Source organism: Pseudomonas sp. NBRC 111138 (assembly GCF_001320835.1).
Taxonomy (GTDB): domain Bacteria; phylum Pseudomonadota; class Gammaproteobacteria; order Pseudomonadales; family Pseudomonadaceae; genus Aquipseudomonas; species Aquipseudomonas paracarnis.
Genome location: NZ_BCBO01000002.1, coordinates 1 through 107878, shown reverse-complemented (window position 1 = coordinate 107878; position 107878 = coordinate 1). Strand labels below are relative to the sequence as shown.

89 protein-coding genes are annotated in these 107878 nt (G+C 59.9%); 50 read left to right on the top strand and 39 right to left on the bottom strand.

Annotation, left to right across the window (positions count from 1 at the left end):
* The 5 genes from APH41_RS00625 to APH41_RS00605 all read left to right on the top strand — a co-directional run.
* Nucleotides 1-808 (top strand): sterol desaturase family protein (locus APH41_RS00625; RefSeq protein WP_054916998.1); only part of this gene is annotated, 808 nt, incomplete at its 5' end.
* Between the two features lie 356 nt (nucleotides 809-1164).
* Nucleotides 1165-2331, top strand: coding sequence for an SAVED domain-containing protein (locus APH41_RS00620; protein WP_019816995.1), 1167 nt, complete (start codon nucleotides 1165-1167; stop codon nucleotides 2329-2331).
* Nucleotides 2332-3582, top strand: coding sequence for a nucleotidyltransferase (locus APH41_RS00615; protein WP_019816996.1), 1251 nt, complete (start codon nucleotides 2332-2334; stop codon nucleotides 3580-3582). It begins immediately after the preceding gene.
* Nucleotides 3566-5350, top strand: a complete 1785-nt coding sequence (locus tag APH41_RS00610; protein WP_019816997.1) for a ThiF family adenylyltransferase — start codon at nucleotides 3566-3568, stop codon at nucleotides 5348-5350. The genes APH41_RS00615 and APH41_RS00610 overlap by 17 nt, the downstream gene beginning before the upstream one ends.
* Nucleotides 5347-5829 (top strand): Mov34/MPN/PAD-1 family protein, encoded by a 483-nt coding sequence (locus tag APH41_RS00605; protein WP_019816998.1) that lies wholly within the window; start codon nucleotides 5347-5349, stop codon nucleotides 5827-5829. Before APH41_RS00610 ends, APH41_RS00605 begins: the two co-directional genes overlap by 4 nt.
* A 28-nt stretch (nucleotides 5830-5857) precedes the next feature.
* Here the strand turns inward: APH41_RS00605 and APH41_RS00600 are convergent, their stop codons facing one another.
* A complete protein-coding gene (locus APH41_RS00600) occupies nucleotides 5858-6406 on the bottom strand; it encodes a 3'-5' exonuclease (protein WP_054916991.1) in 549 nt (182 codons plus the stop codon).
* Between the two features lie 88 nt (nucleotides 6407-6494).
* Between APH41_RS00600 and APH41_RS00595 the strand changes: the two genes are divergently transcribed.
* From APH41_RS00595 to APH41_RS00555, 9 genes are all read left to right on the top strand, one after another.
* A complete protein-coding gene (locus APH41_RS00595; RefSeq protein ID WP_236170285.1) occupies nucleotides 6495-7172 on the top strand; it encodes an antitoxin Xre/MbcA/ParS toxin-binding domain-containing protein in 678 nt (225 codons plus the stop codon).
* Nucleotides 7173-7459: 287 nt separating this feature from the next.
* Entirely contained in the window at nucleotides 7460-7801 is a 342-nt protein-coding gene (locus tag APH41_RS00590) for a hypothetical protein (RefSeq protein ID WP_054916990.1), read from the top strand.
* Nucleotides 7802-7901: 100 nt separating this feature from the next.
* On the top strand, nucleotides 7902-9158 hold the full coding sequence (locus tag APH41_RS00585; RefSeq protein ID WP_054916989.1) for a TolC family protein: 1257 nt from the start codon (nucleotides 7902-7904) through the stop codon (nucleotides 9156-9158).
* Nucleotides 9155-10636, top strand: a complete 1482-nt coding sequence (locus APH41_RS00580; RefSeq protein WP_054916987.1) for an efflux RND transporter periplasmic adaptor subunit — start codon at nucleotides 9155-9157, stop codon at nucleotides 10634-10636. Before APH41_RS00585 ends, APH41_RS00580 begins: the two co-directional genes overlap by 4 nt.
* The gene (locus APH41_RS00575) at nucleotides 10633-13791 is read left to right on the top strand and encodes an efflux RND transporter permease subunit (protein WP_054916986.1); all 3159 of its coding nucleotides are present in this window, start codon (nucleotides 10633-10635) and stop codon (nucleotides 13789-13791) included. Before APH41_RS00580 ends, APH41_RS00575 begins: the two co-directional genes overlap by 4 nt.
* Complete coding sequence (locus tag APH41_RS00570) at nucleotides 13788-14138, top strand: copper-binding protein (RefSeq protein ID WP_054916984.1); 351 nt, start codon at nucleotides 13788-13790, stop codon at nucleotides 14136-14138. Before APH41_RS00575 ends, APH41_RS00570 begins: the two co-directional genes overlap by 4 nt.
* Before the next feature lie 157 nt (nucleotides 14139-14295).
* Nucleotides 14296-14841, top strand: coding sequence for an arsinothricin resistance N-acetyltransferase ArsN1 family B (locus APH41_RS00565; RefSeq protein WP_034115506.1), 546 nt, complete (start codon nucleotides 14296-14298; stop codon nucleotides 14839-14841).
* Between the two features lie 120 nt (nucleotides 14842-14961).
* The gene (locus APH41_RS00560; RefSeq protein WP_034115505.1) at nucleotides 14962-15354 is read left to right on the top strand and encodes a hypothetical protein; all 393 of its coding nucleotides are present in this window, start codon (nucleotides 14962-14964) and stop codon (nucleotides 15352-15354) included.
* 262 nt (nucleotides 15355-15616) lie between these two features.
* Entirely contained in the window at nucleotides 15617-15982 is a 366-nt protein-coding gene (locus APH41_RS00555) for a hypothetical protein (protein ID WP_054916983.1), read from the top strand.
* A 168-nt stretch (nucleotides 15983-16150) separates the two neighbouring features.
* Here APH41_RS00555 and APH41_RS00550 read toward each other — a convergent pair whose 3' ends face one another.
* From APH41_RS00550 to APH41_RS00525, 6 genes are read right to left on the bottom strand one after another with little or no spacing between them, the layout of a single operon-like run.
* The gene (locus APH41_RS00550) at nucleotides 16151-17083 is read right to left on the bottom strand and encodes a phosphatidate cytidylyltransferase (RefSeq protein ID WP_034129176.1); all 933 of its coding nucleotides are present in this window, start codon (nucleotides 17081-17083) and stop codon (nucleotides 16151-16153) included.
* A gap of 1 nt (nucleotide 17084) precedes the next feature.
* A complete protein-coding gene (locus APH41_RS00545) occupies nucleotides 17085-17705 on the bottom strand; it encodes a 1-acyl-sn-glycerol-3-phosphate acyltransferase (RefSeq protein WP_034129175.1) in 621 nt (206 codons plus the stop codon).
* A gap of 9 nt (nucleotides 17706-17714) precedes the next feature.
* The gene (locus APH41_RS00540) at nucleotides 17715-18158 is read right to left on the bottom strand and encodes a hypothetical protein (protein ID WP_054916981.1); all 444 of its coding nucleotides are present in this window, start codon (nucleotides 18156-18158) and stop codon (nucleotides 17715-17717) included.
* On the bottom strand, nucleotides 18148-19446 hold the full coding sequence (locus APH41_RS00535; RefSeq protein WP_054916980.1) for a phosphatase PAP2/dual specificity phosphatase family protein: 1299 nt from the start codon (nucleotides 19444-19446) through the stop codon (nucleotides 18148-18150). Before APH41_RS00535 ends, APH41_RS00540 begins: the two co-directional genes overlap by 11 nt.
* Before the next feature lie 2 nt (nucleotides 19447-19448).
* Nucleotides 19449-21197 (bottom strand): bifunctional alpha/beta hydrolase/class I SAM-dependent methyltransferase, encoded by a 1749-nt coding sequence (locus tag APH41_RS00530; protein WP_054916978.1) that lies wholly within the window; start codon nucleotides 21195-21197, stop codon nucleotides 19449-19451.
* A 10-nt stretch (nucleotides 21198-21207) separates the two neighbouring features.
* A complete protein-coding gene (locus APH41_RS00525) occupies nucleotides 21208-21828 on the bottom strand; it encodes a CDP-alcohol phosphatidyltransferase family protein (protein WP_014720578.1) in 621 nt (206 codons plus the stop codon).
* A 431-nt stretch (nucleotides 21829-22259) separates the two neighbouring features.
* On the opposite strand from APH41_RS00525, the gene APH41_RS00520 reads away from it, so the two are divergent.
* The 9 genes from APH41_RS00520 (at nucleotide 22260) to cfaB (ending at nucleotide 34099) form a co-directional block, all read left to right on the top strand.
* Nucleotides 22260-24782 (top strand): RHS repeat-associated core domain-containing protein, encoded by a 2523-nt coding sequence (locus APH41_RS00520; protein ID WP_052200009.1) that lies wholly within the window; start codon nucleotides 22260-22262, stop codon nucleotides 24780-24782.
* Between the two features lie 134 nt (nucleotides 24783-24916).
* Entirely contained in the window at nucleotides 24917-26842 is a 1926-nt protein-coding gene (gene hflK / locus APH41_RS00515) for a protease modulator HflK (protein WP_054916995.1), read from the top strand.
* Between the two features lie 9 nt (nucleotides 26843-26851).
* Entirely contained in the window at nucleotides 26852-27853 is a 1002-nt protein-coding gene (gene hflC, locus APH41_RS00510; RefSeq protein WP_161793234.1) for a protease modulator HflC, read from the top strand.
* Complete coding sequence (gene hflK, locus APH41_RS00505) at nucleotides 27850-28884, top strand: protease modulator HflK (RefSeq protein WP_003195796.1); 1035 nt, start codon at nucleotides 27850-27852, stop codon at nucleotides 28882-28884. The genes hflC and hflK (APH41_RS00505) overlap by 4 nt, the downstream gene beginning before the upstream one ends.
* Nucleotides 28881-30767: a cation-translocating P-type ATPase gene (locus APH41_RS00500; RefSeq protein WP_054916976.1), complete on the top strand. Its 1887-nt coding sequence runs from the start codon at nucleotides 28881-28883 to the stop codon at nucleotides 30765-30767. The genes hflK (APH41_RS00505) and APH41_RS00500 overlap by 4 nt, the downstream gene beginning before the upstream one ends.
* 116 nt (nucleotides 30768-30883) lie before the next feature.
* On the top strand, nucleotides 30884-31135 hold the full coding sequence (locus APH41_RS00495; RefSeq protein WP_003195792.1) for a membrane protein: 252 nt from the start codon (nucleotides 30884-30886) through the stop codon (nucleotides 31133-31135).
* A gap of 67 nt (nucleotides 31136-31202) precedes the next feature.
* A complete protein-coding gene (locus APH41_RS00490; protein WP_054896094.1) occupies nucleotides 31203-32048 on the top strand; it encodes a DUF692 domain-containing protein in 846 nt (281 codons plus the stop codon).
* Entirely contained in the window at nucleotides 32039-32827 is a 789-nt protein-coding gene (locus tag APH41_RS00485; RefSeq protein WP_054916975.1) for a DNA-binding domain-containing protein, read from the top strand. Before APH41_RS00490 ends, APH41_RS00485 begins: the two co-directional genes overlap by 10 nt.
* Before the next feature lie 87 nt (nucleotides 32828-32914).
* Nucleotides 32915-34099 carry a C17 cyclopropane fatty acid synthase CfaB gene (gene cfaB, locus APH41_RS00480; RefSeq protein WP_014720571.1) on the top strand — a complete coding sequence of 395 codons (1185 nt, stop codon included), beginning with the start codon at nucleotides 32915-32917 and terminating at the stop codon, nucleotides 34097-34099.
* Nucleotides 34100-34233: 134 nt separating this feature from the next.
* On the opposite strand, the gene cls is transcribed toward cfaB, so the two are convergent.
* Entirely contained in the window at nucleotides 34234-35673 is a 1440-nt protein-coding gene (gene cls, locus APH41_RS00475) for a cardiolipin synthase (protein ID WP_054916974.1), read from the bottom strand.
* 130 nt (nucleotides 35674-35803) lie between these two features.
* On the opposite strand from cls, the gene APH41_RS00470 reads away from it, so the two are divergent.
* Nucleotides 35804-36325 carry a DUF3617 domain-containing protein gene (locus APH41_RS00470; RefSeq protein ID WP_014720569.1) on the top strand — a complete coding sequence of 174 codons (522 nt, stop codon included), beginning with the start codon at nucleotides 35804-35806 and terminating at the stop codon, nucleotides 36323-36325.
* Here APH41_RS00470 and APH41_RS00465 read toward each other — a convergent pair.
* Genes APH41_RS00465 through folE2 form a run of 6 tightly spaced genes read right to left on the bottom strand, consistent with a single transcriptional unit; the run spans nucleotide 36322 to nucleotide 41532 of the window.
* Nucleotides 36322-37659 carry a dihydroorotase gene (locus APH41_RS00465; protein ID WP_054916972.1) on the bottom strand — a complete coding sequence of 446 codons (1338 nt, stop codon included), beginning with the start codon at nucleotides 37657-37659 and terminating at the stop codon, nucleotides 36322-36324. The genes APH41_RS00470 and APH41_RS00465 overlap by 4 nt on opposite strands.
* 3 nt (nucleotides 37660-37662) lie before the next feature.
* Nucleotides 37663-38223 (bottom strand): DapH/DapD/GlmU-related protein, encoded by a 561-nt coding sequence (locus tag APH41_RS00460; RefSeq protein ID WP_054916971.1) that lies wholly within the window; start codon nucleotides 38221-38223, stop codon nucleotides 37663-37665.
* Entirely contained in the window at nucleotides 38220-39098 is an 879-nt protein-coding gene (locus APH41_RS00455) for a metal ABC transporter substrate-binding protein (RefSeq protein ID WP_054916969.1), read from the bottom strand. The genes APH41_RS00460 and APH41_RS00455 overlap by 4 nt, the downstream gene beginning before the upstream one ends.
* Before the next feature lie 11 nt (nucleotides 39099-39109).
* Nucleotides 39110-39976 carry a metal ABC transporter permease gene (locus tag APH41_RS00450; protein ID WP_054916968.1) on the bottom strand — a complete coding sequence of 289 codons (867 nt, stop codon included), beginning with the start codon at nucleotides 39974-39976 and terminating at the stop codon, nucleotides 39110-39112.
* Nucleotides 39977-40645 carry a metal ABC transporter ATP-binding protein gene (locus tag APH41_RS00445; protein ID WP_054916966.1) on the bottom strand — a complete coding sequence of 223 codons (669 nt, stop codon included), beginning with the start codon at nucleotides 40643-40645 and terminating at the stop codon, nucleotides 39977-39979.
* The gene (gene folE2, locus APH41_RS00440; protein ID WP_054916964.1) at nucleotides 40642-41532 is read right to left on the bottom strand and encodes a GTP cyclohydrolase FolE2; all 891 of its coding nucleotides are present in this window, start codon (nucleotides 41530-41532) and stop codon (nucleotides 40642-40644) included. The genes APH41_RS00445 and folE2 overlap by 4 nt, the downstream gene beginning before the upstream one ends.
* Nucleotides 41533-41660: 128 nt before the next feature.
* On the opposite strand from folE2, the gene APH41_RS00435 reads away from it, so the two are divergent.
* A complete protein-coding gene (locus tag APH41_RS00435) occupies nucleotides 41661-42872 on the top strand; it encodes an N-acetylmuramoyl-L-alanine amidase (protein WP_054896085.1) in 1212 nt (403 codons plus the stop codon).
* On the opposite strand, the gene APH41_RS00430 is transcribed toward APH41_RS00435, so the two are convergent.
* Nucleotides 42869-43237, bottom strand: a complete 369-nt coding sequence (locus tag APH41_RS00430; RefSeq protein ID WP_054916962.1) for a hypothetical protein — start codon at nucleotides 43235-43237, stop codon at nucleotides 42869-42871. The two genes, APH41_RS00435 and APH41_RS00430, sit on opposite strands and share 4 nt — an antisense overlap.
* Before the next feature lie 125 nt (nucleotides 43238-43362).
* Here APH41_RS00430 and dksA point away from each other — a divergent pair, with 125 nt between their 5' ends.
* From dksA to APH41_RS00410, 4 genes are read left to right on the top strand one after another with little or no spacing between them, the layout of a single operon-like run.
* Nucleotides 43363-43767, top strand: a complete 405-nt coding sequence (gene dksA / locus APH41_RS00425; protein ID WP_034129158.1) for an RNA polymerase-binding protein DksA — start codon at nucleotides 43363-43365, stop codon at nucleotides 43765-43767.
* 27 nt (nucleotides 43768-43794) lie between these two features.
* Nucleotides 43795-45000, top strand: a complete 1206-nt coding sequence (zigA, locus tag APH41_RS00420) for a zinc metallochaperone GTPase ZigA (protein ID WP_054916960.1) — start codon at nucleotides 43795-43797, stop codon at nucleotides 44998-45000.
* Entirely contained in the window at nucleotides 45000-45644 is a 645-nt protein-coding gene (locus APH41_RS00415) for a DUF1826 domain-containing protein (protein WP_054916957.1), read from the top strand. The genes zigA and APH41_RS00415 overlap by 1 nt, the downstream gene beginning before the upstream one ends.
* A 44-nt stretch (nucleotides 45645-45688) precedes the next feature.
* Nucleotides 45689-46651, top strand: coding sequence for a GTP-binding protein (locus APH41_RS00410; protein WP_054916955.1), 963 nt, complete (start codon nucleotides 45689-45691; stop codon nucleotides 46649-46651).
* On the opposite strand, the gene APH41_RS00405 is transcribed toward APH41_RS00410, so the two are convergent.
* A complete protein-coding gene (locus tag APH41_RS00405; protein ID WP_003195752.1) occupies nucleotides 46645-47040 on the bottom strand; it encodes a DUF3301 domain-containing protein in 396 nt (131 codons plus the stop codon). The two genes, APH41_RS00410 and APH41_RS00405, sit on opposite strands and share 7 nt — an antisense overlap.
* 117 nt (nucleotides 47041-47157) lie before the next feature.
* Here APH41_RS00405 and pdxY point away from each other — a divergent pair, with 117 nt between their 5' ends.
* Nucleotides 47158-48030 carry a pyridoxal kinase PdxY gene (pdxY, locus tag APH41_RS00400; RefSeq protein ID WP_054916953.1) on the top strand — a complete coding sequence of 291 codons (873 nt, stop codon included), beginning with the start codon at nucleotides 47158-47160 and terminating at the stop codon, nucleotides 48028-48030.
* A gap of 133 nt (nucleotides 48031-48163) precedes the next feature.
* On the opposite strand, the gene APH41_RS00395 is transcribed toward pdxY, so the two are convergent.
* Entirely contained in the window at nucleotides 48164-48649 is a 486-nt protein-coding gene (locus APH41_RS00395) for an acyl-CoA thioesterase (protein WP_003195747.1), read from the bottom strand.
* Between the two features lie 282 nt (nucleotides 48650-48931).
* Here APH41_RS00395 and APH41_RS00390 point away from each other — a divergent pair, with 282 nt between their 5' ends.
* The gene (locus tag APH41_RS00390) at nucleotides 48932-50692 is read left to right on the top strand and encodes a cation:proton antiporter (RefSeq protein WP_054916952.1); all 1761 of its coding nucleotides are present in this window, start codon (nucleotides 48932-48934) and stop codon (nucleotides 50690-50692) included.
* Nucleotides 50693-50774: 82 nt separating this feature from the next.
* Here the strand turns inward: APH41_RS00390 and APH41_RS00385 are convergent, their stop codons facing one another.
* The 3 genes from APH41_RS00385 to uvrD all read right to left on the bottom strand — a co-directional run bounded on the left by APH41_RS00385 (nucleotide 50775) and on the right by uvrD (nucleotide 54674).
* On the bottom strand, nucleotides 50775-51182 hold the full coding sequence (locus APH41_RS00385) for an SMI1/KNR4 family protein (protein WP_034129154.1): 408 nt from the start codon (nucleotides 51180-51182) through the stop codon (nucleotides 50775-50777).
* A 135-nt stretch (nucleotides 51183-51317) separates the two neighbouring features.
* A complete protein-coding gene (locus APH41_RS00380; protein WP_003195740.1) occupies nucleotides 51318-52184 on the bottom strand; it encodes a Tim44 domain-containing protein in 867 nt (288 codons plus the stop codon).
* Nucleotides 52185-52490: 306 nt separating this feature from the next.
* Nucleotides 52491-54674, bottom strand: a complete 2184-nt coding sequence (gene uvrD / locus APH41_RS00375; RefSeq protein ID WP_014720554.1) for a DNA helicase II — start codon at nucleotides 54672-54674, stop codon at nucleotides 52491-52493.
* Nucleotides 54675-54952: 278 nt separating this feature from the next.
* Here uvrD and APH41_RS00370 point away from each other — a divergent pair, with 278 nt between their 5' ends.
* The 3 genes from APH41_RS00370 to APH41_RS27690 all read left to right on the top strand — a co-directional run bounded on the left by APH41_RS00370 (nucleotide 54953) and on the right by APH41_RS27690 (nucleotide 59315).
* Nucleotides 54953-57826 carry an EAL domain-containing protein gene (locus tag APH41_RS00370; protein WP_054916950.1) on the top strand — a complete coding sequence of 958 codons (2874 nt, stop codon included), beginning with the start codon at nucleotides 54953-54955 and terminating at the stop codon, nucleotides 57824-57826.
* A 162-nt stretch (nucleotides 57827-57988) separates the two neighbouring features.
* Entirely contained in the window at nucleotides 57989-58855 is an 867-nt protein-coding gene (gene hexR, locus APH41_RS00365; RefSeq protein WP_003177007.1) for a transcriptional regulator HexR, read from the top strand.
* 262 nt (nucleotides 58856-59117) lie between these two features.
* Nucleotides 59118-59315: a PA3496 family putative envelope integrity protein gene (locus APH41_RS27690; RefSeq protein WP_073526287.1), complete on the top strand. Its 198-nt coding sequence runs from the start codon at nucleotides 59118-59120 to the stop codon at nucleotides 59313-59315.
* On the opposite strand, the gene APH41_RS00355 is transcribed toward APH41_RS27690, so the two are convergent.
* Nucleotides 59245-60219, bottom strand: a complete 975-nt coding sequence (locus APH41_RS00355; protein WP_034129151.1) for a LysR family transcriptional regulator — start codon at nucleotides 60217-60219, stop codon at nucleotides 59245-59247. The genes APH41_RS27690 and APH41_RS00355 overlap by 71 nt on opposite strands.
* A gap of 194 nt (nucleotides 60220-60413) precedes the next feature.
* On the opposite strand from APH41_RS00355, the gene APH41_RS00350 reads away from it, so the two are divergent.
* Nucleotides 60414-61829 (top strand): acetyl-CoA carboxylase biotin carboxylase subunit, encoded by a 1416-nt coding sequence (locus APH41_RS00350; protein WP_003195732.1) that lies wholly within the window; start codon nucleotides 60414-60416, stop codon nucleotides 61827-61829.
* A gap of 11 nt (nucleotides 61830-61840) precedes the next feature.
* Nucleotides 61841-63649, top strand: coding sequence for a sodium-extruding oxaloacetate decarboxylase subunit alpha (oadA, locus tag APH41_RS00345; protein WP_034129149.1), 1809 nt, complete (start codon nucleotides 61841-61843; stop codon nucleotides 63647-63649).
* 74 nt (nucleotides 63650-63723) lie between these two features.
* Here oadA and APH41_RS00340 read toward each other — a convergent pair whose 3' ends face one another.
* From APH41_RS00340 to APH41_RS00315, 5 genes are all read right to left on the bottom strand, one after another.
* Complete coding sequence (locus APH41_RS00340; RefSeq protein WP_054916947.1) at nucleotides 63724-64659, bottom strand: hypothetical protein; 936 nt, start codon at nucleotides 64657-64659, stop codon at nucleotides 63724-63726.
* Nucleotides 64660-64992: 333 nt separating this feature from the next.
* On the bottom strand, nucleotides 64993-66288 hold the full coding sequence (locus tag APH41_RS00330) for an autotransporter domain-containing protein (RefSeq protein ID WP_232241578.1): 1296 nt from the start codon (nucleotides 66286-66288) through the stop codon (nucleotides 64993-64995).
* 144 nt (nucleotides 66289-66432) lie between these two features.
* The gene (locus APH41_RS00325; protein ID WP_054916943.1) at nucleotides 66433-69399 is read right to left on the bottom strand and encodes an autotransporter domain-containing protein; all 2967 of its coding nucleotides are present in this window, start codon (nucleotides 69397-69399) and stop codon (nucleotides 66433-66435) included.
* Nucleotides 69400-69554: 155 nt separating this feature from the next.
* Entirely contained in the window at nucleotides 69555-70325 is a 771-nt protein-coding gene (locus APH41_RS00320) for an amino acid ABC transporter permease (protein WP_014720547.1), read from the bottom strand.
* Nucleotides 70322-71143 carry an ABC transporter substrate-binding protein gene (locus APH41_RS00315; protein WP_054896075.1) on the bottom strand — a complete coding sequence of 274 codons (822 nt, stop codon included), beginning with the start codon at nucleotides 71141-71143 and terminating at the stop codon, nucleotides 70322-70324. Before APH41_RS00315 ends, APH41_RS00320 begins: the two co-directional genes overlap by 4 nt.
* Nucleotides 71144-71257: 114 nt before the next feature.
* Here APH41_RS00315 and APH41_RS00310 point away from each other — a divergent pair, with 114 nt between their 5' ends.
* On the top strand, nucleotides 71258-72160 hold the full coding sequence (locus tag APH41_RS00310) for a homocysteine S-methyltransferase family protein (RefSeq protein WP_034129144.1): 903 nt from the start codon (nucleotides 71258-71260) through the stop codon (nucleotides 72158-72160).
* A gap of 126 nt (nucleotides 72161-72286) precedes the next feature.
* Here the strand turns inward: APH41_RS00310 and APH41_RS00305 are convergent, their stop codons facing one another.
* From APH41_RS00305 to APH41_RS00295, 3 genes are read right to left on the bottom strand one after another with little or no spacing between them, the layout of a single operon-like run.
* The gene (locus APH41_RS00305) at nucleotides 72287-72958 is read right to left on the bottom strand and encodes a GNAT family N-acetyltransferase (protein ID WP_054916941.1); all 672 of its coding nucleotides are present in this window, start codon (nucleotides 72956-72958) and stop codon (nucleotides 72287-72289) included.
* Nucleotides 72959-72968: 10 nt separating this feature from the next.
* Nucleotides 72969-73415 (bottom strand): GNAT family N-acetyltransferase, encoded by a 447-nt coding sequence (locus APH41_RS00300; RefSeq protein ID WP_054916939.1) that lies wholly within the window; start codon nucleotides 73413-73415, stop codon nucleotides 72969-72971.
* Nucleotides 73412-74050 (bottom strand): FMN-binding negative transcriptional regulator, encoded by a 639-nt coding sequence (locus APH41_RS00295; RefSeq protein WP_054916937.1) that lies wholly within the window; start codon nucleotides 74048-74050, stop codon nucleotides 73412-73414. The genes APH41_RS00300 and APH41_RS00295 overlap by 4 nt, the downstream gene beginning before the upstream one ends.
* A gap of 87 nt (nucleotides 74051-74137) precedes the next feature.
* Between APH41_RS00295 and APH41_RS00290 the strand changes: the two genes are divergently transcribed.
* The gene (locus APH41_RS00290) at nucleotides 74138-75676 is read left to right on the top strand and encodes a PLP-dependent aminotransferase family protein (protein ID WP_054916935.1); all 1539 of its coding nucleotides are present in this window, start codon (nucleotides 74138-74140) and stop codon (nucleotides 75674-75676) included.
* 5 nt (nucleotides 75677-75681) lie between these two features.
* On the opposite strand, the gene APH41_RS00285 is transcribed toward APH41_RS00290, so the two are convergent.
* The 8 genes from APH41_RS00285 to aspA form a co-directional block, all read right to left on the bottom strand.
* Nucleotides 75682-80292, bottom strand: a complete 4611-nt coding sequence (locus APH41_RS00285) for a dermonecrotic toxin domain-containing protein (protein ID WP_054916933.1) — start codon at nucleotides 80290-80292, stop codon at nucleotides 75682-75684.
* A 115-nt stretch (nucleotides 80293-80407) separates the two neighbouring features.
* Nucleotides 80408-81499, bottom strand: a complete 1092-nt coding sequence (locus APH41_RS00280) for a polyamine ABC transporter substrate-binding protein (protein WP_054896069.1) — start codon at nucleotides 81497-81499, stop codon at nucleotides 80408-80410.
* The gene (locus APH41_RS00275) at nucleotides 81496-82530 is read right to left on the bottom strand and encodes a histone deacetylase family protein (RefSeq protein ID WP_054916930.1); all 1035 of its coding nucleotides are present in this window, start codon (nucleotides 82528-82530) and stop codon (nucleotides 81496-81498) included. Before APH41_RS00275 ends, APH41_RS00280 begins: the two co-directional genes overlap by 4 nt.
* Before the next feature lie 127 nt (nucleotides 82531-82657).
* Nucleotides 82658-83650, bottom strand: a complete 993-nt coding sequence (locus tag APH41_RS00270; RefSeq protein WP_054896067.1) for an AraC family transcriptional regulator — start codon at nucleotides 83648-83650, stop codon at nucleotides 82658-82660.
* Between the two features lie 63 nt (nucleotides 83651-83713).
* Nucleotides 83714-88351, bottom strand: a complete 4638-nt coding sequence (locus tag APH41_RS00265) for a hypothetical protein (RefSeq protein WP_054916928.1) — start codon at nucleotides 88349-88351, stop codon at nucleotides 83714-83716.
* A gap of 115 nt (nucleotides 88352-88466) precedes the next feature.
* Entirely contained in the window at nucleotides 88467-89444 is a 978-nt protein-coding gene (locus APH41_RS00260) for an asparaginase (protein ID WP_054896065.1), read from the bottom strand.
* A gap of 76 nt (nucleotides 89445-89520) precedes the next feature.
* A complete protein-coding gene (locus tag APH41_RS00255) occupies nucleotides 89521-90966 on the bottom strand; it encodes a sodium:alanine symporter family protein (protein ID WP_054916993.1) in 1446 nt (481 codons plus the stop codon).
* Between the two features lie 392 nt (nucleotides 90967-91358).
* Nucleotides 91359-92783 (bottom strand): aspartate ammonia-lyase, encoded by a 1425-nt coding sequence (aspA, locus tag APH41_RS00250; protein WP_003195657.1) that lies wholly within the window; start codon nucleotides 92781-92783, stop codon nucleotides 91359-91361.
* 181 nt (nucleotides 92784-92964) lie between these two features.
* Between aspA and APH41_RS00245 the strand changes: the two genes are divergently transcribed.
* From APH41_RS00245 to APH41_RS00225, 5 genes are all read left to right on the top strand, one after another.
* Nucleotides 92965-93873 (top strand): LysR substrate-binding domain-containing protein, encoded by a 909-nt coding sequence (locus tag APH41_RS00245; protein WP_019818139.1) that lies wholly within the window; start codon nucleotides 92965-92967, stop codon nucleotides 93871-93873.
* A 333-nt stretch (nucleotides 93874-94206) separates the two neighbouring features.
* Entirely contained in the window at nucleotides 94207-94698 is a 492-nt protein-coding gene (gene purE / locus APH41_RS00240; protein ID WP_003195648.1) for a 5-(carboxyamino)imidazole ribonucleotide mutase, read from the top strand.
* Between the two features lie 11 nt (nucleotides 94699-94709).
* Complete coding sequence (locus APH41_RS00235; RefSeq protein ID WP_054916926.1) at nucleotides 94710-95795, top strand: 5-(carboxyamino)imidazole ribonucleotide synthase; 1086 nt, start codon at nucleotides 94710-94712, stop codon at nucleotides 95793-95795.
* 105 nt (nucleotides 95796-95900) lie between these two features.
* A complete protein-coding gene (locus APH41_RS00230; RefSeq protein ID WP_005792540.1) occupies nucleotides 95901-96146 on the top strand; it encodes a GlsB/YeaQ/YmgE family stress response membrane protein in 246 nt (81 codons plus the stop codon).
* 77 nt (nucleotides 96147-96223) lie between these two features.
* Nucleotides 96224-96760, top strand: coding sequence for a DUF3299 domain-containing protein (locus APH41_RS00225; protein WP_034129130.1), 537 nt, complete (start codon nucleotides 96224-96226; stop codon nucleotides 96758-96760).
* A 114-nt stretch (nucleotides 96761-96874) separates the two neighbouring features.
* On the opposite strand, the gene APH41_RS00220 is transcribed toward APH41_RS00225, so the two are convergent.
* Nucleotides 96875-97774 carry a D-hexose-6-phosphate mutarotase gene (locus APH41_RS00220; protein ID WP_054916924.1) on the bottom strand — a complete coding sequence of 300 codons (900 nt, stop codon included), beginning with the start codon at nucleotides 97772-97774 and terminating at the stop codon, nucleotides 96875-96877.
* 58 nt (nucleotides 97775-97832) lie between these two features.
* Nucleotides 97833-98237 (bottom strand): acyl-CoA thioesterase, encoded by a 405-nt coding sequence (locus tag APH41_RS00215; protein WP_003176975.1) that lies wholly within the window; start codon nucleotides 98235-98237, stop codon nucleotides 97833-97835.
* A 405-nt stretch (nucleotides 98238-98642) separates the two neighbouring features.
* On the opposite strand from APH41_RS00215, the gene APH41_RS00210 reads away from it, so the two are divergent.
* From APH41_RS00210 to APH41_RS00180, 7 genes are all read left to right on the top strand, one after another.
* On the top strand, nucleotides 98643-99932 hold the full coding sequence (locus APH41_RS00210) for an MFS transporter (protein ID WP_014720517.1): 1290 nt from the start codon (nucleotides 98643-98645) through the stop codon (nucleotides 99930-99932).
* Nucleotides 99933-100051: 119 nt separating this feature from the next.
* Nucleotides 100052-101038, top strand: coding sequence for a phosphate ABC transporter substrate-binding protein PstS (locus APH41_RS00205; protein WP_003195633.1), 987 nt, complete (start codon nucleotides 100052-100054; stop codon nucleotides 101036-101038).
* Between the two features lie 484 nt (nucleotides 101039-101522).
* Complete coding sequence (locus tag APH41_RS00200) at nucleotides 101523-103556, top strand: ABC transporter permease subunit (protein WP_169918798.1); 2034 nt, start codon at nucleotides 101523-101525, stop codon at nucleotides 103554-103556.
* Between the two features lie 15 nt (nucleotides 103557-103571).
* Nucleotides 103572-105242, top strand: a complete 1671-nt coding sequence (gene pstA, locus APH41_RS00195; protein WP_034129126.1) for a phosphate ABC transporter permease PstA — start codon at nucleotides 103572-103574, stop codon at nucleotides 105240-105242.
* Between the two features lie 177 nt (nucleotides 105243-105419).
* Nucleotides 105420-106253 (top strand): phosphate ABC transporter ATP-binding protein PstB, encoded by an 834-nt coding sequence (pstB, locus tag APH41_RS00190; RefSeq protein ID WP_003195626.1) that lies wholly within the window; start codon nucleotides 105420-105422, stop codon nucleotides 106251-106253.
* Nucleotides 106254-106323: 70 nt separating this feature from the next.
* Nucleotides 106324-107085: a phosphate signaling complex protein PhoU gene (gene phoU, locus APH41_RS00185; RefSeq protein WP_034129125.1), complete on the top strand. Its 762-nt coding sequence runs from the start codon at nucleotides 106324-106326 to the stop codon at nucleotides 107083-107085.
* Between the two features lie 164 nt (nucleotides 107086-107249).
* The coding region (locus APH41_RS00180) for a response regulator (RefSeq protein WP_054916923.1) at nucleotides 107250-107878 on the top strand (629 nt) is incomplete at its 3' end.

Here is a 107878-nt window from a genome sequence, read left to right as displayed (position 1 = left end):
TGCGTTCATGGTTTGGGCGCTTTACACCGGGATTCCGCCATGGCCCACAACACTCCTGATCGCTATTGTGAGCTTGTTCACGATCGCCGCGCTGGAGCAATTCCAACCCTTTCGTCAATCCTGGCTCGAAGATCATCAAGACACCTCGACCGATTTATTGCATATGCTGGTCAACCTTTCTGTCATTCAGTTCACTGCTGAAATCCTCGCCAAGCTTGGCGATGCGGTGCCGGCATCAGTTCGCCTTTTTCCCAGCGAGAGTCCCCTCTGGTTACAGCTGGTTCTGGTCGCAACCGTCCTCGATTTAAGCCTGTATGTCATGCATCGCATCAGCCATCGGGTGCATTGGCTGTGGCGTATGCACATGATTCATCACAGCGCTGATCGCCTTTATTGGATGAATGGGGAGCGCAGACATCCGCTGCATGCGGCGCTAATGGCCGGACCGGGGCTGGTGGTTCTGCTCGCCTCAGGTGCGCCGTCGGCCGTTATCGCGACTTGGTTCAGCATCTTGACCGTTCATTTAGCCTTCCAGCATTCGAACCTGGACTACTCGTTGGGCTGGTTACGCAACGTGATTGGAGTCGCCGAGACACATCGCTGGCACCATAAGCGAGAGTTCGAAGATGCCCAGGTCAACTTCGGAGAGTTTTTACTTATTTGGGATCACCTATTTGGAACCTTCTATGACGCAGCAAACAAGCTCGGTGATGCGCAGGTAGGGCTAAAAGAGCGAGACTTTCCAACAGGCTATCGTGCGCAGCTAATCGCGCCGTTTAGGCGCAAGCCTCAGAACCATATGATCTGAAGTTGCGTACCACGAAACGCCTATTCGCGCATTTACTGCCATGTGTTGTAGGGTCGTGTAGTGACGAACGTCGTAGGGTATGAGGAAGGTATGTATCGAAATTAGGGAGTTTATGTCTTTCGCATAAATTCCCTAATTTCAATACATACGCTGTGCTCAGCACCCCATTCCCAGCACTTGCCCAAAACGAATGCGGCCATCACTTCGTTTCGCTGAGTCACAAAGTGTCCGGTTCGAAGCCGATCCAGCGCCCATCACCCTCGAATCGCTCTTGAAATCAAAGCAAATGGCCTTAAGATGATCTTATCTTGCCATCATCGTTTTTAATCATGGATGTTTCTCGGGGGTAGGTCGGAATGGCAGAACAAGAAGATGCTAAGCCCGCAAGCGGGCGCTTCAACACAAATGAAGAGACGAAGCGGATCGTATGGACACAGACCGCTGGTCATTGTGAACTGTGCGGTACGGATCTGACGTTCGACTATCGTGCTGGCAAGCCAATGAGATGGGGCGAAGTGGCGCATATTCTGCCCGCCAGTCCCAAAGGCCCTCGGGGACGCGCGGATCATGATGCTGAGGCGCACACTAACGATACCGCTAATCTGATGCTCCTGTGCCCAGGTTGTCATGACAAAATTGATCGTGATGCAGACGGGTATCCTGAAAATGATTTGAGTGGTTTACACCAAGCGTACCTGGAACGCATCCGACTCGCCGCAACGACCCCCGATGGTGGTAGAGCCATTCCTCTCATCGTCCTGAGTCAGCATTTCCAGACGATCAACGACATTCCCGTTCGCGATCTGTTGACTGCGATGTCGGCTGAAGGACTAACGGCCTTCGATCAAGGCATTAAAATCACTTTCCCTGCACCCGGACCGCGAGGTAGGGACGCGACCTATTGGCAGAACATCAAAGACAGTGTCCAGTATGAGTTGGAGCAGCAACTCAAGCGTCGCGGCGGCACCTACGGCGATGCGCCTGCACTAGCTGTAGTGGGCTTGGCCGATATCCCGGCATTGATGATGTTGGGCCAGGGTATCGGCGACCGTTCCAAACGCTTGATCTTCTCCTTCCACCGCGAGCATCGGTTGCGCTGGCCCGATCAGTCCGCTGAGCCGCCCGCTTTTTTGTTTACACCTCCCTCCGACGGCGACGGGCCACTGGCGCTTGTGCTCTCCATTTCTGCGCAAGTCCCGGTTCGCGACGTGACCGACGCTCTGCCCGGTGCACGTATTGCAGAGCTGTCGATCCCAGAACCAAGCTATGCGATGGTACAGAACCGTCGGGTGATTCATGCCTTTCGTGACGCACTTCAAATACGGCTGAGCCAGCTTGAAGCTCTGACTCCTGAACCTATCCACGTCTTCGCCGCTATTCCTGCGGCATTGGCCATCGAGTTTGGTGCGTTGCTCACAACGCAGCATCAACATACGTACCTGATCTTTGATCGGGACAAAGAAAACCAAGATCGGTTTACGCAAACACTGCAATTGGGCTCGATGGCCCAGGAGGCTAGGTAAATGCTGTTGAGCAACGAACAGACCAAGCGCAGCAGTTGGGAATATTTTCTGCTTCGCGCCGCGCGGGAAATCTCGCTGTCGGAAGCGCAGTACCAGAAAATCAATGACCGCTACTCCCAACTGGAAAAAATCCTCTCGGCCTCCGACAACCCGCTCCTCGCTGAGGCCCATATCTTCGTTCAAGGCTCGATGCGGCTGAAAACGACCATCAAGCCAATCCCCGGTGCGCCTGCGGATCTGGACACCATTGATGCGGACGCGATTATCTGGCTCCCTCACGCTCAAGGCGCTAGTGCGAAGGAAGTTCTAGAAGCGATTGAGCAGCGTTTTAGGGAAGGCTCCCGCGTTCAGGAAGAAGTTAAGCAATTACGACGTGGCATCCGGATTGTTTATGCCGACGAGAATCCAGGCTTCCACATCGATGTCACCCCCGCACGTGCGATCAACGGAAATGGCGAAGCCAACGGCGAGGGTAAACTGGAGGTTCCGGATCGGGTCACAGGGTGGAAAGCAAGCAGCCCTATCCCGTACTCGAATTGGTTACAGGTTGCCTCTGCCCAGGAAATTTCTCTGGAAAGCTTGGTAGTTGCCAAAAGCCAGCGGATGCTCGATGCCGCGACACAAGATCCTTTGCCGCATTATCAGGATTACATCGATCAAGATCCCCTGCGTGCGACCATAAAGCTGCTCAAGCGGCATCGCGATGAATGGGCCATCAACACAAGGAGCGCTGATACTCGCCCCATATCCGCTGTCATAACCACTTTGGCCACTCACGCATACCTGGATGTCGTGAAGGAATCACAGTCGAAGCCTTTGGCTCCGCTCGATGCAATTTTGGAAATCGTTCGTAGAATGCCGCAGCACATCGCGCATAGAGGTAACGATTGCTTTGTCTGCAACCCTGCCGATAACGGCGAAAACTTTGCAGAAAAGTGGAATCGACCAGGCGAGGGGCAAGGCTATCGACAAGCATTTGCCAAGTGGCATGCGGACGCCAGTGCATCCGTATCATTGGGTTTGGAAAGTTTTGAATCCAATGATTCCTTTGCAGAAGCAGTGAAAAAGAATTTCGGTATTGCACCGGCATTCATTTCGGCAGTGAACAATGAGATCCCTGCGAATTGGACCATGCCCGGCCGACCGGATGGCACTACTCGAAACTCTGCTTCGATGGGTTCGCTCTTCGGAGGAGCCAGCGGTGGCGGAACCTCTCAGTCGAGCGTAAAGCCAGTTGGACGCCTTGGCTGATCCTATTACGACGCCATTGCAGCGCGGAATCGCCGCACTGCGAAATACCCTAGGTCAGGATGCTGCCGATGCATTGCTCCAGCCCGCACCCATGCGGGCTGACGAAGCGGCGTCCTTTCACTTTCCCTTGCCCATCGATTACACGGGCCAGGAGCGGCGACTGCGTATTGGTTTTCCCTCCAACTTCCCCCGTGGGCTTTTGCGACTGAACGTCGAACCCTCTCCGTGGCTGGTCTGGCCGCATGCCACCAAGTCGGGGCTTTGCCTTCATGGCTTTCAGGAACGCCCCATTATGGGCTCCCCGGAGGTCGTTGTAGAGGACAGCCTTAATCGCCTAGCCCAGATCGTTTCGTTGTCCAAGATGGGATCAAGCCAGGCAACGCGCGATATCGAATTTCAGAATGAGATCACTACCTACTGGTCTTTCCAGCACGGTCAGTCATTCCAGAACCTCTTACTTTTGGATCGACCCCAGGCCGCCTCGCAATTGTTTGCGCTCAGCGATCCGCGCCGGGCTGTGCCATCCGGACAGGAAACGGTTTGGCTAGCATCGAACGTAGCTGCACTCAAAGGGCATTACCGACGGGTTGTCGGGCGCTCCGCTGTCATTCGCGCGGCCGAAACTCCCGGTTTTTACGTCAAGCTTCAGACCTATCCGGATATCCGCACCCCGGATCCAGAAGATCTAATGCTGTGGCTAACACCACATCTTCAACCAGACGATGCCGAGCAATTGCTGGCATGGTTTGAGCAGCATGGAACGTTGGCAAGTCGATGGATTGTTCTAGAGCTTCCAGGGGGGACGGATTCTCCAACTTATTGCCTCAATGTACGCTCGCTTGGCGTACAGCAGGAGCGGGGGGCAAAGTTTGGCTTGCGTACAGCGCGCCGCAGGCCAGCGATCGCAAATGCACATCCTCCGGCGCTCGTCCGAGCAACTGCCCTGGACGTGCTTGATCGAGCGTCCATTCTGTCCCGCGATAAAAGCGGCACTGCACAGCGCCTTGAAAATGCTCGGGTAGTTTGCGTTGGTGTTGGCTCGCTAGGCAGTGCGGTGGCAATACAGTTGGCACGATCCGGTGTTGGCCACCTTACCCTCATCGATCCTGACACCTTGGTGTCAGCCAATCTGGGAAGGCATGTTCTGGGAGCGGATAGCCTAGGGAGATTGAAAGCGTCAGCGTTGAGGGACAAGATTCTGTTAGATCTCCCGACGACAGAATGCACCGCTTATTCGACATTCGCCGAAGTGGTGATGAGCAGCAAACCAGAAGTGTTCGATAATGCAGATCTGGTGGTGATCACGACAGCAGACTGGCAGTCGGAGGTCACTGTATGGCGAGCCAAATCCAGCGGCGTTCCTTGGGGGGTCTTACAAGCCTGGAGCGAACCGTACACCCAGGTAGGCCATGCGCTATTCGCACCAGCCGGCACCTTTGATGGCCGTCATCTATTCACGGACGTCGGCGATTTCTTGCATAAATTTACAGAGTGGCCGGGAGGGGGTGTGGTTCCATTGCCCGCTTGTGGGGAGAGCTTTATCCCAGGCGGCTCGCTGGGGATGACCAATATCGCCTCTATGGTTTCGCACACGGCCTTACGCGCATTGACCGGCAACATTGCCACTGCATCTTGGGTCAGCAGTATCTACAGGCCTGAAGATGTGCCGAGCCTGGGAGGCCAATACCATGGGCCCGAACTGCCAGAGGGGGCGCAGCAAATTTTACTCGAGCGCGGATGGCCGGAAGATAAGGACGAAACGGTATGACGGATATTGCGTGGCGCTGGCGATGGCCGGAAGTTAATTCCGAGCTATTGGTGTCCCAAGCTGTCGCGGACATCTTGAATAGTCATCGGCAGGGCCTTTTTGGCGTGGAGCGAGGGGGACAGTTATTCGTCAATCCGGTTGATCCCAAAGGGTTGCTGCTGGCCTCGGCCACGTTGCCTCATCGCGCTGATCGGTCAGGCTGGTCTTGGCTAGAATTGGATGCGGAGCGATGCCGTCTGGAGATCCAGGCTGCCAACGAACAAGGGTTACGTCTAGTGGGCTATTGGCATACGCATCCCCAATCCATTCCAGTGATATCTCCGGCAGACATCGGAAGTTTTTCCAAATTTGCTGCACGTTACACGCAGGATCTGCCGCACCCCATAGCCGTTATTGTCGGCAAGTCCGAAAAACCAGAAGGTATCAAGGCTTGGTCATTCAGGGACGGCAGATACATTGAGGCAACCTGGGTCGGATGAGCTTCAAGTCCGTGCGGTGGAAGGCGGATCAGCGGTTACCTTTACCCGCTAACATTAGGGCGAAGAGCTCCGCCTGAAAGCGGGCATCATCCAATGCGTTATGGTTGGGTTCGCTGATTGGCTTCAGCGCAGCGGTCATTTTGGATGATTTTGTTTCCTGCCAATTGCAACCTACAGCGCCCATAAAGTAGGCCTTCATGTCGATAGCTGTGAAACCAAAGGGGTTGGTTTCCAAATATTTGTGGAAGTAGTAATTGACGAATGACCAGTCAAACGGTGCGTTTAGCCCTACGAAAATGACCTTCTGCCCCGTTTGGCAGGACGATTTCAGCCATTCACTAAGTGTCAGCATCGCCTCTCGCGGAGCGAGGCCCTCGTGCTCCAGCTTTTCCAGACTCAGCCCCGATACTGCCAGTGCTTCTGGATCGTGTTTTGGGCTATCAGGTCGCAGTTCAAGATAGATGGACGTTGCAGGTTGGTTTACAAGGCAAGCTCCAATGGAAAGCAGACTGTATTCGCCTGGTATAGGCCCAGACGTCTCGACGTCGACGGAAACGTATAGCTCATCAGCGTTCATGTCATATCCTTTTCGTGTAATTGCCTGATCACGCTACCAGCGTATTGCGCGTTCCTTTGGTCAGCTCTGCGCCCGAGCATAATGATGTGTGTCATTCTCTGATGGCTTTGATGAGGGCCAGGCGATCATGAGTGAAACTGAGCGGTGGGTAGCCAAATGCCAGAATACTGAGGACGGTACTGGCGACATCATCATTGAGCTGCCTCCAGAGTTGCTTGACCAAATGGGGTTAGGTATTGGGGACGATCTGGAGCTAACGGTAGCGAATGGCACAATAATGCTAACGCCCATGCACAACTTAACATCGGTGCTGCCCATGTTTGCTGGCATCCTGCGACAGGATGTCTATCATGCTTACCGCATGCGTCTGGAGGCCCTTCTTGATATCTCTGTCAATGCTTCGTGTCTGGACATTCACCACATGATAGTAGCTGGATTCCCGGCCTGTCTGGTCCATGTGCTGTGTGATAGTGGGACCCTTAGCAATGAAGAACGCGACAGAATCGTTCAACCAAAAGCGCTCAAAACAAGGTTGGCAGCCAATCAGCTCTTGACGCTGCATGAGAGCGATCGCCTGTTCCGGTTTGCACACATCAGCGCCTTGGCCGAGGTGATCTTCGGTGACAAAGGCAAGGCCAAACAATGGCTTTCCAAGCCCAAAGCCCGTTTTTTGGGTGAAAGCCCATCAGCGATGGTCACTACAACCATTGGCACACATCTAGTCGAAGAAATGCTGATTCAGGTGTCTGAGGGCCTTTCATTCTAGTTCCACCGCAGCCGAGTGGAACCAACCCTAAGTAATTATGCGAGCACAGCACGCATTGCTAAGGCGGCGCGCTCCATTAAAGTCGGGCGCTACAGAATTGAATATTTTTCTCGCCGACCTTCAGATAGCGCGCTGATCCGTGCTGCGTCAAAAGGTAACTGAAAAAATAATGCAGGCTTAATGCTGATGGGCTTACATCGTGCGTTATTAAGCGGCTCGCATGCGCTAGCTGAAAGCCAGCGTTAATTAATTGTTCGCGCCAATTCTGACGGCTACACTCCAACCTCATGAAACGCTACCTGCGGTTTTGTCTTATTTTCTTGATCAGCCTGGCGCTTCCCCTCAGCGGGATGGCGGGGGTGCAGGCACCGACAGAACCGTGCCCGATGAAAGCCACGGGCATGGCGATGATGGACGACATGGGCATGGATTGTTGCAATGACATGAAGAGCCCGACCGAGCATGGGAAACCCTGCAAACCGGGTCAGGAGTGCAAGACGGGCGGGATGCTACAAGTTTCGATCGTCAAGCCGCCCGTGACTCTGCTCAGCCCCGTCGTGCTGGCCTTTTCCAGCGATTCCGTTCCTTTGTCCACCCCATCCGGTGTATGGCGACCGCCCCGCGTCTGATTCCTGTCCGTTATTGAACCTCATCCTGTTTTTAACGGGATGGCATGGCTGTGCGCAGGCCTTTTGAAGCGCTCAGCGGATCATCGCAGGAATCGCAAACATGAACCCCAAGTGCTTTTGCACAGGTTGGTCCCTAGTGGCCGGTCTGGCGGCAAGCGTACTGGCCTTGCCGAGCTTCGCTACCTCGCTGACGCTCGAAGAGGCCTTGCGGCTGGCCGAAAACACCGCGCCGTCGCTGTCTGCACAGGATGCAAAGATTCAGGCTGCCAGCAGTGCGGCCATTCCAGCGGGTGAGCTACCTGACCCGAAGTTGCTCGCTGGTCTGCAGAACTATCCCATCGGCGGCCCAGATCGCTGGAGCGTCAATGATGACTTCATGACCATGCAAATGGTCGGGGTCAGGCAAGACATGCCCAATAGTGACAAGCGCAGGGCGCGGATCGAGGTGGCGAACGCAGGGGTTGAGCGTGCCGCTGCCGAGCGTCAGGTCGAACGCCTGAACGTGCGCCAAGCCACGGCGCTGGCTTGGATCAGCAGCTATTCAATAGAGCGCAAAGACGCGCTGTTCCAGGACTTCTACAAGGAGAACCGCTTGCTGAGCGACACTGTCCGCGCGCAAATTGCCGGCGGTCGCGCACAACCGGCCGATGCCGTGACACCGAAGCAGGAAGCGGCGCAACTGGCCGAGCAGCAAGACGATCTGATACGCCAGCGTGCTCAAGCGCGCGCGGCGCTGAAACGCTGGATTGGTCCGGCCGCCAACGCAACGCCGGCGGGAAGTCTTCCGCAGTGGCCGATCGATACGTCAGGCTTGCCCCATAAACTGCAACATCATCCCGAGCTGGCCGCGTACGGGCCGATGACCCGTGAAGCGCAAGCCAAGGTGCGCGAGGCGCAGGCGGAGAAAAAGTCCGACTGGAGTTGGGAGGTGGATTATCAGCACCGTGATCGGCAGTTCGGCGACATGGTCAGCGTGCAACTTTCCTGGGATCTGCCGTTGTTTCCGCAGACCCGGCAAAACCCAAAAATTGCCGCACGAGAAGCCGAAGTCAACCAACTCGAATCCGAGCGCGAAGCCTTGTCACGCGAGCATACCGAGCAACTGGAAAGTGTACTGGCTGACTATGAACGGCTCAATCGTGCGGTCCAGCGCAATGCGCAAAGTCTGCTGCCGCTGGCCAAAGAAAAAGTCGAACTCAGCATGGCCAGCTACCGCGCCGGTAAAGGCGATTTGAATGCGGTTGTCGCCGCCCGACGTGAACTCATCGAGGCTCGTCTCAAACAAGTCGAAGTGGAGGAACAGCGAGCACTGATCAATGCACGACTGTATTTTGCGTATGGAGAGGCCAGCCAATGAGCCTTAAAAAGAGTGGGGTTTTGTTGGCAGGCGTTGCAATGGCAGTGGGGATCGCCGGTGGTTACTGGCTAGCACTTCAACGCGTCAGCGAAGTACGGGACGCTTCGTCTGAGCAAAATCAAAACGCACCAAATGAACGCAAAGCCATGTACTGGTATGACCCGATGTACCCCCAACAGAAGTTCGACAAACCGGGTAAATCGCCGTTCATGGACATGCAGCTGGTTCCGCAATACGCCAGTGGCGGCAACGATCAAGCGACGGTCAGCATCGATCCGAGCGTGGCGCAGAATCTCGGTCTGCGCTCGGCGATGGTCAGCCGTGGAGTGTTTGCATCCAGCCTTGATGTGAGTGGCATCCTCGCCTTTAACGAACGGGATGTTGCGGTTATCCAGGCTCGTACTCCAGGCTTTGTAGAGCGGGTCTACGCCCATGCACCCGGTGATCTGCTCAAAGCCAATGCGGCGCTGGCGGATATTCTGGTGCCCGAGTGGGCGGCGGCTCAGACTGAGTTCCTGGCCCTGAAAAATAACGGTGATCGCGACTTGCTCGCCGCTGCGCGGCAGCGCTTACTGCTTAGTGGAATGCCGCCGGGAGTGATTGCCCAGGTCGAACGTAGCGGTAAGGTCCAACCTTATCTGACTTTGACCAGCCCGATTGGCGGGGTGCTGCAAGAGCTCAACCTGCGCATAGGCATGACCGTCGCGGCAGGCGAGACACTGGCGCGGGTCAATGGTCTGAGCAGTGTCTGGCTGGCGGTGTCCGTTCCTGAATCCGACGCGGGTACCATCGCCGAGGGGCAAAAGGTCGAGGCGCAGTTGCCGGCCTTCCCTGGGACCAAGGTCAATGGCACTGTCAGCACAATTCTGCCGGACACCAATGCGGATAGCCGCACCCTGCGCGTACGGGTCGAACTACCCAATCCAGACGGTCGCCTAAAGCCCGGTTTGACGGCGCAAGTGCGCTTGAGCAGCTCAACTGAGCAGGGTGTGGTGTGGGTGCCGAGCGAGGCCGTCATTCGCACCGGTCGACGTGCCTTGGTGATGCTAGCCGAAGATGCTGGCCGATATCGCCCCGTTGAAGTGCAGCTCGGGCAGGAAAGCAGTGGCAAGACAGTAATTGTTAAAGGTCTGGATGAAGGTCAGAAGGTAGTTACCTCGGGCCAATTTCTGCTCGATTCGGAGGCCAGTTTAAAGGGTATCGTGGCCAGTTCAGCAGACGTACCACCCCGTATCGCAGCAGCCTCAGGTCTGCATGAGGCGGACGGGCAGATCGTCGAAATCGACGATAAAGAAGTCACACTCGCCCACGGCCCCTTCAAGACACTGGGCATGCCGGGCATGACGATGACGTTTCCACTTGCCAATCCTACCCTGATTCAGGGTCTGAAAACGGGCGACAAGGTTCGGGTCGCGGTGAGCCAAACCGACGATGGATTGCGTGTCGAACGTCTAGATAAAACGGGAGGTCAGCCATGATCGCTGCCCTCATCCGTTGGTCTGTTGCCAACCGCTTTTTGGTGCTGTTGGCGACACTTTTCGTCACAGCTTGGGGCATCTGGTCAGTTCAGAACACACCAATCGATGCACTACCGGATCTCTCCGATGTACAGGTGATCATCCGTACCCCTTATCCGGGACAAGCACCGCAGATTGTCGAGAATCAGGTCACCTATCCGCTGGCCACCACCATGCTTTCAGTACCTGGAGCCAAGACCGTGCGCGGGTATTCCTTCTTCGGCGACAGCTTTGTTTACGTGCTGTTCGAAGATGGTACCGACTTGTACTGGGCTCGCTCTCGGGTGCTGGAGTATTTGAGTCAAATACAAAGCCGGTTGCCAGCCAGCGCAAAGCCCGCATTGGGGCCGGACGCAACGGGAGTGGGCTGGATCTATCAGTACGCACTGGTGGATCGCACTGGTGGGCACGATCTCGCGCAACTTCGTGCGCTTCAAGATTGGTTCCTGAAGTTTGAACTCAAGACGCTGCCCAATGTTGCGGAAGTGGCCACCGTGGGCGGCATGGTCAAGCAATACCAAGTACAGCTCGATCCGCTCAAGATGGCCAATCTCGGGATCACTCAGGCACAGGTGACTGAAGCCATCGGCAAGGCCAATCAGGAAACCGGTGGTGCTGTGCTGGAAATGGCCGAAACCGAGTTTATCGTGCGAGCTTCGGGTTATCTAAAGACGCTCAACGATTTTCGGACGATCCCGCTGAAGTTGGAATCAGGCGGTGTGCCTGTAAGCCTTGGCGATGTCGCCACGATTCAGCTTGGGCCGGAAATGAGACGAGGCATCACTGAACTTGACGGGGAAGGCGAGACCGTCGGTGGCGTAGTGATTTTGCGCAGCGGTAAGAATGCTCGCGAGACCATTACGGCGGTGAAGAGCAAACTGGATGAGTTGAAAAGCAGTCTCCCAGCAGGCGTAGAAATCGTAACAACCTACGATCGCAGCAAGCTGATCGACCGCGCAATAGACAACCTCAGTTACAAGCTGCTGGAAGAGTTCATCGTCGTTGCCCTGGTGTGCGGGATCTTCCTCTGGCACCTGCGCTCATCCTTGGTGGCAATCATTTCGCTACCTGTGGGGGTGTTGATTGCATTCATTGTCATGCGGTACCAGGGCATCAACGCCAACATCATGTCCTTGGGTGGGATCGCTATCGCTATCGGTGCCATGGTCGATGCCGCAGTGGTGATGATTGAAAATGCACACAAGAAAATAGAATTCTGGCACACCTCTCATCCTGGGCAGGAGTTGAAGGGTGAGCAGCATTGGCATGTGATGACCGATGCAGCGGCCGAGGTCGGCCCCGCGCTTTTCTTTTGTCTGTTGATCATCACGCTGTCGTTCATTCCGGTGTTCACATTGGAGGCTCAGGAAGGAAGATTGTTTGGCCCACTGGCGTTTACCAAGACCTACGCCATGGCGGCAGCGGCGGGATTGTCGGTGACGTTGGTGCCGGTGCTGATGGGTTATTGGATTCGGGGACGAATTCCGAGTGAGCAACATAACCCTTTAAACCGCTGGTTGATACGGATCTACCAACCCGCGTTGGACGCAGTTCTGCGCCGTCCGAAAACTACTCTGCTGGTGGCGCTGTTGGTATTTGTCAGTGCGCTATGGCCAATGTTTCGCTTGGGTGGGGAGTTCCTTCCACCACTGGACGAAGGGGATCTGCTCTACATGCCTTCAGCCCTGCCGGGGTTGTCGGTGCAGAAGGCTGCACAACTGCTGCAACAGACCGATCGCCTAATCAAAACAGTCCCTGAAGTTGAACACGTTTTCGGCAAGGCCGGTCGTGCTGAGACCGCTACTGATCCAGCGCCGTTGGAAATGTTTGAAACCACGATTCAGTTCAAACCGCATGAGCAATGGCGCCCAGGCATGACCCAGGAAAAATTGGTGGAGGAGCTGGACCGCGTGGTACGCGTGCCTGGCTTGACCAATATTTGGATACCCCCGATTCGCAACCGCATCGACATGCTGGCCACAGGGATCAAAAGTCCCATCGGGGTGAAAGTTGCCGGCACTAACCTGACGGAAATCGATTCGGTCACCCAGGCGGTTGAAAAGGCAGCCAAAAATGTGCCCGGTGTCAGCTCCGCGTTGGCCGAGCGCCTGACCGGTGGCCGCTACATCGATGTGGATATCGATCGTAATGCAGCCGCCCGCTACGGCATGAATATCGCTGATGTGCAGTCCATCGTGGCTGGTGCTATCGGAGGCGAAAATATCGGGGAGACCATTGAGGGGCTCGCACGTTTTCCGATCAGCGTCCGTTATCCGCGAGAGTGGCGTGACTCACCGGGAGCCTTGGAACAATTGCCCATTTACACATCGTCAGGCATCCAGATCACCCTCGGTACTGTGGCAAAAATAAAAATCACTGACGGTCCACCAATGCTCAAGAGCGAGAACGCGCGGCCTTCGGGCTGGGTATACATCGATGTGCGTGGTCGGGACATTGCCTCCGTGGTCGCCGATCTTCGTCAGGTCGTCAATCAACAGGTCAAGTTGCAGCCTGGTATGAGCCTGAGCTACTCGGGGCAGTTCGAGTTTCTCGAAAGAGCTAACGCACGACTAAAGCTGGTCGTACCGGCCACGCTATTGATCATCTTCGTGCTGCTTTACCTGACATTTGCTCGATTCGATGAGGCCCTGTTGATCATGGCCACACTCCCTTTTGCTCTCACCGGAGGGGCATGGTTCCTCTATTTGCTCGGTTTCAATCTGTCGGTGGCAACGGGGGTCGGCTTCATCGCACTGGCCGGGGTTTCTGCAGAGTTCGGCGTGATCATGCTGCTCTACCTGAAGAATGCTTGGGCTGAACGTGTGGACCTTGGCGATAACTCTGAACATGCACTAGTGGCGTCGATTCGTGAAGGCGCTGTGCAGCGGGTGCGTCCCAAAGCTATGACTGTGGCTGTCATCATCGCGGGCCTGTTGCCCATACTGTTGGGCAGTGGTACCGGCAGCGAAGTGATGAGCCGAATTGCCGCGCCAATGGTCGGCGGCATGGTAACTGCGCCCTTGCTTTCCCTGTTTGTCATCCCGGCGGCCTATCGCTTAATGCGTCGTCGAAATCTACCTAGCAAACCCGTAACTCTGAAAGGAAATGTCGTATGAAACTGACCCTTATTACAGTTGCCAGCACTGCGGTTGTGCTCTCTTTCGCTGCCCATGCACAAGACACGTCAGCAATGAAAATGGACGGTATGGAAGGCATGGAAATGAAGCAGGAATCAAAGCAGATGGCTGTCGCCGATGCCGAGGGCACGATCAAGGCCATTGATCCTGCGAAGCATACCGTGACACTCGCTCACGGTGCCGTCCCAGCTGTTCAATGGCCGCCGATGACCATGGCCTTTTCCGTGTCGGATGACCAATTGGCAGGGTTGAAGGTAGGAGATCGTGTGTCATTCACCTTTCGGGTCGAAGGAGGTAAAGGAACGATTGTTTCCATAAAAAAATGAGTTACTAATGCTGTCGGTTACCTGCACGCATCGTCACGCTGGTAACCGCGCTGTTCCAAGCGAAGCTCACGGATCTAACGCGACATTCTAAAGGGCTGAAAACCCGGCAAGTGGCAGCCCTTCAAACACGATTCTTTACGGAGCAGCAAAGAAAGACATGAACTACAAAGTGAGGGTTGCGACATCTGATGACGCATCTGCCGTCCAGGCCATCTATGCGCCAATGGTTTTGGACACAGTCATCTCGTTCGAGTTGATACCACCGACGGTTGATGAGATGGCAGCACGAATAGCCGCAACACTGCAGATATATCCCTTTCTGGTAGCAGAGGTAGAAGGCAAGGTCGTTGGATACGCTTACGCAGGTCAGCATCGAGCCAGGGAAGCTTATCGCTGGTCGGTAGACGTCACCGTCTATATCGACCCTGCGGTACACAGAAAAGGACTTGGTCGTGCGCTTTATCAGCGACTTCTACCGCTCCTCGAAAAACAGGGGTTTCATGCAGCCTATGCCGGCATTGCCTTACCTAACGCAGGAAGCATAGGTATCCATGAAGCGCTCGGATTTACCCACATCGGCACCTACCCCGAAGTTGGGTACAAGCACAGCCAGTGGCATAGCGTGGGCTACTGGCGCAAACCGCTGTGTGCGGTGACGCCGCCTAAAGAAATCATCCCGTTCATTGAGGTAGAGGGAGTGTAAAGGTGAAGGGTGAGATGACATTGCTGCTATTCGTCGGCATTGAAACCAGGCGGTTCACTTGGAGCTATGCTGATTGATGATTCTCGTTCGAGTCGGTGTATTGATCGACTGGAGGAACGGATGAATTTGGCTGATTTTATCTCAGTGCTTTCCGCAGGTGAGGAAATAGGCGGGTGCCAACTCGCCAATTCAGATGCTGTGGCACTCGCCAATCTGCATTTTCCTTTCCGTGCCTATTGTCTTGTTTCTGAATGGGCGATATTGGACCTCGACGTCACAACGTCTCAGCGGCAAGCGATCGTCGATAGAGAGCTAATCCCTGCTCTGGTTTACGCTTTAACCGTTATCCAAGACAGCAGAGGCCGCTTCCAACCTGGCGATTGGGTCAGAACAACGTTGGGGGTTTCCTTCACTCACGCGTGCTTATTTGAGACGAAAAATACGGTTTATGTGCTTATGGGCGCCGGCCGTAGGGTGAGCACAGACCTAAACATCGCATTGAGCTTGTGTTGAAGGCCTCAGCTTATGCGATCCCCCTTCATGACTGCTTACATTAACTGTTCGTGTCAAACTATGTTGTGAAAAGCCGGACCCTGTATTTGAAGCTCAGCCCATCTGTGTCAGTCTATATTGCTGTTGTCTCTACCCCGAGTCGTCGTACAGACCCCGATTTACGCGAGGTGCTGTGTCAAACTATGTTGTTGTTAACCAAGGGGCTGTTTTAAACAGCCCCTTTTTTTCGTTCTGGATTCGCTCAATTCAAGGATGCGTATTGATGCAAAGCCCTTCTGCTACCGTCCACGCACGTCTGCACAATCGTCGGTTTGTGGTCGCGAATAACGCGCAAGGCTTGTCCGGTACCGGCACCGTGTTTCATTACAAAGTCGAAGACGGGGTGATTTCGAGCATTTATCAGGGGGGCCGAATTCGCCTGGGAACGCAGGTCGGGCGGGTGACCGGCCCAGATACTATCGAGCTGCTTTATCAGTGCGTCACCCTGGACGGGGAGCTGCTCGCAGGGTGGTCACGAGGCACGTTAGGTGTTGATCACGCAGGGCGCACTACCCTGAGTTTCGTTTGGGGCTGGCTATCGGGTGCGACCGGAGGCGGAGAGTCTAGTTATATCGAGATCATTGGCTAGAGGCATTGAAAGCACCATAAAACCTACAGGTAGGCGCATATCCCCTGTGGGAGCGGGCCTGCCCGCGAAGGCGGCGTGTCAGTCGCTGCATCTGTTACTGCACTACCGCTTTCGCAGGCAAGCCAGCTGCCACATTTTGATCTCCATCGGGTTTGAGAAAGGGGTGGGTCAGGTCCACCAGTAGCGCACGAGATGAAAGAAGATCGGCGCCGCAAAGCACACCGAATCCAGCCGATCCAACATCCCGCCGTGTCCTTCGATCATGTGCCCCCAGTCCTTCACACCGCGGTCACGCTTGATCGCCGACATCACAATCCCTCCCGCAAACCCCAGCAAGTTGATCAGCAGCGCGATCAGAAACGACTGCCAGGGATTGAACGGTGTGGTCCACCACAGCGCCGCGCCGATCAAGGAGGACAGCAGAATTCCGCCCACAAATCCTTCCACGGTTTTCGACGGCGACAGGTTGGGCGCGATCTTGCGTTTGCCGAACAGCTTGCCGCACACGTACTGCAATACATCCGACAGTTGCACCACGATCACCAGATAGGCGATCAGCAGCAGGTTGCGGCCTTCGTAGCCCGGTATGTCCAAGGTCAGTAGTGCCGGGACGAAAGACACGCAGAACACGGCGATCATCAGCCCCCATTGCACCTTCGATGCCCGTTCCAGAAAGTGCGTACTGTCGCCGCCCAGGGAGGCGAGGATCGGCAGCAGCAGGAACACGTACACCGGGATGAAGATCGAGAACAGCCCGTACCAGTCGGCGTAGATCAGCAGGTATTGCAGCGGCAGGGCCAGGTAGAACGCGGCCACCAGGGCCGGGTAGTCGCTGCGTCGGGTGGGCGTGAGGGTGAGGAACTCGCGCAGGGCGTAGAACGACACCGCGTAGAACAGCAGGATCACCGCGCCGGTGCCGAGCCAGAACGCGATGCCGATCACCACCACCATCACCCACCAGGCGTTGATGCGGGCGTTGAGGTTGTCGATCACGGCATTCGGGCTGCCACGGGTGCGCAGCTTGAGGATCAGGCCGATCAGCGAGGCGATGACCAGGATCGCGCCGATGCCGCCAAATAACATCAGGGTTTGGCTATCCATCTCAGGAATGCTCCGGGGCAAGGGCGAGCAGGGCGTCGCGGCTGCGGGCAAGGAAGTCGGCTTTGTCTTCGCCTTCTTCCAGTTGCAGGGGGGCACCGAAGCTGGTGGTGCATAACAAGGGCAGTGGCAATACGCGGCCCTTGGGCATAACCCGGTTCAGGTTGGCTATCCACACCGGGACCAGCTCGGCCTGTGGGTAACTCTTTGCCAGGTGGTACAAACCGCTTTTGAACGGCAGCAAGCCATCCTCCAGATTGCGCGTGCCTTCGGGAAAAATGATCAGCGAATCGCCGCCCTCCAACGCCGCAAGCATGGGCTGCAATGGGTTGTCCACAGGGTCCTTGCGCTCACGGTCGATCAGCACGCCATTGAACACTCGATTGATGATGTAGCGGCGCAGCGCACTCTTGTTCCAGTAATCACTGCCAGCCACCGGGCGTGTGAATTTGCGCAGGTTCTGCGGCAGTGATGCCCACACCAGGACGAAGTCGCCGTGGCTGCTGTGGTTGGCGAAGTAGATCCGCTGCACCGGGACCGGCGCGCACCCCAGCCACAGGCTGCGGGCGCCAGTGACGGTGCGGGCCATGGAAGTAATCAGCGTGGCGACCACGGGTTCGAACATGGGAATTCCTTATCCGGCGAAAGGTAGCCAAGGGCTGGCGAGAATGACGCCCAGGGTCAACAGCGCTTGCGCGCCCAGCAGCCAGGCTTGTTTACGCAGCAGTTTGAGGGCGCCGCGACGGCGTTCAGTCCATGGCCGACCGGCTCGCTTGGGCGATTGCAGGCCAAGGGTTTGCAGGGCCTGGTCCAGGTCTGGCGTGCGGGTGGTGTCGCGAGCGAGCAGGGCGAACAGGTCGGCGTCAAAGGCCACCCGCAGCGCCCAATACTTTTGCAGCAGGCCCAGCACGATCATCCACAGGGCCAACAGCAGACAAATGGTGGAAATGCTGGCCAACAGCAGCTGGGCGAGGCCGAACAGCACGCCGAGCAGCGTCAGTCCTGTGGATAACTGGTCCAGTGATCGGCCACGGCGCAAGAGGCTGGCGACAATCTGGAGTTCCATATCAGCAGGCATTTGGCAAACCCTCCAATGCTTGACGGTGTTCGGGGTGCAGGACCACATCGGCCCGCGCTGTACGAATAATAGCCAGCGCTTGCTCAACCGTGGTGGCTCGCCCCGTGTTCAACAGCCAGGCGGCGACGGCGGTGGCGCTGCGTGAGTAACCTAGGGCACAGCACACCAACAGGGGGCCGCTCGCTTGCAGGCGTTCAATGGTGTGGGCCGCTTTCAAGCATTCGTCGTGGGTTGGGGCGATCAGGTCCAACACGGGCACGCAGGCGTAAGCACGGCCTTGTGGATTAATCGGCAGTTCGGCGCATAAGTCGACAATGGCCTTGAATGAACCCAGCTCGCGGGTGGCAGGAATACGCCCGAGCCAGACGTTATCCACAATCGGATCGGCCTGAGGATGTTTGCGCGTCCACAGCCGCGAATTGATCCAGGCGCCCGCCAGATAAGGTGCATATAACCAGCGTGCCGCAGGCGTAAGGTGGCCATCCTCACGTTTTTGAAAGCCCGACGCGCCGAGTACGAGGTAGTTGGCCGTGATCAACCCCAGAGAAACCGCAGGCCATAGCAGCCACAGCCAAGCGCCACCGCATACGCAGGCCAGCACTGTCAGTATCACTGCGCCCAGCCCATAGCGTATCCCTAGCCGCCATCGTTGGTTATCCCGCGTCAGCCGTGCATTCAGTAAGGGGCTCGGGTGCTCCATCGGCCATAACCACACGCACAACCACCCCGCGAGGGCGCCTGTGGGTAAGTCGATAAAGTGATGTTGATAAGTGGTCAGCACCGAAACCCCGATTAGCGCGAACCAGCCGTGCACCACCCAACGCCAGAATCCTTGAGTATGCCGTTGGTACATCACCCACAGGATCACCAGCAGCGCGATATGCAGCGAAGGCGCCTGGTTGAAGGGCTTGTCAAAACCGGCCAGCACCGCAAACAACCAACCGAACACACCGTCCAGTTCCGGCCGCTCAAACGTGAAGCGCAGTGGCCAGATCAGGAAGCAACTCACGGCTATCACCTGCGCACTCAGCAGGCGCAGCGCATGCTGTTTGAGCTCATGACGCGTGTTGGGTAGCAGCAACGAGAAGCCGTAAAGCAGGTCGATGGACCAGTAGGGCACGATGGTCCATGCCCAGAACGGCATGTGTGTTTCCCAGCCGAACACCAGGGTGCCGACGTCGCTGCGCTGGCTGGTGACCCAGGTGGCGAAGCCGTAGGTGCTGAAAAACAGCGGTGCCAACAGCAGCAGCCAAAGCATTGCAGGTTTCAATAAACCGGTTTCGCGCATGTTCAGATCTTCTGTGCCAGGGACACGGTGAAAATGCCCCACTCATCCACGCGCTGGGTGATCTTGCGAAAGCCCGCTGCTTCGACGAGTTGGTCCATTTCCGCCTGGCTGCGCCGGCGCATCACCCAAGCCTGACCCTGACGGTGGCTGGTAAGCGCACGGGCAATCAGCTCCAACTGCGGGTGCCAAGGTTGGCCGGTGTAGACCAGGTAACCACCTGGCTCCACGGCTTCGGCCAGGCCCGCCAGTGAACCGCCGACCATGGCGTTATCGGCGAACAATTCGTACAGGCCAGACACCACGGCCAGGGACGGCTTGGGGTCGAGGGCGGCCAGGTCGGCGCGGTCGAACGCGTCGCCTTTGACGAACTGGGCGATGTCCCCCAAACCCTTTTCGCGAATCAGCGCGCCACCGTCGCGCACATTGATATCGCTGTAGTCGCGCAGCAGGATCGACTCCGGCAACGGCGAGACGCCCTGCAAGGCTTCAAGAATGTAACGGCCGTGGCCGGCGGCGATATCGACGATACGGACTTCGCGGTGATCATCACGCAGCTTGGCCATGGCCAGGCGCAGCAGCTCTTCGACATTCAGCTTGCGCTGGCGAATACCACGCCAGCCGATGGAATTGAGGTAGTTGGTATCGATCATCCGCCCCAGCCCGCCCTTGCCGGTAGGCTTATTGCGATACACGTAGTCCAGGGTGCTCCCGGAATCGAAGCCGGTGTCGAAGCCCAGCTTCACCCCATCCGACAGGTTCTTGCCCAAGCCCATGCTGGCGCGGGTCATGCGCCAGTACAGGTCGCGCAGTGAATTGCGTGGCAACGGCGCGGCGAGGGATTCGGATTCGGCGCACGTGGCGCCAAGTTTGTCTGCATCCAGTAAAGAAGCGCGGTCCAGCGGGTGGGCGAAGTTCTGCAAGATAAAGCGCTTGGCGCTGCTCACAGCCACGGCGCGATCACGTTCGCCGAGGGTGTCGTGAAAAAAGCCGGGGAGGATATGCAGCTCTTTTTTAAGGCTGCCGAGGCGGTCGAAGAACTGCTGCTGGGGTTTACGGTGCACCACAAAGTCGGAGCCCGAAATAAGCAGTTGGGTGGGCACCTGGATCGCCTGGGCGTCGGCGACAACCCGGTCGGCCGCTTCGTAAAGGCCCAGCAGCACATTCACCGAAATGGCCTTGGTGATCAGTGGATCGCTGTCGTAGGACGCCACGCGTTCGGGGTCATGGCTGAGGAACTTGGCCTTGACGTAGCTGTTGACGAAAAAGTTGCCACGAAACTTGCGCATCAGTGCCAGGCCGGGGCGGGCGAAGGGCACGTACAGCTTGACCTTGAAGGCTGGCGAGGCGAGCACCAGGGCGCGGATTTTTGGCGCGTAATCATGAACCCAGGTGGCCGCGATCACCGCGCCGACGCTTTGGGCGATGACGGCGATGCCTTCCTCCTCGATGCCGTAGGTGGCATTGATGTGGTCACAGAAAGTCTGCACATCGCGGGCGCTGGTGGCAAAGCTGGGGCTGTCGCCGCGCTCGCCTGGGGATTGGCCGTGGCCACGGGCGTCCCAGGCGAAGAAGTCGAATTCAGGCAGGCCCAGTTCATCCACCAGGTGGGCAATACGCCCCGAGTGCTCATGGCCGCGATGGAACAACAGGATCGCCTTGCGCGGCCCGACACCTGCCGTGGCCGGCCAGTGCCGATAGAAAAGCTCGACGCCATCATGGGTACTGAAGGTGTGCTGTTGCTGTTCGCGCATCGCAAAATCCTTATGCAGAAGGGAGAGATTGTTGTTCTTTGAGGCCCTGACGCACCCGGTTGACCAAGGTATAGGCGAGCAGGGCGGCGACCAGCCACATCACCGCCTCCACCCAACCGGCGCCGAGCCAGCCCAGCGCCACGCCCGTGGCCAGCACCCCGAGCACGAACGCCCGATCACTCTTGCCCATGGGCCCGTCATAACGGCGCGACGCGCCCACCATCGGCCCCAGCACTCCGGCGTATTCGCTGAATACCGCAAGCAGCGTCACCAGCAGCACCGGCGCCAGGCTCACATCGGGGATCAATGCAAAGGGCAGGATCAGCGCACTGTCGGCGATCACATCGCACAATTCATTGAGGTAAGCACCGAGGCGCGACTGTTGGCCGAATTCCCGGGCCAGCATGCCATCGATGGCATTGAGCGCCATGCGCACAATCATCCACAGCGGGATCAGTGCAAACAGCCAGAGGTGTTGGGCAAAGCCCGCGATCAACAGCCCCACCAGCAGGGAAACAACCCCGGCCAGCACGGTGATCTGGTTGGCGGTGGTGCCGTTGTCATAAAGGCGCTGCACGAGAGGCCGCAGCAGGTTTTGAAAACGCGGCTTGAGTTGGTAGATGGAAATCATGGGGGGGCGCTTCCTTGTCCGTGAACCCGCGAAAAACTGTCTGAAGTGTGCCGACTAATCGCAGCCGACACCAGTGATGGCTCGTGTTTATAGGGGATTAGTCACGCTCTTGAGCATAATCAATCACCGCTTGTGGGAGCGTCCTATGGGGCCTCAACAGCAGGTGATCGAGTTCGTGTCTATAGTTACATCTCTACACACGCAGAGGGTCGCAAATGTCTTCGACTTTGCACCGACAGACACCGACTCTGAGGGTGACAGACGCGCGTAGGTTGCAAGTAGCGGTCGTTGCGTATCACCGACAGACATTAGACGAGGCACTGCAGGCACGTACCGAAAGGTATTCGCGCGATGTCCTTGGTCGAGTGCATGCACAATGGGACACGCGATTGTGGGCAACGGGTGGTGAAACAGGGGAGCCCAACCAAGTTATGACCCATAGTCTGTCGGGCCAGCTGTTGCGTGTTGAAAGCGTAGATGCGGGCTGGCGTGTCAACCTTGTGGGCGACGCAGCTCAAACGCTGCATAGTTGGGATGGGCGGGGTACTGTCCGGCGGGTGTGCTATGACTCCCAAATACGTCAGGTTAGTGTGAGCGAAGAGTCAGCGACCACTCTCCAGACCTTCGTCGAGCGGCTGACGTACGGATCATCGACTGAAATGGGCAATCGTTGCGGTCGGCTGGTTCGGCATGACGATGGGGTCGGCAGCCAGGTTTTTGTCGATTACGGTTTGCTGGGGCACGTTGCAGGCCAGACTCAACAGTTTCTCAAGGCATTGGTACCCGCGGATTGGCCTGAGTCTTTGGATGAGCGCGACGCGTTATTGGAGACAGATCACCAAGGCGCGGCAATGCGGTATCTCACGCAATGGCATCACGATGCGTTGAATCAGTTGCTCCGCCAAACCGATGCGTTGGCGAATGTGCAGAGCCATTGCTACAACGTGGCGGGTGAACTGGTTCAATCCAGTCTGACTGAGGATGGAAAACCGGAGCAATTGCTGCTCAGCGCGGTCCGCTATAACGCTTGTGGTCAAGTCGAATCCCAGCTGGCGGGTAATGGTGTCATTTCCCGGCCCGGCTACGACGCCCGCAGTGGGCGACTATTAAGACTGAACACAATCCGGCAGGATAAAGTACTCCAGGACCTACATTATCAGTGGGACCCCGTGGGTAACCTGCAATGCTTGGAGGACCGGGCACAACCAACCCAATGGTTTGATTCTCAACGAATTGTCCCCGTTAGCACTTATCGCTACGACACGCTTTACCATTTGATTGAGGCCACCGGACGGGAAAGCGTCCTGGCCGGCATTCAGCCTGGCCTGCCCGGTGTTGTACTACCAGGAGGAGGTGACGCGAGTCGGTTGCGTAACTACACGCAGGTTTACACCTATGACCTCGGCGGAAATCTAATCACGCTCAAGCATGGCAGCGAACCCTTGCGCATGATGAAGACAGCCGAGCGTAGTAATCGAAGCATGTACATGGCCGATGAGATGAATCCACCGGATTTAGCCAATGGGTTTGATGCAAACGGCAATTTGTTGATGTTGGACGGCGCGCAGAGGATGACATGGGACGCCCGTAATCAATTGCACCAAGTCACCCAGGTGCTGCGCAAGGCGGGGCCTGCGGATAACGAACGGTATTTCTACCATGGCACTGGGCAGCGTGGACGCAAGGTACGAGTGTGGCAGGCAAAGTCTGTTGAGCATGTGGCCCAGGTCATGTATCTGCCGGGTTTGGAGATACACAGCGATACGGCGACGGGAGAAGTCCTGCATGTCATCAGCGTGGCGTTAGGGCGCAGTCAAGTTCGACGGTTAAACTGGCGAGCGAACGGTCGCAAGAGACTACCTGTCCCACAGTGGCGCTACAACGTTGATGACCATCTGGGCAGCGTTGCGTTGGAACTCGATGAATATGGTGACGTGATCAGTCATGAGGGGTATTACCCCTTCGGTGGTACGGCGTGGTGGGCGGCCAGAAGTCAGACTCATGTTAATGGCAAGACCATCCGTTATTCAGGCCAAGAGCGGGATGCGACCGGATTGTACTATTACGGTTCGCGTTACTATGCGCCATGGCTGATGCGCTGGATCAACCCGGATCCCTCGGGCGAAATCGATGGGCTGAATCTGTATCGAATGGTCCGAAATAATCCGCTCCGGTATCGAGACCACGATGGCAGGGCTCCGGAAGTCGCCGACGACTATTCGGATAATTCCTCCAGTGCCCATGTTCCGGCTTATCGACAGAATCCAGAGACATTCCGGCGTCGTGACGTGGATGCTCACGTCGCCGCCGAGCGCCGGGACGCCGTGGAGAGGAGCATGACTCACCGTATGTATGGCGAGCACCGCGTTGAGTCTACTTACACGTCTGCTTCAATCCCAGGCAGGTATCGGTTCAGAAACGAATTCTTGCCCGGCCGCTGGCGCTTGATGGAAAACTACCGTGCGCCAGTAGAGGGGCCCAATGCTACCGACGTTACCTGGCATCAGTATGAAATGATTTCAAGGCATAACAATTTTTACGGTGTTTTACCGCAAGCCATTGTGCGCTGGAACGTTCAAAACAATGAGGCTCTGCTTGCTACGCAGCAGCAGGAAGGCATGCTGGAGCGGTTTTTGGCCAGTGAGGGCAATGGCCGTTCAACTCAGAGAATCATGACTGCTTTCGGCCTGCGTGCTACGGGTATCACGCGACAGGAAGTTTACGATTATCAACTGGGGGCGGACGTTGACATCATAGAGGTTCATGTCGAGCCTCAGCCTGTTCTCGAACCCGCTCCGATGGTTAGGAGCCCGTCCCTGGAGGCTTTGACTCGAGCAGTAGAGCGAGACTTGCGCCGTGCGGCGCGCAACCCTGTCTCACGGGTTGCCCATCGTGTTTGGCGAAACATGCGTAGAGTCATTCAAGGTAGCAGTGCCCGACGTGCCCTGAGGTAACTCTGTGAAGGCCGGACAGCCGACGGATATTTTGCGAGTGCTCCTCGACCTAAATGTGCGAACGGGGTTGAGAACAAAAATTTCACGCTTCGTGTTATATCGTAACGAATTGTGTGCAAATGGGCGTTGAGCAGATGCAAGTGGATCTAGAGGCTGATGGGGCTTCGGTTGAAGGCCTCGCGCGTTTTCAGCAGGGGCTGTTCCACGCCCGTCGATTGCGCCAGGCCGGTATCGGCCTGACAACCCTGGCCCTCAGTGGTTGGATATTGGCGCTGTTCGTAGCGTTGTTTGCACCCGTGTCGATCTGGCCGGTGGTTTTGATCAACTGCGCGTCGGCCTTGCTGCTGCTGGTGGCCGGCTTGCAGTCGGCCTGGTGGGTGGCTGATTGGCGTGCCCAGGCGCTGGAAGTGCCGCGCGGTGAAGCGGTCGAACAATCCATCGAGCCCACACCCTGGCATAAGGGCCTGATCAACCGGTTCGGCAACGGCCTGTTGGCGCAGATTGGCGCACCGGTGCTGTGGTTGAGCGGCTGGTCGTTGCTGGCGCTGGTCAGCATCCTGCAGTTCTGGAACCTGGGCTTGCCCGCTGCCGCCATCGGGCAGTCGGCAAGTATTGGCGCAGCGCTCGCATTGGCCCTGGCGTTTGGCCTGCTGGTATTCGAACGCCGCCTGGCCCAGGAAACTGCCGCCCAATGGCCGGAAGCCTCGCAGCTGGCGCAGTTGAGCCGGATGGCAATTATCTGCCTGGTGCTCAGCGCGATCTGCCTGCTGTTTGCCAATGCGGAGTCGGTGTGGCCGCTGCGCCTGGCGACACTCGTCGGCCTGTTGCCGGCGCTGGTGGCGCTGGAGTTCCTGCTCCGGGGCGTGCTCTCGCTGTTCAGCCCGCGCCAGCCGCGCCTCGAACCGCGCTTGATGGCGCAGAGTTTCATTGCCGGCCTGCTGCGTTGGCCGCCGCAGCCGTTGCTGGCGTTGCAGCATGAATTGCACAACCGCTTTGGCATCGACCTGCGCCAGATCTGGGCCTTTACCTACATGCGCCGAGCGTTTGTCCCGGTGCTGCTGGTGGTGCTGGGGGTAGGTTGGGCGCTGACCGGTGTGCATGAAGTGCCCCTGCAAGGCCGTGGGATTTATGAGCGTTTTGGTAAACCGGTTGAGGTGTTCGGCCCCGGGCTGCATGCGGGTTTGCCGTGGCCGTTGGGCCGCGTACTGAACGTGGAAAACGGCGTGGTGCATGAGCTGGCGACCAGCGTCAGTGACGCCGCCACACCGCAGTTGGCCGCAGCCGAAGGCCCGGCGCCGTTGATCGCCAACCGCCTGTGGGACGCCAGCCATGTGAATGACAAATCCCAGGTTATTGCCAGCAGCAGCGGCGACAAGCAGGGCTTCCAGATAGTCAATATGGACGTGCGCTTTGTCTACCGCATCGGCCTCACCGATCAGGCCGCGCTTGCCGCCACCTACAACAGCGCGGATATCCCGACCCTGATCCGCAGCACCGCCAGCCGCATCCTGGTGCACGATTTTGCCTCGCGCACCCTGGATGAACTACTCGGGGAGGAGCGCACCAGCCTCGCCGACGAGATTGGTCGCAGCGTGCAAGACGACCTGCAAACCCTCGACAGCGGTGTGGAAATCCTCGCCACGGTGGTCGAGGCGATCCATCCGCCGGCCGGGGCCGCCAACGCTTATCACGGTGTGCAAGCCGCCCAGATTGGCGCCCAGGCGCTGATCGCCCGTGAACGCGGTGCCGCCAGCGAACAGACCAACCAGGCGCTGCTTCAAGCCAGTACCGCCCGCGATCAGGCCCAGGCCAGTGCCCGCGAAGTGAATGCCGGCGCCCAAGCAGCGAACCTGCGCTTTGCCGCCGAACAAAAAGCCTACGCCGCTGCGGGCCAAGCCTTCGTGCTGGAACAGTACCTGGGCCAACTGAGCCAGGGCCTGGCTCAGGCCAAGCTGCTTATTCTGGATCATCGTTTGGGTGCCGACAGTGCGCCGACGATCGATCTACGTTCTTTTACCTTGCCCGCCGACCCGTCGGCGCCGCGCAAAGCCGTTCAATAAGGAGTTCGTCTGTTGAGCGCTCATTCCCACGATCATGATCACGGTCATCACCACCATCACGGCCACCACCATCACCATCACGGCGATGAGCAGGCGACCGGGCCTTTTCCCTGGCGGCGCATGGCGTGGGCGGTGTTGCTGGTGCTGTTTGCCGTGGCAGCGGCGAGCCTGGTGCAAGTGCGTTCCGGCGAGGCCACGGTGATTACCCGCTTCGGCAACCCTGCGCGCGTGCTGCTGGAGCCGGGCCTGGGCTGGCGCTGGCCGGCACCGTTCGAAGCAGCGATCCCGGTGGACCTGCGCCTGCGCACCACGTCCAGCGGCTTGCAGGATGTGGGCACCCGCGATGGCTTGCGGATTATTGTGCAGGCCTATGTGGCGTGGCAGGTGCAGGGCGATGCCGACAACGTGCAGCGTTTTATGCGTGCGGTGCAGAACCAGCCGGATGAGGCGGCGCGGCAGATTCGTACCTTCGTCGGCTCGGCGTTGGAAACCACGGCGGCCAGTTTTGACCTCTCCAGCTTGATCAATACCGACGCCAGCCAAGTGCGCATTGCCGATTTTGAAGCGCAGTTGCGCCAGCAGATTGATCAACAATTGCTCACCACCTATGGTGTGCGCGTGGCGCAGGTCGGTATCGAGCGCTTGACGTTGCCGTCGGTGACCCTCACCGCCACGGTTGACCGCATGCGCGCCGAGCGTGAAACCATCGCCACCGAACGCACCGCCGTGGGCAAGCGCGAAGCGGCGCAGATCCGCTCCGCTGCCGAGCGTGATGCGCGCATCATGCAGGCCGATGCCACTGTGAAAGCCGCCGACATCGAAGCGCAGTCGCGGGTTGAAGCCGCGCAGATTTATGGCCGCGCCTACGCTGGCAATCCGCAGCTGTACAACCTGCTGCGTTCGCTGGATACCTTGGGCACGGTGGTCACGCCGGGGACCAAGATCATCCTGCGCACCGACGCCGCGCCGTTTCGCGCCCTGGTGGATGGGCCGAAGGACCTGCAGCCATGAGCGAGCCTGAAAGCCCGGACAGCCCGTGGATCCAGGCCGGGCGCCTGACGTTCCTGGCACTGTACGCGGTCACCGTATTGGCGGCGTTGGCCTGGGCCTTTTCCAATGTGCGCCAGATCGACCCGCAGAATCGCGCCGTGGTCCTGCATTTTGGCGCCCTCGATCGCATTCAGAACGCCGGATTGTTGCTGGCTTGGCCGCAGCCTTTCGAACAAGTCGTCCTGCTGCCAGCGGCCGACCGGGTGATCGAACGGCGGGTGGAAAACCTGCTGCGTTCCGATGCGGCGCTGCAGGCCGATCGCGTGGCCAGTTTCGCCACCCCCTTGAGCGATGCCCTGGCCGGCTCCGGCTACCTGCTGACCGGCGATGCCGGGGTGGTGCAGTTGGACGTGCGGGTGTTCTACAAGGTGACCGAACCCTACGCCTTTGTGTTGCAGGGCGACCACGTGCTGCCGGCCCTGGATCGGTTGGTGACACGCAGCGCCGTGGCCCTCACCGCAGCGCGGGATCTGGACACCATCCTGGTAGCACGCCCGGAACTGATCGGCAGCGACAATGGCGCCGCCGAACGGCGTGAGCGGCTGCGCGGCGACCTGGTGCAAGGCATCAACAAACGCCTGGCGGAGTTGGCGGCCAGCGGCTTGGGGCTGGGTATCGAAGCCACCCGCGTCGATGTGCAATCGAGCCTGCCAGGGCCTGCGGTGAATGCGTTCAACGCGGTACTGACCGCCAGCCAGCAGGCTGATAAAGCCGTGGCCAACGCCCGCACTGAAGCGGAAAAACTCACCCAGACCGCCAACCAGGAGGCTGACCGCCAGGTGCAAGTCGCCCATGCCCAGGCCAGCGAGCGCTTGGCCAATGCCCAGGCGCAGACCGCTACCGTTGCCAGCCTCGCCCAGGTCAAAGACCCCGGTTTGCTGTTGCGCCTGTACCGCGAACGCTTGCCGAAAATTCTCGGCCAGGCCGGTTCCGTGACCACCGTCGATCCCAAAGACGACTCCCGTTTGATCATCCAGGGAGCCGAGCAATGAGCGCACCCATGCTGACCTCAGCCGAGCAGCGCAGCGCTGCCCGGCAATTGACCTTGGCGATGCTCGCCCTGGGCTTGCTCGTGCTGGGCCTGGTGTGGCGCTGGCTCGCGCCCGACCAGAGCGGCGTCAGCCAGTTGCTGCTGGGCGTGGCATCCCTGCTGGTGGCGGTGCCGGTGATGCGTTCAGCCTGGTACAGCCTGCGCTTTCCAAGCCTGCACGGCATCACCGACCAATTGATCGCCCTGGCCATGCTCGGCGCCTGGGCCACCGGTGATCTGCTCACCGCCGCGTTGCTGCCGATCATCATGATCTTTGGCCATGTGCTGGAAGAGCGCAGCGTGATTGGCTCCCAGGAAGCGATCCATGCCCTGGGCAAACTCACCCGCAGCCACGCCCGCCTGGTGCAGGCGGACGGCAGCATCACCGAAGTGGATAACGGCACCTTGAACACCGGCGATATCGTCGAAGTGCGTGCCGGTGACCGCGTGCCGGCCGATGGCGTGGTGTTGTCCGGCCAGGCGAGCCTGGACACGGCGCCGATCACCGGCGAGTCGGTGCCGTTGGAAGCCAGCGTGGGCGTGCAGGTGTTTGGTGGGGCGATCAACCTCGATGGCCTGCTGCGCCTTGAGGTCACGCGTACCGGCAACGAATCGACGTTGGGCAAAGTCATTGCGCTGATGCAGAACGCCGAGCGTTCCAAGCCGCCGATCACCCGGCTGCTGGAGCGTTACGCCGGCAGCTACATGGTGCTGGTGTTGCTGCTGGCAGCCGTCACCTGGTTTGTCACCAATGACGCCCAGGCGATGCTCGCGGTGCTCGTGGCAGCGTGTCCCTGTGCTTTGGTGTTGTCGGCACCGGCCACGGCGATTGCCGGGATTGCCGTGGCGGCGCGCCATGGCATCCTGATTCGCAGCTCGGCGTTTCTGGAAGAACTCGCCGACCTGACATCGCTGGTGGTCGACAAGACCGGAACCCTGACCTTTGGCACCCTGCGCTTGCAGTCCATCGAGACAAGCGCGCCGGATCGCCAAATGCTGCTGAACCTGGCGGCCAGCCTCGGTTCGGCAAGCAGTCATCCGGTCAGCCGAGCGTTGGCGGGGTTGGCGACCCAGGAGCAGATGCGGGTGCTTAGCGACATTCGCGAGCGTCAGGGCCTGGGCGTGGTCGCCCAGACCGAGCAGGGCGAAGCGGCGCTGGGACGGCCGGAGTTGTTTGAACAGTTGGGCATCGTCACCACCGCCGTGCCCACCCATGATGGCCCGATTGCCGGGCTGGCGTTGAACGGCGAGTTCCTCGCCTGGCTGCTGTTGGCCGACAGCGTCAAACCCGAAGCGCGCCAGGCCCTGCAAGAGCTGCGTGACTTGGGCCTGGGCCGCCAACTGCTGCTGACCGGCGACCGCCAAAGCGTGGCCGACAGCCTGGCGCTGGACGTGGGCATCAGTGATGTCGAAGCCCAAGCGCTGCCGGAAGACAAGCTCAACCGCGTGTTGGGCGAAATCAGCAGTGGTTTCAGGCCAATGGTGGTGGGCGACGGCATCAACGACTCCCTGGCGCTCAAGGCCGGCGTGGTCGGCGTGGCCATGGGCGCGGGCGGTGCGGACATCGCCCTGGCCTCGGCGGACGTGGTGTTGATCGGCAGCGACTTGCGCCGCCTGGGCACCTGTGTGCGCTTGAGTCGCCAGTGTCGGCAGACGTTGCAGGTCAATGTGATCATTGGCTTGGGCTGGACACTGGCCATTGTGGTGTTCGCCGCATTTGGCTGGCTGGGGGCGGCGGGCGCGATGATCGCGGCGGTGCTGCATAACCTCAGCACCTTGCTGGTATTGGGGAACGCCGGGCGTTTACTGCGCTTCCAGGAGCCGCTGTTGAAACTCGACGAATAATTTCAGAAATATTTGCTCACGGCTGTAACGCCGACAGGAGGCCTCACTCTAGTGCTGTGTCGAGACTGAACAATCCGTTCGGACCGGCTCCACTACTGATCATGAGGAATACAACAATGAGCATTAAATCCGCTGCTGCTGGTGCCGCCCTCGCAATGGCCGCTGCTTCTCTGTTCGCGGGTGTGGCCACCCAGGTACAAGCGGCAGACGCCACCGTTCACTGCTACGGCGTGACCTCCTGCAAAGGTATGAACGACTGCAAAACCAAGGACCACGCGTGCAAGGGCCAGGGCGAGTGTAAAGGGATGGGCTTCAAGGCCATGACCAAATCGGCCTGCGACGCCGCTGGCGGTAAAGTCGGCGAGTAACCGGCAAACAAGTGCAACCGCGGCGGCTGCCTGCTACCGCTGCGGACACTTTGCCCTGGAGTGAGTCATGTCCGCGTCCCTTCCAAGTCTGGGTTACGGCCTGGGTTTACGCAGTGAGTACTACCACCAGATCCTAGAACAGTCGCCGGCCGTGGATTGGTTCGAAGTGATCTCCGAGAATTACCTGGTGCAGGGCGGCAAGGCCTTGTACTACCTGGATGCGATAGCCGAACGTTACCCCTTGGTGATGCACGGTGTGTCGTTGTCCATCGGCGGGCCACATGCCCTCGATACGGATTACCTGAACCACATCAAACAGCTCGCAGAGCGCATTCAGCCGGCGTGGATTTCCGATCACCTGTGCTGGAGCCGCGGCAGCGCGCATCAGTTACATGATTTGTTACCCCTGCCTTACACCGAAGAAAGCCTCTACCACGTGGCCGGCCGCGTGCGTCAGGTGCAGGACGTGTTGCAGCGCCCGCTGGTGCTGGAAAATGTCTCAAGCTACGTGCGTTCCAAGGCGGATGAATTCACCGAGTGGGAGTTCCTCAACGCCTTGGCCCACCTGAGCGGATGCCAGTTGCTGCTGGACGTCAACAACGTCTACGTCAGCGCACGCAACCATGGCTTTGATGCCTGGACGTTCATTCGTAACCTGCCAGCCGAAAGCATTCGCCAACTACACTTGGCGGGGCATATGGACTATGGCGACTATGTGGTCGATACCCATGACCATCCAGTGTGCGACCCGGTGTGGGCGCTGTATCAGCAAACTTTGGAGCATTTGGGCCCGGTGTCGACTTTGTTGGAACGCGATGACCATTTTCCGCCCTTCGAAGAGTTGCTCACCGAGTTGAACAAAGCCCGTGAGTTGGGTGCCAGCGCCTTGGCCCGGAGAGCGTTATGCGCCTGATCGACTGGCAGTTGGCGTTTGAACAGCATCTATTATCCGAAGCGCCCGCGGCCAGCAGTGGCTTTGCCGCCACCTTGCTGGGAGGGCCGACGTTGGATGTGGACACCGGCCTGGCGATTTACCACAACGCCTATCTGTCGCGACTGCAAGAGGTGCTGCGCCATGACTTCGGTGCCATCTGGTATTGGCTGGGAGATGAGCAGTTTTGCTCACTGACCGAGGCCTACATCCGCCGTTATCCGTCGGCCCATTACAGCGTGCGCTGGTTGGGCGAGCGCTTTGCGATGTTTATCGTTGAGCATTTGATGGCTGCGCAAAGTGCGCCTTTGGCTGAGTTGGCACGCCTGGAGTGGGCGTTCACCTTGGCGTTTGACGCCGCCGAAGGGGAGCCGCTGACCTTGAATGACATGGCGCATTTGGCGCCTGAAGACTGGCCCACCTTGGAGGTTGCGCTGGCGCCTTCGGTGCAGCAGCTGCTTTGCCGTTTCAACACGGTGGCGATCTGGCGAGCCAGCAAGGATGAGTCGGATTTTCCCGGCAGCCAGGCGCTGGAACCGGCGCAAATCTGCCTGGTGTGGCGCAACCAGAACCGCTGCCACTACCGCAGCCTGGAAGCCGCTGAAGCCTGTGCGCTGTCGGGCATGGTGACCATGGGGTGGAATTTTTCAGAACTGTGTATTGAGCTGGCGGTCACTTATTCAGAGGGGGCGTCGCTGCAAGCGGCCACTTGGCTGAAACAGTGGGTCCAGGAAGGTTTGCTCGAGCGCCGAGCGCCATAGCAGGGGAGCTATTCATTCGATAGCTTCCTACTTTGTTTGGCATGGTCTACCCTCACAGCAGACGTCTGAAACAAGGGGGGACTACTCATGCTCGCGCAACTTCCACCGGCCTTACAGAATCTTCAGCTACCGCTGCGTCTTCGACTCTGGGACGGCCATGAATTCAACTTGGGCCCTGAGCCCAGCGTCACCATCGTGGTCAAGGACCCCACGGTTGTATCCAGGCTGACCCATCCAACGCTCGACTCACTGGGCGAAGCCTTCGTCGAGGGCAAGCTGGAGCTGGAAGGCTCCATCACCGAAGTGATCAGGGTATGTGACGAGTTGAGTCACGCCTTGGTCGATGACGACGAGGAGAGTCGTCCGGTGCGCTCGATTCACGACAAGGCCACCGACGCCGCGGCCATTTCCTACCATTACGACCTGTCCAACGAGTTCTACCAGCTATGGCTGGACCAGGACATGGCCTACTCTTGCGGTTATTTCGAAACCGGCAGCGAGTCGATCGACCAGGCCCAACAAGACAAATTCCGCCACCTGTGCCGCAAGTTGCGGCTGCAGCCGGGTGAATATCTGCTGGATGTGGGCTGCGGCTGGGGCGGGCTGGCGCGCTATGCCGCGCGGGAGTTCGGGGTCAAGGTGTTCGGCATCACCTTGAGCAAGGAACAACTGGCGCTGGCCAAGGAGCGGGTGAAAGCCGAAGGCCTGGAAGACCAGGTCGACCTGCAATTACTCGACTACCGCGACCTGCCCCAGGACGGCCGTTTCGACAAAGTGGTAAGCGTGGGCATGTTCGAACACGTCGGCCACGCCAACCTGGCGCAGTACTGCCGGACCCTGTTCGGCGCAGTGCGTGAAGGTGGCCTGGTGATGAACCATGGCATTACCGCCAAGCACACCGATGGCCGCCCCGTAGGCCGTGGCGCCGGCGAGTTTATCGAGCGCTACGTGTTCCCTAACGGCGAACTGCCGCACCTGGCCATGATGACCGCCGAGATCAGTGAAGCAGGGCTGGAAGTGGTCGATGTCGAAAGCCTGCGTATGCATTACGCCCGCACATTGGACCATTGGAGCGAACGTCTGGAAGACAACCTGGAAGCAGCGGCGAAGATGGTACCGGAACAGGCGCTACGCATCTGGCGGCTGTACCTGGCTGGCTGCGCTTATGCGTTTGCCCGAGGCTGGATCAATCTGCACCAGATACTGGCAGTGAAACCCCATGCTGATGGCGGGCATGAACTGCCGTGGACGCGGGAAGACCTCTACCGCTGATCACGCTCAAAACCGTAGGAGCGAGCTTGCTCGCGAAGAACGTCAACGATAACGCGTACTAGCTGAATGAACGCGGCGCCTGTGAGTTTTTCGCGAGCAAGCTCGCTCCTACATTATTGGTTGTGTGTTGGCGGTTAGAGGATGGGTGAGATCAAGCGCGCAATGCGCATCCCCAATTGTTGCAGGCGACGGGTCTCGCGGCTTTCTTCCTGGCTGACTTCATGGGCCAGGGCAAAGTCGTCCAGCAGCATCTGCTCAACCTGGCTGGCGAAGGCTTCATCCACCGTCAGCAGCATCACTTCAAAATTTAGCCGGAACGAACGGTTGTCCATGTTGGCACTGCCAATTGCGCTGATTTCGCTGTCCACCAACACCACCTTTTGATGCAAAAAGCCCGGCGTGTAGCGAAACACCCGCACGCCCGCTCGCACCGCTTCGTTGGCGTATAGGCTGGATGCGGCATATACGATGCGGTGGTCGGGCCGTGACGGCAGCAGCAGGCGCACATCGACTCCGCGCAATACCGCCAGGCGCAGGGCGGCAAACACCGCCTCGTCGGGGATGAAGTAGGGGCTGGTGATCCACACGCGCTCGGTCGCCGCATGGATGGCCTCGACGAAAAACAGCGAGCAGGTTTCATAAGGGTCCGCTGGCCCACTGGCGAGCAACTGGCAGAGCACGCCGTCTTCCGGGTAGGCATCCGGCAGGATCAGCGGCGGCAGTTCCCGTGCGGCCCAGAACCAGTCCTCGGCAAACGACTCCTGCAGGCAAGCCACCACCGGGCCTGTGACCTGCACATGGGTATCGCGCCATGGCGCCAGGGGCGGTTTTTTACCCAGGTATTCATCGCCTACGTTATGCCCGCCGACAAAACCGGTGATGCCGTCCACCACGACGATCTTGCGATGGTTACGGAAGTTGACCTGGAAGCGATTGAGCCAGCCACTGCGGGTGGCGAATGCCTTGACCTGCACGCCTGCGTCACGCAGCGCTTGCACATAACGATGGGGCAGGGCGTGGCTGCCGATGCGGTCGTACAGGACGTAAATGGCCACGCCCTGAGCGGCTTTTTCCTTCAACAGGGCCTGCAATTGGCGGCCCAGTTCATCATCGTGAATGATGAAAAACTGGAACAGCACGGCGGTCTTTGCGTTACGAATAGCCTCGAAGATCGCGCCGAAGGTGGCATCGCCATTGATCAACAGGCGCACTTCGTTGTTGGCCAGGCAGGGCATGCGGCCCAGCTTGGGCATGGCGCGCAAGGAGGCGTAGGCGCTGGAGTTGCGCGCTGCGAGCGCTTCCTCTACCCACGGGCGCCAGTTCAACTCGGTGATGGCCGTGTGCATTTCCTGGTTGGCCTGGCGACGGGCCTGGATGTACGCGTCGAAGGTGCTGCGGCCAAAAATCAGGTAGGGGATCAGCGTCAGGTAGGGCATGAACATCAGTGACAACGCCCAGGCGATCGAGCCTTGGGCGGTGCGCACGGTCAGTACTGCGTGGATCGCGGCGAGCGTTCCGAGAAAGTGCAGCGTGGCAATGACGTAGGCGAGCAGGTGCGGGCCAAAGAAATCCATGAACGACGTAACTCCAGGCAGTCCAGTGCGTAACAGACCATGAACGGCTGTGAATGTCGCTATTTTATTTGCCATGCAACACTGGCTGCTTTGCGACGTCTAACGCCCACAATTACCCAGGAGTTACCCGATGAATGCTCGTCTGCTTGGTTTGGCCATGGTTGTTGGTTTGTCGCTGCCTGTGGCGGCGCAGGCGCAGATGCTGGCGCCGGGCTTGTGGGAATTGACCACCAGCAATATGAAAGTCGATAACCAGGACCTGCCGGACTTGTCGCTGATCCTCGGTCAACTCAAGCAACAGATGACCCCTGAACAGCGCGCCATGCTCGAAAAGCAAGGCATCAACATGGCCGGTAAAGGCGTACAGGTGTGCCTGACCCCGGCTCAGGTGGCCTCCGATTCGATCCCCCTGACCGACCCTCAATCGGGCTGCAAACAGGAAGTCACCGACAAGAGCGGCAACCAGTGGAAATTCCGTTTCAGTTGCCCGAAAGCCCAGGGCACTGGGGTGGCAACGTTCCAGAGCCAGAAAGAATTCACCACCAGCGTCAACGGTACCTTCAATGCCACCGGGATCCAGCAGAAGGGTAGCCTGGACAGCCACGCCCAGTGGCTGGGCAACGATTGCGGTTCGGTCAAACCCCGCGCCTAACGCCCGAACTGCAGGGGCAAGCCCTGGCAACTGTTGACCACCTGGCCGTTGTGCCAGGCCAGGTGGCCGCTGACCAGTGTGGTACTCACGCTGTGGCGAAAGCTGCGTTCTGCAAAGGGTGTCCAGCCGCAGCGGGCGAGAATAGGCTGGCTGTTGACCGGCTTGCCAGCAGGCTCCGGTTTGATCAGTACCAGGTCGGCCCAGTAGCCCTCGCGCACGTAGCCGCGATCAGCAATGGCAAACAGGTCGGCCACGCGGTGGCTGGTCTTGGCTACCAGAGTGGTCAGGGGTAAATGCCCGTCGGCCACCAACTCCAGCAACGCCGGCAGGGCATGCTGCACCAGGGGCAAGCCCGAGGGTGCTTGCCGATAGTCCAACTGTTTTTGCGCCCAGGTATGCGGCGCATGGTCGGTGCCAATCACATCCAGACGATCACTCAATAACGCCAGGCGCAGCGCGTCGCGGTCGGCGCGGGTCTTGATCGCCGGGTTGCATTTGATCTGGTGGCCGAGGCGGTGGTAATCGCGGTCATCGAACAGCAGGTGGTGCAGGCAGACTTCGGCGGTGATGTGCTTGTCGGCCAGGGGCTTGTCTTCGAACAGCGCGAGTTCGCGAGCGGTGGTCAGGTGCAACACATGCAGGCGCGTGCCATGGCGTTTGGCCAATTCCACGGCAAACGATGACGAGCGATAACAGGCCTCGGCATCACGGATCAGCTGGTGGGCGACGGCGGGAATATGCTCGCCGAAGCGTTCGCGCAGGCGCTGCTCGTTGGCCAATATGCTGGGCGTGTGTTCGCAGTGAGCGAGCAGGATGGTCGGCGCCTCGGCAAATAGGCGCTCCAGAATGCGTGGGTTGTCCACCAGCATATTGCCGGTGGAGGCGCCCATGAACACTTTGACTCCAGCTACTTCACGAGGAGCGAGGGCCGCGACGGTGTCGAGGTTGTCGTTGCTCACGCCAAAATGGAAGCCGTAGTTGGCCACTGAATGCAGTGCGGCACGGCGCTTTTTATCGGCAAGGGCTTCCAGGTTCAGGGTGGCCGGGTGGGTGTTGGGCATGTCCATGAAGCTGGTGATACCACCGGCCACCGCCGCGCGGGATTCGCTGTAGAAACTGCCTTTTTCCGGTGCGCCGGGTTCGCGAAAATGCACCTGGTCGTCGATCATCCCTGGCAGCAGCCACTGGCCGTTGGCATCGATTTCCACCGGTTCGTTATCGCCTTGAATGCTGGCGGCAATCTTCTCGATACGACCATTGGCGATCAGTACGTCGGCGTCGAATACCTGGCCCTCGTTGACCAGGCGGGCGTTGCGGATCAGCAGGCGGCTCATGGTTCAGAACTCGTTTTGCAGGGCTTTGTAGCCGCGCACCAGGTCGACGTTGGTGCGTGCCACGTCTTCGGAAAACTCCGAGGCGCTGACACTCACCGGCGGGAAGTGCGACAAGTCGGTGTTGGGGCCGATACGCGTGGTGGAGGGCACGTAGAAAGCGGCGGGCAGGTCGCGGCCGTCGACCACCGAGTTGTGGCGCACCACGCACCCATCGCCCACGGCGCAATTGAACAGCACACTGTTGAAGCCAATAAACACGCGGTCGCCCACTGTGCAGGGGCCGTGGACGATGGAGCGGTGAGCGATGGAGGTGAATTCTCCGATGGTCACTGCTGCGCCGGATTTGGAGTGGATGACCACGCCGTCCTGGATGTTGGAGTTGGCACCGATGGTGATCGGGTCCATGGCGCCGCTGGCATCCACTTCGTCGGCGCGGATCACGGCGTAAGGGCCGACGAACACGTTCTCACCGATGATGACTTTGCCGCAGATGATCGCGGTCTTGTCGACGTAGGCCGATTCGGCAATCACCGGCAGGTCGCCGGAAGGATTTTTGCGGATCATGGCTGGCTCAGTGCGGCGCACAGGGTGTTGAGGTTGTATTCGAACAGCCCGATAAAGGTGCTGGCCGGGCCTTCTGCGGCGAGGGCGTCGGAGTACAGCGTGCCGCCGATCTGTGCGCCGCTTTCGTCAGCGATCTGCTTGAGCAGGCGCGAGTCTTTGATGTTTTCCATGAACACGGCTTTGACCTTGTCCTTGCGAATCTGGGTGATCAGTGCGGCAACTTCTGCGGCTGAAGGGTCACGTTCGGTGGACAAGCCCTGGGGTGCGAGGAACTGGATGCCATAGGCTTGGCCCAGGTAACCGAAAGCGTCGTGGGAAGTGACGATGCGACGGTTACCCGGTGGCAGGGCGCCGAACTTGGCCTTGGCCTCGTCCAGCAGGCTATGGATTTGCTTGAGGTAGGCCTGGCTGTTGCTCAGGTAGGCGGTCTTGTTGGCAGGGTCGGCGGCTACCAGCGCTTTGGTGATATTGCTCACATAAATTTCGGCGTTGGCCAGGTTGTGCCAGGCGTGCGGGTCGGGAATGGTTTCGCCATCCTCGTCCATGGTGTGGGAAATCACGCCTTTGCTGGCGGTGACCACCGTTGCCTTGGTTTCGGTGCTGGTGACCAGGCGGTCCAGCCACGGCTCGAAACCGAGGCCGTTCTTGATGATGACCTTGGCCTTGAGCAGTGCCTTGGCGTCGTCCGGCGTGGGTTCATAGGTATGGGCGTCGGCATCCGGGCCGACCATGTTGCTGATCTGGATATGCTCGCCACCGATCTGATGGGTGATGTCATCGAGAATACTGAAGCTGGTGACCACTTGGAGTTTGTCGGCGGCGTGGGCCATCGAAAGCGGCAGCAGCAGACTGAACAGCACGAATAGAGCGCGCATCGGGAAACACCTCATTGGGATGTGAGCAAAGGCGGGCGGCGCAACAAGCCGTGCACCGGACCGAACACCACGGACAACAAATACCCAGCGCCTGCCACCAGCACGATCGCCGGGCCGCTGGGCAGTGAGTAGTAGAACGACAGCAGCAGGCCCAACCACACCGACAGGCATCCCAGCAGCGCCGATACCGCGATCAGCACTGGAAGGCGTCGGCTCCAGAAGCGTGAGGCGATGGCCGGCAACATCATCAAGCCGACCACCATCAACGCGCCGATGGCCTGGAAACCGATCACCAGGTTCAGCACCACCAGGGTCAGGAACACGCCATGGGCGAGGGGGCCGAGGCGGCTGACGGTTTGCAGGAACAGCGGGTCGAGGGTGTCCAGCAGCAGCGGTTTGTAGATCAGCGCCATGGCGATCAGGCTGAAACCCGAGACCCAGAGCATGCCGGTCAGTGTGGTTTGATCCACGGCCAGGGCGGAGCCGAACAGCAGGTGCAGCAGGTCCAGGCGCTTGCCGGCAAGGCCCAGGATCAGCACCCCGGCGGCCAAAGAGATGGGGTAGATGGCGGCGAGGCTGGCGTCTTCGCGCAGCCCGGTGCGGCGGGTGATCCACGCGGCCAGGCCGGCCATGCTCAGGCCTGCACCCAGGCCGCCGAGGGTCAGCGCGGGCAGGCTCAGGCCGGCGAACCAGAAACCCAGGGCTGCGCCGGGCAGGATGCCGTGGGCCACCGCATCACCGATCAGGCTCATGCGCCGCAGGATCAAAAACACACCTAGCGGCGCGGTGCTGCAAGCCAGTACCAAACCGCCGATGAGTGCGCGGCGCATAAAGACAAACTCATGAAACGGCATCCATAAGTGGGCAGTGAAGTGCATTCAGGCCACCTGCATCTGCGGTTGCGGGCGGATCAGCTCTTTGCTGGGGCCGAATAGGCAGCCGGTGTTTTTGATCTGCAGTACGTGCTGGGTGTGGTGACGCACGGCGGCCAGGTCATGGCAGACGATCACCAGGGTGCGGCCTTCGTTGTGCCAGGCATGGATGTGTTTCCAGCACAGCGCCTGACCGTCCTCATCGAGGGCTGCGTGAGGTTCGTCGAGCAGCAGGACGGATGCGTCGGCCAGGCTCATGCGTGCCAGCAGGGCGCGCTGCAATTCGCCGCCGGACAATGCCATCAACGGTCGATGTTCCAAGCCAGTCAGGCACCAGTCTTCGAGTACCGCGTGCAGGCGTTGGCTGCGTTGTTGCGCGGTGTGTTGGGTGCCCCAGAAACCGGCAGCGACCAGCTCTTGCAGGCTGATAGGGAACTGGCGGTCCAAGTGTTGCTGCTGGGGTAGGAAGGCCAAGCCGCCACGGCGTGGAACATCCACAATGACCTTTCCCGCCAGCGGCTTTTGCAGGCCGGCGATGACTTTGAGCAGGCTGCTCTTGCCTGTGCCATTGGCGCCGATGATGCCGGTGAGGCTGCCTTTTTCCAGGGTCAAATCCAGTGCCGGGGTGAGCGGTTGCCCAGGGGCACCCCAGCGCAAAGAGTTACAGGTGATCATGCAAAGTCTCTCGTCCAGTGGCTTTCAGCCACGACATCGTGCGCGTGCAGGCTTTCGGCGTGGATCACTTTGAGGTGGAAGGCTTTGATGGCATCCGAGCGTTTCAAGGCGAGGTTCAGGCGGCGAGCGGCGTCTTCGCAAAACATCAGGTTCTGCCCGTTGGCCAGGGCGAAGGCTTGTTCGTCTGCGCGTTTCACCGCGGTTTGTACGGCGGTACCGAGCGCGGCTTCGGCAGCGTTGATCAAGTCGATTATCGGCAGGTCAGTACCTTGCAACTGAACTTGCAACTGCGCGCTGCTGCGTTGGCTATGGGGTGTGGCAACGATACCGTTTGCACTGCCGAGCCAGGCCAGCAGCGCTTCGTGCTGCAACGGAGTGTTGGCGAAATCATCCGCAAATTGCTGCTGAATCAACTGCCTGGCGAGGGCGGCGGAGCAAGGGCAGGTTGAGGAATAAGTAACGTCAATTTTTAGTTCCACGTGGAACATCTGGTTTTCCAGACGCGCTTCGATGCTCACCGGGTAGCTCTTCCAGCCGGCTAGCGGACTGACCAGGGCGGGTCGTTTAAGCAGCAACTGGGTGTTGATGCGCAAGTAAGCGTTCTTAGATAAACCTTCATGTGTGTCGAGAAAACGCTGCAGTACATTACGCAGCAGTGCAGGTGTCAGCGGGTGTTGATCGAGCATTTCCAGAGCCAGGTACAGGCGTGACATATGAATGCCACGGGCCGTGCCGTCGTCCAGGCTTACGCCCGCATCAGCGGTGGCGGCCAGGCGTTGACCGTCAATCTGGATCGGCAAGGCGATGCCGCACATCCCCACCCAGTCGAGTGGCAAGGCTTGGCGTGAAGCCTGCGCGGCGATATCCGGCAGAGTCAGCGCGTTCATAAGCAGGTCCATCGTTGGAAATAATTCGACATGTTATAGTATAACAATACGAGCTACGATGAATTTTCTGCTCCAGCCTTTGTTCAGTCATATCGAGTAGGGACACTCCTTTATCTGCGGTATATGCCATGCACCGACGTCAGCTCCTCAACCTGCTGCTGGTCAGCCCCTTGTTCGCCTTGCCTTTGGGGGCTTACGCCACGCAGATTCGCAATGCACGCCTGTGGCGCTCGGAGGACAAGCTGCGCCTGGTGTTCGACCTCAGCGGCCCGGTGCAATACAAGACCTTTTCCCTGACCTCACCGGACCGCTTGATCATCGACTTGAGTGGCGCCGGGCTCAGCGGCGACTTTTCCCAATTGGCGTTGGAGAATAGTGGGATTACCTCGATCCGTTCCGGGCATTTCGGCAAGAGCGATACGCGCATCGTGCTGGACCTGATCGAGCCCATGCAGCTCAACAGCTTCGTGCTGCCGCCCCAGGATGGCCAAGGCCATCGCCTGGTGTTGGACCTGACCAACGCGACCCGTGTGCCCCGTCAAATCGCCGCTGAGACGGCACCCTTGGTAACTCCGGTAGATAAGGCGCATCCCAAGCGCGACATCATCGTGGTGGTCGACCCCGGCCATGGCGGCAAAGACCCAGGTGCCATTGGCTCCAAGGGCCAGCGCGAAAAAGATGTGGTGCTGTCGATTGCCCAGTTGTTGGCTAAACGCTTGAAGCGCGAAAAGGGTTTTGACGTAAAACTGGTGCGCAACGACGACTTCTTCGTGCCGCTGCGCAAGCGCGTGGACATCGCCCGTCAGCACAAGGCCGATATGTTTATCTCAGTGCATGCCGACGCCGCGCCACGGCTGACCGCGTCGGGCGCCTCGGTGTATGCGTTGTCGGAAGGGGGCGCCACTTCGGCTACGGCACGTTTCATGGCCCAGCGCGAAAATGGCGCCGACTTGCTGGGCGCCACCACCTTGCTCAATCTGAAGGACAAGGACCCGATGCTGGCCGGGGTCATTCTCGACATGTCGATGAATGCGACCATCGCCTCCAGCCTGCAACTGGGTGGCTCGGTATTGGGCAGCCTGCAAAACATCACCAGCCTGCATCAGAAACGTGTGGAGCAGGCGGGGTTCGCCGTGCTCAAGTCACCGGACGTGCCTTCGATCCTGGTGGAGACGGGTTTCATTTCCAACCCTCGGGATGCCCAGCGGCTGGTGACGGCGCGCCATCAACAGGCGGTGGCGGATGGCCTTTTCGAAGGACTCAAGCGTTACTTCCAGAAGAACCCACCCATGAACAGCTACATGGCCTGGGTGCAGGCGCAGAAAAACAGCCAGGTCTAACAGCCGGTCATTCGGCTGCAAGTGAACTTGGCGCTGGCGCCCCCTGAGCTGGAAAACCGGTTGATGGTGGTCCAGCCCACGCGCCGCGTGTAGCCGACCCACGCCTCGCCATCCGATGCCAACCCGGTAAAAAACGTCAGTTGCCCATAACGGCTGTTGGTCTGCGCCCAATAGCGTTTGCCGATCACTTCGAAACCGCGCAGATACGTAGTGCTGCCGACGGTTGCCACGCTATAGGCATTGCCCGACGGGTCCACACAAGCGAGCAGGTTGGCGCTGCGTGTGCAGTTGGCCAACAGGCTGGGTGCCTGGGCGCAGGCAGGCCCGGCGACTGCCAATAGCAGCGCGCATAGCAGGTATTTCATCGAGGTTCTCAACATAGGCAGGTGACCCAGCATTGCGCCCTTCGTCGCGGCGAGCAAGAGGGATTGGCTTATTTGTATTGTTATACTATAACATAAATGCACAGCCCGACCCGCGAACCGCTTCCATGACCGAACACGACCTTTTGGCCCAACCAGCGGCCGACTACATGAATGAGGCCCAGCAGCGCTTCTTCCGCGAACTGCTGCTGGCTCAGCGCGATGACCTGCAAGCCCGTATCGACGCAGAGTTCCAGGCGCTACGCGAGCAGGAAACCAACAGCGATCTGGCGGATATCGGCAGTGCCGAAGAGCAACGCCAATGGCAACTGCGCCTGCTGGAGCGTGAAAAGAAGCTATTGGACAAGATCGACGACGCCTTGGAGCTGCTGGCTCGTGGCGAATACGGCTGGTGCCGTGAAACCGGCGAACCCATCGGCCTGCAACGCCTGCTGCTGCGTCCCACCGCCACCTTATGTATCGAAGCCAAAGAACGTGAAGAGCTGCGCGAACGCCATAGACGGGCAGTTTGACCGGCCAACCTTGATGAGGAATACCTGATGCCCAATCGTCTCCCTGTGACCGTGTTGTCCGGCTTTCTCGGTGCCGGTAAAAGCACTCTGCTCAACTATGTCCTGCGCAACCGCGACAACCTGCGGGTGGCGGTGATCGTCAACGACATGAGCGAAATCAACATCGACGGCAGCGAGGTGCAGCGTGATGTCACGCTCAATCGTTCGGAAGAAAAGCTGGTGGAGATGAGCAATGGCTGCATCTGCTGCACCTTGCGTGAAGACTTACTTGAAGAGGTGGGAAAACTCGCCAAAGAAGGTCGTTTCGATTACCTGCTGATCGAATCCACCGGTATTTCCGAACCTTTGCCCGTGGCCGAAACCTTCACTTTTCGCGATGAAAACGAGCAAAGCCTGGCCGACATTGCACGCCTGGACACGATGGTCACTGTGGTCGACGGTATGAATTTCCTGCTCGACTACCAGGCCGCCGAAAGCCTGGCTTCACGGGGCGAAACCCTCGGTGAGGAGGATGAACGTTCCATCACCGACCTGTTGATCGAACAGATCGAATTCGCCGACGTCATCCTGATCAGCAAGATTGACCTGATCAGCAGCCGTGAGCGCGAAGAACTGATGGCCATCCTCGAGCGCCTCAACGCCCAGGCGGAAATCATCCCGATGGTTATGGGCGAAGTGCCGCTGAACAAAATCCTCAACACTGGCCGTTTCGACTTCGAACGCGCCGCCCAGGCCCCGGGCTGGTTGCAGGAATTGCGCGGTGAGCATGTGCCGGAAACCGAAGAATACGGCATAGCGTCCACGGCTTACCGTGCGCGCCGGCCGTTCCATCCACAGCGGTTTTTCGACTTTATCGACCGCCCCTGGGTCAACGGCAAGCTGTTGCGCTCCAAGGGTTTCTTCTGGTTGGCCAGCAAACATCAGGATGCGGGCAGTTGGTCCCAGGCGGGCGGGTTGATGCGCCATGGGTTTGCCGGGCGTTGGTGGCGCTTTGTGCCGAAAAGCCAGTGGCCTCAGGACGAAGAAAGCGTGGCGGCGATCATGGCTAACTGGCAGTTGAGCACGGGTGACTGCCGTCAGGAATTGGTGTTTATCGGGCAAAACATCGACTTTGCCCAGATGCGTACCGAGTTGGACGCCTGCTTGCTCAACGATGAAGAAATGGCCCTGGGTATCGAAGGTTGGCGCCAGCTGCCTGACCCGTTTGGCCCTTGGTACGAGCAGGTCGCCTGATGCTGGCCCCAGTCATTCCCCTGCGCCCCGTCATCCGCCAGATACATGGGGAAACGCCGCTGGCGCTGTCCGATATCCTCAATGACGGCGTCAACCTGGCCATCTGGCAGCGCCAGCTGCCCCTGCACATCGCCGAGTTTGGCGCTTTGCTGGTGGCGCTCAATGAACCGTTGGCCGAGTCCTTGGTGGTCGAGTTGGCTAGCGAAGACTCCGTGCCGAACTTGCAAGGTTTGGCGTCCAGCTGTCGCGATCTTGAAGGCTACGATGGGTTTATCGCCGATGTGTCGTGGCTGGTCAGTGCATTCGCCTGCCTGCTGGGCGCCAAGCGCATCGGCGTACGCTTACGGCTGTTGGACAAGGCCATGTGCCCGCGTTTTCACGTCGATCACGTGCCGGTTCGGCTGATCACCACCTACGCCGGTATCGGAAGCCAATGGTTGCGCGAAGGCGTTATGGACCGGCGCAGATTGAGCCAGGCGGATGCCGAGCCCACTGAGCGCATCGAGCAGATCCATTGCGGTGAAGTGGCGCTGCTTAAAGGCACCAAATGGCACGGCAATGAAGGACATGGGCTGATCCACCGCTCGCCAGCGCTCAAGGCCGATGAGCGACGGTTGATCCTGACGCTGGATTGGCTGGCATAACCGCGTAGGATCAAACGCTCTACACGGCCTGAACGATGCCTCTCATGTTGCAGAACATTCCTACCCATGTGATTGCAGGGCCCTTGGGCGCCGGCAAGACCAGCCTGATCAAGCACCTGCTTGCCCAGCGCCCGGCCAACGAGCGCTGGGCGGTGCTGATCAACGAGTTCGGCCAGATCGGCCTGGACGCAGCCCTACTCACACAAGACGATGACGGCATCGCCTTGGGCGAGGTGGCTGGCGGCTGTTTGTGCTGTGTGAACGGTGCACCGTTCCAGGTAGGGCTGGGCCGCTTGTTGCGTAAGGCTAAGCCGGACCGGTTGTTTATCGAGCCCTCAGGCTTGGGCCATCCGGCGCAATTGCTCAAGCAACTGCGGCACGCACCATGGCAAGACGTGCTGGCCGTGCAGCCTTGCGTGCTGGTACTCGATGCCCAGGCGTTGGCGGCGGGCAGGCCGTTGCCGCAGGCACAACAGGAGGCGTTAGCCAGTGCCGGTCTGCTGGTGTTGAACAAGGACGAGACGCTGACTGCGGTGCAACGTCAGGCGATTGAAGCGCAATTACCCGATTGCCCGCTCCATTGGACACGCCAGGCGCAACTGCCACTCGACCGGTTGCCCGGTTTGAAAGCGCAGGCCCAAGTAGCGGTGGATAATCTCGGCGTGCCTGAAGCGGTGTGGCAAATGCCGGCGATCTGGAGCGACCCGGGGCTGCCGATCTGTCTGAGTCAGAGCCAGGAGGGCGGCTGGAGCATCGGCTGGCGCTGGCACCCAAGCCAGCGATTCGATGTCAGCCGTCTGCATCAGTGGCTATCGAGTATCGACTGGCGCCGTGCCAAATTGGTTATCCACAGCGTTGAGGGTTGGGTGTCTGCCAACGCTGTGGATAACAGCCCACTGCACTGGCAACCCAGCGCTTGGCGGCGCGATTCACGTGTTGAGTTGATCTTCAGCGCACCACAGAACGTGGCCGCATTGCAAAGCGCCCTGGCAGCCTGCCGTTACTGATGTTTCTTGCTGGCGTGGTCCTGGCGCCACTGGCTCAATTCGATGATCTCGGCGCTGGGCAGCGGCTCCTTGGTTTCGAACGGGTAGGGCGCCAGTTCGATCTGCGCGCTGTGGGCGCCGAATTGGGTGATGACCCCGGCATGCCGAGTTTCGCCGGTCACCGTGAACTCGAAATTATAGATACGCGCCAGGCGTCGGCGGCCATTGGCATCCTTGACGAAACCGATGCGCTTGAGCGCCACGGCACCGTCAAGCAGCTCGATATCGAGCTTGGCGCAATGCTGCTTGACCCGCGCCAGCGCCCGTTCACGCAGGCCGTGGTTATGCCAAACCCAGGCGGCGCCGGTGGCCAGCAGCATCAAAACGAAGATGTTTCCCAGGGTCAGCATTCCATGAACTCCAACAAAGTGAGCGCAGCTTAACTGTGTCGCCGGTCTGTCGTACAGGCTGCGTTTAGTCGCATACTGCTCGGCCAGAAATTCAACGGTTTTACGGAAATCTCCCGCATGAAACGTACACCTCACCTGCTTGCGATCCAGTCTCATGTGGTCTTCGGCCACGCCGGAAACAGCGCCGCCGTGTTCCCCATGCAGCGGGTCGGGGTGAACGTGTGGCCGCTCAACACGGTGCAGTTCTCCAACCACACACAGTATGGACAGTGGGCGGGCGAAGTGTTGGCGCCGCAGCAAATTCCTGCGCTGGTGGAGGGTATTGCCGCGATTGGCGAGCTGGGCAACTGTGATGCGGTGCTGTCCGGTTACCTGGGCAGTGCCGACCAGGGCCGCGCCATCCTCAGCGGTGTGGCGCGCATCAAGGCGATCAACCCCAAGGCGCTGTACCTGTGCGACCCGGTGATGGGCCACCCGGAAAAGGGTTGCATCGTGCCGCAGGAGGTCAGCGATTTCCTTTTGGATGAAGCCGCCGCCATGGCGGACTTCCTGTGCCCCAACCAACTGGAGCTGGACAGTTTTGCCGGGCGCAAGCCGCAATCGCTGTTCGATTGCCTGGCGATGGCCAAGGCCTTGCTGGCGCGCGGGCCCAAGGCGGTGTTGGTCAAGCACCTGGATTACCCAGGCAAACTGCCAGAAGGTTTTGAAATGCTGCTGGTGACAGCTGAGGGCAGTTGGCACTTGCGCCGGCCCCTGCTGGCGTTTCCGCGCCAGCCAGTGGGCGTGGGCGACCTGACGTCGGGCCTGTTTCTGGCGCGGGTGCTGTTGGGTGATAGCCTGGTGGCTGCCTTTGAATTCACCGCCGCAGCCGTGCATGAAGTGCTGCTGGAAACCCAGGCTTGCGGCAGTTATGAACTGGAACTGGTGCGGGCCCAGGACCGTATTGCCCACCCTCGTGTGCGCTTCGAAGCCACACCGATCAGCCTGTAATGACACAGAACCCAATGTGGGAGCGGGCTTGCCCGCGATGGCGGAGTCTCGGTCAAAGCGATGTCGACTGAACCACTGCTATCGCGGGCAAGCCCGCTCCCACACGTTTTTGAGTTGAGTCGCCGCTTGGAGTTTACGGCGCGTCGGCTTTGATCTCCCGGTAGCGCTTTTCCAGTTCCTGACGAATCTGCCGACGCTGCTGAGCCTGCACAAAGCGGCGCTTGTCTTCGCTGTTCTGCGGCTGCAACGGCGGTACGGCGGCAGGTTTGCGCTGGTCGTCCACGGCCACCATGGTGAAGAAGCAGCTGTTGGTATGGCGCACCGAGCGTTCACGGATATTCTCGGTCACCACCTTGATGCCCACTTCCATCGACGTATTGCCGGTGTAGTTGACTGACGCCAGGAAGGTCACCAGCTCACCGACATGAATCGGCTCGCGAAAGATCACCTGATCTACTGACAGCGTGACCACATAACGACCGGCATAACGGCTGGCGCAGGCATAGGCCACTTCGTCGAGGTACTTGAGCAGCGTGCCGCCGTGCACATTGCCAGAGAAGTTGGCCATGTCAGGGGTCATCAGTACCGTCATCGACAGCTGGGCGTTTCCGGGTTCCATAGCACACTCACGGGTTGTAGGCATTGGTGGGGGGGAGGCACCTCTGCGGGTACTCAAAGTCTTTGCAGCGCCATCCCTAACGGGACGCCGTCAGGCGGCTCGCCGTCACGCGCGCAGCGATCTGTTTCCATATATTGCACCGGCTTTCCAGCAGAAGTCGCGGTGTTACCCTTCAAAAGCCCTTCTCAGGGCTTTTCTTACGATCAAGGCAGACTTTTCCGACCCTTCAAAGGCGAGGCCGGAAGTGGGAAAAGCGCCGGCACCCTCAAGGAGCCCCTCGCCATGCACGCCATCAGCTTTATCCAGGACTTGGCCGTGATCATGCTGGTGGCAGGGGTGGTCACCATCCTGTTTCACCGCTTCAAGCAGCCGGTGGTGTTGGGCTACATCGTCGCCGGCTTCATTATCGGCCCCCACACTCCGCCGTTTGGCCTGATCCACGATGAAGACACGATCAAGACCCTGGCGGAGCTGGGGGTCATCTTCCTGATGTTCTGCCTGGGCCTGGAATTCAGCCTGCGCAAGCTATTCAAAGTCGGGGCCACGGCGTTTATCGCGGCGTTCCTGGAAATCGTACTGATGATCTGGATCGGCTACGAGATCGGCCGCTGGTTCGACTGGAGCACCATGGACTCGCTGTTCCTCGGAGCGATCCTGGCAATCTCCTCGACCACCATTATCGTCAAGGCTCTCAACGACCTGAAGATGAAAGACCAGCGGTTCGCCCAGCTGATTTTCGGTGTGCTGATTGTGGAGGACATCCTGGGTATCGGCATCATTGCCTTGCTGTCGAGCATCGCCGTGAGTGGCACGGTCAGCTCCGGCGAGGTGTTCTCCACTGTCGGCAAGCTCTCGCTGTTCATGATCGTTGCGCTGGTGATTGGTATTTTGCTGGTGCCGCGCCTGCTGGCTTATGTGGCCAAGTTTGAAAGCAACGAGATGCTGCTGATCACGGTATTGGGGCTGTGCTTTGGTTTCTGCCTGCTGGTGGTGAAGTTGGAATACAGCATGGTGCTCGGGGCCTTTTTGATCGGCGCGATCATGGCTGAATCCCGGCAGTTGATTAAGATCGAACGCCTGATCGAACCCGTTCGCGATATGTTCAGCGCAATTTTCTTCGTGGCGATTGGCTTGATGATCGACCCGCAGATCCTGCTGCAATACGCCTGGCCCATTGCGGTGATCACCGTGGCCGTGGTGTTGGGCAAGATGCTGTCTTGCGGGCTGGGCGCGTTTATCGCCGGCAACGATGGTCGCACCTCGCTGCGGGTGGGTATGGGGCTGTCACAAATTGGCGAGTTTTCTTTCATCATCGCAGCGCTGGGGATGACCCTGCAGGTCACCAGCGACTTTCTGTACCCAGTGGCGGTGGCCGTTTCGGCGATCACCACGCTGCTCACGCCCTACCTGATTCGTGGCGCGGACCCGCTGTCATTGAAGATCGCGACGGTAATGCCCAAGCGTATGAGCCGAGTGTTCGGCATGTATGGCGAATGGTTGCGCAGCATTCAGCCACAGGGCGAGGGGGCGATGTTGGCCGCGATGATCCGCAAGATCATCCTGCAGGTCGGGGTAAACCTGGCGTTGGTGACCGCGATCTTCTTTGCCGGCAGCTTTTTCGCGGAGCGCATCGGTGGGTATCTCGAGGGCTGGGTCAGCGATCAGAGTTGGCAGAAGGCGTTGATCTGGGGCGGGGCGCTGCTGGTGTCGTTGCCGTTTCTGATTGCGGCGTATCGCAAGCTCAAGGCGCTGTCGATGCTGCTGGCGGAGATGAGCGTGAAACCAGAAATGGCCGGGAGGCATACCCAACGTGTGCGAAGGGTGATTGCGGAGCTGATCCCCCTCTTGTCGCTGCTGGTGATCTTCCTGCTATTGGCAGCCTTGTCGGCCAGTATTCTGCCGACCAACAAGTTGCTGGTGTTGATTGCCGTGGTCACGGCGGCGGTGGCTGCAGTGCTCTGGCGCTGGTTTATCCGTGTGCATACGCGGATGCAGGTTGCGTTGCTGGAGACGCTGGATAACCACAAGGATACGGAACACTGACTGGCGTTGGCGGGGGCTGCTTTGCCGCCCAGCGGGAGCAAGCTCCCTCGCCACAAAAGCCGGTTGCCAGAGGTCAGGGGACTCAGCTTTCCAGCCAGACGTCCCGTGCCCAGTGCCACACCGATTCCCAGGTTTCTTCAGTAACCAGTTCTTCCTCACCGGACCACAGCACGACGGTGCCGTCTTCTTCGACGCAATAGTAGTCGTCGCCGTCCTGGCAGATAGGGATCAGGCTGCGATCAACACCGGCATCCCAGGCGTTGGCGGCAACGTCTGGCAGGTAAGTGTGGGACTGTGGGTCGGTGACGGTCACCGGCTCCAGGCTGCCGTAGACCACGTCACTGACGGTCAGCAGGAATTCACGGAAGACAAAGGGGATGTCGATGAACAGTTGTTCCTCGATTTCCACCAGCAGGTCTTCGTCAGGCAGCTCCAAAGGAACCGGGACCGGTTCGTTGGCTTCACGCAGTTGTTCGATGATTTCTTCCACGGCCGGGATCCTCTTGCTAGATGGCGCGGTTTATAGGGGCGTTTTATACAGTAGCTCGCTATAAGTGCAACCGTGAAATAGAAAACCCCGGACATGTCCGGGGTTTTTGTTACCGCTTGCTCAAACGCGCAGGTATTAGCCGTTCTGGCGGATACCGGCGACCAGCCATGGCTGGTCGTCGCCCTGGGCGCGTTCCATATTCCAGCTTTCGCTGAACACTTCGCCCTGGTCGAAGCGCGAGGACTTCGACACGCCGCTGAAGGTCAGGGTGGCGATGGTCTTGTCGGCACGATCATCCACGCCATCGAGCTGTACGCGCAGGTCGTCGATGTAGGTCGACTGGAAGGCGTCACCGATCTCGGCACGTTCGCGCTTGAGGAACTCCAGCAGCTGCGGGGTCACGAACTCGGAGATCTTGTCCATTTCGTTGGCGTCCCAGTGCTGTTGCAGGGACTGGAAGTGGCTGCGGGCCGCTTCGACGAAACGCTCTTCGTTGAACCAGGCCGGTGCGTTGATCACCGGACGGGCGGCAGGGGCTGCCGAACCACCGAAGATCGAACCCATGGCAGGCTTCTGTTCGAACGCTTCACGCTGCATCGGCGCGCCGGCTGGAGCCAGGTGCTCCTGCTGCTTGCGGCGACGGGCGGCGATAAAGCGGAAGACCAAAAAGGCGATGACGCCCATGATCAGGATGTCGAAGATCTGCATGCCCTGGAAGCCGTCGCCCATGAACATGGACGCAAGCAGGCCACCGGCGGCGATGCCGGCCAGTGGGCCCAGCCAACGCGAAGCACCGCCGGCCTTGGCAGCAGCGCCAGCGGCACCGGCTGCGCCTGCAGTAGCCGCAGCACCGCCGGCACCGGCGGATGGAGCCATTTGGCTGGTCTGGTGAGTCGGTGCCGCGCCCGAGCTTTTGCCGCCACCGAAGCGTTTGGCGTTGGCGTCGAGGCTCATCGTCAGGCCGATGCACAACGCCATGGCGATGCTAAGAAAACGTTTCATATAGGGAATTCCCATTTGTGGATTGCACGCGCGCCATGTTGCACAGGTGTCGTGGCAGTGGCTAGCGGCATAATGTTTCGGGCTTTTGCGTAAGACCAAATCCGAAGGGTCTGTAGGACCAATTACAGATATTGGCCCGCACGCCTCTAAAACAAGGCTGGGCCAATAATCTTCATGTTACGCAGTGTTTCATGATGGTGGGCTTATTGTGGCCAGAGATTGCTCCCGCTGGGCTGCGCAGCAGCCCCAAAAAACGGGCGCGCTGCGCACGCCAGCGGAAGCAATCTATGGCCACAGGTGATCAGCTCAGACCGCTTCGAGCTTGGCGTAACCCATCATCAGCCACTTGCTGCCCTCGGCGAAGTTCACCTGCACCCGCGCCTGGGCGCCTGCGCCTTCGAAGTTGAGGATCACGCCTTCGCCGAAGATCGCATGCTTGACCTGCTGGCCCAGGCTGAACGGGGTTTCCGGTATTTCGGAACCGGCAAACATGCTGCTGGAGTTCTGTTGCTGGCCACCGCCGAACGGGCGGCTGACGCTGTTGGACAAGCGTACTTCCTGGATCAGCCCCTTCGGCACCTCACGTACGAAGCGCGACACCTTGTTGTAGGTTTCGCTGCCATACAGGCGTCGGGTCTCGGCGTAGGTCATCACCAGGTTCTGCATCGCCCGGGTGATGCCCACGTAGGCCAGGCGGCGTTCTTCTTCAAGGCGGCCGGGCTCTTCCAGGCTCATCTTGTGAGGGAACAGGCCTTCTTCCATGCCCACCAGGAACACATAAGGGAATTCCAGGCCTTTGGCGCTGTGCAAGGTCATCAGCTGGATGCTGTCTTCATGCTCGTCGGCCTGGGTATCGCCGGCTTCCAGCGAGGCGTGGCCCAGGAAAGCGGCGAGCGGCGTCAGCTCTTCGTCGTCCTCGGTGTTTTCGAACGCGCGGGCGGCGCTGACCAGTTCCTCAAGGTTTTCTACCCGGGCCTGGCCTTTCTCGCCTTTTTCCGCTTCGTGATAGGCGATCAGCCCGGACTGCTCGATCACGGTCTGAGTCATCAGGTGCAGCGGCATCTCTGCGCACTTGGCGGCCAGGTTCTCGATCAGCTCGACAAACACTCCCAACGCCCCCGCAGCACGGCCAGTCAGGCCTTTGTTGGCGATCAGCAAGCGCATGGCTTCCCACATCGACACATCGGCATGGCGCGCATGGTCGCGGATCGCTTCGACGGTTTTCTCGCCAATGCCACGCGCCGGGATGTTGATCACCCGCTCCAGCGCTGCATCGTTACCACGGCCTTCAAGCAAACGCAGGTAGGCCATGGCGTTCTTGATTTCGGCGCGCTCGAAGAAGCGCTGGCCGCCATAGATGCGGTACGGGATGCGCTCGCGCAGCAAGGCCTCTTCCAGCACCCGTGATTGGGCGTTGGAACGGTACAGAATCGCGATATCGCTGCGGGCCAGGCCGGTTTTCAGTGCGCTTTCAATGGTTTCGACCACGTAGCGCGCTTCATCGTGCTCATTGAACGCCGCGTACAGGTTGATCGCTTCGCCTTCGCCGCCGTCGGTCCACAGCTCTTTGCCCAGGCGCCCGGTGTTGTTGGCGATCAAGGCGTTGGCCGCCTTGAGGATCCCGGCGGTGGAGCGGTAATTCTGCTCCAGGCGGATGGTCACCGCGTCCGGGAAGTCTTCGGAATACTGGTAGATGTTCTCGATTTTCGCGCCGCGCCAGCCGTAGATCGACTGGTCGTCATCGCCCACCACCATCAGGCTGTCACCGCCCTTGGCCAGCAGACGCAACCATGCGTACTGCACGGCGTTGGTGTCCTGAAACTCGTCCACCAGGATATGGCGGAAGCGTTTCTGGTAATGGGCCAGCAAACCGGGGTTGTCGCGCCAGAGGTCGAGGGCACGCAGCAGCAGTTCGGAGAAGTCGATGACGCCGGCGCGCACGCAGGCCGCTTCATAGGCCTCATAAATGCTGCGCATGGTGGCCAGGAACAGGTCGCCGCTGGCCTGGATATGTTGCGGGCGCAGGCCCTCGTCTTTCTGACCGTTGATGAACCACTGCGCCTGGCGCGCCGGCCAGCGTTGTTCGTCCAGGCCCAGTTCGCGGATCACGCGCTTGACCAGGCGTTGCTGGTCGTCGCTGTCGAGAATCTGGAAGGTCTGGCTCAGGCCGGCTTCCTGCCAATGCGCCCGCAACAGGCGGTGCGCCAGGCCGTGGAAGGTGCCCACCCACATGCCGGCCGGGCTGATGCCCATCAACTGCTCGATGCGATGACGCATCTCGGCAGCGGCCTTGTTGGTGAAGGTCACCGACAGGATGGAATGCGGGGACGCGTTTTCGACCTGGATCAACCAGGCGATACGGTGCACCAGCACTCGGGTTTTACCGGAGCCAGCACCGGCCAGGACCAACTGACGGCCAACGGGGGCCGCTACGGCCTGGCGTTGGGCATCGTTGAGGGAGTTCAGCAAAAGAGAGAGATCATCGCGCATCGACGCATTCTATGGGCCTTGGGGGGCCTGGGCAAATCCCAATGCCGGATGGTCGATGCAAAACGCCTGCACGCTACCGACGCGGCGAACATTCTGACGGGGGGGATGACCGGTTGGTCATCGGCCGCAGCCCATGCAGTGTCTTGCTCAAGCGGTCTGGGCCAAAGGTTTGCGGCCTATCGCAGCAGGTTTTTTATGACTTGTAGCAGTTTGGCCCAGGCGCTTGCTTGTGTATGCTCCGTCGACGTTTCGGGCTCACCATTATAAGAACACCGCCTATGACCCTTAGCACCGACCTGTTTGGCCCCTCGCCGGCCCCGGCACAGGTCATCCGTAAACACTATGCAACCGAAATCGCGGTTGAGCGCACGCGCCTGCTGTATCAAGGTTCGTTGCTGCCGACGCTGCTGATGCTGGTCAACGGCCTGGTCTGCGCCTGGTTGCTGTGGAACCCCAATCAGTACCTGCTGGACAGCGTCTGGCTGCTCTGGCTGCTTGCCCTGGTGGCGATGCGCGTGATTCAAGTGGCAGCCTTTGATTCGGCCATGCCCAGCCGGCAGGCCCAGCCCGTGTGGCGCCGTATGTTCATGCTCGGCTCGGCGGTCAGTGGCCTGACCCTCTCCGTTGCGGCCATTGCCCTGGTGCCCACGGACAGCTTCATGCATCAGGCCTGGGTGTTTGGCCTGATCGGCGCCGCCACCTTGTCGGCCAGCGTGGCCTATGCCGTGAGCTTTTGGGCTTACCTGTCGTTTGCCTTGCCGTGCCTGGTGCCGGCCATCGTCTACCTGTTCTGGAATGGCACACCGCAGCAAAAAGGCTGGGGCGTCCTCGGGCTGATCCTGCTGGCGTCCCTGAGCCTGGTCGCGTGGCAGGTCAACCGCCTGATCCAGCGCGGGTTGTTGCGCCGTTTCCAGAACCAGGCCCTGATCGAGCATTTACAGCAGGCGCAGCAACGCAGTGAGCAGTTGAACCAGGACCTGGTGCGCGAAGTCGAGCAGCGCCGCGAGGTGGAGCAGAACTTGCGTGAAGCCCAGGTCGGTCTGCAAGATCGTGTGGCGCAACGCAGCCAGCAATTGGATGCTGCCAGCCTCGCCTTGAGTAAAAGCGAAGCGCGCCTGGCCATGGCCCTGCAAGCCAGTGAACTGGGCCTGTGGGACTGGAACCTGCAAACCGACGAGGTCCACCACACGCAACTCAAGGAGTTGTTTGGCCTGGAGCCCGAATACGTCACGGCGATGCTCAGCCACCTCAAACCGCGCCTGCACCCCGACGATCTGCCACTGCTCAAACACGCGCTGGTAGAGCATCTCAAAGGCCGCAGCGAGGACTATCAGGTGGAGTACCGGATACGTCATGGCGATGGGCATTGGGTGTGGATCGAAGACCGCGGGCGCGCCGTGGAGCGCACGCCCAGTGGCCGCGTCATCCGTATGCTGGGCACGCGCCGCGACATCAGCGCCGGCAAGGCGGTGGAGGAGCAGCAACGCCTGGCTTCGACGGTGTTCGAGGCGGCCAGCGAAGGCATTGTGATCCTCGACCCGAACTACGCGCTGATCGCCGTGAACCAGGCGTTCAGCCGCGTCACCGGTTTCGACATCGACGACATGCTTGGCCGCAACGTCGTGGAACTGCCCAGCAGTCGCGATGCGCGGCGCCACTTCCCGCTGATCCGCCAGGCATTGCTCAGCCACGGCACCTGGCAGGGCGAATTGGTGGAGACGCGCAAGAACGGCGAACTGTACCCGCAATGGCTACAGCTGAATGTGGTGCGTGATGTACGGGGGAACGTCAGTCATATCGTAGGATTCTTCGCCGATCTGTCCGCCCGGCGCGAGTCGGAAGAGCGCATGCGCTACCTCACCCACTACGACGAGTTGACCGGCCTGGCCAACCGCTCGCTGTTTCGCGAACGGCTGCGCGAAGCTCACCAGCGGGTGCGCCAAGGCGGTCGCAGCCTCGCGCTGCTGCATATCAACCTCGACCGCTTCAAATTGCTCAATGACAGCCTGGGCCATGAAGTGGCCGACCAACTGCTGCAGAAAATGGCGCGGCGCTTGATCAACGCGCTGCCGGAGGCCGACACCATTGCGCGCCTGTCCGGTGATGAGTTCGCCGTACTGTTTGACGCCTATGGCAACTTATCCAGCCTGGCGCGGGTGGCGACCCGGTTGCTGGCGAAGCTGCGCGTGCCGGTGAACGTGGAGGGGCATGAGCTGGTGGTAAGCGCCTCTATGGGCGTCAGCCTGTTGCCTGATAACGCACGGGAAATTTCTGCACTGGTCAGCCAGGCGAATATGGCGATGCAGCACGCCAAGCATTTGGGCGGGAACAATTTCCAGTTCTTCACCGACAGCCTGCAAGCCAGCACCCTGGAGCGTTTGCAGCTGGAAAACCACCTGCGCAAAGCCATCGACGAGCGTCAGCTCACGGTGTTTTACCAACCCAAGCTGTGCCTGGTCACTGGCAAGCTGAAGGCTGCCGAGGCGTTGGTCCGCTGGGAGCATCCGCAATGGGGCATGGTGCCGCCGAGTGACTTTATCGGTTTGGCGGAAGAAACCGGCTTGATCGTGCCGTTGGGCGAATTTGTGCTGCGCCAGGCCTGCTGGCAGGCCTGCGAATGGCAGCGTCAGGGGCTGGCGCCGATTCGCGTGTCGGTCAACCTGTCGGTGCATCAGCTGCGCCAGGGCAAGCTGGTCAGCCTGGTGCGCCAAGTGCTGGAGGAAACCGCACTGGACCCGCAGTACCTGGAGCTGGAACTGACCGAAAGCCAGTTGCTCGACAGCGTTGAACACATCATCGCCACCTTCCAGCAATTGCGCGACCTGGGGGTGAAGCTGGCCATCGACGACTTTGGCACCGGTTATTCGTCCCTCAGCTACCTCAAGCGTATCCCGGTGGACTACGTAAAAATCGATCAGGCCTTTATCCGGGGGCTTGGCCAGGGGCGCGAGGATGCGGCCATCACCCGTGCGATCATCGCCATGGCCCACGGGTTGGCGCTCAAGGTAGTGGCCGAAGGAGTGGAGGATCAGCAGCAGCTGGATTTCCTGCGCGGTGAGCAGTGTGACGAGGTACAGGGTTACCTGATCAGCCCGCCCATGAGGGCCGAAGGGCTGGCGGATTTGTTACGCAAAAACTCAGATTTTTCTTAACGCAGCGTAGGCCGCGTTTATGGCTACATAGCGGCTGCCCGCTGAATCAGAGGGGAGCAGGGCGATTTAGTGATGCATCTAACGGGCAAAACGACAATTCTTGTAGTATAACTACAAGCTTGCTACATCCCTGGCGCCTGCCAATAACAAGAGTCCTGCCCTTTGAACCTGTTGCAACATATCGCCCAGTCGCGCCACCTGTTACGCAAATCGGAACTCAAGGTTGCCGATCATGTGCTGCTTGACCCTGCGGCCGTGATGCACAGTTCCATGGCCGACTTGGCCCACAGCGTGGGCATCAGCGAGCCGACCATCGTGCGCTTCTGCCGCGCCATTGGTTGCTCCGGCTTTCAGGACCTCAAGCTCAAGCTGGCGCAAAGCCTGGCTGCCGGTGCGAGCTTCGGCCAGTTTGCAATCCATGAAGACGACTCCGTCGCCGACTACAGCCTGAAAATCTTCGACACCACCTTGCACACCTTGATGGAAGTGCGTGAGAAGCTCGACCCGGTGGAGCTGCAAAAGGCCGTGACCGCAATGTCCCAGGCCCAGCGCGTCGAGTTCTACGGCTTCGGTGCGTCCGGCGCGGTGGCGGCCGATGCCCAGCACAAGTTCTTCCGCCTGCTGCTGACCGCCGCGGCCTACAGCGACCCGCACATGCAGGCGATGTCGGCGGTGACCTTGAAGCCTACTGACGTGGCCATCTGCATTTCCCAATCAGGTCGTTCCAAAGACCTGCTGATCACCGCCAACCTGGTGCGTGAGAGCGGCGCGTCGTTGATTACCCTGTGCCCGAGCCAGACGCCATTGGCCGAGTTGTCCACGGTGAACCTGGCGATCGACGTGCATGAAGACACCGAAATCTACACGCCGCTGACCTCGCGCATTGCCCACCTGGTGGTTATCGACGTGTTGGCGATGGGCGTGGCCATGGCCCGTGGCCCGAGCCTGGTTAACCACCTCAAGAGCGTGAAGCGCAGCTTGCGTAGCCTTCGCCTCTCGCCAAAATCCGTCAAAGCCCTCGACGACTAAGCCCAGGCCATACTCGGTCAAAGTGTGGGAGCTGGCTTGCTGTGGCGAGGGAGCTTGCTCCCGCTGACTGCGCAGCAGTCTCCGGCTTTTTGGGGGCGCTTCGCACCCCAGCGCAAGCAAGCTTGCTCGCCACAGCGAACCAGCTCCCACAGGGAGTTTGCGTCAATTTCGCAAGATTCATCATCCTGTAATCCCCGCGCCGCCAAACCGTCATCCCCCACGCCCATCCTGTACTCCCCGTACTCGCATTGGGAGACTCCAAATGACCCGGCCCTACGAAGACAGCAACAGCACCGTCAAGACCCGTCGTCAGCAGGAAGACCAGCGCCGCATGGCGTTCCGTCGCGCCATCGAAGACCGTTGCGAGGAGCGCCAGTTGCTCCAGAGCATCAGTGACTACCCGGAACTGCATTGGCAGGCACCCGTGGCTGCCCAGCGAAACGCTCAGCCAGCGCGCTGATCTGCACCCGTTCGCTGCGAATAAAGCCCAGGAACGCATGGGCCACCGGTGACAGGCGTTTAGCCTTGGCCTGTACCAGGCACCAACTGCGGTACAGCGGCAGTTCTTCCACCGGCAGCTCCTTGAGCCCGCCGGTGGCCAGCTCCAGGTTCAAGGCGTGGCGCGTCAGCAATGCCACGCCCAACCCTGCACTCACACATTCACGCTGCGCCTCGGCCGAGGCCACTTCCACCGTCTGGGTGAAGTGCACGCGTTTTTCCTTGAAGTATTCCTCGCAGGCCAGTCGCGTGCCAGAGCCCGGCTCGCGGATGAGCAGGGTATAAGGCTCCAGGTCCTGCAAGCGCAGTGGCCCTTGCAGGCTCAACGGATGATCTGGCAGCGCCACGGCGACAATCGGATTGTTGAGAAACGGCAGGAATTCCAGGCCCATGTCCTGGGGCACCATGGACATGATCACCAGGTCGTCGCGGTTGTCCGAGAGCCGGCGGATCACCTGGGCACGGTTGACCACCGTGAGCTGCAATTGCACTTCCGGATGCTGGCGCTTGAAGGCGGCGAACAGGTGCGGCACGAAATACTTGGCGCTGGACTCCACCGCCAGTTTCAGTTGGCCTTGCAGTGAACCCTGCATGTCCGACAGCTGCATATCGAGGTTTTCCAGGCGCCCGAAGATGTCGCGGCTGGCCCGTTGCAAAGCTTCGGCGGCCTCGGTCATGTAGAGTTTTTTGCCGACATAGTCGAACAGCGGTTGGCCGATCAGTTCTTCCAGCTGGCGAATTTGCAGGCTGACCGCCGGTTGGGTGAGGGACATTTCCTCGGCGGCACGGCTGTAGGAACGCAAATCACACACTTCATTGAAGATCTGCAATTGACGCAATGTCATACGCATCAATGACTTACGCATTTTATAAAGCCTCGGCCCCTTGGTGTTCCCGCTAACTATAAGTCTTTACTTATACACAACCCAATAATTATTGATTTTTGTTAATTCTCCTGTGCGCATAGTGTGTGTCTCGCGACTGTCATGAAACATTTGGTCACGCGCCGGCCCGGCTGCAACGGGTCGAAGCACGCAAATCGGCTCAAGGGAATTTCCAAGTGATAAAAAAGATCCTGATCGCCAACCGTGGTGAAATTGCCGTACGAATCGTGCGTGCCTGCGCCGAGATGGGCATTCGCTCGGTCGCGGTTTATTCGGACGCCGACCGCCATGCGTTGCACGTCAAGCGTGCCGACGAAGCCCACAGCATCGGTGCCGAGCCGCTCGCCGGTTACTTGAACCCGCGCAAGCTGGTGAACCTGGCGGTGGAAACCGGCTGCGATGCGCTGCACCCCGGCTACGGCTTCCTGTCGGAAAACGCCGAATTGGCAGATATCTGTGCCGAGCGCGGCATCAAGTTCATCGGCCCCTCGGCAGAAGTGATTCGCCGCATGGGCGACAAGACCGAAGCGCGCCGCAGCATGATCAAGGCCGGTGTGCCGGTCACGCCGGGCACCGAAGGCAACGTTGCCGACATCCACGAAGCCCTCACTGAAGGCGACCGTATCGGTTACCCGGTGATGCTCAAGGCCACCTCCGGTGGTGGCGGCCGTGGCATTCGTCGTTGCAACAGTCGCGAAGAACTTGAACAAGCCTTTCCCCGCGTGATTTCCGAAGCCACCAAGGCCTTCGGTTCGGCGGAAGTGTTCTTGGAAAAATGCATCGTCAATCCCAAGCACATCGAGGCGCAGATCCTCGGCGACAGCTTTGGCAACGTGGTGCACCTGTTCGAGCGTGACTGCTCGATCCAGCGTCGCAACCAGAAGCTGATCGAAATCGCCCCCAGCCCGCAACTGACCCCGGAACAGCGCGCCTACATCGGCGATCTGTCGGTGCGCGCCGCCAAGGCCGTGGGCTACGAGAACGCCGGCACCGTGGAGTTCCTGCTCGCCGAGGGCGAGGTGTACTTCATGGAGATGAACACGCGGGTGCAGGTGGAACACACCATCACCGAAGAAATCACCGGCATCGATATCGTTCGCGAGCAAATCCGCATCGCCTCCGGCCTGCCGTTGTCGGTCAAGCAGGAAGATATCCAGCACCGTGGTTTCGCGTTGCAGTTTCGTATCAACGCTGAAGACCCGAAGAACAACTTCCTCCCAAGCTTCGGCAAGATCACCCGTTACTACGCCCCTGGCGGCCCCGGCGTGCGTACCGACACGGCGATCTACACCGGCTACACCATCCCGCCGTTCTATGACTCCATGTGCCTGAAACTGGTGGTGTGGGCGTTGACCTGGGAAGAAGCCATGGACCGCGGCCTGCGTGCCCTGGACGACATGCGCCTGCAAGGCGTGAAGACCACTGCCGCCTATTATCAGGAAATCCTGCGCAACCCGGAATTCCGTAGCGGCCAGTTCAATACAAGCTTTGTGGAAAGCCACCCTGAGCTGACCAACTACTCGATCAAGCGCAAACCCGAAGAGCTGGCCCTGGCCATCGCCGCCGCCATCGCCGCCCACGCAGGCCTGTGAGGAATATAACAATGAGCAAGAAGATCTTCGTAACCGACACCATCCTGCGCGACGCCCACCAATCGTTGCTGGCCACCCGCATGCGCACCGACGACATGCTGCCGATCTGCGACAAGCTCGACAAAGTTGGCTACTGGTCCCTGGAAGTCTGGGGCGGCGCGACCTTCGACGCCTGTGTGCGCTTCCTCAAGGAGGACCCGTGGGAGCGCCTGCGCCAACTGCGTGCCGCACTGCCCAATACGCGCCTGCAAATGCTGCTGCGCGGCCAGAACCTGCTGGGCTACCGCCATTACAGCGACGACGTGGTCAAAGCCTTCGTGGCCAAGGCGGCGGTCAACGGTATCGACGTGTTCCGCATTTTCGATGCAATGAACGACGTGCGTAACCTGCGCGTGGCCATTGAAGCGGTGAAAGCCGCTGGCAAACATGCACAAGGCACTATCGCCTACACCACCAGCCCAGTGCATACCGTGGAAGCGTTCGTGGCCCAGGCCAAGCAATTGGAAGCCATGGGCTGCGACTCCATCGCGATCAAGGACATGGCCGGCCTGCTCACGCCCTACGCCACTGGCGAACTGGTCAAGGCACTCAAAGCCGAGCAGAACCTGCCGATCTTTATCCATTCACACGACACCGCCGGCCTGGCCGCGATGTGCCAACTCAAGGCCATCGAAAACGGTGCCGACCACATCGATACGGCCATCTCCAGCTTTGCCTGGGGCACCAGCCATCCGGGCACCGAGTCGATGGTCGCAGCCCTTAAAGGCAGCGAGTTCGACACCGGCCTCGACCTGGAACTGCTGCAAGAGATCGGCCTGTACTTCTACGCCGTGCGCAAGAAGTACCACCAGTTCGAGAGCGAATTCACCGCCGTCGACACCCGTGTGCAAGTCAACCAGGTGCCGGGCGGGATGATCTCCAACCTGGCCAACCAGCTCAAAGAGCAGGGCGCCCTGAACCGCATGAGCGAAGTGCTGGCCGAGATTCCCCGAGTGCGTGAAGACCTCGGCTTCCCGCCACTGGTAACGCCGACCTCGCAGATCGTTGGCACCCAGGCGTTCTTCAACGTATTGGCCGGCGAGCGCTACAAAACCATCACCAACGAAGTGAAGCTCTACCTGCAAGGCGGTTACGGCAAGGCGCCGGGTACGGTGAACGAAAAACTGCGCCGCCAGGCCATCGGCAGCGAAGACGTGATCGACGTGCGCCCGGCGGATTTGCTCAAGCCGGAAATGACCAAGCTGCGCGGCGAAATCGGCGCATTGGCCAAGTCCGAAGAAGACGTGCTGACCTACGCCATGTTCCCGGACATCGGGCGCAAGTTCCTCGAAGAACGCGACGCCGGCACCCTGGCCCCTGAAGTGTTGTTGCCGATCCCGGAAGCGGGCGGCGTGGCCCGTGCTGGCGGTGAAGGTGTACCGACCGAATTCGTTATCGACGTGCACGGCGAAAGCTACCGCGTGGATATCACCGGTGTCGGTGTAAAGGCCGAAGGCAAGCGTCACTTCTACCTGTCCATCGACGGCATGCCGGAAGAAGTGGTGTTCGAGCCGCTAAACGAATTTGTCAGCAGCGGCGGCAGCAAGCGCAAGCACGCGACCGAACCGGGCCATGTCAGCACGGCGATGCCGGGCAATATCGTCGATGTGCTGGTCAAGGTCGGCGACGTGGTCAAGGCCGGCCAGGCCGTGTTGATTACCGAAGCCATGAAGATGGAGACCGAAGTGCAGGCAGCGATTGCCGGCAAGGTCGCCGCTGTTCATGTGGCCAAGGGCGACCGGGTGAACCCTGGGGAAATCCTGATCGAGATCGAAGGCTGATTACTCAGCCTTCCAACTACCGCTTAAACCTCGGGGGGGCATGTGCCCCCTTTTTTTTGCTGATTTTTTGACCATCAGGCGGTGATTGCCGGGATCTCCTTGCGTTTGAATTCGACAAAAATGCCCTTCGGGGTGTAGATCAATTCAGGTTCCAGGGTGGTCAGGTTACTGCTGATGGCGCCGAACCTCCCATCAATGGTGGTTGCTTTGGCGATGGGTAGCTGGCGCTTGAGCAACTCGTCGCTCTCTGGCTGTACGTCAAGGTGCAGGGTGGGGTTCCCCAACGTTAATGTGTTGCCGACGTTCAGCACGGAGTGCTGTTGATCCACGCCGATTTTGAAATTCACGCTCGATCCTGGTTTCAGATTCAGATCATTGGTGATCCTTGTCCGCGCCGTAATCGCGGGGTCGAGCAGCAGGGTGCCGGCTACGTTAAGATTGTCGACGTTACCGCCGGAATAGCTCGCGCCCGGCTCGATATCCATTGTGCCCTTGATCCCACTACGGTTGATCAACGTCGCGTCGCTGTACACCTTGCCTTGTCGGTTGGCGTGCAGTGCACCGGTCAGCTCCCAGGAGCCTTTGCCGACCCACAGATGCTGCATTCTTGTCGCCCCTTCAAAAGTCCCTCCTTCAGCGTCGTCGAGAATCACCTGATTGGTGCCACTGCCCCCATCCACTTCGCCGTTGAAACGGCTGCCTTTCTTGATAATCAACAGATCGTCACCGCCTCCCATGTCGAGGGCTACGCCGTTGCCGCCGGTGATAACGCCCTGATTGGTCACTTCATCGGCTTTATTTCCGTCCAGCTTCACACCCGTGCCTGTTGCACCGGTGATGACCCCTCGGTTATCCAGCCAGACGGAGGTGAGCCCGGAGCTGACCAAGCCATGAACAGGCGCCTTGATCTGTACATCCGGGCTGTTGACGATTTCAACGGCTGTCATGAGGTGGGGGTTAGCCAGATTGGCGTCGCTTTGGGTCAGTTTGGCCAAGTGGTCGATATTCATACCGTGACTGCTCGCTGAGCCTGGGGTAGTCATGAGTTTGATGGTATGGGTATTGAGCAAGCCATTGGACGGTTGGCTATGGGCAGTCTTGAGCTCGCCAGACATCGCTGGCGGGTGTGCAGGGGGCTCTGCTGGTGTGGCCGGGGTGACGGCAGCGGCGAGGGACTGGGTGCCATGGGCAAACAGCATGCCCATGGAAGGGATAAACGAGAATGGCGAGATCATGGTTTCCGGCCTCTTCGGTGTAGGAGGCCGGAGTGTAGCGAGCACAATCACCGGCTTAATGTCAGGCGTTGTAACCGGCTTGAGCGTGAAGTTTCCTCAGTTGCTGTCTTAAAACCCCATCTTCCATTCGCCTACCAGCCCATGGTTACGGCTGTTACTGCCGACCTCAGCGGTGTACGCGACGCTCAGTGCCTGATGAGCAGAAAGGCCTATGTCCAACCCCGTGCGCAGGGCCAGGCTGTCGCGGTTCAGCGAGACGCCATCGACGGTGAAATCACTCTTTTCTCCGGTCAGGTCAATCAGTCGGGAAGATTGCTTCACGCTGCTTTGCACGTCGCCGTAGAGGTGCTTCCAGTGGGTGCTCAAATGCGGGGACAGGCTCATGTTGTTATCAAAACGATAAAGGCTGCCCAAGCGAAGCCCCAGGGTGCTGCTGAGGTTTTGCTGGGTTTGCGCACCGACATTCAACGCCGCAAAGCCGCCTTTTTCCTTGAAGCCTTCACGATGGTAGCGCTGGTACCCCAGGCCTGCGAACGGCTCGACGCTTAACGTATCCTTGCCCAGCTGGTAGCCCATTTCACCAAATACGGTTTGGCTTTGGGCCGTGTATTTGCCTTTGAGTTGCTCGCGATAACCCAAGAAGTCGATATCGACACCGCGTTTGTTTTGCCCGTCATGGTTGCTGTAGATGGCACCCAGGCGCAGAGCCAGCGGGCCGTCCTGGCGTACGGCGTATGCGCCCAGATGCCAGCTGTCGAGCGCTGCTTTGAAACGCTTGTGCTCAAACTCGCTTTCGGATTTGCCTCCCACCACACCGGCACGCCAAGCGTGATCGACTGCCCAGTCGGCGCCCAGAACAACGCCCTTGGTGCTTTGCTGCAACCCGACGCTGCCATATTGGCCGTCAAGTTTGCCGTTGTGGCTGAGGCCTTTTACCCAGATGCGGCCATCGGCATCGTCTGCGACGTTTGCTGGCAGGTCGCGCAGGACCGAGAGCAGCGTGTCGCTGACCTGTTGCGTGCTCATTTGGGTGGCCGCGGCAAGGTTGGCGTTCTGGCTGCCCGCGAGTTGTTCGAGGGCCTGAGCGACCTTCCCCGGTGCGAGGTTATTGAGGTATTCGCCGATATTGCCCAGTTCGTACCTGTCCCAGGGGGTGAGTTTGTCTGATTCAAGTAGCGATTTGACCGCCGCGTCCACGGCCAGGGCCAGGCGCTGGCCGTTGCGAGTGTTTGTGTGTTCGGCCAGGTAAAAATCGACGGGGGCGTCTGTCGAAAGGCGATGCAAGACGCCGTCACGATTGATTGACCCGGTCAGTTCTGTGATCCCGGACCGATCGAACACGTGTTCCACGCTTCCCTGCGCTTGGGCAAATTGAATGCTGCTGGCGGCCAGCCCGAAGGACATGACGAGCACGAGTCGCTGTAAGGTGAATGGCATGCAGTCCCAACCTCTTGATTAATGAGGCCGGGAATTTAGGCGAGGTGAGGGGGGGATAACTGTCAGGCCATCGACCCCTGATTTGCGGGAGTTGTCTCTAGTACGGTGCGATTAAAAACTCATCTGCCATTGGCCGGTCAGTGCATGGTTGCGGCTGTTGCCGCCCACTTCGCCTGTATAGCCCAGGCCCAGGCGATGGCGGGCGGATAAACCCAAGTCCAGGCCCGCTTCCAGCAACAGGCTGTCCCGATCCAGGGCGCTGCCTTGCACGTTGAACGCCGTGCCCCCGGCCAGGAAAGCCTGGCCGGTGGTGCTGTCGACATCGCCATAGGTGTGCTTCCAGCCAACGCTGGCGCGGGGTGTGAGGCTGACGCCGTTGTCCAGCTGGCTCAGGTGCACCAGGCGCAGGCCGAAGGTGCTGCTGAAGTTGTCCTGGGTCTGGCCCTTGACGTGTAACGCAGCGGCGCCGCCTTTTTCGTTATAGCCGTCGCGCTGGTAGCGCTGGTAGCCGAGGTTGGCGAACGGCTCTGCGCTCAAGCGACCTGCGCCAAGGGCGTATCCCAGTTCAGCAAAAGCCTGCTGACTGTTGGCGTCATAGTCGCCTTTGGGGCGGTCGTTAAAACCGTTGAAGGCCACCGTGCGTTTACTGTCGCCTTGGTGCCCGCTGTAGGCAGCACCCAGGCGCAAGGCCAGTGGGCCACTCTGGCGCAGGGCATAGACGCCGGCGTGCCAGCTGTCGACGCTGCCGTCCACACCGGCGGTGTCCAGGTCGGTCTTGGAATAACCCCCCAGCACACCCAGGCGCCAGTCGCCGTCCAGCGCCCAATCGGCACCGAGCACTGTGCCCTTGGTGCGTTGGGTCAAACCGTTACTGCCGTGCTCGCCGTCGAGCTTGCCGTAGCTGCCGATACCTTGCAGCCACAGGCGGCCGCGGGCGTTCGGGTCATTGAGGTTGCGCACCTCGGCGGGTACGCCGGTGGCCGCCAGTGCGGGTGTGTCTTTGCCGTCCAGCCCCACCAGCAGTCCCGCACCGCCGCCCACCTGGTGCATGGCGGCGAGCATGCTGTTGCCCACTTGAGCACTGGCATTGAGGGTGGCGCTGGTGAGGCTGGCAGTGCTGCTGCCCGCCAGTTGCTCGATGGCTGCACCGGCTGTGGCGGTGGTGGTATTGAGCAGGGCGTTGTACAGCGGATTGTTCGTGCCCAGGCCCGCCAGGCTGCTGGCGGCGCTGGCACCGTTGGCGGTGCTGGCGAACTGGTTGAAGGCGATGTCGTTACGTGTGTACGTGAGGCCGACCTGAGTGGCGCTGTAATCCAGGGTTGGGGTCAGGAAGGCGTAGTCGCTGGTGACCTTGCCAAACGTGCCGTTGATGCTGCCGGCTTGCAGCACGCTGTAATGGCTTTGCCACGGGTAGGTGCCTTCGCCGGGGTTGACCGCCAGGGTCGCGCCATTAAGGTAAGCGGTGCCGCCGACCTTGATCGGTGCGCTACTGCCGTCGGCGTTGACGCCATAGGCGAGGGTCGAGCCGCTGCCCATGCGCAAGTCACGGCTGATGCTGGCGGTACCCAATGCGGTGTTGGTCTGCAGGGTGCCGTTCATCAGCAGGCTGCCCACCGAGCCGCCGCCGGCATACACACCGCCTGCATCGACCGTCACATTACCGGCAATGCCGCCTTGGTTGACCAGCTTGGCACCGCTGGAAATCTCGCCGCCGTCGCTGAAATCACCCTGGCCGGTCAACGTCCAGATGCCTTGCTTGACCTCCAGCCATTCAAGGTTGCGGCTGTCGCCAAAACTGCCCCCTGCGACGTCGTCCAGGGTCAGTCGGTCGTAACCGCTGCCGCCGTCCACTGTGCCGATAAAGCGGCTGCCATTGCGCAAGATCACGTGGTCGTCACCGCCGCCCAAGTCCAGGGCCAGGCCATTGCTGGCACTGATCGTGCCGCTATTGATGACTGTGTCGGCGTAATTGCCGACGAACTTCACACCAAAGCCATCCAGGCCTTGAATCGTGCCGTGGTTCTCCAGGGTGGTAGTCGCAAGCCCGGGCCCGTCGCTGCCGTCGTCCACCAGGATGGCATTGTTGGCACCACTGATCAGCGCGCCCTGGGCGTTGTAGATAGCGCCGCCGCCCAGGGCGATCCCGTCGCTGCCGTTGGCAAAGCCGTTCTTGTCGACACCCCCGGCGCCGACACCCTGGATGACGCCGTAGTTTTCGATATGGGCGATCTTGTCGATGTCCACGCCGTCACCGTCGCCATCCGGTTGCAGCCCGGAGAACGCGCCGGTGATGGTGCCGTGGTTGATCACAGTGCCGTCGCCATCGGAACCAAAGCCCGAGCCGTTGCGGCCGATCACCGTGCCGTAGTTGGTCAGCGTGGCGCCCTCGTCCGTGGTGATGCCATGGCGGCCACCGGAAATCAGGCCGTAATTGGTGACCGTTACGCCGCTGGCGGAGTCGATGTCCACGCCATCGAACTTGTCATCGCGGGAGAAGGTGTTGCCGGTGGAAATCTCGCCGTAGTTAGTGATAGTGGCGTTGGCGCCGGTCTTCATGCCGTCGCTGGCCTCCCCGCGAATCAAACCACCGGCACGGTTGATGATGGTGGTGGTGACGTTGCTGCTGCGCAGCGCATCCAGGTCCAGCCCTTGGCCGGTGGCCGAGCGAAGGGTGCCGCTGTTGTCGATCAGCACGCTGCCGCTGGCAACGTTACTGTTGATGCGCAACGCATCATTGGCGCCTTGGATCACCCCGCCGGCAAGGTTGTAAATGCCGTACCTGCGCTCCCCGCTGACACTCCCCGAACTGTCGATACCCCGACCGCCACTGGAGACCAGCTTGCCCGCGTTCGTCACCACCACCCCCGAACCGCGGGTGCCGTCCTTGAGCGTCACCGCCACCCCAGAGGTTCTAATGCTGCCAGGCGCCGACGTGGTCAACGTATCACTGCCCCCCAAGGTTTGCCCCTGGGTGGTAGGCGTGTCGATCTGCAGGGTCTTGGCTGCGGCTGCTTCGATGAAACCACCGCTGGCCAACAGGGTGATGGCGAGCGCGAGGCGTTGAGGAGACGGGGGCATGCTGGGCGACCTTGTTATGGCAAGCGAGTCGACCTGTATAGCGGAGGGGAGTTGCAGGAATGTGTCGAAAAGATGACGACAATGAATATGCAATCTATTGCAGATCCTTGAGCCTATTCAGCCTGAGCGCTGCAATATATTGCACATTCTGCACGTCAACCGCGCCGCACGTAGCCCTTGCCGAAATGCCGCTCCATCCGCGCCTGGATCAATTCGAGCCCCAGGGACATCACCCAATAAATGATCGCCGCCGTCGTGAGCATCTCGATATAGCGGTAGCTTGAGCGGCCATAGGACTGCGCCAGAAACATCACTTCCCACACGCCCATCACCGAGATCAGCGACGAATCCTTGAGCATCGAGATGAACTGGTTAGTGGCCGGCGGGATGATGGTGCGCATGGCCTGGGGCAGGGTCACGTGCCAGAAGATCGCCCTGTCGCGCATGCCCAGGGCCAGCGCAGCCTCGCGTTGACCATGGGGCACGCCAAGGATGCCAGCGCGGAAAATCTCGCTCAGGTAGGCGCCGTAATTCAGTGACAACGCGATGATCCCGGCGACGATGGCGCCTGGCACCAGCCCCAATTGCGGCAGGCCCAGGTAGATCAACAGGATCTGGATCAGCAGCGGGGTGCCGCGAAAGAACGAGGCGTAGAAACTGGCAATGCCGAACGCCACGGCACTTTTGGACAGGCGCCCCAACGCGGTGATAAAGCCCAGCACCGACGACGCGACAATGGCGCACAGGCACAAAAACAGCGTCAGCGCCGCACCTTGCAGGAAGCCGTTGGGCGCAAGGTGCAGGCCGACCAGGTTGGGCAGCTTGTCGAGGATGATCGAGAACTTCAGGTCAAAGCTCAGGAAAAAACTCGCAAACAGGGCGAACAGCGCCGCCCAGGTCAGGTAAAGCCGTAGGCGAAAACTCATCGGCTTATATCGGCGCCGATCCATTTTTGCGACAGCGCGCTCAAGGTGCCGTCCTGCTTGAGCTGGGCGAAGACCTCACGCACTTTGCTGTCCCACTGCGGGTCGCCTTTCTCGATGGCCACCGAGTTGGGCTCCGAGTACAGCGGCGCACCGGCGAGCTTGAAACGCGTGTCCTGGGTCAGGCGCGGCTGCGCGGTGACCAGGTTGGTGAGGATCGCATCCAGGCGCACGCCAGCGCCCAGGCCCAGATCCTGGAACGCCACGTTGTCGGTGTCGTACGGGGCGATCTGCACCTCCTCGAACGGGTACTGCAACTGCGTGTCTTCGGCGCCTTCGATCACCAGGTTCTTGTTCAGGTAGCTTTCGTAGCTAGAGGCGCTGGTGAGGCCGACTTTCTTGCCGCTCAGGTCCTTGGCTTCGTGGATGCGGTCGTCCTTGGCATTGACCACAATCACGGCGGGCGAGGCGTAGTACTCCACCGGGAAGTCGAACACCTCGGCGCGTGCCTTGCTTGGGGTCATGGAACAGATGCAGATGTCGTAGCGCCCGCTCCAGCGGCCGGCGGCGATCACGTCCCAGGACGGGGTTTCCAGGCGCAACTTCACGCCCAGTTTTTGCGCCACGGCCTTGGCCACGTCCACGTCGAAACCGTCGAGCTGGTTCTGGTCATTGAGAAATGAAAACGGCGGATAGCTTTCCATCAGCACGCCGACCAGCTCTTTCTTCTGCTCGACACGATCCAGCGTGGCACCGCCAAAGGCTTGGGTTGAAGCAGCCAACATCGTCAGGCCCAGGGCCAACAGCGGTCTGAATTTCAAAATCGAACACCTGAATAAAAAAGAGGTTGTTATTAACCGAACGGTACGCATTAAATAGTTATAAGAACGACTCTCATAGTGAGTTATTTTCATAAGCATATGAGTAAAAAGCATATGGGCGCAGTAAGCACAGTAATTCTCGATGGTGGCATGGGCCGTGAACTGCAACGCCGTGGCGCGCCGTTCCGTCAGCCGGAATGGTCGGCACTGGCCTTGAGCGAAGCGCCGCAAGCGGTGGAGGCGGTGCACGCGGCCTACATCGACAGTGGTGCCAATGTGATCACCAGCAACAGTTACGCGGTGGTGCCGTTCCACATTGGCGAAGCGCGGTTTGCTCAAGAAGGGCAGGCGCTCGCCGCCCTGGCCGGTGAGTTGGCGCGACGGGCGGTGCAGGCCTCCGGTAAAGCCGTGCAGGTAGCCGGCTCACTGCCGCCGCTGTTTGGCTCTTATCGCCCAGATCTGTTCCAGGCCGAGCGCGTCAGTGAGTTGCTCACCCCTTTGGTGAACGGCCTCGCCCCGCATGTCGATCTGTGGCTGGCGGAAACCCAGAGCTCGATCGCTGAAGCACGGGCAATCCATGCCGGGCTGCCTAAAGATGGCAAGCCATTCTGGCTGTCGTTTACCTTGAAAGACGAAGACACCGACGAGGTGCCACGCCTGCGCTCCGGCGAACCGGTGGCGGACGCAGCCGAGGCGGCGGCGCAACTGGGCGTGCAGGTATTGCTGTTCAACTGCAGCCAGCCGGAAGTGATCGGCGCGGCCATTGATGCGGCGCGGGCAACTTTCGAACGATTGGGTGTAGCGATTCAGATCGGCGCCTACGCCAACGCTTTCCCACCGCAACCGAAGGAAGCCACGGCCAACGATGGTCTGGACCCGTTGCGCGACGACCTCGACCCGCCCGGTTACTTGCAATGGGCGGCCGATTGGCAAGCGCGCGGCGCCAGCCATCTGGGTGGATGCTGCGGCATCGGACCCGAGCATATTGCGGTGCTGGCCCAGAAGTTGGCTGGCTGAGCCTAAGTTCCGAGAGTCGCCACCCTCCAATGTGGGAGCTGGCTTGCCTGCGATGGCATCAACTGGTTTGCCTGATACACCGAGGTGTCTGTATCGCAGGCAAGCCAGCTCCCACACATGTGAGCATTAATCCCGACACTCTGTGAGTGTCTTCAACTGGCCCGAACCACTCTGGTTCGCCTGCGACAACCACGCCTCAAACCCGGCACCGACCTTCGGCCATTCCGAATCCAGGATCGAATACCACGCCGTATCGCGGTTCTGCCCCTTGACCACCATGTGCTGGCGGAACACCCCTTCAAAACTGAACCCCAAGCGCTCGGCTGCGTACTTGGACCGCGCGTTGCCGTTGTTGCACTTCCACTCCAGCCGACGGTAGCCCTGCTCGAACGCATATTTGGCCAGCAGGTACACCGCTTCGGTGCTTTTCGGCGAGCGCTGCATGGGTGCGCCGAAGGTGACGTGACCGATTTCGATACGGCCTTGCGCCGGGACGATGGACATCAGGCTGAGGATGCCCTGAACCTGGCCCGTCGCACGGTCGATCACGCTGAAAAAGTACGGGTCGCTGTGGGCGGCGTGATTGTTCAACCAGGCGTCGAAGGCACTGCGCTCGGTGAACGGGCCGTAGGGCAAGTAATCCCACAGCTTCGGATCGGCCCCTGGGCCGTCAAGGGCTTGCCACAGTTGATCGGCATGGCGCGCCGGGTCGAGCTTTTCCAGGTGGATAAAACGCCCTTCAAGCAGTTGCGCAGTCGGCGCCGGGACGCCTTTCCAATCAGCGAGGGAATTGATCATGCAGTGCTCCTTAAAGACCTTTGCGAAATTGGATGAAGCCTGGGCGTTCGGCGATGCGCTCATAGAGCTGGATCGCCGTGGCGTTGGTCTCATGGGTCAACCAGTGCACCTTGCAGCAGCCATCGGCCTTGGCGGTGGCGTAGACGAATTCGATCAGCTTGCGACCGACCCCCGTGCCACGTTGGGCTGGGTCAACCAGCAAGTCCTGCAGGTAGCAGGAGTTCTCGATGCTCCAGTTGGAGCGATGGTAGATGAAGTTGACCATGCCCACCGCCTTGCCGTCCTGCCAGGCCAGTGCCGAATGGGTCGGCTCGCTGGGGTCGATCAGGCGTTGCCAGGTGCTTTGGCTGACGGCGTCCGGCAATTCGGTGTTGTAGAACGCCAAGTAGGCCTGCCATAGCGGCAGCCAGGCGGCTTGGTCGGCGGCTGTGACCTGGCGAATGTCGATCAAGCTCATTCTGAAACTCCTTGGGGAATAAAGCGGGCGAGGGTCTGGTCACGTACATCGGCACTGGCGGCCAGGCCGTCACGGACACCGGCTATGTCGGCGGCGCTGCGGTTCTGGCTGAGTTTGCGTTTGCCCACCAGGCGTTCGATCGGCAGGGCAAAGCCGACAATGGCCTTGAGCATGCCGTCGATGTAGTCCGCCGGTGCGTCGCTGACACGCCAGGGTTGGGCGCGGGCGCTTTCATGGCGGTCGGTGAGGGCGGTGACCACCTTGAGCAAGCGCTCGGCGTCGCTGAACACCGCAGGCGTGCCATAGGCGTGCACGGCGATGTAGTTCCAGGTCGGGACCACTTTGCCGTGCTCGGCCTTGGCGGGGTAAAACGCCGGGCTGATATAGGCGTCGGCACCGGCGAAGATCACCAGCGCTTCACCGCCATTTTGCAGCTCGCGCCATTGCGGGTTGGCCCTGGCCAGGTGACCGTACAGCGTGCCATTGGGCCCTTCATCGGGGTTGAGCAGCAAAGGCAAGTGGCTGGCTTGCAGGCCGTTTTCACCCACGGTTACCAACTGCGCCAGACGGGTGTGCTGGATCAGTTGCTGGATTTCGGGCAAGTCATCGAGAGCAAAGGCGCGGGGTGTGTACATGGAGATATTCCTTGGCGAATGCCTGCATCCTAGGCAGGCTATTGGTTCGTTGTAAGAGCCATCTCGCGCTATTTTCATAGGTCCAATATGCCGCCTGTTTCGCCACCGCTGTCCTTCAACCCCGCCGGTATCGAGCTGGACCGCCGCCAGGGCCTCACGCGCCAGCTTTATGAGGCCCTGAGCCAGCGGGTATTGGATGGGCGATTGGTCAGCGGCACGCGGTTGCCCGCAACCCGCGATTTGGCGACAGCCTTGTCGATTTCCCGCAACAGCGTGGTGCGCGCCTACGACCAGTTGTATGCCGAAGGGTTTATCGAGAGCCGGGTGGGTGATGGCACCTATGTTGCCCAATTGCCGATGCCCCAAAAACTATCCACAAAAGTATCCACAGGGTTGTCAACAGGATTATCCCCAGGGTTATCCACAAAATGCGCAAATTTACCTGAGGATTTGGATGACGAAGTTATCCACAGTGCCGGGTTGGCGCGGGTAAAAGACCACCACCTGCCTCAGCCGCCTTCGGGGCCGCCTCGGGCATTTCGCGTGGGCGTACCCGCCTTCGATCTGTTCCCGTTTGAGGTATGGGCCAAGCTGAATGGGGCGTTCTGGCGCAAACCCGACCTGGAACAGCTGTGCTATGGCGACCCGGCAGGTGATGGCCGCCTGCGCGGTTTGATCGCCGCGTACCTGCGCAGCTCGCGTGGCATGCAATGCACGGCTGAACAAATTGTGATCACCAGCGGCGCACAGCAAGCCATCAGCCTTTGTGCACAGTTGCTGGTGGAGCCTGGGGATGGCGTGGCGGTGGAAAACCCTGGCTATCGCGCGGCCGGCCATGCATTCGCTTTGGCCGGGGGGCGACTGCACGGCGTGCCGGTGGACGGTGAGGGCATGGATTGCCAGGTGCTCAGTGCCCTCAATGATTGCCGCGTGGCGTATGTCACGCCTTCCCATCAGTATCCGCTGGGCGTGGTGATGAGCCTGGCACGCCGCCTGGAGTTGCTGGCCTGGGCCGAGCGTTCAGGCGGCTGGATCGTGGAGGACGATTACGACGGCGAGTACCGCTACAGCGGCGCGCCGCTGTCACCATTGGCCGCGCTGGATCGCAGTGGCCGCGTGCTGTACGTGGGCACCTTCGGCAAGGTGGCGTTCCCGGCGTTGCGCCTGGGTTACCTGGTGTTGCCACCGGGCCTGGTGCAAGCCTTCACCCGGCGCCGCGCGGTGGACGTGCGTCACTCCGAAGTCAGCACCCAGGCGGTGATGGCCGAGTTCATGGCGGCGGGGCACTTCCAGCGCCACATTCGTCGGATGCGCCGTGCTGCGTTGAGCCGACGCAATGCCTTGTTGGCTGGATGGCCAGAGGCATTAGCCGGTGTTGGCCCATTGCCCAACGTTGCAGCGGGACTGCACTTGACGGTGCGTGTCGACAGCGTGTCCCGCGAGCAACAATTGCTAAAGCAAGCTCATGCAGTCGGTGTAGAGATCAACGGATTGAGCACCTATTGGCTGCCAGACTCCAGCACACCGCCGGATCAACGCGCCGGCCTGGTGCTGGGGTTTGCTGCCGTGCCTGAGTCGGGCATTGCGCAGGCGCTGGAGCGTTTGCGTCTGGCTTGGCTGCCATAAGCCGATCAGGTGTTGAAGAACAGCGACTGGGCCAGTTGGGCGCCGATGCTGCTGCGATGGATTTCAATCATGTCCCAGTCACTGGGGCCGGTGCGCTGATAGGCACCGCCTAGACGTTGTTGCTCGCGGGTCTTGAGGTGATCCTTGGTGAAGTTTTCCAGCGCGGCATCTTTTGTTTCATAGTGAAAGTGCGCGTACCACAGCACAGTGCCGTTTTCTTTGTCGCGAATCTCGTACTCGTCCAGATAGTCCTTTTTGGGCCCCTTGAGGGGGCGGCGGCTGATGACCTTGACGATGCGGATCAACCCTTGGCTGTTGAGCCAGTCAACCCGTTCGGCGGTTGGCGCTTGATGCTTGATCATGTCGATGTAGTGTTTTTTACCAAGTCGATAGAGGCGTTGCGCCGCGTCGTTGAGCTGGCGCTTGGTTGAGGCGGCAGAAGCGTGATCGCTTTCAGTAAGATTGCGCTGGGTCAGGGCTTCTTCGATATCGTTTGAGGCTTTTTCCAGCGCCTTTGCATGATCATCGAACATGTCTTGAATATCCTGCGGCGCATGCCAGGGTTTCCTGGAGAAACCCTGGTATTTACGGGTTTCAGCTTGTTCGCCATCCAATAGCGCTTGCCCCGTGTTGATGCTGGTGTCCAGATCCACAGCTACCGGTGCGCTTGGCTGCGATGGGGCTTTCTGCCGTTTAACCCAGACTCCCGGTGCCTTCTCATGAAACGTGGCGAGCACCTTGCCGGTCATGTGTGCCTTGACGTCGACCAACGAACTGTCTGCTTCGCGGGGCTCACCCATCACCAAGCCGTGATGACGTGTCTTGATCACTTTACGCCTTGGGGCGGGCTCGGCCCTGGAGCTGCCGGGCTTGGGCTGCTGGGCTTTTTTCTCTCGCAGCAGGTAGGCCAGGTCGTGGATGGCCCGTTGGCTGAACTCGCTTATTTGCAGGCGAAAACGTTCGAGGCGGGGTTTGAGCAAGTGCTGCGGGTAATCGGCATGCAGATCCAGCAGGCGTTGGTCGGCGCTGGAAAATTGCTCAACGAGGCTGTTGAGCACCTCGATACGATTATCCAGCGAGGCGCCATTACCGCGTTCAATAATCTCACTGAAACTTTCAACGTTGATTTCGGCTGAATCGACGATCTGGCCCATTCGCTCACGCACGGTGGCTGGAACCTGGCTTTGCGTCTCATCGATACACAAGTAACGGCCCAAGCCAATCTCAAGAGATTTGAGTTCAATGAGCGTGAGCTGCGGCAACTCTCGTATGGTTTTACGAATGATCGCCGCGCCTTCATCTCCCAGGGTTTTAAGTTCGTTGAAGCGGTCGTTGATGAATTCCAGCCGCCTGATGATGCCAAGGTTCTGAGTGGACAGGGTTTTTGCGATTTTTGCCTGGTTTTTATAGTCAATGTCTACCTCCGCATCAAGAACCGGCAACGACGCCGTCAAGGCTTTCTTGTAGCTCTTCACCTGTTGCTCCATGGCTATCTGTGTCAGTTGCACCTGTTGTTTCAGGTAACCGCTCATGTTGCTCTGGTAGGTGGGTACGGTGTCGATGATGCTCAAGGACTTCAGCTGGCTGATCGCTTCGTCGTACGCCGCCAGCCGCCTGTCGACCTTGTCGATGAACGCTGTACGCTGCAGGTCCGTGGACGGCCCCGGGGTAGCGTCCAGCGCGGGCTTTGATTCAAGCACGTCCAGTTGTTGACTGGCGGCGACGGCGTCAAAGGCGTTGAGCTGCCTCTTGAGTGCTGCAATGCGCGCAGGCTGATCGACCTTGACCGCCCGCCGGCGGTTTCTAAGACCGCCGCCGCGCAGTCGCAGGCGGATGTCGACAAACCACTGGCCCGCCAGGTTGCCGATCAGCGGCGGGCCTGTACGCAAGGGAGATTTGGAGTCGATGATAATGACACTGTCGTTGTCATCCACGATGACTTCGAACCAGCGCTCACCAACGGGTGCAAACCACCGATCCGCGAGTGGATAGAGATTGAGGTGGCGGCCGGGGGTTTTATTTTGCTCGCCAAGCTTATCGGGTTTGGCAACATTAAAACTGTCGAGTGTTCTGGCCAGTCCCAGGCGACTATGGCTCAGGGCGCCGCGCGTGTGTACGGCACCTTCATGCTTGGCAGGTAGTTGATTGTCGGGAATATCCGGTTGCTGCACGCAGGTATATTTTTTCTCGGCAACCGGCGGTTTGCTCACCGTTTCGATTGTCGTTTGTTCGGATTCAGGCTCAATCCTGGCCGCATCGAACTGCTTTCGAGGTCGCGGATGGCGCAGGGCTATATGCAGAGTCAGCGCCATTCCCAGGTTGAGGAATACATCCACCAACGCAGTCCAGGCCGTTGAGTGGTCATCCTTGTTCACGGCCTCCTCGGCAGCTTGCAGGTCGTCCATGATTTGCCAGATCCAGGCGGCGACTCCCAGGGTGCGGCCCATGAACGGCAGCGCGGCACTGAATATTTGCCAACCTGCATGTCGAAAGGTCGCCCACCGTTTCTGTACGTTGGATACCGACTGGCGTGTTGCCAATTCGACCATGGCATTGGCATTGGCCTTGAACAGCGTCGCTAACGCGTCATTGCCTATTTCTTCGTTGGTCAGCGTCACGGGGCCGCTCATGTACAGCACGGTAAGCGGCTCAACCAGTGCGCGCACCACGGTCCAGGGCGAGGGAAGGGTGTCGGGGAACACATATTGTGCATAGTTGAAGCGTTGCGCGTCGGGCAGCCAGGCCAGCACTGACTCGCGCAAGGTACGGTCATGTTTGATGGCGTACAGCAGGTTTTGCCGCGATGCAAATTGCATCAGCGTCGGTTCGAGCAGGGGCCGATAAAGCACGCAGGGGCCGGCGTCGGAATGCCTCGGGCCGATCACGAACATATTGGCGACCACGTCTTGCTCATGGCCGGGGCGCAAGGTGGGCACAAAGGCCAGGCAGCGAATGACAATGGGCTGCCCATCTACTTTGCGCTCCTGTTCTTCGTTGTGCATCACCGCGGCGATGTAGCGGTAACCGCGTTCATCGACGCCGCCCTGGCCGCGGATTTTCATCTGCAAGGCCAGCAGTGGCAGTTGCACCTGAAGGTGGCGGGTGTAGATCTGCTGTCGATGGCGCGATTGCAGCGGATCATCGAGCAGTTTTTGTTTGACCAGGGCTGGGTAGTTCTGGCCTATATCAATGTCTTCTATGACGTCTTTCAGAAAGCGGTAAGTCAGCCAGGTGGGTACACCGTTGTCCTTGCCGTTGTAGTGCACGGTCGCGTTGCCGGTAGGCAAGCCGGTAAGGTTTTCCAGGGCCAGGTCGATCAGGTCACGACGAGTGATGTCGACGGCACCCGGAATGACAAATGTGCCCCACAGAACCGGGCTTTCAATCACAACCTCGACCTTATCCAGATTCAGACTCACGCCCTTTTCCGGGACGCGGATATGGCTGTGCAACTGAGTCCGGGCATAGTCACGAATAGACGGAATGCCGTCCTGGAATGTTTCGCCGTGGTAATGGGTGTGCAGTTGGGCCAGGTCGATCATATAGCGGCTGTAGGCGGCGGTATCGGAGTCCGTCGCCGAGGTCAGCCAGTCCGGGAGTTGTTGGTGAATCTGGCGAATATTCGACAACTGGTGATCGCTCATCTCTTCGATGCTCGGCACGATCCGGGCGACAGTTGGGGCGGGCGGCTGATCCTGCAGGCCGGCCCCGCCGAGGCTGCCAATGACCTGGATTTGCAGCGAGATCAGCGTGCAGGCCAGCGCATCGAAGAAGTTGCCATCAGGCTCGTACAAGCGCCATTGCAAGGTAGCGTCCTGCTCTGGTGCATTCAGCCTTGCCGGCAGCGAAGCACCGAACTGGGCCAATGACTCGAACGTCTCATACCCGCTCACAAGCGAGTGCGTCAGCACCATCGGGCGGTTCTCGTGTTCGCCCACCAATACGGTAAGGTCCAGGAAGTAGAGGTGGGTAGACTGGCCATCTTCAAGAATATCCACGTCAACCAGGTAGGCATGGGTTTTATAGGGGTCTTTCAGCGAGCGCCTGGCTCGGTCGGGCTCATGAAAAACCGTGCGGGCCATGGCGCATTCGTGCTCATCCAGACCTTGCTCTTCGGTGATGTTCCACACGTTTCTCAACGCGCTGGAGAAGGCCTGCCAGCGTGGGCCGGCTGCGCCATTGGACGCGTTCCAGAAGTCCAGCTGCTGCTCTTGGAACGCGGCGAACAGCAGGTCTGATAACTCGTTGATCAGACGTGCAATGGCATCGATTTTCACCGCGAGGTGTACGGGAGCCGTAGCGTTGGGTTGTAGCGTGAGGAAGTGTTGACCGTCGAGGTAGGTCACCCTGTCGCTGGACAGTGCCTGATGAGCAAGCACCGAGGTGAGTGATTCCACAGTAGCGGGCGCGCGCTCGACGGCGTTACCGACCACCTCCCATTGAGGGCTGACTACCACGGCCAGATCGGGGTCGATATTCAGGTTGGGATACAGCTCTTTGAGTGCAGAGCGCAGTGTGGCGGCGGCAACTTCCCGGGCGGTGGGGCCGGTGGTTAACTGGGTAAGCAGTTCATAGGTACTGGGCGGGCGGTGATTATTAGCGGTGTCATTGGGCATGTGCAGCTCCTCTGCATTCGATGGCCCGGACGGGCTTCGCAAATGAGCAAAGTAGCGAGCTGCGTTGCGTCGAGGGCGGTAGATACGTCGAGGCGCATCTACGCCCGCCAGTGTTTCACGTGCCGGATTTGATCTTGGTCCAGGCTCTGGTCCTGGCGCGCTCCGCATCACGCCCCAGAGGCTTTAACGTATACAACGTCGCCATCGCCGCTTCGGTCGGGTAGAGGTTGGGGTTGTTGCGAATGGTCGGATCGACTCGTTCGGTCGCGTCCTTGTTAGGGTTGGGATAACCGACAAAATCGCTGATGGGCGCAATAACCTCGGGCTGTAGCAAGTAGTTGATAAAGGTATAGGCGTCCTGTGGGTTTTGCGCGCCCTTGGGGATGGCGAGCATGTCGAACCAGATCGGCGCGCCCTCTTTGGGCAGGCGCATGTCCACGGAGACGCCGTTTTTTGCCTCTTTGGCACGGTTGGCGGCCTGGGAGAAACTGCCGGAATAACCCACCGCGACACAGATGTCGCCATTGGCGATGTCGGCCATGTACTTGGACGAGTGAAAGTAAGTGATGTACGGGCGGATCTTCATCAACAGTGCTTCGGCCTTGTCGTAGTCCTTGGGGTTGCTGCTGTTGGGGTCCAGGCCCAAGTGCTGCAACGCCAGGGGCAGGATCTCCGAGGGCGAGTCCAGCAGTGCGACGCCGCATTGCTTGAGCTTGCTGATGTTCTCTTCCTTGAAGATCAGGTCCCAGCTGTCCACGGGGGCGTTGTCGCCCAGGGCCGCCTTGACCTTGGCTGGGTTGAAGCCGATCAGGATGGTGCCGTACATGTAGGGCACGGCGTATTGATTGCCGGGGTCGTTGGCTTCGATCAGCTTCATCAGTTTGGGGTCAAGATGGTTCCAGTTCGGCAACTGGCTGCGGTCCAAGGGCTGGAACACGCCGGCTTCGATCTGTTTGGCCAGGAAAACGTTGGACGGCACCACCACGTCATAGCCGGAGTTGCCGGTGAGCAGTTTGGCTTCCAGGGCTTCGTTGGTGTCGAAGATGTCGTACACCAGCTTGATCGACGGGTGCTGGGCCTTGAAGTCTTCCAGCGCCTTGGGCGTGATGTAGTCGAACCAGTTGTAGACCTTCAGGGTTTTTTCTTCGGCCTGGGCTGCGCCGCTGACAACCACGGCGCACAGGGCGAGCGACTTGAGTATGTTCATTGGGCTGCTTCCTCGAAACCTTCCAGCACGTTGACGGCGTTGATGCCGATTTCTTCCACCGCGTAGCCGCCCTCCATCACGAACAGCGTGGGTTTGCCCAGGCGGGCAATGCGTGCGCCCATGGTCAGGTAGTCCGGGCTGTCGAGCTTGAACTGCGAGATAGGGTCGTCCTTGAACGTGTCCACGCCCAGGGACACCACGATGATGTCGGCGGCGTAGCACTCGATTTCGGCGCAGGCCTGTTCCAGCGCGGCGCTCCAGGCCTGCCAGCCGGACCCGGCCGGCAACGGATAGTTGAAATTGAAACCCGCGCCTTCGCCTTCGCCATGCTCATCGGCATAACCGAGGAAGAACGGAAACTCTGCCTCCGGATGGCCGTGAATCGAGGTGAACAGCACGTCGCTGCGCGCGTAAAAAATGGACTGCGTGCCGTTACCGTGGTGGTAGTCCACATCGAGGATCGCGATCTTTTTGCAGCCCTGATCAAGGAATGCCTGGGCTGCGATGGCCGCGTTGTTGAGGTAGCAATAACCGCCCATCAAATCGCTGGCGGCGTGATGCCCCGGCGGGCGGCACAGCGCGAAGGCACTGTGGGCGCCTTGGGCGATAGCGGCCTGGGCGGTGAGGGCAACTTGTGCTGCGCTGTAGGCCGCTTGCCAGGTGCCGGCTGTAATCGGCGCACCACCGTCGAAGCTGTAATAGCCCAACTGGCCGTGCAGGCTGGTGGGCATCACGCGGCGCAACGTGCGCGCAGGCCAGGTGTAGGGCAACAGATCGCCGTCCTGGTCGTATTCGGTCCAGCGCTGCCAGGCGCCTTTGAAGAAGTCGAGGTAGTCGCGGCTGTGGATACGTTGCAGCGGTGCCAGGCCGAAGTCCAGCGGTGCTTGCACGGGCCCCAGCTCCCGCGCCTTGACCCGTTGCAGCACATGGTCGGCGCGCGAGGGCATTTCGAAGCAGGGCATCAGTTGCCCGTCCATCAGTTCACAGCGGCCATGGTGCAAATGATGATCGTCCGAGTAGATCGTCAGCATGTTGTTGTTCTCCGAAGGCTCTGGGGTATGCCTTGCAGTGTTGCCAGACGCCGGGTTTTGGAGAACGGCAGGAGCGGCCAAAAGGGGATCGATATGGCCAATGTGTCTGTCCGCTATTCGCCCCTTGCTAAGGCCTGAACTGACTCGGTGCCACACCGCTCCAGCGCACGAACGCATGCCTGAAGCTCGCGGTCTCGCTGAAGCCCAGTTGCTCGGCGATCCGGTAGATCGGCAGTTCATCCTCCCCCAGCAACTGTTTGGCGCGTTCGAAGCGTAGTTCGTCGAGCAACTCCTGATAGCTGCAGCCCAAATCATGCAAATGCCGGCGCAGGGTACGTGCTGAACAGTTCATCTGCCCTGCCAGTCCCTCCAGGCCCGGAGCGGCATTCAGTTGCGCGGCCAGTAACAGGCGCACACGCCCCAGCCAGGCCTGGCGACCGGTGAACTCGGCATTCTGCCGCCGGCAGCGTTCCACCATGGCGCAGTGGGTGACGGCGTCGGCCAGCGGCAGGGGTTGATCGAGCCAGTCACGGTCGAACGCAAAGGCATTGCTGGCGGCGCCAAATTGCAGCGGGCAGTCGAAGCGTTCGGCGTAGCGTGCTCGATAGTCGGGCGCTGGGTATTCAAAGCGCGCGCCGAGTAATGGCAGTGGTTGGCCGAGCAGATCGTCGCCGATGACTTTCAGCGAGAGCAGGCAGAACTCGACATTGAAGGCGTGCAGGGCTGGGTCTTCGCGATAGTCACTGGCGCTGAACCAGACACGCTGGCCGTCCTCCTCCAGGCTCAGTTCAAAAAGTGTTCCCAACAGCGCCGGGTAGCGCAGGGCCAGGCGCAAAGCGTCACCGAAGGTGGCACTGGTGAGCAGTGCATAACCGAGCATGCCGTAGGATGACACATGCATGCGCCGGCCCAGTTCCAAGCCGATACCCCGGCGCAACGCCACGGCGTTGGCGCATACGCGCATTTCCTGATGAGTGGTAATACGCGTATCGGCGCGGCCCAGGTCGGCGCTGCTGATGCCACTGCCGGCCAGCAGGGTTTGGCTGGGTATGCCGTCAGGCTTGAACGTCTCCAGTATCAGCGAGACCGCATTGAGGGTGGTCAGGTGTGAATGCAGCATGATCGATTCCAGCCTGGGTTTGCCAGGCTGGAGCAAGTTATGTGCCGTTGCGCGAGGGGGAGGTCAATAGACCTCTGGCGGGAAAAACAAGCGCTGGGCTTGCGTCAGGTTGATGGAGCTGCGGTAGTAGTTGAGTTGTTCCTCTGCGTTTAAGTCGGTGATCGTGTCAGCCACCTCTTTGAGCTGTTGTTCTGCTGGTGTTTTCAACCGTGCATGGAGAAATCTGTTAAGTGAAGCGTGGGCGCTCGAGTATTGGAAATGTGCATACCAGAGGGGTTTGCTGGTAGACAGATCAATGACGGCATACTCATCTTGATAGCTCCAAGTGGCGCCCTTGAGAGGCTGCCGGGTCGTGACCTTTTTGATCGCAATTTCGCGGTGGTTAATGAGCCAGTCGACATGGGCAATGGTGGGTGGCTGTTGCTTGATCAGCTTTGCCACGGTTTCAGTGGCTCGTGCGTAAAGTGCTTTTGTGGCAGCCTTGAGTCGTTTGCGCAGGTCTGCGCTGGATTGCTTGGTTTGTGCCGTGACTTTGGCTTTGATCAATGCCTCGTCAATATCTTGCTCGCTGCGCTCGAGCAACCAGGCGTGCTGGTGAAACATGTACTCGATGCCGATGGCCGTGCGCGAGGTATCGTTGGCTTGTTGGCTGGCGCGTTCTTGAAACTTCGGCAATTGGGCAAGTAGTTTCTCGCCCGCGGTGGTGGCGTCGTGGAGCGTGAGCGTTGCGGATGTGGCCTGTGCCGGGGGCGTTTCGATGTGTTCGACCCACATACCCGGAGTCTTCTCATGAAAGGTGGCCAGGACCTGGCCGGTTATCGGGGTCTTGATATCAACGAACCTTGATACGGTCCCTATGGGGTCCAAGCGGGGTTCGCCAATCAACACGCCGTTGTAGCGTGTCTGGATAAATTTTTTCAGCGGCCTGGGTAGCGCAGGGGGAGGGGTGGGCCTGATTCGCGTCAGTTTCTGTTCTTCGTGCAGAGGGACAAGTGCCGCCTTGGCGCGGTTGGCGAACCCTTGCAGCGATCGACTCAGGCGCTCCAGGGGTTGGGCCTGGATCTGTTCGGAGAACTCTTGAGAAAAGTCCTTCAAGCGCTCATCGATGAACTTGAACTGCTCCACTAGATTGCTCAAGGCATCGATACGCTCGTCCAGGCGATATTCGCTTCGCTCATCCAGGGTGTCACGCAGGGTCTGTACCGCGACGTCGGCACTGTCGAGCGTGTTGTTGAGCATCTCCCAGGCATGGGGTTCGGTTGCGAGGGATTCAGGGGTCAGGCACAAGTGACGCGCCAACGTCACCTGCAGGGCCCTGAGATCGTCGCTCATATAGCGGGGCAGTTTGCGCTTGCTCTCCCTGATCACGTCGAATCCGGCCGGGCCGAATTTGCGTAGTTCGGTGAAGCGTGACTGAGCGTAATCCAGGCGCTTGATCATGCTGTCGCTCATCTCGACGATCTGTTGGTAGTCCGCGATATCGCTGGTATGAGGTGGCGGTGCATGGATTGGGAGCTGTTCCAGAACGGGCGAAAGTTTTGAAGTAAAGGGGACGAGTTCTTCGTTTACCCCTGCTTCATTGAGCGCCAGTTGGGCCTGTAGATAGCCAATGGCTTTTACTTGGAATTCAGGCTCCGAGGTGAAGACGGCGATGGTCATCAGGTGTTGCCGTGCTTGTTCGTAGTCTTCCGATTGGCCATCGAGCGTGTCCAGGTAGGCCTGGCGTTTGGCTTGGGCACTGGTACTGGGGGCCTCGTCCATTGCTTTGCGGGTTTCTTGCAGTAGGCGCTGCTGGGTTTTCTTCGCGCTTTCAAACGCTTTCAATTTACTGCGCGATGCGTCGGCTTCGGTGATCGCAAGGTCCTTGGCGGTATTTTTCAACCGATCGGTACTGGGTTTGCGCAGGCGCACCCGGTGGTCGACGGACCATTCGCCCTGAGCGTTGTGAATCAGTATGGGGCCGATGCGGTTGGCCTGGTTGGGGTCAATGACAACAATGTTTTTATCGTCGTCCACTTTCACCATGAACCAGTTTTCGCCGACGGGAGCGTAGTGCTGCTCTCCTGACTGATACAGGTAGCGGTCAGCAGCCGGCTGGTCTATGACGGCGCCGAGGTCAGCGGGCTTTTCTGTTTTAAAGCTTTCAAGCATCGAGGTTTCCAGCGCTGGCGTGCGGTTGATTGCGCCGCTCGTGTTCAGTGCGATCTCGTGATCGGGAGGCGGGGCCAGCGAGGTTCGCTCAGGCAGTTGCTCGACGGTGAAGCTTATCGTGCTGGAGGGGCCCGGCGTTTCAGGCGCAAGCTCGGTCGTCTTGACTTTGGTGGGCTCGATCCTGGCCGGCTCGAACTTAGGTCTGCTGCGCTGTGCGCTGTGTAAGGTGATCGCCATACCCAGGTTAAGCAGCACATCGGTCAGCGCAGACCATTGTGCAGGCTTGTCGCCCTCCTCATGGGCCTGGGCAAAAGTTTCCAGCTGTTCGACGATTTGCCAGATCCACGCGCTAGTGCTTGCGACGCGCCCCATAAAGGGCAGTGCGGCATTGAAGAGCACCCAACCGGCCTGCTTCAGCGTGTCCCAGCGGCTTTCGGCATTCGATACCGATTGGCGGTCCGCCAGTTCAATCAGCGCTTTGGCGTTGCTCTCGAACAGCGTCTTGAACATATCCCCGTTGAGGCTCTCCTCACCAAGACTCACGGGACCGCTATAGGTCCATAGCTCGATGGGGTTTACCAGAAAGTCGGCGATGACCCACGGCGACGGCCAATGACTGGTAAAGACATAATTGGCGTAGTGGTTACGCACCGCGTCCGGTAGCCAGCTAATCACCGAATCGCGCAACGTGCGCGACTGGCTGATGGCATACAGCAAGTTTGCCGGTGATGGGTATTGCAGCAACGCGGGTTCAAACAACGGGCGGTATAGCAGGCAAGGGCCGTCTTGAGCATTTTCTGGGCCGATGATGTACATATTGGTGACGTCATCGTTGCCGTTGATGAGCCGGCGCTTGGGGTTGAAGCTCAGGCGTCGCACCATGATGGTTTTGCCGTCGACGTAATGGTCGCCGCTTTCAGGCTGCATCACAGCCACAACGTAGCGGTAGCCGCGCTCGTCAATCCCGCCCATGCGGCGAATCTTGTGCTGTAAGGCCAGCATCGGCAATTGGACTCGCAGGTGATCGCGGTACAGTTTTTTGCGACGTGACGCCTCGGCCGGGTCATCCAGCAGTTTGCTGCGGATCAATGCAGGGTACGTGACACCGATATTACAGCGGCTGATCAGTGTTTCGAGGTAAGCCACGGTTATCCGATCCGGTATGGATTGGCGGATGTCGCTCAGCAACGTTTTATTACCGGTGGGCAGTGCAATCAGGTTTTGCAGGGCCAGTTCGGCAAGGCTGAACGTGGTGGTTTCGAACTGCCCGGGCACGGTGAAAAGGCCCCATACCACCAGGCTCTTGACCTGGATTTTCAGCTTGTCGAGCTTCAGGTAATGCAGCGTCGGGTGGTCCTTGAGCAGCTCGATTTTCAACTGGTCCAAGGCGAACTGATGAATGCTGGGAATACCGTCATCGTAGGTCTTGCCGGCATTCAGGCTATTGAGCGAGGCCAAGTCCTTGAGGTGGCGTGAATAAAGCGACTGATCGCTGGCAGAGGCATCGGTCAGCCAGTCCGGCAGTTGGGTTTGATACCAGCCTGGGCCCGGCCCTTTGGCGATGGCTTTTTCGGCAGGCATCGGGAGTGTTTGCAGGGGCGGGTGTTTCGCGCTGGGCTGTTTGTAATCCCCGGTTTTGAGGTTTTCCACAGTCTCAAGTTGCAGGGCGATCAGCTTGCAGGCAGCGTGCTCGAAAAAATCGCCGTCAGGTTCATAAAGGCGCCACTCCAGGCGATCAAAAGCCTCCGGTTGCTCCAGGTGATCCTTCAACGAATCGCCTAGCTGTTGGTAGGTGTCGTATTTCTCGTATCCCTTGAAGGGTGAGTAACAGAGGATCAGGGTTTTGTCTTCGGATTTGCCCTCGAGCACGGTCATGAATACTTGGTCGGTGTGCTGCGTCTTGGTACCTTTTACCAGGTCGGCATCAATCAGATAAGCGCGGCTGCCGTAAGGGTTATTGTCTTGGCGAGCGGAGCGGGTGGGTGCATGAAACAGCGTTCGGGCCATCGTGCAGTCTTCGTCGGTCCAGGCATCGACGTGTTGCACATTCCAGGCCCCGCGCAGGCTCTGGGTGAGTGTTTGCCAGCGAGGACCGTTGCCGTTGCTCTGGTTCCAGAACGTTACCAACTGTTCCTGAAAGGCCCGGTAGACCACCGGCGCCAGGGTATTGATCAGATTGGCGATTTCGACAATACGCACGGGTAAATGAAGCGGGGGGGTGGTCAACGGCTTCAGGGTCAGGAAGTGATTGCCCTCGACGCACAGCGTCGGCACCTTGAGGATGGCCTGCCGGGCCAGGATGCTGCTCAAGGTTTCATAGCGTGTTGGCCCTGGCACGATCTGGTCATCGATGAGCTCCCAGGTAGGAGTGCCCATCAGTGTCATGGCCGGGTCGATGTCCAGGTCTGGGTATTTCTCCAGTAAAGACTGGCGCAGCAGTTCGCGAGCTGCTTCACGAAACGAAGGTCCGACGGACAGTTGAGTGGCCAGTTTGTGTGTTTCAGTGTCTGGAGGCGTTTGCTGCGAGGGTGTGGAGTTGGAGGTTGTCATGCGGGCATCCCTGTCTTGCCGATCAATGGAAAAAGCCGAGAGCAGGCTCGGGTTTTCCATGTTAGGTATCAGCAAGCAGGGAATAGCAGTGCTTATGTAGGGCTGTCTTGGGCGTTCAAGTTGGGTTGGTATGCAGGTCCAACTCTACCAGGCGCCGCACTTCCTCGACGGCAAGGCCGGCACCGAGCAGGGCGTGCAACTTGCCGAACGCGGCTTCGCGGGTCATGCCTGCGCCGGACAACACGCCGGCGCCTCGCAAGCGGCTGCCGGCTTCGTAGACATCCAGCTCTACACCGCCTTCATGGCATTGAGTGATGGCGACCACCACCACACCTTGATCCTGCGCACGCTGCAAGCTGGCGAGGAACTGCGGGTTATCGCTCGGCCCGGTGCCGCTGCCGAAGCACTCCAGCACCAAGCCCTGAATGCCGCTGCTGATGATTGCGTCTAGCTGTGCAGCGTCGAAACCGGGTATCAGCGGCAGTACGCCGACGTTCGCCAAGGCTTTGGGCTGACGGTAATCCAGCGCTGCCGGCAGGGTTTCGGCACGGGCGAAGTCATCCTTGCGTTGCAAGGCCGCAAACGGATTGCGCCCAAAACTGCGAATCTTCGCGCAGCGGGTCGGTGCCATCAGCGCGCCGTGGAAGTACAGGTGCACACCCGGCTCCAACCCTTCGGCCAAGGCTGTCAACGCACCGCTGACGTTTTCCCAGGCATCGCTGTCGGGCACACCGGCGGGCAGCATCGAACCGGTGAACACCACCGGTGCCGGCAGGCCCAGCAGTTGGAAGCTCATGGCCGCCGCGCTGTAGGCCAGGGTGTCGGTGCCGTGCAGGATCAGCACGGCATCGCAGCCGGCGTCTACCGCCTCGACCACGGCGCTGCGCAGGCGCTGCCAGTAAGCGGGGTTCATGTTGGCGCTGTCGATCAGTGGTGACATTTCCCGGAAGCGCCACGCGGGCAGGTCTGCGTCGGCGAACTGTTCACGCATGCGTACTTCAAAACCAGACGCGGGTGCCAGGCCATTGGCGCTGGCCTGCATGCCAATGGTGCCGCCGGTATAGAGCACCATCACGTTATTAGCTGATTGCATCGAAAATCTCCTGAACGAAAAACGCCGCCGGGCCCAGAGCATGCCCAAGGCCGGGCGGCGTGTCATCTAGCCGTGATTAACGTTGCGCTTGAGCGCTCAGTTCAACTGCCGGGGCCGCTTCGGTTTTCACCGGGTTGGCCGGCCAGGCCTTGCGGTCCAGGTCCAGGTCGGGGAACTGGCTGGAATCGAACACCGGGGTCTTGATACCCGCCGCGCGCTGGTTGTCGTAGTCGTTGAGGATGCGCATGGCAATCTTGAACAGGAACGCCAGGGCGAACAGGTTGACGAACGCGAGCATGGTCATGGTGATGTCGGCGAAGGCAAACACCGTGCTCAGGTTCTCGATGGAGCCCCAGAAAATCAGCACCAGCACCAAAGCGCGATAACCCATCAGCACCTTGCGGTTGTTGCCGACCAGGAAGCGCAGGTTGCTCTCGCCCAGGTAGTAGTTGTACATGATCGAGGTGAACACGAACAACGCCAGGGCCACCGAGATGAACATGCGGCCCCAGTCACCGACTACCGCCGCCAGGGAGTTCTGGGTCAGGGCAATGCCGTCGCCTTCAAAGCCTGGGGTGTAGAAACCCGACAGCAGGATCAGCAACGCAGTACAGGTGCAGATCACGAAGGTGTCGAGGAACACGCTGAACGCTTGCACCACGCCTTGGGCGATAGGGTGTTCTACCGACGCCACTGCCGCCACGTTAGGCGCACTGCCCAAGCCTGCTTCGTTGGCGAACACGCCGCGCTTTACACCCATGATGATCGCGCTGCCCACCAGGCCACCGAAGGCTTGGTCGAGGCCGAACGCGCTCTTGACGATGGTCGCGAGCATGGCCGGTACGTGGTCGAATTGCAGCACGATCACGTACAGGGTCACGGCGATGTAGACCAGGGTCTTGACCGGCACCAGCAGGTCGGCGATCGAGGCGATACGCTTGATCCCGCCGATGAACACCAGGCCCAGCAACACCGCCAGCGCGAGGCCGGTGTAGGTGGTGTCGAGCCCGAAGGCGTTGTTCAGCGAGTGGGTGACAGCGTGTGCTTGCAGGCCGTTGAAGGCAAAGCCGAAGGTCACCAGCAGCAGGAACGCCATGACCATCCCCAGCCAGCGCTTGTGCAGGCCGTGCTGGATGTAATACGCCGGGCCGCCACGGTAGGTGCCTTCAGCGTCGGTGCGCTTGTACAACTGGCCGAGGGAGCACTCGATAAAGCTCGAAGACATGCCCACCAGCGCGGTGACCCACATCCAGAACACGGCACCCGGGCCACCCAACGTCACGGCAATGCCGACACCGGCGATATTACCGGCACCCACGCGGCCGGCCAGGCTGAGCATCAGCGCCTGGAACGAGCTGAGTTGGCCGGCGCTGCTCTTGAGGCTGTCTTTAAACACCGAGAACATGTGGAAAAAGTGACGCAATTGAACGAAACGCGAGCGGATCGTGAAATAACCGCCGAGCCCGACTATGAGCACGATCAGTACTTTCCCTGAGAGGAAGTCGTTGATGACTTCGAGCATGGAGTGTTCCTCGCTGATTTTTCTGATGGCAAACGCAGGACGGTCCGACGCATCGCTCGGCACCAGGCAGTGCACGACGCTCGATCCCCATCCTTTTGCGGGTGTTGTTATTCATGCGCTTTCGCGTGGTTCCCGGGCCTCGTTACCGACAGCCGCAGACGCGAAGAGGGGCGGCACTATACCTAGGCGAGCGTGATCCGTCTGCACGGGGCGATTAAAGGTTTCAGCGCGGTCGCGGAAGGGGAGGAAGGTTTGCGGTGCGATATTAGATTTTTTATGGGCGTCATGGAGCAACCTCAAGGCAAAAAAAAGGGCCTGAAGAACGAGCCTTCAAGCCCTCAAAAGGTGAGAGGTGTCTAGTCCCTCAACCTGGTGAGCGGTGCAACAAACGCTTAGGCCTTCAGCGGGACCAAGCGTGGAGCGATCATGTTTTCCGGGCGCAGGATGTCGTCGAGCATGGCGTCGTCGAGCAAGCCTTCTTCACGCACCAGTTCCAGCACGCCGCGCCCGCTTTCAAGAGCGATACGCGCAATGCGGGTGGCGTTTTCATAGCCGATGTACGGGTTCAGCGCGGTGACCAGGCCGATGGAATGCTCCACCAGTTCGCGGCAGCGTGCTTCGTTGGCGGTGATGCCGACGATGCAGTGCTCGCGCAGCATGTCCATGGCGCGTTGCAGCAGGCGGATCGAGTCGAAGATCTTGAAGGCGATCAGCGGCTCCATCACGTTCAACTGCAATTGTCCGCCTTCGGCTGCCATGGTCAGGGCCAGGTCGTTACCGATCACCTGGAATGCCACCTGGTTAACCGCTTCCGGAATCACCGGGTTGACCTTGCCGGGCATGATCGAGCTGCCTGGCTGGCGTGCCGGCAGGTTGATCTCGTTGATGCCGGTGCGTGGGCCGCTGGACAGCAGGCGCAAGTCGTTGCAGATCTTGGACAGCTTCACGGCGGTACGCTTGAGCATGCCGGAGAACAGTACAAAGGCGCCCATGTCGGAGGTGGCTTCGATCAAGTCGGCCGCCGGTACCAGCGGCTGGCCGCTGATGGTGGCCAGGCGTTGTACGGCCAGGGCCTGGTAACGTGGGTCGGCGTTGATGCCGGTGCCGATGGCGGTGCCGCCCAGGTTCACTTCGGTGAGCAGCTCCGGTGCCAGGGTCTTCAGGCGCGCCAGGTCTTCGCCCAGGGTAGTGGCGAAAGCGCGGAATTCCTGGCCGAGGGTCATCGGCACGGCGTCTTGTAACTGGGTGCGGCCCATTTTCAGCACATGGCTGAACTCGGCGCCTTTGGCGGCGAACGCCTGGATCAGGCTGTCGAGGCTGGCCAGCAGCGCGTCATGGCCCAACAGCAGACCCAGGCGGATCGCGGTCGGGTAGGCGTCGTTGGTCGACTGCGCCATGTTCACGTCGTTGTTGGGGTGCAGGTACTGGTATTCGCCCTTCTGGTGACCCATGGCCTCCAGCGCGATGTTGGCGATGACTTCGTTGGCATTCATGTTGGTTGAAGTGCCGGCGCCGCCTTGAATCATGTCCACCACGAACTCTTCGTGGAAATCGCCGCGGATCAGACGAGCACAGGCTTCGCTGATGGCAGCGTGCTTGGCTTCGCTGAGCTGGCCCAACTCGCGGTTGGCGTCAGCGGCCGCTTGCTTGACCATTGCCAGACCGACCACCAATTTCGGGTAATGCGAAATCGGAACGCCCGAGAGGCGGAAGTTATTCACCGCTCGCAGGGTCTGGATGCCGTAATACGCTTGAGCCGGTACTTCGAGTACGCCAAGCAGGTCTTTTTCGGTACGGAATGATGCAGCAGAGGACATGACGGAAATCATCTCAATATGGACCCGGAACTGGCCGGAACGCTGCGAATGCTAGGCTTGTAGAACTTTTTGGGCCAATGCTGTTAAACACTGGCCTATGCACAAACGGCATAATGTGGATGTGACCCGGTTATCTTGGCGGGCGTGTGTGCCAAAATGGTGCATTCCGTGGGAGGCAGTGATGAACCTTGAGAGCAAGTGGTTGGAAGACTTCAGCGCCCTGGCGGCGACGCGTAGTTTTTCCCAGGCGGCTGAGCGGCGCTTTGTCACCCAGCCGGCGTTCAGTCGGCGTATCCGCAGCCTGGAAGCCGCGTTGGGGCTGACGTTGGTCAACCGTTCGCGCACGCCGGTGGAACTGACAGCGGCCGGGCAGTTGTTTCTGGTGACGGCGCGCACCGTGGTCGAACAGCTCGGTGAAGTACTGCGCCATTTGCATCACCTGGAAGGCGGGCAGGGCGAAGTCATGCAAGTGGCGGCCGCGCACTCCCTGGCCTTGGGGTTCTTCCCGCGGTGGATCGCGCAGTTGCGCAACGAGGGCTTGAATATCGCCACGCGGCTGGTGGCCACCAACGTCGGCGACGCCGTGCACGCCCTGCGCGAAGGCGGTTGCGACCTGATGCTGGCGTTCTACGACCCGGACGCGGCGATGCAAATGGACGCCGAGATTTTCCCGTCGCTGCATCTGGGCAACACCGAAATGCTCCCGGTGTGCGCCGCCGATGCCGAGGGCAAGCCGCTGTTCGACCTGGAGGGCGAGGGCAGCGTGCCGCTGCTGGCCTACAGCGCCGGCGCGTTCCTTGGCCGCTCGGTGAATTTGCTGCTGCGCCAGAGGGCTCTGCGCTTTACTACCATCTATGAAACCGCCATGGCCGACAGCCTCAAGAGCATGGCGCTCGAAGGCTTGGGGATCGCCTGGGTGCCGCAGTTGAGCGTACGTGCAGAGTTGGCACGTGGCGAACTGGTGGTGTGCGGCGGGCCGCAATGGCATGTGCCGCTGGAGATTCGCTTGTATCGCTGCGCGTTGGTGCGCAAGGCGAATGTGCGGTTGTTGTGGAGGAAGCTGGAAGGTGGGGCAGCGCAAAGCGCTTGAGCCCAGCGCAGAACACATGTGGGAGCTGGCTTGCCTGCGATAGCGGTGTGTCAGCCAACCTATTTGGCTCTGATCCACTGCTATCGCAGGCAAGCCAGCTCCCACAGGATTTCGTGGTGTATTCGCTGACTCTTAAGTCAATAAAACCGCCACTTTGCGCCGCTAGACAGATGGTCATCCCAGGGGCTGTTTATCTGGATTATTACGGTATACTGCGCGGCCTTCGGCCGGTCCAAACCGGCCTTAATTCGTACACCAAGCCACGCTGGATTTCCCGCGTGGCTTGTTGTTTTTTGACGCGCCTGCGGGCGCCCAGAGAGAAGAGGCACGACGATGAGTGCATTGGTTGGCGTGATCATGGGCTCCAAGTCCGATTGGTCCACCCTTAGCCACACCGCCGATATGCTGGAAAAACTCGGCATTCCGTACGAAGTGAAGGTGGTCTCCGCCCACCGCACCCCGGATTTGCTGTTCCAGTATGCCGATGAAGCAGAATCCCGTGGCATCGAGGTGATCATCGCCGGTGCCGGCGGCGCGGCGCACTTGCCTGGCATGTGTGCGGCCAAGACTCACCTGCCCGTGCTTGGCGTGCCGGTGCAGTCGTCGATGCTCTCGGGCGTGGATTCGCTGTTGTCGATTGTGCAGATGCCGGCTGGCATTCCGGTGGCAACCCTGGCGATCGGCAAGGCCGGTGCGATCAACGCAGCCTTGCTGTCCGCCAGCATCCTGGGCGCCAAGCACCCGCAGTTTCATGCGGTGCTGAAAAAATTCCGTGCTGAGCAGACAGACAGCGTGCTGGACAATCCAGACCCACGCATCGCCTGAGGTTGTTGACGATGAAAATCGGTGTAATCGGTGGCGGCCAACTGGGCCGCATGCTGGCTTTGGCGGGTACGCCGCTGGGTATGAACTTCGCTTTCCTGGACCCGGCGCCGGACGCCTGCGCTGCGGCCCTGGGTGAACACCTGCGCGCTGACTACAGCGACCCGGACCACCTGCGCCAACTGGCCGATGAAGTTGACCTTGTGACCTTCGAATTCGAAAGCGTCCCGGCCGAAACCGTGGCCTTCCTGTCGCAGTTCGTGCCGGTGTACCCGAGCGCCGAAGCCTTGCGCATCGCTCGCGACCGCTGGTTCGAAAAGAGCATGTTCAAGGACCTGGGCATTCCGACCCCGGCCTTCGCCGATATCCAGTCCCAGGCGGACCTGGACGCGGCGGTCGCCAGCATCGGCCTGCCGGCGGTGTTGAAAACCCGCACCCTGGGCTACGACGGCAAGGGCCAGAAAGTCCTGCGCACCGCGGCCGATGTGGTCGGCACTTTTGCCGAGCTGGGCAGCGTTGCCTGCCTGCTGGAAGGCTTCGTGCCGTTCACCGGCGAAGTCTCGCTGATTGCCGTACGTGCCCGTGATGGCGAAACCCGCTTTTACCCGTTGGTGCACAACACCCACGTCAACGGCATCCTGAAAGTGTCGGTAGCCAGTACGGACCACCCGTTGCAGGCCCTGGCCGAAGACTATTCCAGCCGTGTGCTCAAGCAGCTGGATTACGTTGGTGTAATGGCGTTCGAGTTCTTTGAAGTCGACGGCGGCCTCAAGGCCAACGAAATCGCCCCGCGTGTGCACAACTCCGGGCACTGGACCACCGAAGGCGCCGAGTGCAGCCAGTTCGAAAACCACCTGCGGGCGGTGGCGGGCTTGCCGTTGGGCTCCACGGCCAAGGTCGGCGAGAGCGCCATGCTCAACTTTATCGGTGTCGTACCGCCGGTAGAGCGCGTGATGGCGATCGACGATTGCCACGTGCATCACTACGGCAAGGCGTTCAAGGCCGGACGCAAAGTCGGCCACGCCAACCTGCGTTGCAAGGATCGTGCGACGCTGCAGGCGCAGATCCTCAAGGTTGAAGCGCTGATCGCCGAACAATAAGCCTGACCACGGCGGGAACCATTGGGGTTCTGCGTCTCTCTGATTGCAGGATGCCAAAGGCTGACTAGGCTTTGGCATGACTCATACCAATCAGAGGGAAATGCCATGGGTATCATCGGAACCATTTTTATCGGCTTGATCGTCGGCCTGCTGGCGCGCTTCCTCAAGCCTGGCGACGACAGCATGGGCTGGATCATGACCATCCTGCTGGGTATCGCCGGTTCCCTGGCCGCGACCTACGGCGGTCAGGCCCTGGGGATCTACCAGGCAGGCCAGGGCGCAGGTTTCATCGGCGCGCTGGTGGGTGCCATCGTGTTGCTGGTGATCTACGGCCTGATCAAAAAGAAGTAATCAGCCGACAAAGTCCTCTGCGCTGCGCAGGCGCAGAGGGCTAGAATGCTCGGCACTTGTATTTGCCGAGCCTCTCCATGCGCCGTCTTCTGTTAACGCTTCTTCTGCTGGGCTCTGGCCTGGCGCACGCTGGCGAACTGCCGGAAACCGACTGGCTCGACCTGATGCCGCTGTCGGATCAGAAAGCTCTCGAAGCCATGCCCGAGATCGACCACAACTCCCCCGAAGCTCAAGGCACGTTCACCGAAAAGGGTGGCTTGAAGCAGAGCAAGGGCCTGCCTGCGGTGATGTATTCCACCAAGACCGTAGCGGCCATGAACGGCAAGAATATCCGCATTGGCGGCTATCCGGTGCCGCTTGAAACGGACGCCAAGGGCCGTAGTACGTTGTTCTTCCTGGTGCCTTACCCGGGCGCCTGCATACACGTGCCGCCACCGCCGCCTAATCAACTCGTGCTGGTGCGCTATCCCAAGGGGTTGAAGCTGGATGATATCTACACGCCGCTGTGGGTCACGGGCACGCTGAAGGTGGAGACGGTCAATAACGACTTGGCAGATGCCGCGTATGCGCTGGAGGCGGGGAAGGTGCGGGTGGTGAAGGAGTCTGATCTCTAAAGCTCAGAGCATAATCTGTGGGAGCTGGCTTGCCTGCGATAGCAACGCCTCGGTGTTCCTGATACACCCAGTTGCCTGCATCGCAGGCAAGCCAGCTCCCACATTTGATTGGGTTTACAAGGCCAGTGCCGTGATGCTCACGCCTAGAGTGTGGCTTTCGCCGGGCGCCAGGTTCACAACATCGTCCAGCACGTTGGCCGTCTCGATGCACAACATACCCTGCCAGCCGTCATCGGCCATATCGTCGAAAGCCTTGGCGCGTTCGGTCCAGGGGTTCCAGACCACGGTGGATTTCGAGCCTTCGCTGGTGAGCTGGATACGGCGCTGCCAATCGCTATCGACGATGTTCAACTGGGCCGGCGTATTCAGGTAAATGCGGTCTGTTTCGGCGCTGAAGTTCAGCAGCCCGGCTTGCTGTTTCTCGGTCCACCCGTCGGCGGTATCGATGTAGGCCACGCCATCCAGCCCCTCGACCTGCACTTTGCGCACATCGCTCACGGCGAAGTAGGTGTGCAATGCCTGGCTGAGGGTCACGGTGTCGGCGCCGCGGTTGTGGCTGGTCAGGCGGATGTGCAGTTGGTCATCCAACAGCAGGCTCAGCGTCAGGTCTACCTGATGGGGCCAGCCTGGAAAGCCGCCAGCCGGCACCGGCAATACCAAGTCCACTCGCAGCGTCTGGCCGTCGAGTTCGGTGGTGGCCAGTTCCCAGCGGGCGGTGCGCACAAAACCGTGGGCGCCGGCAGGCTGATCACTCTGGCGCATGGCTTTGACGCTTTGCGGGTTGCGGTCGAACACCCCGAACCACGGCCAGCACACCGGTACGCCGGTACGAATGCCTTTGCCCTGCTTGAACACTGCCTCAGGGTTCGGCCAGATCAGCGGCTGTTCGCCCTCGCGCTGGTAACTGAAGATATGCGCACCCTGTTGGGCCACCATCAGCTCGGCGCCGTTGTGGCGGATGCGCCAGCAGTCCAGCTCGTCGATTTTTACCGTCTCAACGTGGGGCGTAGGCATGACAAAGCTCTCTTAGTGGCAGGCAATGGGGCAATTGACCGTTAAAACCCGGCGAGGTTTAACGCGCCCGTGACGGTACCGAGCGCGTGCGGCCGCTGCCATCGATGGCGACGAACACGAATACGGCTTCGGTCACCTTGCGCCATTCGCTGGACAACGGATCGTCGCTCCACACTTCGACCATCATCTGGATCGAACTGCGGCCGATTTCCAGGGCCTGGGTATAGAAGGAAAGCTGCGCACCCACGGCCACCGGCACCAGAAACGCCATGCGATCAATGGCCACGGTGGCCACGCGCCCACCGGCGACCTTGCTGGCCATTGCCGTGCCGGCGAGGTCCATCTGCGCGACCAGCCAGCCGCCGAAGATATCGCCAAAACCGTTGGTTTCACGCGGGAGCGCGGTGATTTGCAGGGCGAGATCGCCTTGCGGGATAGGATCTTCTTGTTCGAGTTCGATCATGCCGAGGGTGCCTCTGACCCGTGACGCTTCATGGGTATTCAAGTGGATAGCCGTCTTCTCAGAAAAACGTTTCAGCACCAACATACACCGCTCGATGCGTTTCTCGTAAGGCGAACTAAAGGGAAACTCTGCCAAACCGGCTGGACGGCACCCAACAACGTTTTGGCACAGCAGCCCCTCAAGACAGCGGGTCTGGCGCTTGCACCGGCGAGTATATCGAGACCCTGGCGCCACGACGACCTCCCGACGCTCATTTGGTCGGTAAATAGACGCTGTATCGGGGCTTTTGCGCGCAACTGTGCTCCTGGCGCTGTGCTTTTTCGGGCGATTTGCTATCTTGCCAAACCCGCCGCAAGTCACGGGCGTGCAGTCCTTTACGATGATTACTATAAGAGAAGCCTTGCCATGTCCTCCGTGCCCGCAAGCAGTGCGCAACCCTCGCGCCCGCTGACCCGCAACGACTACAAAACCCTGTCGCTGTCTGCCCTGGGTGGAGCGCTGGAGTTCTACGACTTCATCATCTTTGTGTTTTTCGCCACCGTGGTCGGGAAACTGTTCTTCCCTGTCGACATGCCCGAATGGCTGCGCATGATGCAGACCTTCGGCATCTTCGCCGCCGGCTACCTGGCGCGCCCCTTGGGCGGCATCATCATGGCGCACTTCGGTGACCTGCTGGGGCGCAAGAAGATGTTCACCCTGAGCATCTTCATGATGGCCGTACCCACCCTGATCATGGGTCTGCTGCCCACCTACGCGCAGATCGGCCTGTGGGCGCCGGTCCTGTTGCTGCTGATGCGCATCATCCAGGGCGCGGCGATCGGCGGCGAAGTACCGGGCGCCTGGGTGTTCGTCTCCGAGCACGTCCCGCCGCGCCACATCGGCTACGCCTGCGGCACCCTGACCAGCGGCCTCACCGCCGGTATTCTGCTGGGCTCGTTGGTGGCTACCGCCATCAATAGCGCCTATACACCGGAACAGGTCTCTGATTACGCCTGGCGGATTCCTTTCCTGCTCGGCGGCGTATTCGGCCTGCTGTCGGTGTACCTGCGTCGTTGGCTGCATGAAACCCCGATCTTCGCCGAGATGCAGCAACGCAAGAGCCTGGCCGCTGAACTGCCGTTGCGCGCCGTGTTGCGCGATCACCGTGGCGCCATTGTGCTGTCGATGCTGCTGACCTGGCTATTGTCGGCCGGCGTGGTGGTAGTCATCCTTATGACCCCGACCGTGCTGCAAACCATCTATCACTTCAGCCCTACGGTTGCGCTGCAAGCCAATAGTCTGGCGATCGTGACCCTGAGCCTGGGTTGCATCGCCGCAGGTGCGCTGGCCGACCGTTTTGGTGCCGGTCGCGTGCTGGTCACAGGTTGCGCACTGCTGCTGGCGACTTCCTGGACGCTGTATCACAGCCTGATGGCCCACCCGGACTGGCTGTTCCCGTTGTATGCCCTGACCGGCTTGTTTGTCGGCACCATCGGCGTGGTGCCCTACGTGATGGTCAAAGCCTTCCCGCCGGTGGTGCGCTTCAGCGGTCTGTCGTTCTCCTACAACGTTGCTTATGCCGTGTTCGGCGGGTTGACGCCATTGGCGGTGTCGCTGCTGATGAAGGAGAGCCCGATGGGGCCGGCTTATTACGTAGCCGTGCTGTGCGTGATGGGGATGCTGGTGGGCGGGTATCTGTGGAAACGCGGCCGCTGAAGCCTGCACATTCAGATAGTGGCCTTTCATCTAATTGTCATATTTCAGACATAGAGTGTTCACACGGCCTGCCGATACTTGGCCCCGATCCAATTATCCCTATCTGCTAGGAGCAAGGCATGAAACTGAAACGTTTGATGGCGGCAATGACTTTTGTCGCTGCTGGCGTTGCGACCGCCAACGCGGTGGCCGCTGGTGTTGATCCGGCAATCCCGGCTTACGTCAAGACCACTGGTGTGTCGGGCAACCTGTCCAGCGTCGGTTCCGATACCCTGGCTAACCTGATGACCCTGTGGGCCGAGGGTTACAAAAAGGAATACCCGAACGTCAACATCCAGATTCAAGCTGCCGGCTCTGCCACTGCGCCACCTGCGTTGACTGAAGGCACCTCCAACCTGGGCCCGATGAGCCGCAAGATGAAGGACACCGAACTGGCTGCCTTCGAGCAGAAGTACGGCTACAAGCCAACGGCAATCCCGGTTGCGGTGGATGCCCTGGCGGTATTTGTGCACAAGGACAACCCGATCCAGCACCTGACGATGGAACAGGTCGATGCGATCTTCTCCTCGACGCGTCTGTGCGGCGCCAAAGCCGATGTGAAAACCTGGGGTGACCTGGGCGTGACCGGCGACCTGGCCAACAAGCCAGTGCAACTGTTCGGGCGTAACTCGGTATCTGGCACCTACGGCTACTTCAAGGAAGAAGCCCTGTGCAAAGGCGACTACAAGCCAAACGTGAACGAACAACCGGGCTCGGCTTCGGTCGTGCAGTCGATCAGCTCCTCGCTGAACGGCATCGGTTACTCGGGCATCGGCTACAAGACCGCCAGCGTGAAGACCGTGCCATTGGCCAAGAAAGGCAGCACTGACTACATCGAAGACTCCGAAGAAAACGCCCTGAACGGCAAGTATCCGCTGTCGCGTTTCCTCTACGTGTATGTCAACAAAGCCCCGAACAAGCCACTGGCGCCGCTGGAAGCTGAGTTCGTGAAACTGGTGCTGTCCAAGCAGGGCCAGGAAGTGGTGGTCAAAGACGGCTACATCCCGCTGCCAGCCAAAGTCGCCGCCAAGGCCCTGGCTGACCTGGGTCTGAAAGAAGGCAACTAAGCCTGCGATACCTGATGTAGACGCATGCTTTTCTGTGGGAGCGGGCTTGCCCGCGATGCTGGCGACGCGGTTTAGCGTTGAAATCGTGTTGATGCCATCGCGGGCAAGCCCGCTCCCACATAAGCAGTCTGCATCCCTAATTTTTTATCCGCTGCCAGCCCTGCTTCGCGGCGGATTTGTTGCGTCACTGCACTGTCATCTTTCTGTCATACAGGATCGCTAGGGTGTGCGCATGAATGATCTGGCCAATTCCACCATGACGACGACTTCCCCTCCCAAGCGCATTGATTTCAATACGCCTGAGCTGCAACGCAAGCGCCGCATCCGCGCGCTCAAGGATCGCTTCACCCGTTGGTATGTGCTGGTCGGCGGCCTCGCCGTGCTGGCCGCCATTACCCTGATCTTCTTCTTCCTCGCCTATGTGGTTGCGCCATTGTTCCAGGGCGCCTCGTTGACCAAGGAAGACGCGTTGACGCCCGCTTGGATGCAGGACGCCGGCAAGCCGTTGATGATCTCCCTCGAAGAACAGAACCAGGTCGCCATGCGGGTTTCCGACAAGGGCCAGGCGCTGTTCTTTGCCGTGGACACCGGTGCCGAGCTCAAGCGTGTCGACCTGCCGATTCCGGCCGGTACCAGCGTTGCTTCCATTGGTGAAGATCAGCCGGGCAGCCCGCTGGTGATTCTCGGCTTGTCCAATGGCCAGTCTTTGGTGTTTCGCCACACCTATAAGGTGTCGTACCCGGACGGCAAGAAAACCATCACCCCAGCGATCGAGTACCCCTACGGCGAAACGCCGATCGTGCTGGATGACACCGGTCGTCCCTTGGAACACGTTGCGCTCAACGCCACCGATACCTCCCTGGTGGTGGCAGGTTCCGCCGGTTCGCACTTGAACGTGCTGACCCTGAGCCGTGAAGAAAACATGATGACCGGTGAGGTCACCAGCGAGCAGAAGCGCGTCGAGCTGCCGCAGATGACCGAGCCGGTGAAGGCGATCTTCATCGACCCACGCCAGCAGTGGTTGTATGTGATCAACGGTCGTGCCCTGGCCGACGTGTTCAGCCTGCGCGACAAGAGCCTCAACGGTCGCTACAAACTGTTGGAAGACGCCGACACGGAAATCACCGCCAGCACCCAGTTGGTCGGCGGTATCTCGCTGATCCTGGGTAACTCCAAAGGCGGCCTGGCCCAGTGGTTCATGGCCCGCGACCCCGATGGCGAACAGCGCCTGAAGCAGATCCGCACCTTCCAGATGGGCACCGCGCCCATCGTCGAAATCAGCGCTGAAGAGCGCCGCAAAGGCTTCACCGCCCTGGATGCTGCTGGCCAGTTCGGCGTGTTCCACAGCACTGCCCACCGCACCTTGCTGGTGGACCCGGTGGTCGACGGCCAGGGTCTGTTCGGCATGTCGCCACGGGCCAACCGTGTGATTGTCGAGGCGGGTGGCAAGCTGCAACCGTTGTTGCTCGACAACCCGCACCCGGAAGTGTCGTGGAGCGCGTTGTGGAGCAAGGTCTGGTACGAGAACTACGACGAGCCTAAATACGTCTGGCAATCCACGGCCGCCAACACTGACTTCGAACCCAAGATGAGCCTGGCCCCGCTGACCTTCGGTACCTTGAAGGCCGCGTTCTACGCCATGTTGCTGGCGGCGCCACTGGCGGTTGCTGCAGCGATCTACACCGCTTACTTCATGGCGCCGAGCCTGCGCCGCAAGGTCAAGCCGGTGATCGAGCTGATGGAAGCCATGCCGACGGTGATCCTCGGATTCTTCGCCGGCCTGTTCCTGGCGCCGTATGTGGAAGGGCACCTGCCGGGCATTTTCAGCCTGTTGATGCTGTTGCCGATTGGCATCCTGGTCGCCGGCTTTGTCTTCAGCCGCTTGCCTGAGTCGATCCGCCTGCGCGTTCCCGATGGTTGGGAAAGCGCGATCCTGATTCCGGTGATCCTGTTGGTGGGCTGGCTCTCGCTGTACATGAGCCCGTACCTGGAAACCTGGTTCTTCGGCGGTGACATGCGCATGTGGATCTCCCACGATCTGGGCATTACCTACGACCAGCGCAACGCGCTGGTGGTCGGCCTGGCCATGGGTTTTGCGGTGATCCCGAACATCTACTCCATCGCCGAAGACGCCGTGTTCAGCGTGCCACGCGGCCTGACTCTGGGCTCCCTGGCCCTGGGCGCCACGCCGTGGCAGACCATGACCCGCGTGGTCATCCTCACCGCCAGCCCAGGCATCTTCTCGGCGCTGATGATCGGCATGGGTCGCGCCGTGGGCGAGACCATGATCGTACTGATGGCTACCGGTAACACCCCGGTGATGGAGATGAACCTGTTCGAGGGCCTGCGCACCCTGGCGGCCAACGTTGCGGTGGAGATGCCCGAGTCGGAAGTGGGCGGCAGTCATTACCGCGTGCTGTTCCTCTCGGCGCTGGTGCTGCTGTTGTTCACCTTCATCATGAACACCCTCGCCGAGCTGATTCGTCAGCGTCTGCGCAAGAAATACTCGTCGCTTTAAGAAAGGTAGAAGTCTGTGAAACAGAACTCCCTGAATGGATGGTTCAAGAGCGGCGCCCCCGGCGTCTGGATCAGCGGTGGCGCGGTGTCCATCGCGGTCATCATGACCATTGGTTTGCTGGCTGTGATTGCGGTGCGGGGCCTGGGCCATTTCTGGCCGGCCGACCTGATCCAGGCGAACTACAACGTGCCAGGCCAGGCCAACCACATCGTCATCGGCGAAGTGGTCCAGAAAGAAGAAGTGCCGCGCGAGCGCCTGAAAAGCGCGGGCCTGCCGGTGCCGGACCAAGGCCCGGAATTCATGACCCGTGAGCTGATCAAGGTCGGCAACCGCGACCTGAACGGTAACGACTTCACCTGGATTGTCGGTGAGTGGCTGAAGGACCAGACCAAGCCTGCGAACCTGATGGCCATCGAGCGTCGTGAGTGGGGCAACTTCTACGGCACCCTGGTCAACGTCAAGCAGGACGGCAAGGTGATTGCCGAAGGCGAGGCCGCGTGGCCGGAGCTGCAAGCCCGCGTGGACCGCGTGAACAAGCTGGCCGCTCAGCTCAAGAGCCTGGAAAAAACCGACATTGGCGCGATCAACGCCGGGCTGGAGCGCATCCGCCTGCACGGTCGCAAACTGGAACTGGAAGGCAAGCTCGACGCTGCCGCCCAGGCCGACATGGACGCCGACCGCGCCGAGCTGAACGCCCGCTACCAGGACATCGAAGCGCGCCTGGCCGACCTGCATGCCCAGTTCAACCGCGACGCCCTGACGGCGCGTGACGGCAACGGCAAGGAAGTGGAAATCGGCATCGGCAAAGTGGTGCACGCCTACCAGCCGAACGCCATGGGCACGATGACCAAAATCGGCTTCTACTTCAGCAAGGTCTGGGAATTCCTCAGCGATGACCCACGGGAAGCCAACACCGAAGGCGGGATCTTCCCGGCCATCTTCGGCACCGTGATGATGACCCTGATCATGGCAATGATCGTGACCCCGTTTGGCGTACTGGCCGCGGTGTACCTGCGTGAATACGCCAAGCAGAACACCTTGACGCGCATCATCCGCATCGCCGTGAACAACCTGGCCGGCGTACCGGCCATCGTCTACGGCGTGTTCGGCCTGGGCTTCTTCGTGTATGTACTGGGGGGCTCGGTAGACCGTTTGTTCTTCGCTGAAGCGCTGCCTGCGCCGACCTTCGGTACGCCGGGGTTGCTCTGGGCTTCGCTGACCCTGGCGCTGCTGGCGGTGCCTGTGGTGATCGTGGCCACCGAAGAAGGCCTGGCGCGGATTCCTCGCACCGTGCGTGAAGGCTCCCTGGCGCTCGGCGCGACCAAGGCGGAAACGTTGTGGAAGATCGTGCTGCCAATGGCCAGCCCGGCGATGATGACCGGCATGATCCTCGCCGTGGCCCGTGCCGCGGGTGAGGTGGCACCGCTGATGCTGGTGGGTGTAGTGAAGCTGGCGCCGTCGCTGCCGCTGGATGGCAACTACCCGTACCTGCACCTGGACCAGAAGATCATGCACCTGGGCTTTCATATTTATGACGTCGGCTTCCAGAGCCCCAACGTCGAAGCCGCACGGCCGTTGGTGTACGCCACCGCCTTGCTGCTGGTACTGGTGATCGCCACGCTCAACCTGTCGGCAGTGTGGATTCGTAACCACCTGCGCGAAAAATACAAAGCGCTGGACAGCTAATGCGATCCAATGTGGGAGCTGGCTTGCCTGCGATAGCATCTCCGCGGTTTTACTGCAATACCGCGCCGCCCGTATCGCAGGCAAGCCAGCTCCCACAGGGCTCGGTGTCAGGCACAGAATTTGAGTAAGCCGCCCCGGCGGTTCAACGAAATGAATTGGTAGCACAGGGAGCATCCCATGCAACACGAAACCCAATCCCACGGCATCAACATGTCTGCCCTGGGTCGCGACAAGCAGAGCCTGAGCCTGGCCCAGGAAACCGTGGCCATCGAAGTCCCCGGCCTGAGCCTGTACTACGGCGACAAGCAGGCGCTGTTCGATGTCAGCATGAACATCCCCAAGCAACGCGTGACCGCCTTCATCGGCCCGTCGGGCTGTGGCAAGTCCACGTTGTTGCGTACCTTCAACCGCATGAATGACCTGGTGGACGGTTGCCGTGTAGAAGGTGCAATCAACCTCTACGGCACCAATATCTACCGCAAGGGCGAAGACGTGGCCGAACTGCGTCGCCGCGTGGGCATGGTGTTCCAGAAGCCTAACCCGTTCCCCAAGACCATCTACGAAAACGTGGTCTACGGCCTGCGCATCCAGGGCATCAACAAGAAGCGCATCCTCGACGAAGCCGTTGAGTGGGCCCTTAAAGGCGCGGCGCTGTGGGACGAGGTCAAGGACCGCCTGCACGAATCGGCACTCGGCCTGTCCGGCGGCCAGCAGCAACGTCTGGTGATCGCGCGCACCATCGCCGTGGAGCCGGAAGTGCTGCTGCTCGACGAACCGTGCTCGGCACTCGACCCGATCTCGACGCTGAAAGTCGAAGAACTGATCTACGAGCTCAAGTCCAAGTTCACCATCGTCATCGTGACCCACAACATGCAACAGGCGGCGCGGGTTTCCGACTACACCGCGTTCATGTACATGGGCAAGCTGGTGGAGTTCGGCGATACCGACACCCTGTTCACCAATCCGGCGAAGAAGCAGACCGAAGACTACATCACCGGTCGCTACGGCTAGGAAGCTGTGGTTCTGATTGCACTGACGCTGCGGTTCTCCGCACCTTACCGGACGCTCCAAGGACGCCAACATGATTAGCAAAGAAGGCCTTACCCACCACATCTCCGCGCAGTTCAATGCCGAGCTTGAGGAAGTGCGCAGCCACCTCCTGGCGATGGGCGGGCTGGTGGAGAAGCAAGTCAATGATGCGGTCACCGCGCTGATCGAGGCCGACTCGGGCCTGGCTCAGCAGGTGCGTGAGATTGACGAGCAGATCAACCAGATGGAACGCAATATCGACGAAGAGTGCCTGCGCATTCTTGCCCGCCGCCAGCCAGCGGCCTCGGACCTGCGTTTGATCATCAGCATTTCCAAGTCGGTGATCGACCTGGAGCGCATTGGCGATGAAGCCACCAAGATTGCCCGCCGCGCCATCCAGCTGTGCGAAGAGGGTGAGGCGCCCCGTGGCTACGTGGAAGTGCGCCATATCGGCGATCAGGTGCGCAACATGGTGCGCGATGCCCTCGACGCTTTCGCCCGCTTTGACGCCGAACTGGCGTTGTCGGTGGCTCAGTACGACAAGATCATCGACCGCGAATACAAGACCGCGCTGCGCGAGTTGGCCACCTACATGATGGAAGACCCGCGTTCGATCTCGCGGGTCTTGAACATTATCTGGGTGCTGCGCTCCCTGGAGCGTATCGGCGACCACGCGCGCAATATCTCGGAATTGGTGATTTATCTGGTGCGCGGCACCGACGTCCGGCACATGGGCCTAAAGCGCATGAAGGCCGAAGTTGAAGGCACTGCTGATCTAATCCCTAATGTTCCGGGCGAATCTGACGATAAGTAAGGTTGCCCGAGAAATTAACGCCCGGCCTCTGGCCGGGCGTTTTTGTTTGCGGCATCTGAATTTTTTGCACAGCAGGCGCCATAAAGTCCTTCTGTGACCCGCGAGTTTTGGCAAAATGCCATCAGTCAGGCGTTTTGCAGACGTTTTTATAGGATGAAGGGTCGATGAGTAAAGTCAGTGTGTTGGTGGTGGATGACGCCTCGTTTATTCGCGACCTGGTGAAGAAGTGCCTGCGTAATTACTTCCCCGGGATCAAGATCGAAGATGCGGTGAACGGCAAAAAGGCGCAATCCATCCTCATGCGCGAAACCTTCGACCTGGTGCTGTGTGACTGGGAAATGCCGGAAATGTCCGGCATTGAGCTGTTGACCTGGTGCCGCGAGCAAGCGCACCTGAAGGCCATGCCGTTCGTGATGGTGACCAGCCGTGGCGACAAGGAAAACGTGGTGCAGGCTATTCAGGCGGGGGTTTCCGGCTACGTCAGCAAGCCGTTCACCAACGAGCAGTTGCTGAACAAGGTCAAGCAGGCCCTGCACAAGATCGGTCGCCTCGATGCGCTGATTGCCAGCGCGCCGACCAAGATGAACTCAGCCTTTGGCAACGACTCCCTGAGCGCCCTGACCGGCGGCAAACCCGAAGCGGTCAAGCCGGCCCCGGTGGCGGCGCCCAGCAAAGGTCTGCTCAATACACCGCCAGCCAAGGCCCCCGCAGCAGCGGCGCCGACGGGCAGTCGCGGTCAGGGCCAGTTGCGCCTCGCAAGCGGCACCCAGCAATGCGTGATCAAGGCCCTGAG

What these genes read in the sequence shown, in the direction of transcription:
- APH41_RS00620 (WP_019816995.1), top strand. Translation starts at nt 1,165, where the DNA reads ATGGCAGAACAAGAAGATGCTAAGCCCGCAAGCGGGCGCTTCAACACA.
- APH41_RS00615 (WP_019816996.1), top strand. Translation starts at nt 2,332, where the DNA reads ATGCTGTTGAGCAACGAACAGACCAAGCGCAGCAGTTGGGAATATTTT.
- APH41_RS00605 (WP_019816998.1), top strand. Translation starts at nt 5,347, where the DNA reads ATGACGGATATTGCGTGGCGCTGGCGATGGCCGGAAGTTAATTCCGAG.
- APH41_RS00600 (WP_054916991.1), bottom strand. Translation starts at nt 6,406, where the DNA reads ATGAACGCTGATGAGCTATACGTTTCCGTCGACGTCGAGACGTCTGGG.
- APH41_RS00590 (WP_054916990.1), top strand. Translation starts at nt 7,460, where the DNA reads ATGAAACGCTACCTGCGGTTTTGTCTTATTTTCTTGATCAGCCTGGCG.
- APH41_RS00585 (WP_054916989.1), top strand. Translation starts at nt 7,902, where the DNA reads ATGAACCCCAAGTGCTTTTGCACAGGTTGGTCCCTAGTGGCCGGTCTG.
- APH41_RS00580 (WP_054916987.1), top strand. Translation starts at nt 9,155, where the DNA reads ATGAGCCTTAAAAAGAGTGGGGTTTTGTTGGCAGGCGTTGCAATGGCA.
- APH41_RS00575 (WP_054916986.1), top strand. Translation starts at nt 10,633, where the DNA reads ATGATCGCTGCCCTCATCCGTTGGTCTGTTGCCAACCGCTTTTTGGTG.
- APH41_RS00570 (WP_054916984.1), top strand. Translation starts at nt 13,788, where the DNA reads ATGAAACTGACCCTTATTACAGTTGCCAGCACTGCGGTTGTGCTCTCT.
- APH41_RS00565 (WP_034115506.1), top strand. Translation starts at nt 14,296, where the DNA reads ATGAACTACAAAGTGAGGGTTGCGACATCTGATGACGCATCTGCCGTC.
- APH41_RS00560 (WP_034115505.1), top strand. Translation starts at nt 14,962, where the DNA reads ATGAATTTGGCTGATTTTATCTCAGTGCTTTCCGCAGGTGAGGAAATA.
- APH41_RS00555 (WP_054916983.1), top strand. Translation starts at nt 15,617, where the DNA reads ATGCAAAGCCCTTCTGCTACCGTCCACGCACGTCTGCACAATCGTCGG.
- APH41_RS00550 (WP_034129176.1), bottom strand. Translation starts at nt 17,083, where the DNA reads ATGGATAGCCAAACCCTGATGTTATTTGGCGGCATCGGCGCGATCCTG.
- APH41_RS00545 (WP_034129175.1), bottom strand. Translation starts at nt 17,705, where the DNA reads ATGTTCGAACCCGTGGTCGCCACGCTGATTACTTCCATGGCCCGCACC.
- APH41_RS00540 (WP_054916981.1), bottom strand. Translation starts at nt 18,158, where the DNA reads ATGCCTGCTGATATGGAACTCCAGATTGTCGCCAGCCTCTTGCGCCGT.
- APH41_RS00535 (WP_054916980.1), bottom strand. Translation starts at nt 19,446, where the DNA reads ATGCGCGAAACCGGTTTATTGAAACCTGCAATGCTTTGGCTGCTGCTG.
- APH41_RS00530 (WP_054916978.1), bottom strand. Translation starts at nt 21,197, where the DNA reads ATGCGCGAACAGCAACAGCACACCTTCAGTACCCATGATGGCGTCGAG.
- APH41_RS00525 (WP_014720578.1), bottom strand. Translation starts at nt 21,828, where the DNA reads ATGATTTCCATCTACCAACTCAAGCCGCGTTTTCAAAACCTGCTGCGG.
- APH41_RS00520 (WP_052200009.1), top strand. Translation starts at nt 22,260, where the DNA reads ATGACCCATAGTCTGTCGGGCCAGCTGTTGCGTGTTGAAAGCGTAGAT.
- hflK (WP_054916995.1), top strand. Translation starts at nt 24,917, where the DNA reads ATGCAAGTGGATCTAGAGGCTGATGGGGCTTCGGTTGAAGGCCTCGCG.
- hflK (WP_003195796.1), top strand. Translation starts at nt 27,850, where the DNA reads ATGAGCGAGCCTGAAAGCCCGGACAGCCCGTGGATCCAGGCCGGGCGC.
- APH41_RS00500 (WP_054916976.1), top strand. Translation starts at nt 28,881, where the DNA reads ATGAGCGCACCCATGCTGACCTCAGCCGAGCAGCGCAGCGCTGCCCGG.
- APH41_RS00495 (WP_003195792.1), top strand. Translation starts at nt 30,884, where the DNA reads ATGAGCATTAAATCCGCTGCTGCTGGTGCCGCCCTCGCAATGGCCGCT.
- APH41_RS00490 (WP_054896094.1), top strand. Translation starts at nt 31,203, where the DNA reads ATGTCCGCGTCCCTTCCAAGTCTGGGTTACGGCCTGGGTTTACGCAGT.
- APH41_RS00485 (WP_054916975.1), top strand. Translation starts at nt 32,039, where the DNA reads ATGCGCCTGATCGACTGGCAGTTGGCGTTTGAACAGCATCTATTATCC.
- cfaB (WP_014720571.1), top strand. Translation starts at nt 32,915, where the DNA reads ATGCTCGCGCAACTTCCACCGGCCTTACAGAATCTTCAGCTACCGCTG.
- cls (WP_054916974.1), bottom strand. Translation starts at nt 35,673, where the DNA reads ATGGATTTCTTTGGCCCGCACCTGCTCGCCTACGTCATTGCCACGCTG.
- APH41_RS00470 (WP_014720569.1), top strand. Translation starts at nt 35,804, where the DNA reads ATGAATGCTCGTCTGCTTGGTTTGGCCATGGTTGTTGGTTTGTCGCTG.
- APH41_RS00465 (WP_054916972.1), bottom strand. Translation starts at nt 37,659, where the DNA reads ATGAGCCGCCTGCTGATCCGCAACGCCCGCCTGGTCAACGAGGGCCAG.
- APH41_RS00460 (WP_054916971.1), bottom strand. Translation starts at nt 38,223, where the DNA reads ATGATCCGCAAAAATCCTTCCGGCGACCTGCCGGTGATTGCCGAATCG.
- APH41_RS00455 (WP_054916969.1), bottom strand. Translation starts at nt 39,098, where the DNA reads ATGCGCGCTCTATTCGTGCTGTTCAGTCTGCTGCTGCCGCTTTCGATG.
- APH41_RS00450 (WP_054916968.1), bottom strand. Translation starts at nt 39,976, where the DNA reads ATGCACTTCACTGCCCACTTATGGATGCCGTTTCATGAGTTTGTCTTT.
- APH41_RS00445 (WP_054916966.1), bottom strand. Translation starts at nt 40,645, where the DNA reads ATGATCACCTGTAACTCTTTGCGCTGGGGTGCCCCTGGGCAACCGCTC.
- folE2 (WP_054916964.1), bottom strand. Translation starts at nt 41,532, where the DNA reads ATGAACGCGCTGACTCTGCCGGATATCGCCGCGCAGGCTTCACGCCAA.
- APH41_RS00435 (WP_054896085.1), top strand. Translation starts at nt 41,661, where the DNA reads ATGCACCGACGTCAGCTCCTCAACCTGCTGCTGGTCAGCCCCTTGTTC.
- APH41_RS00430 (WP_054916962.1), bottom strand. Translation starts at nt 43,237, where the DNA reads ATGAAATACCTGCTATGCGCGCTGCTATTGGCAGTCGCCGGGCCTGCC.
- dksA (WP_034129158.1), top strand. Translation starts at nt 43,363, where the DNA reads ATGACCGAACACGACCTTTTGGCCCAACCAGCGGCCGACTACATGAAT.
- zigA (WP_054916960.1), top strand. Translation starts at nt 43,795, where the DNA reads ATGCCCAATCGTCTCCCTGTGACCGTGTTGTCCGGCTTTCTCGGTGCC.
- APH41_RS00415 (WP_054916957.1), top strand. Translation starts at nt 45,000, where the DNA reads ATGCTGGCCCCAGTCATTCCCCTGCGCCCCGTCATCCGCCAGATACAT.
- APH41_RS00410 (WP_054916955.1), top strand. Translation starts at nt 45,689, where the DNA reads ATGTTGCAGAACATTCCTACCCATGTGATTGCAGGGCCCTTGGGCGCC.
- APH41_RS00405 (WP_003195752.1), bottom strand. Translation starts at nt 47,040, where the DNA reads ATGCTGACCCTGGGAAACATCTTCGTTTTGATGCTGCTGGCCACCGGC.
- pdxY (WP_054916953.1), top strand. Translation starts at nt 47,158, where the DNA reads ATGAAACGTACACCTCACCTGCTTGCGATCCAGTCTCATGTGGTCTTC.
- APH41_RS00395 (WP_003195747.1), bottom strand. Translation starts at nt 48,649, where the DNA reads ATGGAACCCGGAAACGCCCAGCTGTCGATGACGGTACTGATGACCCCT.
- APH41_RS00390 (WP_054916952.1), top strand. Translation starts at nt 48,932, where the DNA reads ATGCACGCCATCAGCTTTATCCAGGACTTGGCCGTGATCATGCTGGTG.
- APH41_RS00380 (WP_003195740.1), bottom strand. Translation starts at nt 52,184, where the DNA reads ATGAAACGTTTTCTTAGCATCGCCATGGCGTTGTGCATCGGCCTGACG.
- uvrD (WP_014720554.1), bottom strand. Translation starts at nt 54,674, where the DNA reads ATGCGCGATGATCTCTCTCTTTTGCTGAACTCCCTCAACGATGCCCAA.
- APH41_RS00370 (WP_054916950.1), top strand. Translation starts at nt 54,953, where the DNA reads ATGACCCTTAGCACCGACCTGTTTGGCCCCTCGCCGGCCCCGGCACAG.
- APH41_RS27690 (WP_073526287.1), top strand. Translation starts at nt 59,118, where the DNA reads ATGACCCGGCCCTACGAAGACAGCAACAGCACCGTCAAGACCCGTCGT.
- APH41_RS00355 (WP_034129151.1), bottom strand. Translation starts at nt 60,219, where the DNA reads ATGCGTAAGTCATTGATGCGTATGACATTGCGTCAATTGCAGATCTTC.
- oadA (WP_034129149.1), top strand. Translation starts at nt 61,841, where the DNA reads ATGAGCAAGAAGATCTTCGTAACCGACACCATCCTGCGCGACGCCCAC.
- APH41_RS00340 (WP_054916947.1), bottom strand. Translation starts at nt 64,659, where the DNA reads ATGAATATCGACCACTTGGCCAAACTGACCCAAAGCGACGCCAATCTG.
- APH41_RS00330 (WP_232241578.1), bottom strand. Translation starts at nt 66,288, where the DNA reads ATGTCCTTCGGGCTGGCCGCCAGCAGCATTCAATTTGCCCAAGCGCAG.
- APH41_RS00325 (WP_054916943.1), bottom strand. Translation starts at nt 69,399, where the DNA reads ATGCCCCCGTCTCCTCAACGCCTCGCGCTCGCCATCACCCTGTTGGCC.
- APH41_RS00320 (WP_014720547.1), bottom strand. Translation starts at nt 70,325, where the DNA reads ATGAGTTTTCGCCTACGGCTTTACCTGACCTGGGCGGCGCTGTTCGCC.
- APH41_RS00310 (WP_034129144.1), top strand. Translation starts at nt 71,258, where the DNA reads ATGGGCGCAGTAAGCACAGTAATTCTCGATGGTGGCATGGGCCGTGAA.
- APH41_RS00305 (WP_054916941.1), bottom strand. Translation starts at nt 72,958, where the DNA reads ATGATCAATTCCCTCGCTGATTGGAAAGGCGTCCCGGCGCCGACTGCG.
- APH41_RS00300 (WP_054916939.1), bottom strand. Translation starts at nt 73,415, where the DNA reads ATGAGCTTGATCGACATTCGCCAGGTCACAGCCGCCGACCAAGCCGCC.
- APH41_RS00295 (WP_054916937.1), bottom strand. Translation starts at nt 74,050, where the DNA reads ATGTACACACCCCGCGCCTTTGCTCTCGATGACTTGCCCGAAATCCAG.
- APH41_RS00290 (WP_054916935.1), top strand. Translation starts at nt 74,138, where the DNA reads ATGCCGCCTGTTTCGCCACCGCTGTCCTTCAACCCCGCCGGTATCGAG.
- APH41_RS00285 (WP_054916933.1), bottom strand. Translation starts at nt 80,292, where the DNA reads ATGCCCAATGACACCGCTAATAATCACCGCCCGCCCAGTACCTATGAA.
- APH41_RS00280 (WP_054896069.1), bottom strand. Translation starts at nt 81,499, where the DNA reads ATGAACATACTCAAGTCGCTCGCCCTGTGCGCCGTGGTTGTCAGCGGC.
- APH41_RS00275 (WP_054916930.1), bottom strand. Translation starts at nt 82,530, where the DNA reads ATGCTGACGATCTACTCGGACGATCATCATTTGCACCATGGCCGCTGT.
- APH41_RS00270 (WP_054896067.1), bottom strand. Translation starts at nt 83,650, where the DNA reads ATGCTGCATTCACACCTGACCACCCTCAATGCGGTCTCGCTGATACTG.
- APH41_RS00265 (WP_054916928.1), bottom strand. Translation starts at nt 88,351, where the DNA reads ATGACAACCTCCAACTCCACACCCTCGCAGCAAACGCCTCCAGACACT.
- APH41_RS00260 (WP_054896065.1), bottom strand. Translation starts at nt 89,444, where the DNA reads ATGCAATCAGCTAATAACGTGATGGTGCTCTATACCGGCGGCACCATT.
- APH41_RS00255 (WP_054916993.1), bottom strand. Translation starts at nt 90,966, where the DNA reads ATGCTCGAAGTCATCAACGACTTCCTCTCAGGGAAAGTACTGATCGTG.
- aspA (WP_003195657.1), bottom strand. Translation starts at nt 92,783, where the DNA reads ATGTCCTCTGCTGCATCATTCCGTACCGAAAAAGACCTGCTTGGCGTA.
- APH41_RS00245 (WP_019818139.1), top strand. Translation starts at nt 92,965, where the DNA reads ATGAACCTTGAGAGCAAGTGGTTGGAAGACTTCAGCGCCCTGGCGGCG.
- purE (WP_003195648.1), top strand. Translation starts at nt 94,207, where the DNA reads ATGAGTGCATTGGTTGGCGTGATCATGGGCTCCAAGTCCGATTGGTCC.
- APH41_RS00235 (WP_054916926.1), top strand. Translation starts at nt 94,710, where the DNA reads ATGAAAATCGGTGTAATCGGTGGCGGCCAACTGGGCCGCATGCTGGCT.
- APH41_RS00230 (WP_005792540.1), top strand. Translation starts at nt 95,901, where the DNA reads ATGGGTATCATCGGAACCATTTTTATCGGCTTGATCGTCGGCCTGCTG.
- APH41_RS00225 (WP_034129130.1), top strand. Translation starts at nt 96,224, where the DNA reads ATGCGCCGTCTTCTGTTAACGCTTCTTCTGCTGGGCTCTGGCCTGGCG.
- APH41_RS00220 (WP_054916924.1), bottom strand. Translation starts at nt 97,774, where the DNA reads ATGCCTACGCCCCACGTTGAGACGGTAAAAATCGACGAGCTGGACTGC.
- APH41_RS00215 (WP_003176975.1), bottom strand. Translation starts at nt 98,237, where the DNA reads ATGATCGAACTCGAACAAGAAGATCCTATCCCGCAAGGCGATCTCGCC.
- APH41_RS00210 (WP_014720517.1), top strand. Translation starts at nt 98,643, where the DNA reads ATGTCCTCCGTGCCCGCAAGCAGTGCGCAACCCTCGCGCCCGCTGACC.
- APH41_RS00205 (WP_003195633.1), top strand. Translation starts at nt 100,052, where the DNA reads ATGAAACTGAAACGTTTGATGGCGGCAATGACTTTTGTCGCTGCTGGC.
- APH41_RS00200 (WP_169918798.1), top strand. Translation starts at nt 101,523, where the DNA reads ATGCAGGACGCCGGCAAGCCGTTGATGATCTCCCTCGAAGAACAGAAC.
- pstB (WP_003195626.1), top strand. Translation starts at nt 105,420, where the DNA reads ATGCAACACGAAACCCAATCCCACGGCATCAACATGTCTGCCCTGGGT.
- phoU (WP_034129125.1), top strand. Translation starts at nt 106,324, where the DNA reads ATGATTAGCAAAGAAGGCCTTACCCACCACATCTCCGCGCAGTTCAAT.